The following is a 115,343-nucleotide window of genomic DNA, read 5'->3' on the forward strand; positions in this document are numbered from 1 at the left end:
CCCGCCTCAGCGGTGTGTCCCTCGAAGGAGATGCGCATTCTACAGACACACGCAGATCTGTCAACGGGCATTTTGAATTATTTATAAAGGACTTCGGTTTCCACCTACTAAATCACCCAAACAAGGAAGAAACCGATCAAAAACCGTACTATTTCCCCCTAATCCTGAAGCTTTACTTGCCAGCTTTGCTCGACCGGCGGCGCGGCTTACCGCGAAATAGCGCACGAACAGGACCCGACGAAGCATAAATAAGAAAACCGGTGAAAAGGACGGTAGCGGGATCCAGCGCAATCACCACCAGAATCAAGACAACAAGCAGAATTGCCGCGAAAGGCACCCGCCCACGCATATCAAGATCCTTGAAACTGCGGTACAGCACATTGCTGACCATCAGCACTCCCGCGCCACCCACAACTACAATAGTCAGAAAGGTAAGCCAGGCCGAAGGCTCAAACGTATGGAAGCACCATACCAGTCCGGCGACACATGCAGCAGCAGCAGGACTGGGCAGACCGACAAAAAACTTTTTATCCACAGAACCGATCTGGGTATTGAATCGCGCAAGACGCAACGCTGCACCGGCAACGTAGATGAAAGTGATGGCCCAACCGATCTTATCCAGTCCGTTCAACGACCAAAAGAACGCGACAAACCCGGGCGCAACACCAAACGCCACCATATCCGCAAGGCTGTCGTACTCTTCACCAAATTTGCTCTGCGTATTGGTCATACGGGCCACACGCCCGTCAAGCCCATCAAGAATCATGGACACGAAAATCGCAATGGCTGCATTATCGAAAACACCGCCTGCCGCTGAAACAATCGCATAGAACCCGGAAAATAACGAAGCCGTTGTCAGTGCATTAGGCAGAAGATAAATTCCCTTTCTGCGGACCGGGGCTCCTTCGACCAGCTCTTCTTCTACAACTTCGCCCGGCTCTACATCACACTCCCCAGATGAATTGGAGGTCAGCTCCGGCTCACTTGGCACGGCGTTCGATTCGGCATCTTTTCTTTCTTCAGTCATTCCCATTACTCCGGAAAGTATTTGAGCGGAGTATATACGAAAAACGCGGCCACCCGGGCCGCGTTTCGTTAAACCAAGCGAAACTCCGCTTAGTTTTTATCCTTATCCACAATCTTGTTGGCGGAAATCCACGGCATCATTCCGCGAAGCTTCTCACCTGTCACTTCAATCTCATGAGCGGCATTCTGACGACGACGAGCCGTCATTGACGGGTAGTTAAGAGCACCTTCCGAAATAAACATCTTCGCGTACTCACCACTCTGAATGCGCTTAAGTGCATTACGCATAGCCTCGCGAGACTGTTCGTTGATAACTTCGGGGCCAGTTACATACTCGCCATACTCCGCATTGTTGGAGATGGAGTAGTTCATGTTGGCGATACCGCCTTCGTACATCAGGTCGACAATAAGCTTCAACTCATGCAAACACTCAAAGTATGCCATTTCCGGCGCATAACCGGCTTCGGTAAGAGTCTCAAAACCAGCTTTTACCAGCTCAACCGCGCCGCCGCACAGAACAGCTTGCTCACCGAACAAGTCGGTTTCAGTCTCATCTTTAAAGGTCGTTTCAATGATACCTGTACGCCCACCGCCGATGCCGCTGGCATACGACAATGACAAGTTCTTGGCATTACCCGAAGCGTCCTGGAAGATGGCAATCAGATCAGGGATACCACCACCGTTGGCGAACTCAGTGCGCACAGTGTGCCCCGGAGCCTTGGGAGCAACCATGATAACGTCGAGATCTTTACGCGGAACAATCTGGTTGTAGTGGATTGCGAAGCCGTGAGCAAACGCAAGAGTTGCACCCTGCTTCAGGTTAGGCTCGATCTCGGCCTTGTACAACTGGGACTGAAATTCGTCTGGAGTGAGAACCATAACAACATCGGCAGCAGCAACTGCAGATGGTACATCACTGGTTTTCAGGCCATAGGCTTCTGCCTTGGCAATAGAGGAAGACCCCGGGCGCAGCCCGACAGTGACATCAACACCGGACTCTTTCAGGTTACACGCATGTGCGTGGCCCTGTGAGCCAAAACCGATGATGGCAACTTTCTTGCCCTGGATAATAGAAAGATCGCAATCCTTATCGTAATAAACCTGCATGACAAACCTCTGTTTTTATGTGGTGGCCTTATAAAAAAGCCAGAACGTTCGTAAATTATAAAAAGACTTAAAGGCTCAAAACCTTCTCGCCTCTGGCGATTCCGGAAACACCAGAGCGCACTACTTCAAGAACACCCGACGTACCGATAGCCTGAATAAAGCCATCCAGCTTGTCGCTGTCGCCAGCCAACTGAACCGTATAGACCGAGCTGGTAACGTCAACAATCTGGCCCCGGAAAATATCCACCGTACGTTTGATTTCGGCACGCTGAGAACCTGTTGCTTTCAATTTGACCAGCATCAGCTCCCGTTCGATGTGAGGGCCTTCGGTCAAATCAACCAGCTTGACCACCTCAACCAGCTTGTTGAGTTGCTTGGTAATCTGCTCAATAACCCTATCGGAACCAGACGTGGTAACCGTAAGCCGGGATAAGGTTTCGTCTTCAGTAGGCGCAACGGTCAAGGTCTCAATGTTGTAATTCCGCTGTGAAAACAGACCAACTACACGAGACAGAGCGCCTGGCTCATTTTCTAGCAACACAGAAATGATTCGACGCATGATCACACCCTCTCCGTCTTGCTGAGCCACATATCTTTCATGCAGCCACGGGCTACTTGCATCGGATATACGTGCTCGAAGCGGTCAACCTGGATATCGACAAACACCAGCTTGTCTTTCATTGCCAGAACTTCTTTGAGCTTCGGCTCAAGATCTTCTTTTCTGTCGATCCGGACGCCGACATGGCCATAGGCTTCCGCCAGCTTGATGAAGTCTGGCAGGGATTCCATGTAAGAATGGGAATGACGGGACTCGTAATTCATGTCCTGCCACTGCCTTACCATACCCAGGGACTGGTTGTTCAGGTTGATGATCTTCACCGGCAAATTGTACTGGTTGCAGGTAGACAATTCCTGAATGTTCATCTGGATACTGCCTTCGCCCGTTATGCAAAGCACTTCATCGTCCGGGTAGTTCAACTTGACACCCATCGCAGCAGGCAAGCCGAAGCCCATGGTCCCAAGGCCACCGGAGTTGATCCACCGGTTAGGCTTGTCGAACTTGTAGTACTGGGCAGCAAACATCTGGTGCTGACCCACATCGGAGGTTACAAACGCATCTCCATTAGTGAGGCGGCACAGCATCTCTACCACTTCCTGAGGCTTGATAACATCCGGGCTGGTTTCGTAACGCATACCGTGGAAAGCACGCCATTCATCAATCTGTTTCCACCACGACGAAAGCGCCTCTGCATCCGGTTTTTCTTTACTCTCCTTGACCAGTGAAAGCATTTCCTTGAGAACTGCATCAACCGGTCCGACGATGGGAACATCAGCGTCGATCGTTTTGGAAATAGAAGCCGGATCAATATCGATGTGAATAATTCGAGCACCAGGGCAGAACTTTTCAGTTGCGTTAGTCACCCGGTCATCAAACCGCGCACCGACTGCCAGAATAAGATCCGAATGATGCATAGCCATATTGGCTTCATAGGTTCCGTGCATGCCAAGCCAGCCAAGATGCTGCTTGTCACTGGCGGGATAACAACCAATACCCATCAGAGTGTTGGTGACTGGAAAACCCAGCTTGCGAACCAGCTCGGTCAATTGACCGGATGCCTTGCCCAGAATGACGCCACCACCGGCATAGATGATCGGGCGACGAGCCGCCAGCATCATATCGACCGCTTTTTTGATCTGGCCGGCGTGGCCACGAATTGCCGGATTATAAGAGCGCAGCTTGACCTTTTTCGGGTAAGCATATTCAAAGCGCTCGTTCGGCGCAGTCATATCTTTGGGGATGTCCACAACAACAGGACCGGGACGCCCGGTCGACGCTATGTAATACGCCTTGCGGATAATCTCCGGGATCTCTGAAGGGTGCCGCACACTGAGATTGTGTTTAACGACAGGACGGGATACACCAATCATATCGGTTTCCTGAAAGGCATCTTCGCCAATCAGTGTAGAGGCTACCTGGCCGCACAGAACCACCATGGGGATGGAGTCCATGAACGCCGTAGCGATACCGGTAATGGTGTTGGTGGCTCCAGGGCCGGAGGTCACAAGCACAGTTCCGGGCTGCCCGGAGGCGCGCGCATAGCCATCAGCCATGTGCACAGCTGCCTGCTCGTGCCTTACCAGAATGTGTTTGACCTTATCCTGCCTGAACAGCGCATCATAAATATGCAGGGCTGCGCCACCCGGATAGCCGTATATGTACTCGATCCCTTCATCCTGTAGGGAGCGGATCAGCATATCGGCGCCAGACAATAACTCCACGATTTTCTACCCTCTTCTACGAGTGAATGAGCCGGGCACATGCCCGACCGGTCGCCTGGGTTCACGGTTTCCCTGCTTCTTTTGAAAGCGGAACCGGCTGCTTCACACCTTGCAAAGAGGTTGTCTCCTGGCCAGCCGCCCTCCTGAGGGTTGCGGAGAACGGCCAATCGATGGGTTGCACGTAAGCAACAACCATTCCGCGACAGACGCGCGGGACGCTCAGTGTGGTAGATAACGGGGAATAGGTGCACGGGATTGCCGGCCGAATTAACCCCAGTCTTCAGGCAATCAGTAATTCTGACAGCGCGAAATCCCCTGTCAATAGGCTCTGCTGTATTCTATGCGCGTACTGGCCAATGGTCTGGCATAATTTAGTCGCAACTTAGATGTCTAGATTTGAACCAGGCAGAAGAAAATACTTCGGACAACTGGCATCATAGGCAAATATTTTACAGACTAACGGTACCAGGCATTCAGGTTGCTGACCTGTCTGAAACAGTTTACACACCACGAGTAGAGCCATGAACAGAAAAACCCTGACACTGACACTATTAATGGCCGTAGTACCCTGCATGGCAATGGGCGCCTCGGTGTACAAGTGGACGGACGAAAACGGCGTAACCCATTTTGGTGACCGCCAACCTGTGGGGTCGAACTCTGAAACAGTCAACGTTCGTTCGGGGACATCTTCTGCAGCCGCGACCAACCGGTCAAGCCCGCAAGAGCAGCTTGGCAAACTTCAAGAGCAACAGCAGAAAGAAGCCGACAGGGAAAAGGAGACTGCAGTTGAAGCCGCACGACGCAAGCAACGTGCCGCCAACTGTGAAACTGCTCAAGAAAACCTGAAGGTGATCGACAGCAACGCACGGATCCGTATCGAGGAAGACGGAGAATTGCGCTACCTGAGCCCGGAGGAGGTCTCCGAACAGCGCGAAAAACTGGAAAAAATTGCCGCTGAGAACTGTGAGTCTGAAGCTCTGTAGCTGATTTCCGAACTAGAGATAAGATGAATAAAGGAGGCGGAACTACAACTCCGCCCCCCTTTTTCAGACTTCAGTTACGCCTTCTTGAACACCAACTCACCACCATCCACAGTGGCGAGAATTGTATCGCCGGCAACAAAATCGCCTTGCAACAGTTTTTGCGCCAACGGGTTTTCAATCATTCGCTGAATTGCCCGTTTGAGAGGCCGCGCACCGTATACCGGGTCGTATCCGACTTCCGCCAGAAGATCCAGAGCAGCGTCGTCCAACTCCAACTTCATATCCTGATCCTGCAAGCGCTTGCCAAGAACCTCTATCTGGATTTTCGCTATTCCATGGATCTGGCTTCCTGCAAGCGGATGGAATACAACCACTTCGTCCACCCGGTTTATGAACTCAGGGCGGAAGTGTGTTCCCACTACCTCCATGACCGCGCTCTTCATAGCCTCGTAATTTTCTTCGCCGGTCTTCTGCTGGATAATGTCCGAACCCAGGTTTGACGTCATAACGATCACCGTATTACGGAAATCGACTGTACGACCCTGACCATCTGTCAGGCGTCCATCATCAAGCACCTGAAGCAATATATTGAATACATCCGGATGCGCTTTTTCAACTTCATCAAGCAACAGCACAGAGTACGGGCGACGGCGGACGGCCTCGGTGAGGTACCCACCTTCCTCATAACCTACGTAACCCGGAGGCGCGCCAATCAGGCGGGCAACGGAGTGCTTCTCCATAAACTCCGACATGTCGATACGCACCATGGCCTCATCAGTATCAAACAGAAACGACGCCAAAGCTTTACAGAGCTCGGTCTTACCCACACCGGTTGGCCCGAGGAACATAAACGAACCATTAGGTCTGTTCGGATCTGCGAGACCTGACCGCGAGCGGCGAACGGCATTAGACACAGCCTCTACTGCTTCGCTCTGACCGATAACCCGCTTATGCAGCTCATCTTCCATACGCATCAGCTTATCGCGCTCACCTTCCATCATTCTGGATACCGGAATCCCGGTCCACTTGGAAACCACCTCCGCGATTTCCTCGTCGGTAACACGGTTGCGCAGAAGCTTCATTTCCATCATTTCAGCCTGGCTCGCCATATCGAGCTGCCGTTCCAGCTCTGGAATGCGGCCATACTGCAGCTCCGACATTTTGCCCAGATCACCTACACGGCGAGCGGTCTCAAGATCGATACGAGCTTGCTCCAGCTGGCTCTTTACCTTCTGGGAGCCATGCAAAGCGGCTTTCTCTGTATTCCAGACCTCTTCAAGATCAGCGTATTCCCGCTCCACGCCCTGAATAACACCTGAAAGCTCTTCAAGCCGCTTTTTCGAGGCCGCATCCGTCTCTTTCTTCAACGCTTCCCGTTCGATTTTGAGCTGAATCAGTCGGCGCTCCAGCCGGTCCAGAGGCTCCGGTTTTGAGTCCATCTCCATACGAATCTGGCTGGCCGCCTCATCAATGAGGTCAATCGCTTTATCAGGTAATTGACGGTCGGTGATGTAGCGCTGCGAGAGTTTTGCAGCTGCAATGATGGCGCCGTCAGTAACCTCGACGCCATGATGCACCTCATAACGCTCTTTCAAGCCACGAAGAATCGCGATGGTGTCTTCTTCGTTAGGCTCGTTCACCAGCACCTTCTGGAAACGACGCTCCAGAGCGGCATCCTTTTCGATGTTTTCACGGTATTCGTTCAGCGTAGTGGCGCCCACACAATGCAACTCACCGCGCGCCAATGCAGGCTTGAGCATATTGCCCGCATCCATGGAGCCTTCAGCTTTACCGGCACCCACGACCGTGTGTATTTCGTCGATGAACAGAATGATCTGCCCTTCCTGTTTGGCCAACTCATTCAAAACGGCCTTCAAACGCTCCTCAAACTCACCGCGGAACTTGGCACCAGCAATTAGCGAGCCCATATCCAGGGACAAGACACGCTTGTTTTTCAGGCCCTCAGGCACCTCGCCGTTTACAATCCGCTGGGCCAGGCCCTCCGCGATGGCAGTTTTGCCCACGCCAGGCTCCCCGATCAGCACCGGGTTGTTTTTGCGTCGACGCTGCAACACCTGAATAGTGCGACGGATCTCATCGTCCCGCCCGATAACCGGGTCGAGCTTTCCAGCCTCCGCGCGCTCGGTCAGGTCAATCGTGTACTTGGACAGCGCCTGACGGTTTTCCTCGGCACCAGCATCATCCACAGCTTCGCCGCCGCGTACCGCATTAATGGCGTTTTCCAGTGCTGCTTTATCCACTCCCTGCTCACGCAATACACGACCAAGCGTGCCGCGATCCTCCAGAGCGGCCAGTAGCATGAGCTCGCTGGAGATAAACTGATCTTTACGCTTTTGTGCGAGTTTGTCGGCAATATTAAACAAGCGCCCCATGTCATTGGACATGGAGACATCGCCTGCGCTGCCACTTACTTCCGGTAAATTCTCAATTTCCTGCGCCACAGCCTGGCGCACCCGGCCAGGTTCGGCACCTGCTTGCTTCAGAAGCGGTTTGATAGAGCTGCCCTGCTGGTCCAGCATCGCCTGCATAAGGTGCAGGGGTTCAATAAAGTTGTGATCCTTGCCAACAGCAAGCGACTGGGCGTCGGCCAGAGCAGTTTGCAAAAGGCTGGTTAGCTTGTCGATTCTCATGGATTTGTTTCCCCGGTCAGAAAATGCGATCAGTTATTGCGCATTTTGTGTTCTTTGAGAACTAATGTAGGGGCAATCGGGGGAAGTTCAAGGTCGACACAGAGGGTAACTGTCAGAAAATTGACACACCTCAGATTTTCCAGATAGCTGTTGCCATGCGGCCAGTCTGGCCATCACGACGATAGGAATAGAACCTCTGACTGTCGGAAACCGTACAAAAGTTACCGCCCGAGATATTTTTGACGCCCAAGGCTTCAAGTCGCTTGCGCGCAATCTGGTATATATCAGCCATATAGCGCCCTCCTCGGGCACCCACAGCACTGAAAGCAACCTCTGACCCTGGAGCTTGCGACACAAAAGCCGCTTTGACTTCTGGTCCGACTTCAAATGCCTTTGGGCCTATGGCAGGCCCAAGCCATGCCATCAAGGTATCGGCTGGCACCTCCATTTTGGCCACCAGGTTTTCCAGCACCCCACCGCACAGACTACGCCAACCAGCATGAGCAGCCGCTACCGTAGTCCCATTCTGGTCACAAAGAATAACAGGCAAACAGTCTGCTGTGAGAATAGTACAGGCTCTGCCAACTGTCCGAGTGAAGCTCGCATCAGCTTCAGGGATAGTAGCCGCAACTCCGGCAGGCAAGCAGACAACCTCAGTACCGTGAACCTGACTCAACCACCCGAAGGCGTCGGCCGGAAGGTTGCAAGCGCCAGCCAGCCTGATACGGTTTTCCCGCACATGCTCCGGGACATCGCCCACGTGATCTCCCAGATTCATACTGGACCAAGGGGGCTCACTAACACCACCCGCCCGTGTTGTACATACAGCACGAATGTTTGCGGGCGCCGACCAATCCGGGCGGATCAGCACTGGCACAGAGACAGCATCAGAACTCATTACTCTCCAGTTCCTGAACATGCTTACGCAAAGCTTCGAGCAAACCTATGAAGTCCTCCGGCAAAGGCACATCCCAGCTCAGGGTCTCCCCGGTTGCCGGATGCTCCAGCGTGAGCTGGCGCGCATGCAGCGCCTGACGGTGAAACGCCGAGAGCACTAACCGCAACTCTCCCGTTGTTCCTTTTGGCAGTCGCAACCGACCACCATAGAGGGGATCGCCAACCAGAGGATGCTTTACATAAGCCATGTGCACACGAATCTGGTGTGTGCGACCGCTTTCCAGCTTGCAGCGCACATGGGTATGGGCGGCAAAGCGCTCAATCAGACGGTAGTGAGTCACCGCGGGCTTGCCACTTTTGACCACCCCCATTTTCTTACGTTCATGAGGGTGACGGCCAATGGGCGCGTCCACTGTGGCCCCACCTGTCAGAGTTCCCACGACAACGGCCTCGTACTCGCGCCCCATGGTTCGAGTCTGCAGCTGATCAACCAGAGAGGTGTGAGCTATCAGACTACGCGCCACCACCATGATGCCGGAAGTGTCTTTATCCAGGCGATGAACAATGCCGGCGCGAGGCAGGTTTTCCACCTCCGGCGCATAGTTCAATAACGCGTTCACCAGCGTACCGTCTGCATGGCCAGCAGCTGGATGCACAACCAGGCCGGCCGGTTTATTAATCACAAGAATATGTTCATCTTCGTAAACGATATCCAGACTGATCGCTTCGGCCTGCCAGGTAACCTGCGCCTCAGGCTCGGCATCGAGCTCCAGCCGGTCACTCAGCATTACCTTGTCTCTTGGCTTGCGAGCCTCTCCGTTCACTGTTAACGCTCCGCTGCGAATCCAGGATTGCAGGCGCGAACGTGAATGCTCAGGCATGAGCTCTGCTGCAGCCTGGTCCAAGCGCCGGTCACTCAGAGCAGGCGGTACAGAAAAGCTGGCAGTTATTCGGTTTTCAGATGACATTAAGCCCCCGGGGCCTGTGTGTGTTACGTTTCGGTCAGAATTTGAAACAAACGGGGTAAGCCCTCCATGTGATACTGCACATGAGGCGAGTTCCCCGCTACAATGACGCACTCGAATTTATCGACATTATACGGGATTCCGGCATGAGATCAGGTTTTCGTTTACTGCTACTTTCCACACTGGTTGTTCTTATCAGTGCCTGCGCATCCAACAAGCAGGAGGAAGTGTTGCCGGAAAAAACCTATTATGACAATGCCCGCGAGGCAATGAACTCCGGCAACTTCAATGAATCCGAGCAAAATCTGGACGCCCTGGAAACCTACTATCCTTTCGGCCGCTACGCTGAACAGGCGCAGCTTGATCTGATTTATGCCCGCTATCAAAACCTGGACCTTGAAGGCTCCCGGGCCGCAGCAGACCGCTTTCTGCGCTTGAACCCCCAGAGTGAACATTCTGATTATGCACTCTATATGCGCGGCCTCGCGTCCTACAACCTTGATATAGGCCTGGCCGCACGTTACCTCCCGATTGATGTGTCTGCCCGCGATGCCGGCGAGCAGCAGCAGGCATTCCGGGATTTTAACGAGCTTTTAAATCGATACCCCGACAGCGTATACGCCGCCGATGCCCGCCAGCGCATGATTGCAGTTCGCAACCGGATGGCGGAGCTGGAGCTCCACGCTGCTCGTTATTACATCAAAAGGGAAGCCTACGTGGCCGCCAACAACAGAGCGCGCTACATCATCGAGAACTATCCCTCATCGCCAGTCGTTGAAGAGGCCCTGATTATCCTGGCCGAAACTTTCGACTTCCTGGAGTTCAATAAAGGCTCTCAGGATGCGATCGCGCTGCTGCGCCAGAACTTCCCGGAAAGCAGCGCCTTCAATAGCGACGGTGAGTTTCAGGCAAGCCTGTTGAAGCGTGAGAACCGCTCACTCTCCAGCGTGGTCACCTTCGGACTCATGGGCGATGAATAACCCGAAATAAACCCGCCACCTCTCCGTTAATTGCCGCTTTTCCAGCCACTGGTAATGGGATAGCGGCGATCTTTCCCAAAACCGCGCTCCGTGATCCGAACACCGATCGGGGCTTGCCGGCGCTTATACTCATTGATATCGACCAGGCGAATGACACGACTTACATCCGCTTTGTCGAAACCCTCGGCGATAATTGCATCCGCACTGAAATCCCGCTCAACATAGAGGTTCAGAATCTCGTCCAGCACGTCGTAACCGGGAAGACTGTCTTCATCTTTCTGATCAGGCGCCAACTCCGCTGAAGGCGGGCGCGTAATAACCCGCTCAGGAATAACCGGCGACACGGAGTTGCGATACCAGGCGAGACGAAAAACAAGCGTCTTAGGCACATCCTTGAGCACATCGAACCCACCAGCCATATCGCCATACAGAGTGGAATACCCCACCGCCATCTCGCTTTTATTACCGGTTGTCAGCACCAGCGAACCAAACTTATTGGAGAGTGACATCAGCAAAACACCACGGATTCGGGCCTGGAGATTCTCCTCTGTGGTGTCCGGGACTGTGCCCTCAAACGGTGCTGCCAAGGTCGCCATGAAAGCTTCGTACATAGGCTCGATTGAGTACACGTCGTATTGAACGCCCATCGTCAATGCTTGACCTTCTGCATCTTCAAGGCTGATACCGGACGTATACCTGAACGGCATCATTACAGCGCGGACACGCTCCGGCCCCAGGGCATCCACCGCCACTGCCAGCGTCAGAGCAGAATCAATACCGCCGGAAAGCCCGAGTACCACCGATTTGAAACCGTTTTTGTTTACATAGTCGCGCACCCCGGTCACAAGCGCGTTGTAAACGTTTGCCTCCAGTGAGGGCGCGACAGGCACTGGCTGTGAGGTAGGCTGGCAATGCAGGTCACACAGGAAATCTACCGGGAACAGGCCGTCGGCAAACTGGGGCACCTCCACTGCAGGCGCACCAGAGTGGTCGTAAACCATCGAACCGCCATCAAACACCAGTTCATCCTGAGCACCCACCAAATTTACATATATGATGCTTACCCGGTTCTCGCGAGACTTACGCTCAAGCAGCGCCCTTCTCCGCTCTTGCTTGCCGATGTCGTAGGGCGATGCGTTCAGATTGATAATCAGACGCGCACCTGCCGCCGCAGAGTCCTCCACGGGGCCGTCAGACCAGATATCTTCGCACACCGTGAGACCCACCGGCACACCACAGATGTCGACCACCGTTGCACCTGCACCATCTGCAAAATAGCGCTTCTCGTCAAACACCTGATAATTGGGCGGAAAGCGCTTGAAATAACGCCCCGTGATTTCGCCGTTTTCGATCACCACCGCCGCGTTGTAAAGCAGGCCCTCACTCCGGAGGGGGGCACCTATGACAATCGCTGCACCGAGTTGCGCATTTTGCAGACGTTCCAGCGCCTCACTCACTCTGAGATCCATACTGGGACGCAGCAACAAATCTTCTGGCGGATACCCAGTAATGCACAGCTCAGGGAAAACAACGATATCCGCATCATGTACAGAGCAGGCACTTTTAACAGCATCAATAATCAGCCCGGTGTTACCCGGAATATCCCCCACCAGAAAATCCATCTGCGCCATTACAACCCGCAATTTGCGGTGCGACTTACTAGAAAGCGGGGTACTCCCGGAAACAGACATAGATTGGCTCCTGTAACTCATTGCCACGAAAAGGCTATTATAACCTCCCACAGACCCTGATTTCTTCTGCTCAACAACGGATTTCCGAAAACCATGGCGACAGACACGGTATCAGCAGTCAGTTCCGGCAAAAGAGCTCCCGGCTTTCAGCAAGGAAAACTGTTCCGCATTTACAATCATTACCGGGTTGTGATCAGCCTGGTGTTGGTCGCCCTGCTGTTTGTGGACCCGGTCAATTTTGACGTCCGTTTCCGGCTTCTGGATTACTACCAGTTTGGCGTAATGGGTTATCTCGCTCTGAACAGCTTCATTGGGCTGACGATGCTTGCAGGCTTTCAGCCAGGCAAGCGACACATCACGTTATCCATATTGCTGGACATTCTAATTCTGCACGGCCTTTTGTTTGTCAGCACCGGCATCACTAACGGGCTGGCCAATCTCGTGATTGTTTCTGTCGCCGCTGGCAACATCCTTAACCCCAGCCGCACGGGAACATTTTATGCGGCCCTTGCGGCCATATGCTCTCTCAGTATTTCTGGCTGGGCAGTGCTGACAATCGGGGGGGCAGCCGATGACATGGTGCGCGCCGGCTCTCTTGGCATCCTGTATTTCGCTACTGCATTTGTTTTGCAGAATATTTCGCGGCGAATGATGCGCAGCGAGGCTCTGGCCAGCAGCCGCGCACAAAGCATTGTGGAACTCGAGCAAATCAATCAGCAGATTATTCAGCGCATGCGCACAGGTATTCTTGTGCTTGACCGTTTCGGCCAAATACGGCTCGCGAACGCGGCGGCTGAAGAACTGCTGTTTGGCATCCCCACCGATAAAGGAACGCCTCCAACTCGCCCGAGAACCCTGCCCACCCTTCTTAAATCCGGCTTGGAAGACTGGCTTAAAAATCCCGCACGGCGAATAGAGCCCTTCCAGTCGGCCCCCACTTCGCCGCTCCTGCAAGTTAATTTTACCCAGCTTGATCAGGAGCGCGGAGACCAGATTCTCGTATTTATCGAAGACATGAGCAAAGTGACCCAACAGGCCCAGCAGATGAAACTGGCATCACTCGGTCGGCTGACGGCCGGGATTGCTCACGAAATTCGCAACCCCCTTGGAGCCATCAGCCATGCGGCCCAGCTGATGGAGGAATCGCCCCATCTCGACACCGGAGATCAGCAAATGCTGGGCATTATCCAGCGCCATTCCCGGCGGGCAAATGGAATTATCGAGAATGTGCTCAGCCTTTCCCGGCGCAAATCAGCCCGTGCCGACCTGGTTGATTTAAATAGTTGGCTGGAGGAATTCAGAACGGATTTTCTCCAGACTCAGGACAACACCATACCAAGCACAACCGTGATATTGAGCACAGCTTCGAATATGCCCGAGGCCCGATTTGATAAAAGCCAGATCGAACAGGTACTGGTAAACCTGTGTGACAATGGCTTGCGTTACAGCCAACAGCAGACCGGTGAACGCAAGATTGAATTGCGGGCAGGCGCTACGGCAGATGGCGGGCGAGCCTACGTGGATGTCAGAGATTTTGGCCCTGGCCTGGCTAAAGACTCAAGCCACCTGGTGTTCGAACCCTTTTACACCACTGACAAGGGCGGCACAGGTCTGGGGCTTTATCTGGCGAGAGAACTGTGCGAGTCTAATCAGGCCCACTTATCCCTTGTGGAAGACGACCAACCCGGCTGTTGTTTCCGCATTACCTTTGCCCACCCTGGGCGCATGATTTGACGTGGAACTGACAAAACGGAATTGATAGAACAAGATGACCACCCATACAGCTCTGATTGTTGACGACGAGCCCGACATCCGGGACCTCCTCGAAATTACCCTTACACGGATGGGTATTAAAACCCTGACTGCTGCAGATCTCGCAGGTGCATTCAGACTACTGGAGCAGCACACTCCCCAGCTTTGTCTGACAGACATGAACCTGCCAGACGGCAACGGCATAGAGCTGGTGCAATGGATCCAGCAGCACCGACCGGACACGCCCGTTGCTGTTATCACCGCTTATGGCAACATGGATACGGCAATTGAATCGCTGAAAGCCGGCGCATTTGACTTCGTCTCCAAGCCGGTCGAGCTCTCCAGGCTCCGGGAACTGGTAAACAGCGCCCTGAAGCTATCGGAGCCAAGCCCTGTTATCGATGACAACAACGATGAGCCAGGCCTTCTGCTAGGCAATTCTGCGCACATTAAGAAGTTACGCAACCAGACCCGAAAACTGGCGAGAAGCCAGGCACCTGTCTTTGTCAGTGGTGAGTCCGGTAGCGGTAAAGAGCTGGTCGCGCGGATGATTCACTTGCAGGGCCCTCGCAACACCGGGCCTTTCATTGCCGTAAACTGCGGTGCAATTCCGTCAGAGTTGATGGAGAGCGAGTTTTTCGGGCATAAAAAAGGCAGTTTTACGGGCGCTGTCGAAAACAAAGACGGGCTCTTCCGCTCCGCCGACGGCGGCACGCTGTTTTTGGACGAGGTGGCCGACCTGCCCCTCGCCATGCAGGTAAAACTGCTGCGCGCCATTCAGGAAAAAGCGGTGCGCCCGGTAGGCGACACCAAAGAACTGTCCGTCGACATAAGATTACTGAGTGCGACCCACAAAAATCTGGCAGAGCTGGTTCAGGAAGGCAGCTTCCGACAGGATCTGTTTTACCGGATTAATGTCATCGAGCTTGCTGTACCTCCCCTTCGGGATCGCAAGGACGATATCGCGCTTCTGGCAAACCACATACTTGAACGCATTGCCCGGGAATACGAGTGCGATGCGGCAACACTCACCGAGACCGCAATCAATCGCCTGAAAGAGCATGATTTTCCTGGCAACGTACGGGAGCTGGAAAACATTCTCGAGCGCGCCTTTACCCTGTGTGATGCCGATAAGATTAGCGCTAATGATCTGCATCTTGGCAACGGCCTGGGCTGCGGAGGGGGCGGCGCCAATGGCGCAGCGACTGCAGACGCCAGCCCGGCTTTAGTACCGGAGGGTGACATTGATCTGGAGGGCTACCTGGAGTCAATCGAACGACAGGCTATTGAAAAAGCACTGGAGGCGACCCGCTGGAACAAAACGGCGGCGGCGAAGAGGTTGGGGATTAGTTTCAGAGCATTGCGGTATCGGTTGAAGAAGTTGGGGATGGAGTAGTTTTCAAGGTATCTTGTATACCTTATCGCAGCGGCACGCAGGATGCGTTCGCTAATTAATCACTGTTACATGGATGTTGGACAATGCTTGCTCACAAAAGTCGTGGCTTTTCACTTTTGGAATTAATGATTGTGGTGGTTATCGCTGCAATTCTCGTAAATATCGCGCTACCCTCATTCACATCCCTCATCAGCAATCAGGAACGAAAAGGCGCCTTGCATGACCTGATGGGGGTGTTTGCGTTTGCCAGGCAACATGCTGTAATGCACGGGGCCATTATCACGGTATGCCCGCTTGACGCCACTCGCACTTGTGGCAGAGATTGGAATGGCAACATTCACGTTTTTCTGGATTCTGACAACACCAGAAAACTAATCGCAAATGAAAACCTTCTCAGAACCATTTCCCCAAGCGGCAACGGACGCCTTATAGCCCGCTCGCTAAACCGAAGTTTTTTTCAATTCAGACCTACCGGATTCATACACAGCGACTTGGGTAACATTACATGGTGTCCCGAATCGCGAGATCCCGCGTTAGCAGGCCAGATCATAATCAGTCGGGGCGGTCGGGTAAGAATTGCCAGGGATACGGATAATGACGGTATCCCTGAGGACTCACAAGGCCGACCACTTCACTGTTAGCCTGGCCACCGCTACCAACAGTTAGTTCCGGACGTCGATGTTTTTGCTCCTGTCTGGGCCAACCTTAATGTCCCACAATCATCGTTCGCCTGATCGCCTGCCGGAACGGCTTGCACTGAAAAGGCATTTGCCGTTGCAGCGCCATTCAAGCTGAAATTGTAAAAAGCCGTTCCGTTTCGCGGAGACTGGGTAAACGGCAATACCGGCTGATTGCCACCCTCAAGGTAAGAGAAGTCCGCCGCATATTGCCGCTCCATCCATTGCGCAAGCTCCATAAGATCCGCCTGAGCTGTCGCCCTGCGAGTCTGTCGAACATTGTCCACGTAGGAGGGATAAGCGATTGCGGCAATGATTCCAATGATTGCCACGACAATCATCAGTTCGATCAGCGTAAAACCGGCTGCTCGCCCCCGGTAGCCCGTGCCCAGATTAATGTTCAAAACGTATCCACTCCCTGCAACACCAAACGTCCATCATCACCCTTGTACTCAGCAACAACATTTAACAGGCGTTGCCCCTCCCGAAGGATAGCCATCGCACTACCTGCTGAAATAACCTGGTTATTGACGGTGACAGAGCCTTCGAGGAAGTATTCACGGTCATCTATAACGATCCGGCTATCTTCCCGATAGACGGCGTCGAGTACCGCGTACTGCGCTCCCTCGACGCCTGAATCACTATAACCCTGGGAATCAGGAGTCACCCTCTCCTGGGCCACTGAGCTCAGGCTCCACACGCCCAGAGTCGTTGCAACAATGATCGAAAATAATATTCTCATGCAGTTATCCTCTATTATCTGATCGGTGACGTTTCCGGCCGGCCTATTCGTTTACCAGCTCGTTCCAGCCACGTCGCCCTGCGTTGGCCACGGATCCGCTAAGAGGCGGAATCTCAACAACGTCCACCGCGTCATCATCATCACTGCCCGGAGTGAAGCGGAAATTACCCAAAATAGTAGATTGGTTCGGTAAGCCGCTGCTCCGGTACCCCGCAACCTTATCTCCGAATTTAAGGAAAGCACGATTTTCAGGAGTCCGGCCATCCAGACCAAATGCCATCAACCAACCACTGCCGCCGCCAAGGCAGGGGTTTTGATCCGGGATTGTAGTGTTCAGATACAGGAACTCTCCACGAACCTGAGGGCTGACCACAGCTCTCTCCCCGTTCGTAGGCAGATCAACGTACCAGCCTTTGACCGTTGTAAAGTCCATTGCATCGCCAGTCGAATAGCGAACGTCAGTAGTTACACCGGAAACCTCCAGCGTTCCCTGGGTGATACTGCGTGACTCCAGGCTGCTACGCGTCAGACCAGAACTACCTCTGTCCCAGATACCGTACACAGACTGAGTATCATTGGAAGTAACATCGTTTGCCTCCAGGTATTGACCTGTACCGAAATAAATCATCAGGTTCGGAAGGTTACCTGCACGGGAAGTTGTACTGTTTGCCGCCGCAACTGGCGCCGCTGTAATCGGCTGATCAGACCCTGCAGTAAAAACAGGTTCTGGAGATCCACCCGATTGATAGGTCGAGGCCCAGGTACCGGTGCCACTCAGTTTCGCGGCCCATAGATTGCCATCCAGGTCACCTGCATAAACACGATCTACCAGATAGTCACCCGTGGTGTCGAGGGCCAGCAAAGGAGAAAGGCCGTCACCGCCACCTTCAAACTCGACATAACGAACATCAGCAGCATCCCAGGTGCCGTCCATTCCGCCCTCAATATCGAGCATGAAAAATCCGGTACTGGCTGTATCGGAGTTATATCCATTAGATACAAAAGCAGTCCAGCGTGTATCTGTGCCCCATTTTGTCACACCGATGATAGGGGCCTGAGTAACATAACCCATACGGCTGTCATCAGTACCTGTAAACTCCCAGAGCACAATTTTTTCGGCATTTGCTTCAGAAAAACCGGAAGGATCGGTAACGTCCAGAGCAAAAATACCTTTTGCGCCTGCACGACCACCACCAACGATGATACTTCTCCAGTCTTCATCCGTAGTCAGAGAGCCATCAATCTCCTTGCCCTTGGTAAAGATGTCCTGCTGACGGATTTCCAGATCCACATAGTACCGATGCTGATAGGAGGGATCTGTCAGGAAGTGCAACCCGGCATTGTTCGCAGTCGAGTTATAGACAAACCCTGGAATGTACGCGAGCACTTCATTACCCCCGCTCGCCGTTCCGCTAAAACCATGGAGCATTCCGTCATTGGAACCGGAGTACACAACCGGCGCACGTGACTCGTTATCTTCGACAAAATCGGAGAAGCGCTTGGATGTAGTTCCGAAAGGCGCCGAATCAGGCCATATCCCTCGAGGCGCCGCAACATACTCCGGTGAGGAATTAACAATTGATCCCAGGCGGCTACCACGTTTACGCCATCCAGTGGTCTCATCAAAAGACAAGTCCCCTCGAATATAAGCAAGCCGCTGCTCAGCAACGGTATCGCCGACACTTCCATACCGGAGGTCATTTTTCTGGCTGGCAGACAGATCATCCCACCGGAATCCTTTTGCTCCATTGCCAAAGGTAACGATTACCCTGTCATCGGTCGACAGATCCCGGTCATCGAGAATAGTCCGTGCAGACCAGCCGTCACCGTTCGCTATTGCGTCGTTCATGTCAGGTACAACAGGGTTCGCCGCAGTACCACCTAACTCCGCCGCTTTCAGGTCACCCGTCCATCCGTTAGGGTCGAACTGGGATGCAAAAATCAGCGCGCCCTCCTGGAAAGAAGAAACGTCGAACTCAACCGCTGTGGAAGAACCAGCTTCAGCAACAATATCTCCGACAGTTCCCGCAAGCTCTGTGGCAAAACTTTCCGGGTCTGCCGCACTAAAGAACCCGCCTCGCCCATTAACTGCAGCGTGGATCATATCGTTTACTTTATCTTCGTTTGATGATCCACCCCACCAGTCAATATAGGTTCCGGTTTTTATGGCATTGAACGCGGCAACAGGATCAACCGATCCTTCTACACCCAGCCCCACGGTATAAGTCGACATGTGCTGCCAGAATGCGGGGTTCTTCTCAGAGGTTGGCACATAATTATTTATGTCCGTTCTCAGATCCCGCTTCCAGTAATACATTGAGACATCGGCTAGCGAGCGACGGCTTCCATCCTCAAACGGGTCGCCCTTAATATACTGGAACGAATCACCTTTGTTGTTCGATATTGGAGAGCCATCCTCATCATCTGCCCAGTCAATATCTTCATCTGGATTGCTACCGTTGTAATAACCATCAGACATCAAAATCGTATAGGCCAGCCGGCATTCCCGAACTGGGTTGGTGTTACTTACGCTCTTACTCGGATCATCCGACCAGGCTTTCTCGCTGCGTTCGTAATACCTCCCTGCGCCTTCCAGAGCCCGCCTCAAAGGCGTGCCGCCACTAGAGGGCGCATCATAAAGCCAGTCGATAAAGTCTTCTCTCCTGTCGGTGCTATATTCTCTTACGCCCTCTTCAACCGCACGGATACTAGAGGCGTCGTCCACTGAATGAGAGCCTCGGTTAATACGCCCCCAACCAAGACGAAAGCTCTCTGGCAGGTTGTAGAATGCCGTGCTGATGCCAGCCCTCGCGGCTTTAACACGCGTGTTGTAATACGAATACCAGTTTGCAAAATTCGTTTTCTCGCTTTCGGACAGGCCATTAACCGAAACATAGGTATAACAGCTATCCTGCCTGGGATTTGCATCGCAGGATGAAGAGCTATTGAATTGCCAGTAAAAACCACCGCCCTCAACGTTGTAGTTTCTGATCGCAAATCTATCACTCAAGTCTGTAGAGCCACTGCCGCTGCTGTACCCATTATAGGGTGCTGAGGTGTAAGAAGAGTTAGGAAGAGTTCCCGTTCCGTCTGCCTGAAGAGGGGGGCTGTATGTCACAGCGGGGTTGTACCAGATTTTGTTAACTTGCGAAGAATAGTAAAATCGATAATTCGCATTTTCACCATCCTGGTCGCCGTTTACACTCTGTATGCTGTAATAGCCACTTATATCATCCGGCATATATTCCCAGGCCATGGAACCTGAGTCATCCAGAATAAACATCAGATTCGGTGCCACCGCACTCCCGATAAACAAGGGTTCCTGCGCAAAATCAGGCCGCGCAGAATAGCCCGCAGTGGGAAGAACGAGTAAAGCAGCAGACACCATAACTTTAAGATCTAACGTGCTCATGGATTACCTCCTCCCAGCCCAGTGGGCAGAAATACATAAAAACCCTCAAGTAAGCGCATGCTCGTACCCGAAGGTCCGGCGGTTCTTACAAGGATACGTGCGTAATCAAATTCAGCGGAGCCCTCCGAACCATACTGGCTGAAGTCCCGTGGCAGCTGAGCTTCAGCATCCACGACAACCTTGCCCTTGTACTCAAACATATATAGAGGGGTAACACCGCCCACCGCAGTCCCCTTAATTGCCTCCTTGGGATCACCGGAGCCATCCAGCTCCCAGCTCTCCGACGCGAACGGAGACGGCGCCAGACCGTTGGGATCGGTTCCATCATGAAAACCAGTTACCGAGCCAAAATCGTCCAGATCAGAGAGGCCGTCGAGTGTTGCTTCGGCTTCACGCATGGCCGTTTCCGCAGTCTCCAATGCCAACATACCGTCTCGCTGAGCCGTCGACATACGCTCCTGCATGATACTGCCCTGCATTCCCGAAACCGCCAGTAAAGTCAGCACCAGCAATATCACCAGTGACAACAACAGCGCTGCACCCTTCTGTTTGTTCGCTATTTGCATATTTGTACCATCCTTCTAGAACGGATTTCTGAGAGTATTGGAAAATGTGTATACCCTATACATCCGCTCGTCTCCCGCCGTTGTCAGCTTGCTCGTATCGGTGACACAGTCCTCCCACCCTGGGAAGCAATAGGTTTGAGTGCTGTCCATAACGTTATCACTCGGTGAAGCTATCAGGAGGCTTACCTCCACCGCGAGCACATCATCCCAGCTAGTAACCGCCGAAGCCTCGCGCCAGTTCTGAACACCCGCCGCAACCGTGCCTTCGCCAAACCGCACGCTCATATCCTCAACACCAGCGACCAGTTCAATATCTGTTCCGTCAGCCTGTCTCATGAACAGGGAACTGCCACCGTCCGCAGCTGTGCCAATAAAATAGGCTTCGCTGTAAGGCTCAAAAATCTCCGTGCCTTGCGCATAAACAGTGCTCAGGCATGATCCCACTGACGTGCATGCGAGCGGAATATTCCCACTCAGATCATTTCCCGGGTTACCATCGGCACCTGCACTGTCATCAGCTTTCAGTGTGATGTCGTTACCGGAGGTGGTAAGTTCCGATATCTGGAAAATATCGCCCATCTCGCAATTAGTGATGTATGCCAGATCGTTAACGACCAGACTGCCAGGATCATCCGCACCATCTTCATCGCTATCTTCAAGCTGGATGTCATTGGTAGCGGTCAAATCAGCACCCAATTTCACAATTGCTCCAGGACGCCTTACCCCGGTGACATTAATAAAATCCGTGCCTGCAGTAGCCGCACCCGGACGTTCGGTATAACCACCGGTTTCTGTGGCCGATACGCCCAAGGTAACAAAACCATGCCGAACCTCATCGTATTCGCCATCGGTACTGTCCAGGCTATTGGTTATGCCATTTACAGGGAAACAACCAAAAAAGCCTGCATTACGAATGGCACGGGACAATATATCTACTGAAATCCGCCCAGACTCCAAAGATCTGGCTGCGGCCTCGTTATGGCGAAACGACTGGCTGTTGGATGTAAAAACCTGAACAAGCCCCACCGTCAGCAATGTACCAAGCAACAACGCGATCATTAACTCAATTAGCGACAACCCAGTTTGGGTTGCCGGATTCACTGAAAACCGGAAGAGGCGCTTCATTTACAATCTCGCATCCACAGTCAAAGTTTGGGTTACCAAGCCATCAGCAGCAGCTGAATTCAAGGAATCTCGCTCTACCCAGGTCACCTCCACCTCAGCGGAAGTTGCGGTTCCGTTCATGGTCACCTTAAGATCGGCTCCCGCCCCAAGATCGGCCAGCATTTGTGCTTTCAGGCTATCCATCTGGGCTGTGGAAAGCGTGGCACCACCATTCGACCGCAATCGTTCCGCAACCGTCTGAGCATACATGGTGGCTTCAGAGCGCAGCGTCGAGTTGACAGTTTGTTGCATGGACACCAACTGGACACCAGCCACACCCAGGAGGCCTATTGCGAGCACCAAAATCGAAATCAGAACCTCTATCATGGTGAATCCACGCTGAGGCTTTCCTGACAAAAGGGGTTTTATCATCGTGACAACCTCATTATGGACAAGTGATCCGCGCCGATCTGATCTGGCCACCGGCAGTTATTCTTACTCTGGTCCCATCTTCACCAGATGCCCTGCATACACTGAATTCCGAACCACCACTCAGCAGTAAACCAGTTGCACCGAATCTTGGATTACCCCCGTTCGTCAGAGCAATCGTGAACTGGCCTGATGCACCCTGAAATTCACTGATCACTGACCCACCATCAGTGACCTGATAGCTTTCGGTGAAAGTCGGATTAGGCACCAAAGACACCGGCCCACCTAATCGAACTGCCTCGGCACGCGCGGTGTTCAGCGCGCCCACCAAGTCGTTGGTGGTTGTCGTGAGCTGGTTACTTTCGATAAGCCGAGAGAAATTCGGCACCGCAATAGCTGCGACAACTCCCAATACCGCCATAAGTACGAGGAGCTCTATCAGAGTAAAACCATTTCTGAACTTGACAGACATAGACTCATCATCCTGTTCTTTTAGTCAGAGGATAAACAGGCCGGCACAATCAAGCTAGTGCGGCGTGATAAGCGGACACTCAGGGGGGATAAACGGTAGAAGGGCGCTCAAAACGAGGCTTGCATCACAATTTTTCTGTAATCCTAGCCTCGCATTTATTGCAATGCTTCTAAGAAAGCATCGTTAGGAAACATTGACGGCATCAATCCGCAATTCCTTAGGCATAGAAAAAACAATATTCTCCTCACGCCCGGCAATCTCTTCGGGCACGCTGCCCCCAAGGTCCTGCAGGCGGGCAATCACATCGTTAACCAGCACTTCTGGCGCCGAGGCACCCGCGGTAACGCCGACTGATTCTTTGCCTTCCAGCCACTGCGGATCAATCTGCGATGCTTCATCAATCAAGTAAGCCGGCGTACCCATGCGCTCCGCCAGTTCACGCAGGCGGTTGGAATTGGAGCTGTTGGGTGAGCCCACAACCAGCATCAAGTCACAGTCACCGGCAAGCTGCTTTACTGCATCCTGCCGGTTCTGGGTGGCGTAGCAGATATCGTCTTTACGTGGGCCCTCAATGTCCGGGAACCTTTCGCGCAGTGCGTCAATAACCCGGGCGGTGTCGTCCATGGAAAGCGTGGTCTGGGTAACATAGGAAACATGTGCCGGGTCGCTTACCTCCAGACGCGATACGTCATCTTCGTTCTCGACCAGATAAATATTACCACCGTTACTGTGGTCGTACTGCCCCATAGTACCTTCCACTTCCGGATGGCCCTGGTGCCCAATCAGCACGCATTCACGGCCATCCCGGCTATAGCGCATGACTTCCAGGTGCACCTTGGTAACCAGCGGGCAAGTGGCATCGAATACCTTCAGGCCACGGCGGGCAGCCTCACTCTGCACTGCCTGGGATACTCCGTGCGCGCTGAAGATAACCAGTTTGTCGTCTGGCACTTCATCCAACTCATCTACAAAGATTGCCCCGCGGTTGCGGAGGTTGTTGACCACGAATTTGTTATGCACAACCTCGTGACGAACGTAAATGGGCGCGCCAAACACATCCAGAGCGCGATTTACGATCTCGATGGCGCGATCCACACCTGCACAAAAGCCACGGGGGTTTGCCAGTCTTATTTGCATAATCAGTGCGTCTGCCCTGCCGGTTCTACGTCAATAACTTCGATATCAAAAGTCAGTGTACGCCCGGACAACGGGTGATTGAAGTCCACTTCCACTTCATCGCCTTCTACCCGGCTGACCACCCCGGGCAACTCTTGCTGGCGCGCATCGGCAAAGGAAATCATAACGCCGGGATCCAGCACCATATCCGCACTGAATTCGTGCCGCTTGAAGGTCTGTACATTATTGGGGTTTCGCTGACCAAAAGCCTTCTCCGGTGGCACCTGGTGACTGGCCTTGTCGCCGGCCCTCATGCCCATCAGGTAGGACTCAAAGTTTTCCGGCAGGCTTTCGTCACCGATTTCCAGCGTTGCAGGATCTTTATCGAAGGTAGAATCGATAACTTCACCGCTATCGAACTTCAGCGCAAAGTGCAGGGTTACGCGCGTCCCCTTATCTACAGGCAATTCTTTCATGGGCTTTATTCGCTCCCGTTCTCAGGCGTGCCGGATTCAGCAGGCTTGCGGAACATATCAATGATCATCATGGCGGCACCTATGGTAATCGCGGTATCAGCCAGATTGAATGCGGGAAAGTGCCAGTCCTGCCAGTAGAAATGCAGGAAGTCGACAACATAACCGTGCACAACCCGGTCGTATACATTACCGAGCGCCCCACCGAGGATCAGTACGATAGCAATGGCCGACCAGGTCTCATGACGCTGAAGATTTCTCAGCCAGCCGACCAGTACCATGCTGACCACGAGCGCCAGCGTTACAAAGAACCAACGCTGCCAGCCGGCCGCTCCCGCCAGGAAACTGAACGCTGCGCCGGTGTTGTGCAGGAGCGTCAGGTTGAACATGGGAATCACCGGCACCGGATTGCCGTAGGTGAGCATGGCTGTGGCCATGGCTTTGGTGCCGAGATCAAGAGCAATCACCAGAACCGCCAGCCAGAGCCACTTCAATTTGCTTCCCGTTACCTGCTCATCCATTGCCAATTCCATCAGGCAAACGAGCGGGTTTCACCCGGCCCTTCAACATTCGTAATACAGCGGCCACACAGGTCTTCGTGGGCAGTATTCGTTCCCACATCTTCCCGGTGATGCCAGCAACGTTCGCACTTGGCGTAAGTCGCCGGAGTCACTTTCACCAGCAACCCCTCATAGCTGGTCGTCTCTGCCCCGCCTGCTTCCGATACCGGCCTCACGATTGCTTCGGAGGTAATCAGGACAAAGCGAAGCTCTTCCCCGAGAAACTCCAGATCAGCCGCCAGTTCACCTTCGCAATAAAGCGTAACCTCAGCACTCAGTGACCCTTTGATTTCACCACGGGCACGGGCTTCTTCCATGCATTTATTCACCGCTTCTTTTACACCGTATATCCGGCGCCAGTAATCCCTGCCAAGTTCGACATCGTCAGGAAGCGCTGTAAGGCCCTCATACCAGGTTTCGTAGAACACGGTATCGCCGCGCTCACCCGGCAGGTGCTGCCAGATCTCATCAGCCGTGAAACTCAGAATTGGAGCAATCCAGCGCACCAGGGCTTCGGCCACGTGATATAGCGCCGTCTGGCACGAGCGTCGCGCCAGGCTGTCGGCCTGAGTGGTGTACTGGCGGTCCTTGATGATGTCGAGGTAAAAGCCTCCCAAGGTCGCTTCACAGAAGCTGTACACTTTCTGATAGATGCGCAGGAATGCGTAGTTCTGGTAGTCCTCATGCAGTTCGTTCTGCAACTGGAGAGCGCGATCCACCATCCAGCGATCCAGGGCAATCATATTTTCCGGAGCAACCATGTGCTGCTTCGGATCAAAACCTGTGAGATTGCTCAGCAGGAAGCGTGAGGTATTACGGATACGCCGATATCCGTCGGCAGTTTGCCGCAGGATATCTTTGGAAACTGTCATCTCGCCGCTGTAATCAGTAGCAGAAACCCACAGGCGGAGAATATCGGCACCCAGCTCATTCATGACTTCCTGAGGCGCGATCACGTTGCCCAGGGATTTGGACATCTTCAGGCCTTTGCCGTCCACGGTAAAACCGTGAGTAAGCACCTGCCGGTATGGCGCAACTCCGTTCATGGCAATGGAGGTTTTCAGAGAAGACTGGAACCAGCCACGGTGTTGGTCAGAGCCCTCGAGGTACATATCAGCAGGGAACTGACCCAGTTCCGGGCGCACCCGCAGAACAGATTCGTGGGTCACCCCGGAATCGAACCACACATCCAGCGTATCCAGAACCTTTTCGTAGTGATCGGCATCGTCACCCAGCAGTTCGCTGGCATCTATTTCATACCAAGCATCAATGCCGCCGGTTTCGATAGCCTGAGCCACTGTCTCAATCAGACTCTGGGTATCCGGGTGCAATTCCTGAGTTTCTTTGTGGATAAACAGCGTAATCGGCACGCCCCAGGTGCGCTGGCGTGAGATACACCAATCCGGGGACTGCTGGAACATCGCCTCAATACGATTCTGCCCCCAGGCAGGCACCCAGCGCACGCCCTTGATGGCTTCAAGTGCGTCTGCGCGGAGATTCTCTTTATCCATACTGATGAACCACTGCGGCGTTGCGCGGTAGATCAGCGGCGTTTTAGTGCGCCAGCAATGGGGGAAGCTGTGGCGGAACTTTTCCTTGCGCACGAGCTTGCCTTCGCGAGCCAGTGCCTCACAGACCGGATCGTCCGCTTTATAAACATGGATGCCCGCAAACTCACCGGCAGCACTGGTGTACGTGCCGTCAGCCTGCACCATGTTTAGCGTACCAATGTCGTAGGATTTACCCACGACAAAGTCTTCCATACCGTGATCCGGTGCCGTATGTACTGCACCGGTACCCGCATCGATAGAAACATGGTCACCCAGAATTGCAGGTACCTGCTTATCGTAGATCGGATGTTGCAGGGATAGATTTTCAAGGTCTGCGCCCAAACAGGTGGCCAGCACTTCAAAATCCGCAATCTCCCAGCGCGCCATCACACCATCAACCATGGCGGCGGCGAGAATCATGCGCTCGGGACCATTGCCCGCGTCAACCTGCACCAGCGAATATTCCAGGTCAGCGTTCAACGACACAGCCTGGTTGGCTGGAATGGTCCAAGGTGTAGTGGTCCAGATAACGATGGACACCTCACCTTCGCCTTTGTCGGTACCAAACAGCGACAAGGCTTTGGCCTGATCAACAGCAGTGAAGCGAACATCGATCTGCGTTGAAGTTTTGTCCTGATATTCCACTTCGGCCTCAGCAAGCGCGGACTGACCGACCACACTCCAGTAAACCGGTTTGAAACCACGAACCAGATGGCCCTTGGCGACGATCTTGCCCAGAGCACGAACAATGCCGGCTTCCACTTTCGGATCCATGGTGAGGTAGGGCTTATCCCACTCACCCATAACTCCAAGGCGTATAAAGTCAGCTTTCTGGCCAGCGATCTGTTTGGTCGCGTAATCGCGGCACGCCTGACGGAAGGTCTTGTAGTCGACCTTCACTCCAGCCTTGCCGATTTCCTGTTCGACCTTGTGTTCAATAGGCAAACCATGGCAATCCCAACCCGGCACGTAGGGCGCATCGAAGCCCATAAAGCCACGGGATTTCACGATCATATCTTTCAGGATCTTGTTAACCGCGTGACCAATGTGAATACTGCCGTTGGCGTAGGGAGGGCCATCGTGAAGGATGAACTTTTCACGCCCTTCGCGCTGCTGGCGCAGATTGGCGTAGACGTCCAGATCCTGCCAGCGCTTGAGCATCTCGGGCTCGCGCTTGGCCAGGTTGCCGCGCATAGGAAACGCAGTTTCCGGCAGATTCAGAGTGTGCTTATAGTCGCTCATGGTTTGTGTGCGTACTCTTTTGGTCAGTTTGAGTCAGTGATGTTCTGCCTGGGATGTTCGGTCAACCATACTCTGGCAGAGTCGAAGTCCCTGGCTATCTGCGCTTTCAGCGCATCGATGGAGTCGAACTTTTCTTCATCCCGCAGCTTGTGGCGGAAAACAACGTCAATATGCTGGCCGTAAAGTGTGCCAGTAAAGTCAAAGAGGTGCACTTCCAATGCCGGCTGTTTACCATCCACTGTCGGGCGCAAGCCGATATTTGCAACACCGTCCTGCGTCTCACCGCTCTCAAGTCTTGCGCCGACCACATAAACGCCACGCAATGGCGGCATCTGGCGCAACAGGATATTGGCAGTAGGCGATCCGATACTGCGCCCCAACTGTCTGCCATAAACGACTCGTCCGACTATGTGATAAGGATGTCCAAGCAGGGCCTCGGCCTTTTCCAGCTGGCTTTCCAGAAGCAGGTTTCGGATACGGGTACTGCTTACACGCTCATCAGCAACGGATACTGTGTGGGTATTTTCCACAGAAAAACCGACAATTGCCCCCACCGCCTCAAGTAACCGAAAATCTCCAGCACGATCGCACCCAAAGCGGAAATCATCGCCAACAACGAGATGGCGCACCGCAAGCCCTTCGATGAGCACATCCTCGATAAAGCCCATACCGGAATAACCGCGAAAAGTTTCATCGAACTTCAGGCACAGCACGATATCAATGCCCGCCGCCAACAGGGCTCCCAGCTTATGTCGAAACCCCATCAACCTTGGCGGCGCCTCAAGCCCCTGAAAGAACTCCCTGGGCTGAGGCTCGAAAATGATCACAACCGAGGGCAAATCCAGCACCCGCGCCTTATTTTTGACCTGGTCAATAATGGTTTGATGGCCCAGATGGACGCCATCGAAGTTACCAATTGTAGCGACGCAGCCTTCTGCCAGCGGTGAATCCACCTGCCTGGAGAGTATTTTCAGGTTGGTCAGACCCCGGATCAGACGCATGCAATGCGAACCTTCATTTGCCAGTTGGCTTTCAGCGCTTGTCTGTGTGCAAGGCGCTGGTGAGAAAACGCGCGATTATACCTTACCTCTGCCGAAAATGTCTTACCCGCACCCCTGCCAACGCAAGAACGAGGAAGTAGGTACCACTGGCAGCCACGACCATCATTCCCATATGGAGCGAACGCTGAATTCCGTCTGCCGACAGCCAGCGCATGACCGGCATGTTCAGCCAGAGGATGACGGCAACCATGGCAGCATTCGCGAGACCGATCTGTACAAGATATTTTCCCCAGCCGGGCTGGCTTTGCCAGGCTCCCTGCCGCCTCAGCCCGCGCCAGAGCAGAACCGCATTAAGCCAGGCTGACAGCGACGTCGCCAGCGCCAGGCCAGCATGGGCCAAAGGCACGATGAGTGCCAGATTGAAAACCATATTGGCCACCATGGCGATGATGCCGATTTTCACGGGCGTACTGGTGTCCTGCCGCGCAAAAAAACCCGGCGCCAAAACCTTGATAACCATGAAGGCGAGCAAGCCCGAAGAATAGGCCCGCAGGCTCTGAGCCGACATGGCGACATCTCTGTCCGTAACCTCGCCATAGTGAAACAGGGTTGCAATTAACGGCTCTGCAAGCAACCCCAGAGCCAGCGCAGAGGGAACGCCGATGATCAATACGGCGCGAACAGCCCAATCCAGCGTGGCGGCAAACTGGTCTGCAGAGGCTGCGGCATGTTTACGTGACAAGCTGGGTAGAATGACAGTCGCAATGGCAATTCCGAAGACACCCAGGGGCAACTCGGAAAGCCGGTCGGAATAATACAGCCAGGATACACTTCCCGTTTGCAGAAAAGACGCCAAAACCGTGTCCAGCAGGAGATTGATCTGGCTGACGGAGACACCGAAAAGCGCCGGCACCATTAGTTTGAGAATGCGACTGACGCCTTCGTGCCGATAGTCAACACGAGGTCGCGGCATAAGCCCCAGTCGCATCAGGAAAGGCAACTGGAAAAACAACTGAAGCGCACCAGCAATGAACACACCCCAAGCCAGAGCCATGACCGGCTCGCTCATCAACGGCGTGAGATACACAGCAGCACCGATCATGGCTAGATTGAGTAAAACCGGCGTAAATGCGGGCACTGCGAAACGGTCGTAGCTATTGAGAATGCCGCCAGCAAATGCTGTAAGGGAAATCATCAATAAATAAGGAAAGGTGATGCGCAACATATCGCTCGTCAGCGCAAATTTGACGTCATCATCCAGGAAGCCTGGAGCAAAGACGGCGGTCAAAAGCGGCGCACCGAGCATCGCAACCAGGGTTATACCCAGCAGAACAAGGCCTAGAGAGCCGGCAACCGCATCGACCAAACGCTTCACGTCAGAGGCCGGGCGATTCTCCCGATAGGATGACAACACAGGTACGAACGCCTGAGAAAACGCACCTTCCGCAAAAAGCCGGCGTAAAAAGTTGGGGATTTTGAAGGCAACAAAGAAGGCATCAGCTCCGGCCCCGGCGCCAAAATAGCGCGCAATCACCATATCCCGTACCAGACCCAGCACCCGGGATAACATGGTCATCACCCCGACCAAACCGGATGACCTGAGCAGGCCCGGGGCTTTGACCGGTAACTGTTTCTCCGGCGGCTGCGCCGGTGATTTATCGGGTTGCGATGGCATGCGGGCTTCTATCCGGGTTGCGCACTCTTTCGGCCGGGTATTTCGGGAATTACCTGCTTCCCTCCTGAACCCGTATCCAGCGAGCCGGGAGTTTACCACAGCCCTTTTGGATCATGGGATCAAATGGGCTTTGGTATTGACATTTACAGGTTTGAGCGGCATAGTTCCGCGTCATTTATTTCGACGCGCTGGTTATGGGCGCGCCCGCGATTTCAGGAAGCCTCTGGTTAACGTTTTGTTCAGAGTTTTCCGTACGAATCATTCAGTAACGAATTTTAAGTACTTTCAGGAGTTTTACGGTGGCAAATACCCCGCAAGCCAAAAAGCGCGCACGTCAGAACGAGAAAAACCGCAAGCACAACGCAAGCCTGCGTTCCATGACTCGCACGTACATGAAAAAAGTTCAGACCAAAATTGAGTCTGGCAACTACGAAGAAGCCCAAGCCGCATTTCAGACTGCCCAGCCTATTATGGACAGCATGGTTAACAAAGGCATCTTCACCAAGAACAAGGTTGCTCGCCAGAAGAGCCGCATGAGCGCCAAGATCAAAGCGCTGAAGAGTGCCTGATAGCGCCTTGCGCTAACCAAAAGCTCTTGTTGCGATAAAAAAACCGGCTATCAAGCCGGTTTTTTTATTTCAGACAATCACCATATTATCCCGATGAATCATTTCTTCATCAGAAATATAGCCCAGAACCTCTGCAATACTGCTGCTTGAATGGCCCGCTATTGCCTTGGCCTCAACTGCGTCGTAATTCGCCAGCCCACGCGCAACCTCACACCCTTTCTGATCGACACAGGACACCATCTCGCCTCGGCGAAACTGCCCGGCAACGCCCTTGACACCAACAGGCAGAAGGCTGCGCCCACCCTGGCGAAGCACCTTCACTGCACCGTCATCCAGTGTCAGCTTACCCCGGGTCTGTAAATGGCTGGCCAGCCACTGCTTGCGCGCTGCAATACGCCCCTGCTCGGGAAGCAGCAGAGTGCCTAGAACGTCACCCCGGCGAAGCCTCGCAAGCACACCTTCTTCACGGCCACCCGCGATTACCGTAAAGGCTCCAGAGCGCGCAGCCAGGCGCGCAGCGCGCACCTTGGTCTGCATACCGCCACGACCAAGCGCACCAGCGCTCCCGCCAGCCATCTCATCCAGCTCACGATCACCGGCAAGGCCCTCCGTCACCAATCGGGCATCGGGGTTTTTGCGTGGATCCTTATCGAACAGTCCTAGCTGATCGGTCAGGATAATCAGACCATCCGCCTCAACCACGTTGGCAACCAGAGCGCCGAGCGTGTCGTTATCACCAAAGCGGATCTCGTCGGTAACTACCGTATCGTTTTCGTTTACGATAGGCACAACACCAAAGTCCAGAAGGGCCCTGAGCGTACTGCGCCCATTCAGATAGCGCTTGCGGTCGGAAAGGTCATCGTGGGTCAGCAGAATCTGGGCGGTATGAATACCGTGGCGTTTGAACTCAGCCTCCCAAGTCTGGACCAAACCCATCTGACCGACCGCAGCAGCAGCCTGAAGCTCATGCAGTTTTTCCGGGCGTTTTTTCCAGCCAAGACGACTCATGCCTTCAGCGACCGAGCCGGAAGAAACCACAACCAACTCCACACCCTGCTTAACCAGCGCTGCCATCTGATCTACCCAAAGCCCGAGCGCCGGTACATCCAGGCCACGACCATCATTGGTCAGCAGAGCACTTCCGATTTTTACCACCAGGCGTCGAGCCTGGGGCAGCTGAGCGCGTTCAGTCATGATTCAGACACTGTATCTTTCTGATTATCGGGATGGCCCCGGCTATGAAACCCTGAATTTACTCAGGCGCATACACCACTTCAACGTCGTAATCGTCATCGTCAAAGTCATCGTCACCTTCCTCACGGGCCGCACGACGAGCCAGCTTTTCTTCCTCAATACCAATGCGGGCTTCTTCGTCCATACGCCTGCGCCTAGCAGCTTCCTGCTCGGCAATCTCGGGATTTTCAGCCTCTTCCTCTGCACGTTCTTCGATCCAGCGCATAACCGCTTGCGTCAACGGCTTGGTGCCTTCACCGCTCAGTGCAGAGATACGGAAAACCGGACCCTGCCAATCGAGCTCATCAATGATAGCCTGGCAATGAGCCTCACGGTCCTCCTCCGGAACCATATCCACCTTGTTCAGCACCAGCCAGCGATCGCGGCCAGCCAGAGTTTCACTGAATTTTTCGAGTTCATGGGCAATCGTTGTCACAGCTTCAGCCGGCGAGGAACCATCGAAAGGCGCCACGTCCACCAGGTGCAGCAGCAAACGGGTGCGCACAAGATGCTTGAGAAAGCGAATACCCAGGCCCGCGCCTTCTGCAGCACCCTCAATCAGCCCGGGTATGTCCGCGATAACAAAACTCTGGTGCGCCTGCACACTGACCACACCCAAATTCGGCACCAGTGTCGTAAAGGGGTAGTCAGCCACTTTAGGTGTCGCAGCTGACACAGAACGAATAAAGGTGGACTTGCCGGCGTTGGGCAAACCCAGAAGACCGACATCCGCCAGAACTTTCAGTTCCAGGCGCAGGTTCCGGAGCTCACCCTCAGAGCCTTTGGACGTTTGGCGCGGTGCACGGTTTATCGACGATTTGAATCGGGTATTCCCAAGGCCATGAAACCCACCCTGGGCCACCTTCAGGCACTGACCAACGCGGGTAAGATCGCCAAGCACTTCGTGGGTGTCCACATCAACCACTGTGGTACCGACCGGCACCGGCAGCACCAGATCCTCGCCTTTGGTTCCGGTGCAGTTGCGCCCAGAACCCTGCTCTCCGCCCGGCGCCTTGTGTTTACGCTGGAACTGGTAATCGACCAGTGTATTGAGCGAGTCGCTCGCCTCGAGATACACGGAGCCACCATCACCGCCATCACCCCCATCAGGGCCACCCCTGGGAACGTATTTTTCACGCCGAAAGCTGAGGCAGCCATGCCCGCCGTTACCGGCCTCAACGATGATTGTGGCTTCGTCTACGAATTTCATGAATCAACCCTTTGCGCGTAGCGCATAAACTAAAAAGCCCCGCAGCCTCAAGGAAGCTTTGCGGGGCTCCGGGTGGCTCTGACTTCTAACTGTGACAGCAGAATATCAGGACTACCCAAGGTTCGACAGAACCGGATCGCCGCTGCTTAGGCAGCAGCCGGAACGATACTTACGAACTTGCGGTTCTGCGGACCTTTCACTTCGAACTTGACCTGGCCGTCTGCTTTCGCGAACAACGTGTGGTCTTTGCCCAGGCCAACATTTACGCCTGCGTGGAAACGAGTTCCGCGCTGACGAACGATAATGCTGCCTGCAGATACTGATTCGCCGCCGTAGCGCTTCACACCAAGTCGTTTCGACTCGGAATCGCGACCGTTACGGGTACTACCTGCTGCTTTTTTATGAGCCATGACAAGCCTCCTGATTAAGGGGTTTTTTCCGAGAGCTTAGCCCTGGATACCCGTGATTTTTACTTCAGTAAACCACTGACGGTGGCCCTGACGCTTCATCGAGTGCTTCCGACGACGGAACTTGATGATCTGAATCTTGTCGTGACGACCGTGGCTGACTACTTCCGCAGTCACTTTGGCACCATCAACAACCGGCGCGCCAACTTTAAAGTTGTCGCCATCCGCAATCAGCAGAACGCGGTCAAACTCGACGTTACCGCCTGTTTCCACTTCCAGCTTTTCCAGCTTCAGAGTTTCGCCTTCTTTTACACGGTGCTGTTTACCACCGCTAACAATAACTGCGTACATTAATATTCTCCGCGATTGACCCATCCCTGCTCTTATCCACCTGGTTCTAAGGGAAGCGCTCTGGCGACCCTATAGCAGGGAGCGCAGGTTGGGATGAGTTGGGCGCGTGATTGTACGAAAAGGCGCTTCGCAATACAAGCCAAGTTGACACTAACCGCGGCAAAACCTAGCATTGCCGCAACCTGCCTGTATTATCAGTACACTAGACAACTACATAATCAAGACACCAGCAAGGGATCCACAAGCCGCATGACAGCCCAGCGCATTTACGACACCGTGGCGGACGACTTCAGCCGCGTTAATGACCTGATCATCCAGCGACTTTCCTCCGATGTCCCTCTGGTAGAAAAAATAGCCCAGTACATTATTGAAAGCGGCGGTAAGCGCCTGAGACCTCTACTGGTTTTACTTTCCAGCCGCGCCGCAGGTTACCGTAAAGACGAACACCTCAAACTGGCTGTGGTGATCGAATTCCTACATACAGCCACCCTGCTCCATGATGATGTTGTAGATACATCGGATATGCGCCGGGGCCGGAGCACAGCTAATGCAAACTGGGGGAACGCGCCCAGCGTGCTGGTAGGTGATTTCCTCTACGCCCGCGCATTCGAGATGATGGTCGAGCTGAAGAGCCTTCCTATTATGGAGGTTCTGTCGCACGCTACGGCCGTGATAGCTCAGGGCGAGGTCATGCAGCTGATGAATGTAAAGAACCCGGACCTCACCGAAGATCAGTACATGACCGTGATACATAACAAAACGGCCATGCTGTTCGAAGCGGCGTCCCACTCCGGCGCCTTGCTAGCGAACGCCAACGACACTCAGGAACAAGCACTGAAAGATTATGGCAAACACCTGGGATTGGCCTTCCAGCTGGTGGATGATGTTCTCGATTATCGTGGCGATGCCGACACCATGGGTAAAAACGTTGGCGACGATTTGGCCGAAGGCAAAACCACACTGCCTCTGATCCACGCTATGACTCACAGCAGCGAGGGAGACCGTCAGTTCATTCGCCAGGCCATCCGCAAAGGTGGGCTCGACGACTTGCCACGGATTCTGAAACTTGTTGAAGCCTCTGGTGCGTTGGAATACACCATGGAACGAGCCATAGCCGAAGCGACCAAAGCTTCTGACACTCTGGCCACCCTCCCAGACTCACCCCACAAAGACGCGCTGAAACTATTGACCCAGGTCGCTGTAGCGAGAGTCAGCTAAGCCTGTTCCGACCGTGGGGAGCTGTGAAATCCAGGAGCGGCCCCAATGGCACGACCTGAGTCGGATTGATGGTGCGCTGGCTCACGTAATAGTGGCGCTTGATCTGATCAATATCCACGGTGTCGGCTACACCAGGCACCTGATACAACTCCCTCAGATAACCTGAAAGCGCCGGAAAATCGCAGATACGCTGTCGATTGCACTTGAAGTGGCTGTAGTAAACCGCATCAAACCGTATCAGTGTTGTGAAAAGCCGCCAGTCTGCTTCTGTGATACGACTTCCCGTCAGATAGCGCTGGTCGGAAAGCTTGGATTCCAGCCAGTCCAAAGAATCAAACAACTCAGCGTAGGCTTCTTCATACTGCTCCTGAACTGTGGCAAAACCCGCCTTGTAAACGCCGTTATTCACTGTGTTGTAAACCCGCTCATTCACCGCCTCAATTTCTACTCGAAGAGCATCGGGGTAAAGGTCCAGATCGGTGTTCACTCCCTCCAGATTATCAAACGCGGAGTTGAACATACGGATAATATCCGCCGATTCATTGCTGGCAATAGTCTGCTGATACTTATCCCACAGAACCGGAACCGTCACCCGACCGGAATACGCCGGTGCGGCTCTGGTATAGATCTGATGCATAAAACGGAAGTCGTACAGATCGTCCCTGTGCGTGTCCTCTCCGGACCGGAACTCCCAGCCATTCTCCACCATATCCGGATGAACAACAGACACTGACACATGGGCCTCAAGTCCCTTCAGCTTCCGAAAAATCAAGGTGCGATGGGCCCAGGGACAAGCCAGAGAGACATATAAATGATAACGACCTGACTCCGCCTTGAAACCACCCTCGCCCGCTGTCCCCCGGGAGCCATCTGCAGTCACCCAGTTGCGGAACCGAGCGGCTTCGCGCTCGAACTTACCACCGGTCTTGTCGGTGTCATACCACTGGTCGTGCCATTTACCATCTACGAGAAGACCCATAACTGACTCCAATAAATATACTAATAGTCGAAGAAGAATAGCGGCCACCCTGCTACCCTCTCAAGCAAGCAATTCTGGCCAACAACCTCAGATAATTCGAACATGCAAACAGCCATCACGATAGACGCCTTAAAAGTCCTCGACGCCATCGATCGCAATGGCAGCTTCGCCGGTGCCGCCAATGAGCTGTTCCGAGTGCCATCGGCAATCAGCTATACCGTGCAGAAACTTGAGGAAGACCTTAACGTTGCGCTGTTCGACCGGAGCGGTCACCGGGCGGCACTCACCCCGGCTGGGCTCTACCTGTTGAAAGAGGGACGGACGCTGCTTGATGCTGCCGCCAACCTCGCACATTCAACCAGGCAAGTTGCCCAGGGTTGGGAAACCCGACTGCGTATCGGGTTCAACTCGCTACTGCCTGCAGAATGTCTGTTCCCGGCTATAAAAGAGTTCTGCGCCCTGGGCATCCCGGTTGACGTTCAGATTACTGAAGAGGTTTTTGCAGGCGCCTGGGATGCACTTCAAGGCCGCAGGGCTGATCTTATTGTTGGTGCCGACGACATCAGTAAGCCCACCGGAAACTTCACCAGCCATATGCTTGGCAGAATGAGCTTTGTTTTTGCGGTTGCACCTGACCACCCGCTGGCACAGGCACCAGAACCGCTGAGTGAAGACGATATTTGCCGCTTTCCCGCCGCGGTCGCGGCTGACACCTCCCGTTCTCTACCCGCCGGCCACGCAGGAATTTTTCACCGACAGCGCACGCTGACCGGCGCAAACATCGACCATAAAATCGCCATACAGAAAGCAGGCCTGGGTGTCGGCTGGCTGCCAAAGCCTCGAGTGAAAGGGCTTCTTGCCTCTGGCCAACTTATCGAAAAGCAGGTGTGCGAACCAAGGCAGGCTGTCGCGTTGCAGGCAGCAAGGCATGCGGACGACAAAGGCAAAGCATTGATGTGGTTCTGGCAACGACTCACCAGCGATTCAGCGCTAACAGAATGGCTCGATGCTTAAGGCCTCGAGGCGAGTCGGGCGGAATAATGCCTCCGGCGCAGAGTGCTTACAGGCAAATGAGTCAACCGAGGCTAGATCACATTCATCTATACTACGAAAAACCCGGAAAATGAACGGAGCCCATTGATGCGGCAGCTATCCGAACTGGACGCGTCCTTCCTGTATCTCGAATCCGCGAATGCGCCAATGCATATCGGCAGCATTTACCTGTTCGACGCCAGCGAAAGGGACGCACCTCTGGCCTTCAGTACCTTTATTTCGCATCTGCGCAGCCGCCTTCATGTCGTGCCTGTTTTCCGCCAACGCCTGAAAGAGATACCTCTGCGTCTGGGGCGACCCTACTGGATTGATGATCCTGAATTCAGCATCGAACGGCATCTGGCCTATGTAAGCCTCGGCGTAAACAGCCGTGAGTCAAACCTGATGACTCTTGCGTCGAAAATCCTCGAAGAGCCCCTAAAACGGGACCGCCCGCTGTGGCATATAACCTTCGTGGATGGCTTTCAGTTGGGCGAAAAGAATGCTGAAGAAAGCAGCAAAAAAGGTCGGGAGGGGTTTGCGCTTATTGTCAAACTGCATCACGCAGCCATCGACGCCTTCAGTGGCGAAGAAATTATCGGCAAGCTTCTCGAGTATACTCCGCAACCGCAGCCCATCAATGCGCCACGTCCCTGGAAGGCGCGCCCAAAGCCGTCCGAGGAGAGGGTGATAATCCAGGCCGGAGCCAATATCCTGCGCACGCCCTGGCGATTTGCCTCTCTGGCAGCGGGAGCTGCGGAGACAACTGCCCGAGGGCTGATCCAGAAACAACTGCTGAAGATTCCTCTTCCATTCCCCCTATTTTCAGCACCTCACAGTCCGTTTAACCGGAAAATCACCCCGAATCGGCAGATCGTACCCGCTAAAGTTGAGTTGTCCCGCCTCAAAGCGATCAAGGCGGCACTGGGAGATGTCACGCTTAACGATGTGGTGCTTGGACTTTGTGCAGAAACACTGAAGCGATACCTTGGAACGCAAGACGCAGATACACGCCAGTCTCTGATTGCCATGACGCCCATCTCAGTGCGCTCAAGCACTCTGAGCAGAACCACCGGAAACCAGATGTCAGCCATGCTGCTGGACCTCGCCACCAACGAACCCGACCCGGCACGGCGCATAAGGAAGATTCACTGGAACGCCGTATCTTCGGAACCCTATCGTGACGCGATTGCTGCAGACCGGCTCACAGAGCTTTTACCATCAAATATGTTGGCGCTGTCTGCCAGACTATATTCAGAACTGCAGATTGCCCAACGCTATCGGCCTGTTTTCAATTTGGCGATTACCAACGTGCCCGGCCCTAAGGTACCCCTTTATTTGCAGGGTGCGAAGTTGACTCAGCAGTATAATACGGCACCACTGTTCGACAGCATGGGGCTGGTGGTGGTTGCCATGAGTTATCAAGGCAGCCTGACACTCAACTTTACTGTTTGCCCCGATGTCGTGCCCCAGGGCAGTTCGCTCCGGAAGCATGTCTGTGACAGCCTTGAGGCCATAGAGAAAGCGGCCAGCGAGCTTGACCCTGAGGAATTACATACTCCGCTAACCGAGACCCGGAGCCAGACACTGGCAGACAACGCAATGGGTTTATTGGAAGGCGCACTGAAGCGGCTTACGGGCCGCTTCAGGCGATAACAGCTAGCAAAGGGCCAGACGCTTACTCAAACGCCCAACGCAAAAACGTTTTCTTCTCTTCGTCAGTAGCAGTTGCCCAGACGGCTTTCAGGCGCTCCAACGACGTCATACCATCCTCAGACAGAGTTCCGCCCGCTGCGGCCGTGCTTCCTGACAGAGGGGTCCGGCCAACCGAAGTGCTTTCCGCAGGCGACCAGTCTGAAGACTGTACCAGTGTCTGACCATCGCTCCCCACGATCGCCGCAGAGAACTCCGGCATGACCTGTTCGGCTTGTTGACGGGACTCTGGCTTGTCAAATTCGAATCTATAGGTCTCGTTAGGGCTAGCTTCAAATCGCGCGACCTGGGGCTTGCTTTTAATCACATGAACTTTGGATTCACCGTTATCCACTACTCCAGACTTGGCCCAGATAGTTTTATAAGTGAACACCACCTCGTTCTCACCTGGAAGTAGCGCATAATCCAGGGCCAGGTCATCCATCAGATAGTTAGTCATGCTCCGCCCGTTGACTCGGCTGACCTGAATAGCACCTGGCGCTTTCAGCGTAGCCGCATTCACTGCAGTCGCCGGATCCCCCTCCCAAGTCTCGAGCTTGGTAACTGCAGAGGAGCAGCCAACCAACGCTGAAAGAAGCAAAGCGGGGAACAACGCCCGAACCAACTGCAACCATCGGGCGGGATAACGCAACTCAGAACGACTAACACGCAAAACGCGACTGATACTCATTTTTTCTCCTTAAGGGCACAGGTTAGGAACCGACGGGCGAAGGGTGTGGTCAGTTATCCTGTATTCTGAACACAGCCAATGTTGAGGGCAACCGGATACGCAAAAGAAAACAACGCTCGGTCACGGTTTAACTAGCTAACACATAATTGTTAAAAAATGTTGAATTCCCCTGAATCTGTATTAATTTTAAACAAACGCCTATCCATTACACGCTGCCCGCAAGGCAGATATTTGGCGCTTGCACAGGAGTCGGCCATGAATACTCAGGTCAGATCAGGAGAAGAGGGCAGCATCCCCTTTCGTAGCAGCAGGTTTTTCTGCGTCGGGAACAAGTGGTATTTCACAACCCGTGAGGGTTTTGACAGTGGCCCCTTTGCCTCGAGGGATCGAGCGGAAACCGGGCTACAGCGCTTCCTGCACGTGGTCAGGCTATTGCCGGAAGAGCAGCAGGTGCACTAAAGGCTCTTCAACGCTCCAGGTATAATTAAGCAGCCCAGGCTTCTTTTAAAGAATGTAAGGCGCCAGCCAGGCATCAATCGCGACCAGGCACAGGAGCGCCATGCCACCTGCAACCACGTCGTCCACCATGATACCCAGCCCGCCGGGCAACCGCTCATCCAGCCAGTTTATGGGCCAAGGTTTGAGAACATCGAAAAACCTGAAAATCAGAAACGCCAGCAACACACCATAAATCTGATCGGGAAAGAGCCCGAGGGCAATCCACATCCCAACGAACTCGTCCCATACAATCCCACCGTGGTCGTGAACTTTCAGGTCAGCGGCTGTTTTTCCGCACAACCAGATACCCACCAGGAAGGCCAGGACAACCACAAGCCAATAGGCGAGAGGTGGCAACCACGCAAAGCCATACCATAGAGGAATGGCAGCCAGGCTCCCCCAGGTTCCGGGAGCGCGGGACGCGGCACCACTACCAAACCCGAAGGCCAAAAGGTGTACGGGGTTTTTCAGAAAACCCGGAGGCAGAATAGCCTGGGGCAAATCCGGCTCTGGCCACTGATCTTCCTGACTCATGATTCTCTCCTGAAATGGTCAAAACCTACTGTCTCAGACCCCGACCCTACATCAGCACCATCCAGGCGCAAACCCTGCATAGACTCTATCACACCAATAACAGTAAGCTGTTGCTTCAGTGACAATGGCGCGCTGGCCCAGCTTGCCTCAGGAATGGTGACACAGAGCTCGTAGTCATCTCCGGAGTGCAGCGCATAATCGCAGGCTGCGGAGCCGGTCAACCGCTTGAGTGAAGGCGATACCGGCACACGGGAACGCTCAATACTCGCACCGACAGAGGAGGCCTCAAGAATATGGCCCAGATCGGCCAACAAGCCGTCTGATACATCAATGGCAGCCGTCGCGAAATCTCTAAGGGCTATGCCCAGTTTCAACCTCGGCTCAGGATGATGATAACGCTCAATCACATAAGCTTCGTCGGCGGAAGGGCTCAGGACGTCAAGGTACTGCAGGGCGGCACCAGCATCACCCAAGCTACCGGACACCACGACCAGATCACCCGGCCCGGCACCAGATCGACGGATGGCGGTTCCTTGAGGAACCAGGCCATGCACCTGTAAGCTCAAAGCCAAAGGCCCACGGGTTGTGTCACCGCCCGCGAGCACTAACCCGAAAGCTTTAGCAGCCTCTCCAAGCCCGAAGGCAAAGCCACGCAGCCAGCTCTCATCAACTTCCGGCAAGGTCAGGGCAAGCGTGAAGCAGGTTGGGTCAGCTCCCATAGCCGCAAGATCACTGGCAGCAGCTGCAAGCGCCCTCCAACCAAGAAAATCCGGACGATAGTTGAGGGGAAAGTGCACACTTTCAACAAGGGTATCTATGGAAAAAACCAGGTCAGAACCGGCGGGAATTCTCTGGATGGCACAGTCGTCGCCCGGCCCCACAAGGACTGATTGGGAGCCGGGCGAGCAGGCTAACGGCACGAAATACTGCCGAATCAGCTCAAATTCGCCCATCGGTCAACGCGAACGTGTCTCGGCGAGGCGCAAACGCCGGCCCAGCTTGTCCAGCACACTGTTAACGAACTTGTGCCCTTCTGTACCACCGAATCGCTTCGCTAGCTCAATGCCTTCGTTAATCACAACCTTGTAAGGCACATCCAGCCGGTGACGCAGCTCATAAGCACCAACTCGAACAATCGCCAACTCCACCGGATCCACCTCAAGCAGCGGGCGATCAAGAAACGGCTCAATCAGCTTATCAAGTTCTTCCTGCTCGCGATGGACACCGCGCAGAACATCCCGGAAGTACAGGGTATCGACCTTGGCCATGTCGTTATCGACCATGAACTCAGCTTCGATATCCGAAATCGGGCTCTTGGTAAAGTGACGTTGATAAAGCCCCTGCATTGCCAGAACCCGAGCGCGGCGGCGATCGCCAGCTTTTGGCTGACCGGACGGCGCCGGGCGGGATGTCGTATCTTCAGTATCGCTCATTACTCACCCAGCTTGTTGAACAGGCTGACCATTTCCAGCGCCGTAATAGCTGCTTCTGCGCCTTTGTTGCCGGCCTTGGTGCCGGAGCGCTCGATAGCCTGCTCGATAGAATCAACGGTCAGCACACCAAAGGTCACCGGCACGTCTGTTTCCAGACTTACCGCGCCAAGGCCGCTTGAGGCTTCTCCTGCCACATATTCGAAATGCGGCGTTCCACCACGGATAACCGCGCCCAAAGCAATAATGGCATCGTAGTCGCCCGCTTCTGCCACGCGCTTCACCGCCAGCGGCATTTCATATGCACCAGGGACACGCACAATGGTGATATCACTGTCAGCAATACCGTGGCGGCGCAGGGTATCAACGGCACCATCTACCAGGCTTTCCACAACAAAACCGTTAAAACGACCAACCACCAACGCATAACGACCACTGCACTGGGTAAAATCACCTTCAATTACTTTAATATCTGCCATCGATGGCTCCTTCTCGGGCTGCAGCCACAGTGCTGCTGCCAGGTTTATCAGTCTGGGGTGTAGGGAATGTACTCAACCACTTCCAGATCAAATCCGGAAATAGCCGAGTATTTCACCGGCGGACTAAGCAAACGCATTTTGCTCACGCCCAGATCCCGCAGAATCTGGGAGCCTGTCCCTACGGTGAAATAAACACCAGAGCTACCCTTACCGGCAGGCCCCTGCCCCTGATCAAAGAACTCCTGAATACGGTCTTCCAGATTGTAGCTATCTTCCGCACTGTTCAGCAGAACCACAACCCCACTACCTTCAACTGCAACTTTTTCAAGCGCATGGTGTAACGGCCAGCTTCGGGAATCCTTGCGACGGGCTCCAAGCAGGTCCCGAAGTGTATCTGTGATGTGAACACGTACGTGCACCGGCTCATCCACCGGGAGCTCACCATACACCATTGCCAGATGCGTAGAGCCCTGAATGACATCCCGATAAGTGCGAAGTTTGAACACACCATATTCGGTATCGATCTGATTCTCTTCGACGCATTCCACGGTACGTTCATGCGTGGTGCGGTAATGGATAAGGTCAGCAATTGTTCCAATTTTAAGATTGTGCTCTGCGGCAAAACGTTCAAGGTCTTCCCGCCGTGCCATGGAACCGTCATCGTTCATGATTTCACAAATTACACCGGCAGGTTCGCAACCGGCCAAAGCAGCCAGATCGCAGGATGCTTCTGTATGGCCTGCACGGCTCAGCACTCCGCCGGGGTCCGACATCAACGGGAAAATGTGCCCAGGCTGAACGAGGTCTGACGCCTTTGCATTTCGGGCCACTGCAGCCTGCACCGTACGAGCGCGGTCTGCGGCCGAAATGCCCGTCGTCACACCTGTGGCTGCCTCAATGGAAAGCGTAAACTTGGTTCCAAACCCCGAGGCGTTCTGCTGCACCATTAACGGGAGACCCAGCTGCTCACACCTGTCCCGGGTCATAGGCATGCAGATAAGGCCGCGGCCAAAGCGAGCCATGAAGTTGATGGCTTCGGCAGAACAATGCTCGGCTGCCATCACCAGGTCACCTTCGTTCTCCCGGTCTTCATCATCCATCAGGATCACCATATTGCCCTGGCGAATGTCCTCAATGATTTCTTCAACACTGTTCAGTGCCATACTGTTTTGCACCCTTTCAATGCACCCGCTGCAGCTTCAGGCCGCCATACCGGGACGCACTGTGAATTTAGACATTTAACGGCGAACCAGAATCAGACGCTGGTCATCCCCTACCTGTCGCCGGTCTTGTACGATCCACTCGATCTTGTCAGCCATCGTTTCCAGAGGCAGATGCGCCGTCGGCCGACCAGTACTTCCCAGAAATACCGGAGCCTGGTAAAGCCAGAGTTCATCCACAAGCTTTTCACTGATGAATGTGCCTGCCAGAGTTGGCCCGGCTTCCACCAACAGTTCATTAATACCCAGTTTACCCAGCGAATCCAAAAGCTCGGCAACATCTATACCATTGTCTTTCCAGGCCACGCCCTTCAGGCGGATCCCCAAGGCGGCAAGATCCTGTGCGGGCGCTGTTGCAAGCGTGGACGAGGCACAAAACACCTGAACCTTTCCCCCACGCAGAATTGTCGCAGACGGAGGCGTTCTGGCGTCCCTGTCGGCAATCACACGCAACGGCTGACGGGAAGGCTCGGTTGCATCGCCTATATCCCCAAGTTCTTCTCGCCGGACTGTCAATGAGGGGTCATCTGCAAGTACGGTTCCTACACCGGTAAGAATCGCATCACTGATGGCCCTGAGCCGCTGAACGTCGCGGCGGGCCTCATCACCGGTAATCCACTGGCTCTCACCCGAGGCCATAGCGGTGCGCCCATCCAGGCTGGACGCCATCTTGAGCCTGACCCAGGGCCGGCCTGTATTCATGCGCTTCATGAAGCCGGGATTCAGTCGTGCAGCCTCCTCCGCCAAGAGCCCTTCGTAGACCCGGATACCGGCTTCACGAAGCATATCAAGGCCCCTTCCGGAGACCGACGGATTGGGGTCTTTAGTGGCCGCGAATACGCGGGACACGCCTGCATCAATCAACGCCCGCGCGCATGGCGGTGTTCGGCCAAAATGGCTGCAGGGTTCGAGCGTGACATAGGCTGTGGCACCACGTGCAGACGGACCGGCCTGGCTGAGCGCGCGGATTTCAGCATGGGCCTCTCCGGCCCGTTCATGCCAGCTTTCGCCCAGGATCTTATCACCACGGGCCACCACACAACCCACTCGCGGGTTGGGATGAGTCGAATAGCGGCCCCGCCATGCAAGCTGTATAGCCCGAGCCATCATGGACCGGTCCCGGAATGCGGTCATTTTTTTCCTTCAGGGGCGTGGTTATCTGCCAATACTTTCGCAACATCAACCGGCGTCTCGCCATTGCTGGCAGAAAGCCGCTCAATCTCTTCCTTGAATTCGTTGATATCCTGAAAACTGCGATATACAGAAGCAAACCGGACATAGGCAACTTTGTCGAGCTGACGTAGCTCGGTCATCACCTCTTCACCCAACTGCATAGACTTGACCTCACGCTCGCCTGTCGCCCGCAGGCGATACTTGATGCGATTAAGTGCTGCGTCGATTTGCTCAATACTGACTGGGCGTTTCTCCAGTGCCTTCATGATCCCTGACCGCAGCTTCTCTTCATCAAAGGGCTGACGGATACCGTCCTGCTTAACCACTCTGGGCATCACCAGCTCGGCCGACTCAAACGTAGTAAAGCGCTCCCGGCAGGAAAGACATTCTCTACGGCGGCGCACCTGATCGCCCTCCGCCACCAGGCGTGAGTCAATAACCTTGGTATCTGCTTCACCACAGAAAGGACAATGCATGTCAGGAACTCCGGAGAGGGAGCCGGGCAGCGAGGTGAGTGCACCCCGTGCCCGGCAGATCTTGCAAAATGCTTAGCCGTAAACCGGGAAGCGCGCGCACAGGGCTTCAACCTGCTCGCGAACACGGTTACTCACAGCTTCGTCGTCCAGGTTATCAAGAATATCGCAAATCCACCCTGCCAGCTCGCGGCTCTCTACTTCTCCAAACCCACGGGTGGTGATTGCGGGTGTGCCGAGGCGCAGGCCAGAGGTCACAAACGGAGAGCGTGGATCGTTAGGAACCGCGTTTTTGTTCACTGTGATGTGCGCGCGACCCAAGGCGGCATCTGCATCCTTACCGGTAATATCCTGCTTGATCAGGCTCACCAGAAACAAATGGTTCTTCGTGCCACCGGAAACAACGTCGTAACCACGATCAACAAATACGTTAGCCATGGCAGACGCGTTCTTGACCACCTGCTGCTGATAAGCCTTGAACTCGTCACTCATGGCCTCTTTGAAACAGATCGCCTTGGCAGCAATGACGTGCATCAGAGGGCCACCCTGGCCGCCAGGGAAGACGGCAGAGTTCAGTTTCTTGTGCAGGGCTTCGTCGTCACAGGCCAGAATCAGGCCGCCACGCGGGCCGCGCAGTGTTTTGTGCGTGGTGGTAGTGACCACGTGCGCATGGGGCATAGGGTCGGGGTATACACCAGCAGCAACCAGGCCCGCCACGTGCGCCATGTCTACAAACAGATAGGCACCAACTTTATCCGCGATGGAACGGAAGCGGGCAAAATCAAGCTCTTGAGAATAGGCAGAGAAACCCGCAATAATCATTTTCGGCTTGTGCTCAACCGCCAGAGCTTCCAACTCATCATAATCGATCAGCCCTGTATCGGTGTTGATGCCGTACTGAACAGCATTATAGATCTTGCCGGAAAAGTTCACCCCTGCACCGTGGGTCAAGTGACCACCATGAGCCAGACTCATCCCCAGAACCGTATCGCCAGGCTTCACCAGCGCCATGAAAACAGCGGAGTTAGCCTGTGAGCCGGAGTGGGGCTGAACGTTGGCATAAGCTGCGCCGAACAGCTCTTTGGCGCGATCAATGGCCAGTTGCTCCGCGATGTCGACGAACTCGCACCCACCGTAGTAACGCTTACCGGGATAACCCTCAGCATATTTGTTCGTGAGATCACTACCCTGAGCTTCCATGACCCGCGGGCTGGTGTAGTTCTCGGATGCAATCAGCTCAATATGAGCCTCCTGACGCTTGCTTTCCGCCTGCATGGCGTTCCAGAGTTCGTCGTCAAAACCGGCGATCTTCATATCACGATTAAACATCGGTGCGCTGCCCCTGTGTGCTTGGCTGGCCCGGAGAGTCTTGGAAATAGCCCCCGGAATCCCTGAAAATTTGGGCCGCTATTCTAGCCCATTAACGGGTTAAAAATCACCTTTTATGAGGTTCGCAGATACCGTCATACCCATATTGTACGTTTTCCTGAAATTGCTATAGCTCCCGGGTTTCGATACCTTACAAACCCTGTCACATCTCGCCTTCAAAGAGGGGAATGCCTTTATGGCCCAGTACGTATACAGCATGAACCGCGTAGGCAAAGTGGTTCCGCCCAAACGCGAAATTCTCAAAGATATTTCCCTGAGCTTCTTCCCGGGCGCCAAAATTGGCGTACTGGGCCTGAACGGTTCAGGTAAATCCACCCTTTTACGCATTATGGCGGGCGTGGATCAGGATTACATCGGCGAAGCCCGGCCACAGCCCGGCATCAATGTAGGCTACCTGCCCCAGGAACCGGAACTGGACGACAGCAAAACCGTTAAAGAAGTTGTTGACGAAGCCGTGGTCGAGGTTCACAACGCTCTTGCAGAGCTCGATCAGGTTTACGCAGCCTACGCAGAGCCGGATGCGGATTTCGATGCACTGGCGAAAAAACAGGGGCAACTGGAAGCTCTGATACAGGCGACCGATGGCCACGACATCGAGCGTAAAATGGAAGTTGCCGCCGATGCGCTGCGCCTCCCAGCCTGGGATCAACCCGTAAAGAACCTGTCAGGGGGTGAGCGCCGCCGGGTAGCCTTGTGTCGCCTGCTGCTGTCGGGGCCGGACATGCTGTTACTGGACGAACCGACAAACCACCTGGACGCCGAATCCGTTGCCTGGCTGGAGCGCTTTCTGCACGATTACGAAGGCACCGTGGTTGCTATAACTCACGACCGCTACTTCCTCGACAACGTGGCAGGCTGGATTCTCGAACTTGACCGCGGCCAGGGCATTCCGTTCGAAGGCAACTACAGCCAATGGCTGGAGAATAAAGAACAGCGCCTGGGCACCGAAGCCAAACAGGAAGCCTCACGCCAGAAAGCCATCAAGCAAGAGCTGGAGTGGGTTCGCAGCAACGCCAAAGGCCGCCAATCCAAGAGCAAAGCCCGCCTTGCCCGCTTTGAGGAAATGAGCTCACAGGATTTCCAGAAGCGTAACGAGACCAACGAGATCTATATCCCGCCCGGGCCGCGCCTGGGTGACAAGGTCATCGAAGTGGAAGGTATCAGCAAAGCTTTTGGCGACCGCCTGCTCTATGAAGATGTTTCCTTTGTTGTACCCCCTGGCGCTATCGTCGGCATCATCGGCGGTAACGGCGCTGGCAAATCTACGTTGTTCCGCATGATCGCCGGCCACGACCAACCTAATTCGGGCACCATCACCGTGGGTGAAACGGTCAAGTTGGCCTACGTAGACCAGAGCCGCGACCTGGACGGGTCGAAAACCGTCTGGGAACTACTCAGCGATGGCCAGGACATTATTAAAGTAGGCAACTACGAAACCCCATCAAGAGCCTATGCCGGCCGCTTTAACTTCAAAGGCTCGGATCAGCAGAAGCGCGTTGGCGACCTTTCTGGCGGCGAACGCAACCGCCTCCATCTGGCAGCGTTGCTGAAGGAAGGCGGCAACGTATTGCTGCTGGACGAACCTACCAACGATCTGGACGTTGAGACTCTGCGCGCTCTGGAGGAGGCCCTGCTGAACTTCCCCGGCGCAGCCATGGTTATCTCGCACGACCGCTGGTTCCTTGACCGCGTAGCTACGCACATTCTTGCGTTTGAGGATGACGGTGAAGTGGTGTACTTCGAGGGTAACTTCGCCGAATACGACGAAGACCACAAAAAGCGTAAAGGTGATTCCGCCATGGTGCCCCAGCGCATGAAATACAAGAAGCTGGCCTGATGGCAAAAGCCAAAACCGCTTATGTCTGCACCGAGTGCGGTGCAGACTACTCCAAATGGCAGGGCCAGTGCACGGCCTGCCAGGCCTGGAACACCATCAGCGAAGTCCGTGGGGTAGCCAGCAATGCCAAAGGCGCCCGCGGTGTTCGCTTCGAGGGTTTTGCCGGCAGCCTCGCTGCCGTTCAAAGCCTGGACGATGTAAGCCTCGCCGAGCAGGAACGTATCAGCACCGGCATGCAGGAATTTGACCGGGTTCTTGGTGGCGGACTTGTGGAAGGCTCGGCTGTACTAATGGGCGGTCACCCGGGCGCCGGCAAGAGCACCCTGCTGCTTCAAGCTGTATGTCATCTGGCCGCTAGCGTTCCAGCGCTTTACGTTACCGGTGAGGAGTCGCTGCAGCAGGTAGCCATGCGGGCCAAACGCCTGGGCCTGCCCACCAAAGACCTGAAAATGCTGTCAGAAACCAGCGTTGAGCGGGTTATGCAGGTGGCAGAGGCTGAAAAACCACGGATTCTGGTGGTGGACAGTATTCAAGTAATGCACGTGGCAGACATTGAATCTGCGCCCGGTTCGGTTTCCCAGGTACGCGAAAGCGCAGCGTTTCTGACTCGGTTTGCCAAGCAAACGGGTACCATTCTGTTTCTGGTGGGGCATGTAACCAAGGACGGCAGCCTCGCGGGCCCCAAAGTACTGGAGCACATGATTGACTGCTCTATTCTACTTGAAGGCTCCAGTGATAGCCGTTACCGCACCCTGAGGGGCATCAAGAATCGCTTTGGCGCGGTCAATGAGTTGGGCGTATTCGCCATGCTGGAGCAAGGCCTGAAGGAAGTGAAAAACCCCAGCGCAATTTTCCTCAACCGTGGCGAAGAAGCGGCTCCTGGCAGCGTTGTCATGGTGGTCTGGGAAGGCACTCGCCCCATGCTGGTGGAAATTCAGGCGCTGGTGGATATGGCCCAGGGCGGGTACCCGAGGCGGGTAGCAGTGGGCCTGGATCAGAACCGATTGGCAATGCTACTCGCGGTATTGCACCGCCATGGCGGACTGCATGTATCAGACCAGGACGTATTTGTGAATGTGGTGGGCGGTGTGAAGGTTAATGAAACGAGCGCTGACTTGGCCCTACTGGCAGCGATTGTGTCTTCATTCCGTGATCGCGCTTTGCCCCAGGATCTGGTGATTTTCGGAGAAGTCGGCTTGTCGGGGGAAATTCGGCCGGTGCCCAGTGGCCAGGAAAGGATTAACGAAGCAGCGAAGCATGGTTTTACCCGTGCCTTGGTTCCGAAAGCCAATGCGCCACGCAAGGCTATTGCAGGGATGAAGGTGATTCCTGTGACCAAGCTTAGTGAGGCGATTACCGCTCTGGAGGAGCTTTAAGCTGGCTAATCGATCAGGTGAGCAAATTCACGCTCAAGAAGAACCTGATCGCCGAGATTCAACTCTACCAAGCGCTTAAGATGCGCAGCACTTTCCAGATCGATGTACTGGCATTTGAAGCCGAGCTTGTGCGCTTCAACATGTTTCAACTCAACCGCCATAACGATGCCAGCCTGTTGACTATCGAGGTGCACAATTACCTCACAAGGTTGACTCAACGGCACGTCCCACCCCTCGGGGCGCTTGACCAGGACACCTTTCAGGGAAATATCCAGCACCTCAGTTGTCCACACACTATCAAGCGCATGCAGATCGCAAGGAGCGTCAAAGCTTATGCGATGGAACTTCCGTTTTTCTGAGGCCTTGGTGGGCAAGGGACGACTCCTTTTTTGTTGATATCACCTGATATGACTATAGACCGAGCGGAGATACCGATCCAGACGTGTTTCGTGTAAAGAATTAAAGACAGGGGCGGGGTTAAGGCGGTGCATTTTTATTGCGCGGTTCAGACCATGCCTAAGCTTAATATAGGCCGTCATGCGGGCCCTTCCAAAAATGTCGGAGGCCAAGGACGGCCGGAGACAAGCGTACATGGGCAAGGCCGAGCGCCAGCAATCTGTGATTGCTGGCCGGACCCCGGAGGGGTGCTCGTAGCGGTTTTTGGACTCGGTTACTCAACCCCCGCCCCCAGCGCTCATAGGCCAGGAAATGAGGGAAAGCAGGGATTAGCGGTGGTACTCGGGGCTCAACTCAACAACAGCCTCGATGAACGCCTTGGCATGCTCAGGATCCACATCCGGAGTGATGCCATGACCAAGGTTGAATATGTGGCCCGGGCCTGATCCGTAGCGACGCAGGATGTCACCGACTTCCTGGCGAATCCGTTCGGGTGGCGCATAGAGCATGGTGGGGTCCATATTGCCTTGCAAAGCCACTCGGTCACCCACCCGCGCACGGGCATTGCCGATATCTGTGGTCCAGTCCAGACCAACAGCATCAGCACCAGAGTCTGCGATCGACTCAAGCCACTGACCGCCATTTTTCGTGAAGAGGATTACCGGAACACGGCGACCGTCGTTCTCACGAATCAGGTTATCAACGATCTTTTTCATATAGCGCAGTGAAAACTCTTCATAAGCCCAGCTACTCAGCACACCGCCCCAGGTATCAAAAATCTGAACAGCTTGAGCGCCGGCTTTGATCTGGCCGTTGAGATAATCAATAACCGCGTCTGCAAGGTGATCCAGCAAACGATGCATGACCTCGGGCTGACCATACATAAGCTTCTTTGCTTCACGGAAGTCTTTGGATGAGCCGCCTTCAACCATGTAGGTTGCAAGTGTCCAGGGACTGCCAGAGAAACCGATCAGCGGAACACGACCATTGAGTGCGCCCCGGATGGTGGAGACAGCATTCATTACGTAGTCGAGATCTGTTTCTGCCTTGATGTTCGGCAGTGCATCAACATCCGCCTTGGAGCGAATGGTATGTTTGAACTTGGGGCCTTCACCGGTTTCGAAGTACAGCCCGAGACCAAGAGCATCCGGAATAGTGAGTATGTCGGAGAACAGAATCGCAGCATCCAGCGGAAAGCGCTCAAGAGGCTGAAGGGTTACCTCACAAGCCAGGGGCGTATTCTTGCACAAGCTGAGGAAGTCACCTGCTTTCTCCCGGGTGGCACGATACTCGGGCAGGTAACGGCCGGCCTGGCGCATCATCCATACCGGGGTACGATCAACAGGCTGGCGCATCAGCGCGCGCAGGAAGCGGTCATTCTTCAGCTCGGTCATAAGGATTCCAGCATTGTCTCTTTCAGATGGTCGTAATGGAACGGAAGCAATCATACCCCGTTTGCCATAATAAAAAAGGGCGGCTTACCCTTAGTAAGCCGCCCTTCTGATCCGGATCAAACGATTTTTCAGATATCCAGATAATCCATGATGCCCTCTGCAGCCTGGCGGCCTTCCCAGATGGCAGTAACAACCAGGTCCGAACCTCGAACCATATCGCCGCCCGCAAAGATCTTCGGGTTGCTGGTCTGAAAACCGAACTCTGCCTCTTCCGGCGCCCTTACCCGACCGGAATCGTCGGTACTGATCGTAAGCTCTTCAAACCATTCGGCTGGACTCGGGCGAAAACCGAAAGCAACCAATACAGCATCAGCCGGAATAACTTCCTCGCTACCCGGAACTACCTCGGGCCGGCGGCGGCCGTTTTCATCCGGCTCTCCAAGCTGAGTGGATACCACTTTCACACCTTCAACCTGGTCTTCACCGATGATGGCTATAGGCTGCCGATTAAACAGGAATTTCACACCTTCTTCCTTGGCATTGGCAACCTCCCTGCGCGACCCCGGCATATTGGCCTCATCACGACGATAAGCGCAGGCCACGCTCTCTGCCTGTTGACGGATCGAGGTGCGGTTACAGTCCATGGCGGTATCACCGCCACCCAGCACCACGACGCGCTTACCTTTCATATCAATGAAATCCGCTGCATCTTTTTCAAAGCCCAGGCGGCGGTTAACGTTGGATACGAGGAACGGCAAGGCGTCGTAAACACCCGGAAGGTTCTCACCCGGGAAGCCACCTTTCATGTAGGTGTAGGTTCCCATGCCCATGAACACCGCATCGTAATCATCAAGGATGTCCTTCAGCTGAACATCCTTACCCACCTCGGTCGACAAGCGGAACTCAACGCCCATTTCCTCAAACACCTGGCGCCTGCGAGTCATCACGGATTTTTCCAGTTTGAACTCCGGGATACCGAAGGTCAGCAGGCCGCCAATCTCAGGGTAGATATCGAATACTACCGGCTTCACGCCGTTGCGAACCAGTACATCAGCACAGCCCAGGCCTGCAGGGCCAGCACCTATAACCGCTACCTTCTTGTCCGTCCATTTTACAGCAGACATGTCCGGCTTCCACCCAAGAGCGAAGGCGGTATCGGTAATGTATTTTTCGACCGAGCCAATGGTAACAGCACCAAAACCATCATTCAGGGTGCATGCCCCTTCACAGAGTCGATCCTGCGGGCACACACGACCACAGACTTCAGGCAGAGAGTTGGTCTGGTGACACAACTCGACCGCTTTCATGATATTGCCTTCGGAAACCAGCTTCAGCCAGTTGGGAATGTAGTTGTGTACCGGGCACTTCCATTCGCAATAAGGATTCCCGCACTCCAGGCATCGATGGGACTGAGAGGACGCATTATCGGCCGTAAACGGGCGATAGATTTCACCAAACTCTTTTTTGCGCTTTTTCGCAGGTACTTTCTTCGGGTCTACCCGACCTACTTCTACAAACTGAAAATCGTTACTGAGTCGTTCTTTCATGTTGGCATTCTCATCAGTTCAATATCGACAAAGGCTGCTTCTTTCGGCAACCCTGAAACCTTACAAGTAAACAGATTCAACACCCTGAACTTATTCAGGGCGCGCACGAGTACTTGCCAACAGACTGCGCAAATTCGCAGCTTTGGGTTTCACCAGCCAGAAACGGCCGATGTAATCGTCGAAATCTTCAAGAATATGCTCTGCCCAGGCACTACCGGTTTCCGAGATATGCTCTCTAATCACGCTGCGAAGATGGTTGCGATAGGCCTCCATTTCTTCGCGGGCAATGCGCTGAATCTCCACCAATTCGTGATTGTATTTATCTACAAAGGTGTTGTCCGTGTCCAGCACGTAGGCAAAACCTCCGGTCATACCTGCACCAAAGTTGGCACCCGTAGCGCCCAGTACGGTTACCAGACCTCCTGTCATGTATTCGCAACAGTGATCGCCCGCACCTTCAATGACTGAATGTGCTCCAGAGTTACGCACCGCAAAACGCTCTCCCGCAGTACCTGCCGCAAACAGCTTGCCTCCCGTGGCTCCATAAAGGCAGGTATTTCCGACAATGGCAGTTTCCTGCGTATTAAACGCACTACTACGGGGTGGCCTGACGACGAGCTTGCCGCCGGTCATGCCTTTGCCGACATAATCATTGGCATCGCCTTCGAGGATCAGGTTCAACCCGCCCACGTTCCAGACACCAAAGCTCTGACCGGCTGTACCCACGAGATCCAGCGTGATCGGTGCGTCAACCATACCCTGGTTGCCATGCTTTGCAGCAATCTCACCAGAAAGGCGGGCACCAATTGAACGATCACAGTTGGTCACGCGATAGCTCCAGGCGCCTCCGGTTTTTCCTTCAATCGCCGATGCAGTTGCCCTGACCATTTCTTCTGCCAACTGGCCCTGGTCAAACGGCACGTTGCGCTCAACCTGGCAGGTTTGAGGCTTGTCTGCCGGGATATGATCGTTGGATAACAGCCGTGTCAGGTCCAGTTTTTTCTGGCGCTCAGTATCGCCTGGCAGGCGAACGAGAAGATCAACACGCCCGACAAGCTCTTCCAGACTGCGAACCCCCAGCTTCGCCATCCACTCTCGCGTCTCTTCCGCCACAAACCGGAAGAAGTTCATGGCCATTTCCACCGTGCCTTTGAAGTGCTCATCACGAAGGTGTTCATTCTGTGTGGCGACACCAGTTGCGCAGTTGTTCAGGTGGCAGATGCGAAGATACTTGCAGCCCAAAGCCACCATGGGCGTAGTGCCGAAACCAAAACTCTCGGCTCCCAAAATGGCTGCCTTCACTACATCCAGCCCGGTTTTAATGCCGCCATCTGTTTGCAGACGGATTTTTCCACGCAAATCATTGGCACGTAGGGCCTGCTGGGTCTCGGTCAAACCAAGCTCCCAGGGCGATCCCGCATAGCGAATGGAGGCAAGCGGGCTTGCAGCCGTGCCACCGTCGTAACCGGAGACGGTAATCAGATCGGCGTAAGCCTTTGCCACACCTGCGGCAATCGTGCCCACACCTGGCTCGGAAACCAGTTTTACCGAAACCAACGCTTCCGGGTTGACCTGCTTAAGATCAAAGATCAACTGCGCCAGATCCTCAATGGAGTAAATATCATGATGCGGAGGCGGTGAAATAAGAGTGACGCCTGGCACTGAATAACGCAGGCGCGCGATCAGCTCATTTACCTTGCCTCCTGGCAACTGACCGCCCTCACCCGGCTTGGCACCCTGCGCAACCTTGATTTGCATAACGTCAGCGCTACGCAGATATTCCGCGGTCACACCAAAGCGGCCAGAAGCGACCTGTTTGATTTTTGATCGCTTCTCTGTGCCATAGCGGGCCGGGTCTTCGCCACCCTCACCCGAGTTCGAGCGGCCGCCAAGTGTATTCATAGCTACCGCCAGTGCCTCGTGAGCCTCCGGTGACAAGGCTCCCAGTGACATAGCCGCGGAATCAAACCTGGTAAAAATTTGCTCGACCGGTTCAACCTCAGATATTCCTACAGCCTCGATACCCTCACGAAAACCCAGAAGGTCCCTGAGGGTTGCAACCGGGCGTTCGTTGACCAATGCCGCGTATTCTTTGTAATGGCCGTAATCACCTGTGGTGACTGCCTCTTGCAGCTTTCCCACCACATCGGGATTAAATGCATGGTACTCCTGGCCATGGACATACTTTAGCAAGCCACCTGGAGATATCGGCTTGCGAGGTTTCCAGGCGGTGGAGGCCAACTGCGCCTGATCCTGCTGAAACTCGAAGAATCCTGCACCCTGGATACGGCTAGGCACGCCTTTGAAGCAAAGATCGACCACTTCATCAGCAAGCCCGATAGCCTCAAAAAGCTGAGCCCCACGATAGGAAGTAATCGTCGAGATACCCATCTTGGACAGGATCTTCAGCAGGCCCTTGTTAATGCCCTTGCGGTAGTTGTTTTTAGCTTCAATAGGATCCATCAGCAATTCGCCGGTGCGAATCAGATCGTTCAGCAGCTGATAGGCCAGGTACGGATAGACAGCCGTTGCGCCAAAGCCAAACAACACAGCAAAGTGATGCGGATCACGGGCCCAACCGGTTTCTACTATGATGTTTGAATCACAACGCAGCCCGGTTGCCACCAAATGGTGATGGACCGCTCCCGTTGCCATCAAAGAACTGACAGGCAGCTCGCCCTGCTTCAGATCCTTGTCTGAGAGAATCAACAGCGACTTGCCGTTACGAGCCGCTTGTTCAGCCTCATCACAGACGCGACGAATAGCCTGCTCAAGGCCCAATTCCGGAGAGTACCCCAGGGAAATCCGTTCGACTGCAAAGCCCGGGCGCTCGTTATTGGATATCTGAAGAAACTTGGCCGGTGACAGAATCGGTGTAGTCAGGATAATCCGGTCCGCATGCTCTGCAGTTTCTTCAAAAACGTTACGCTCTGCACCCAGACAAGTCTCCAGGGACATCACGATCGCTTCCCGCAGAGGATCAATCGGTGGATTGGTCACCTGAGCAAACTTTTGCCGGAAGAAATCTGCAACATGTCGTATCTTGCTGGACAATACCGCCATGGGGGTGTCGTCACCCATGGAACCGACGGCCTCCTGAGCATTTTCCGCAAGTGGGCGCAAAACCTGGTCGCGCTCCTCATACGACACCATGAACATTTTCTGGTGAATTAACAGCTCATCCGCATCCATCAGGCGGAATTCCGGCGTGTCCTGATTCAGCGTTGTTTCCACACGCAGGGCATTCTCGCGCAACCAGCGCTTGTAAGGCTTCGCAGTCTTGAGTCGCTGGTCGATATCTCCAGTGTGTAGCACTTCGCCGGATTCGGTATCAATAGCGAGCATCTGCCCAGGACCTACACGGCCTTTGGACACTACGTCCTCTGGCTTGTAGCCATATGTACCAATCTCAGACGCCAGGGTGATGAAATCATCCTTAGTAACCACCCAGCGGGCCGGCCTCAAGCCATTTCGATCCAGCATGCAGACCGCATAACGGCCATCCGACATAACTAGCCCGGCCGGTCCGTCCCAGGGCTCCATGTGCATGGAGTTGTATTCGTAGAAGGCCCGGAGCTCCGAGTCCATGGTGTCGACATTCTGCCAGGCTGGCGGAATCATCATTCGAGTAGCGCGGAACAGATCCACTCCACCGGCCAACAAAATCTCCAGCATATTGTCCATGCTCGATGAATCTGAGCCCGCCAGATTAACCAGTGGTTGCATGGTTTGAAGATCGGGCAGATCCGGAGAGCTGAATTTGGCTGCCCGGGCAATAGCCCAGTTTCTGTTGCCGTCAATGGTGTTGATTTCGCCATTGTGCGCGAGATAGCGGAAAGGCTGAGCCAAAGGCCAGCGAGGCATAGTGTTGGTGGAGAAGCGCTGATGGAATACACAGATAGCCGTGGCGAAATCGGGGTCGCCCAGATCTTTATAAAAGTTCGCCAGATCCGCCGGCATCATCAGGCCTTTGTAGGCGAGCGTGCGGTGGGAGAGGCTGCAGATATAAAACTCGGAATCATCCTCCATATCCCGCTCGGCATGGCGGCGACCGACAAACAGGCTGATGGCGAATTCTTTTTCCGATTTGGTTGCAGGCGTTACGAACACCTGCTCGATCCGAGGCATACAATCCAGTGCCATTGGGCCAAGACAACTATCGTCAACTGGCACTTCACGCCAGCCCATGACTTCGAGCCCCTGCTCAACCAACCGTTTTTCAAGGGTGACACGCCCGTTGGCCGCTTTATCCGAGTCCGGGCTAAGAAAAACCTGGCCGACCGCAAACAACTTACCTGGCTCTTTGCCAAACGCCGTTTTCGCCGCTTTTTTCAGAAACGCAACTGGACTCTGGATCAGTAGACCGCAACCATCCCCGGTTTTTCCATCTGCCGCGATACCACCCCGGTGAGTCATGCACGTGAGCGACTCGATAGCAGTCTGTAGCAGCTTATGGCTGGCATCGCCTTTCATGTGAGCGATCAGTCCAAAGCCGCAGTTGTCTTTAAACTCGTCGGGATGATACAAACCTGACTTCATAAGCGCTCTCTCGCATGTAAATGCTTTTTAATCAGCGACTTATGCACCAAAACAGTGCAAAAAGCAGCCAACATCAAAAAAAATGGGCTGATCATTTTACACACGTACAAACACGTACTCAAACAGATTTGATATTATTTCCAACGACGGATTCCCGAAAATCCGAACGTTTAAACATACAAGACAAAGGGTTACAAGAAACGGTCTCGCGTTTTCAGGCCTGTCACAAACCGTCGGTTGAGCGTACCCAGGGCAAACCAGCGGCCAGTGACTCAGGAAGCAGAGACACTGCCTCCCGAGCCTCTTCCTTGGACGCGTAGTTTCCATAGAACACCATGAACCATGGCTCTTCGTTGCGTTCCCCCAACGTATAAACCATCTCATCAAGGGCCGGGTAACGGGAAATGACATTCAGCGCAGTCTGCTCAAGGTTCCCTGCGACCAACTGAATGGTCCAGCCCTTGCCGCGGCTGCGCAGCTGACCAATATCGACGTACCTGTCGGCACTTTTGGGAATAAAGTCAGGCTCAGGCTCAGGCTCAGGCTCAGGCTCAGGCTCAGGCTCAGGCTCAGGCTCAGGCTCAGGCTCAGGCTCAGGCTCAGAAACAGGATCCGGCAAGGCTGCAGGCTCCGTCAATGGCGGAAACAGCTCATCGGCTCCCTCATCTTCCAGCGACTCGTCGGAGATATTGGGACCAATCGTAATGCTCTTGCGAACCCGTTCAGGCTCAGGAGAGGTTTCCTGCTCAAGAGCCACTGTTTCGTCGTACTGTTGGGATACGAACCACCAGGAGCCACCCAACATCAGAAGCACAAGGGCAGGCAGACGGAGCTGCCTGAAATCGAAACCCGGAGGGCGCTTCTGCTTCGAGGCACCGGAAACAATATCCATCCAGATACCGGGCGTTACTCTTTTCAGACGAGAAAAGCTACCTTGGCTAAGGTCGTGTATTCTCGCCAACCGGGCCGGGCTCAGAAGCTCGTTGACCTTGCCGCCCGCTTTATGGACACGCGGCTCAAGGTAGGAGAACACTTCCTCTCTGGTGAGCGGGCGCAAATGAATCTGGTGAATGGAGACTGAAGAGTCCTCAAGACCCAGAAGCGTCACAAGCCGATCTTCTCCAGCAAACACCGGAACCGCTGCCTTGGCACGATCAGCCGCCAGAAAACCGTCAAGGATCAGCCTGAGAAGATCTGGCGGCGCACGGTCTGCGTCATCGATGAGCAGCACCATGCGCTGCCCCTTTCCAACCATACCCTCCGACCACCGAAAAAAACGGTAAACGGCCTCTCGCGGGTTATCATCCGCACCCGAACCGGAGCGGCCAACTTGCTTGAGGTCTCTTGCCAGCGAATTTGAGCTTGTCATAGCCGCAGCGGACAAACGATGAAAGCCCAGGCGAGAGGATTCACTGCGAACCAATTCAGCCAGCAACCTGCTCTTACCCGAGCCAGGTGCGCCCGTGAGCAACAGCGCCATATCACCAAACCCGCAAAGATGACGAAGCGCCTCCAGAGCATGGTGGCGCATGCCATCCGGAAAAAACGGGGTCTCCATTTCCAGGGGATTGGCTCTCAAACCGTATCGCTGTTGCAACCGGGGGAACAGCCCACCACCATCAAGACTACTGAAGCTTTCGTCGGTCACAAAAAACCCCTGATGTTCAATGTTTCAACCTCTGCTCAGCGTTCATGCCGGCAGAAGGACTTCAGCGTTGCAGCGAGATTTTCCGGAGATGGATCAGACGTCACCACGGCGTCCCCAACAGAGCGTAGCAATACCAATCTCAAGCGCCCATCGACATTTTTCTTGTCAACCGCCATCAGGTTCATGAAGTCAGCAGCTGTCATATCCGCCGGAGGCAAATCAGGCAGGCAGGCTCTGTTAACCAGCCGCAGGATGCGGTCATAATCAGCCTGAGTGATAGAGCCTTCACGCGCAGACAGGTCCGCCGCCATAATCATGCCCGTCCCCACTGCCTCTCCATGCAACCAGTTACCATAGCCAGCATAGGTCTCTATAGCATGACCAAAGGTATGACCAAGGTTCAGTGTGGCTCTGAGCCCGTTTTCGCGCTCATCCTGAGCGACGACATCCGCTTTGCATGCGCATGACCGAAAGATGGCCTCCGCAAGGGCCTTGCGGTCGAGAGTTACTAGCTTATCAATCACAAGTTCAAGCCAGCCGAGAAAGTCCTTATCCCTTATCAGGCCATACTTTATAATCTCTGCGAGCCCTGCAGACACCTCTCTCGGCGGCAGGGTTTGAAGGGTATCCGTATCAATCAGTACAGCTTCGGGCTGATGGAAAGCACCGACCATATTTTTTCCAAGCGGGTGGTTGATGCCTGTTTTCCCACCCACCGAGGAGTCAACCTGAGACAAAAGAGTCGTCGGTATTTGAATGAAAGGTACGCCGCGCTGATAGCATGCTGCAGCAAAACCCGTCATATCGCCGACAACTCCGCCGCCCAAGGCCACAAGCGTAGTTTTACGCGTGTGCCGCTTTTCCAGCAAGGCATCAAAAATCAGGTTCAGCGTTTGCCAGTCTTTATGCTTTTCACCATCAGGCAGCACAACGGTATCCACACTCTTGCCGGGGAAACAGGCTCTGGCCTGCTCAAGATACAAAGGGCCGACAACATCGTTAGTTACGATCATTACCTGAGAGCCGCCAACGTAACCGGAAAGATCATACGCACCCAACATGCCTTCGCCGATCATGATGGGGTAACTGCGATCTCCCAGGCTGACATTAAGTTCGTGAAGCAGGTTATACATGGTTACGACCCTCCTTTCGCACCTGTCTTTGTTGTCGCGGCGTTTTGGGATTAATACGATTAACGAGTTGGCGGACCACCAATCGGGGGCTCTTACGATCCGTGTGCATAACGATGTCAGCAAGCTCGGTGTATAACGGATCCCTGATCGCAAACAACCTGCGCAGTACGGCCTCGGGGTCATCGTTCTGCAGCAGCGGCCGATTGCGGTCCTTACGAGTGCGCTCTACCTGTTGCTCTATCGAGGTTCTCAAATAGACCACCACCGCATCTTTTTTCAGCACCGAATGGTTGTCGACACGCATGACTGCACCACCGCCAGTTGCGAGAACCGTACCTGGCTCTGCAGCCAACTCCTCCAGCATGGCTGTTTCTCGCTGCCTGAAGCCTTCCTCACCCTCAACATCGAATATCCAAGGAATATTCGCCCCGCAACGCTCCTCAATGATTCGATCAGAGTCAAGGAATCGATACCCCAGCTCCCGGGCGAGCATCCGGCCAATCGTACTCTTACCAGCACCCATGGGGCCAACCAGGACTACACGTTTGGGCAAAGACATAACTTCCGCTCAATAGAGTTCAGGCGGGTGAGAATATCACAGGGCTGAAGATTGCATAAGCGTCAGTACCGAGAGATATACAGACACAAAAAAGCCGCCGGTTTGGCGCGGCGGCTTTTCCTATCTAGCCCAGATTACTGGATCAAGTCGTTCTTGATGATCTTGGGGGTAATAAAGATCAATAGCTCACTGCGCTCATTGATTTTCTCTGTGCGCTTGAACAAGCGTCCAAGATAAGGGATATCGCCCAACACTGGGGTCTTGACCACAGTAGTCGCAACCTCAGACTGGAAAATACCGCCCAGCACAACCGTTTCACCGTTCCCTACGAGCACTTGAGTCGTTACCTCGTTGGTATTAATCGACGGGATACCTTCTGTAACCTCACCACGGGAATCCTGATTGACTACCAGATCCATAATGATTTTGTCATCGGGCGTAATCTGAGGAGTTACCTCAAGCGACAACACAGCTTCCTTGAACGACACAGAGGTCGCACCGCTTGAAGAAGCTTCCTGATAGGGAATTTCTTCACCTGACTTGATCGAGGCAGTCTGGCGATCAGCGGTAACCACACGGGGCTGCGAAACAACTTCGGCCTGACCATCACTCTCATAGGCAGAAAGCTCCATATCGATCAGGAAGTCGGTACCAATATAGCCAAAGGCCACGGAGCCGGCTGGTGACCGAGTGGTGCCAAGGTCTACGTTCAGGTCAGAAGGAAAGCCGAGAGCTCCACCCAAGCCACTCTGAGAACCACCAATTACAAGATTGTTGGACCCGCCATTCGCATCGCCCTGGCCAGCAGCACCCCAGCGCACACCAAGCTCTTCGGCAACATTGTTCTGAGCGCGCACTATGCGGGCCTCAATCGAAACCTGACGCACGGGAACGTCCCAGGTGGAAACAAGGCGACGAATTTCTTCCAGCTTTTCAGATGTCTCACGAACGCTGATGGTATTGGTCCGAACATCAGAAGATACGAAACCGCGATCCGATATCAACTCTGCGTCCGCCTGGATCAATGCAACAATGTCCGCTGCTTTGGCGTAATTGACCTGAACGATATCGAGGCGAACGGGTGCAAGCTCAGCAATCTGCTTGGTCGTTTCGAGTTCAAGCTTCTCACGGGCGGCAATTTCATCGGCCGGTGCAACAAGAAGCACGTTACCAATCTGACGTTTATCCAGACCCTTGGTTTTCAGAATCAGATCCAGAGCCTGATCCCAGGGCACATTCTGCAGGCGCAAAGTTATGCTTCCGCCGACCGTGTCACTTGCTACAAGATTCAAGCCAGTGAAGTCAGCAATCAGCTGAAGAACGGAGCGAACTTCTATATCCTGGAAGTTCAGAGACAGTTTTTCGCCGGTGTATGGGAACTTTTCTTCCCGGCGAGATTCAGCCTCTTCTTCACTCAACTTTTCAACACTGACAGTGAATTGGCTACCAGACTGGTAGGCAATATAGTCGTAGTTGCCTTCGGGACGAATCTCGACCACCGCATTGCCATCTTCAACAAACGTATCGATGCGGCTGACCGGCGTTGCGAAGTCAGTTACGTCGAGACGGCGACGCAGGTCTGCGGGCACAGCGATTCCATCCATCGTCAGGCGAATTTTTCCGCCAAGCTCAGACAGGTCGATTTGGGTAGCAGAGCTGCCCAGCTCGACAATTACGCGACCTTCGCCATCCTTGCCGCGACGGAAATCTACACCAGCGAGCGTGTCCGGAGATACTGCGGGCTTCGCGGAAGCAGAGCTTCCCGAGGTGCTGGCTGCCACCGCACTGCCGCTGAACTCCCCGCCAATGGTCATCACCAAAGAATTGTTATTGCGAACCGTCTCGTATGGCGCCAGCTCAACCAAGTTGAATATCAGGCGGGTACGATCCTTGGTTTCCACTACAGTCATGCTTTGAGCGTTGCCCGATCCCAAAGGAATACTGCGACTGTTAAGGCCGCTGGTCGTATCGCGCAAATCAACCGCAATTCGTGCGGGGCGCTCAATAGTGTATCCCGACGGTTCAGGTGGCTGACCATCAAACTGAAGTGTCACTTCCAGGCGTTCCCCCGGTAGCGACGAAAACGACACGTCTTCCAGCGTGACCGCACTGGCCAGGCCGGAGAACAACCCAAAAGCAATCACGCTGACGTATAGATTGAGTTTTCTGAACATCGCTAGCCTCGACCCCGAACTTTTTTGTATATGCATTTTTCTTTCAATTTTCATCCAGCCGCTCCTTACCCTGCGTCTTCTTCCAGGGTCAGAGAGCGAGGACGCTCTACCCAACCACCCCGGCCATTAGGAACGATTTCGATTAGCTCGATCCGGGTTTCACTGACGCCAATTATTCGGCCGTAGTTCTGCCCCATGAAGTTCCCGGTACGAACGCGGTGAATACCACCCGCATTGTCCTGAATCAGTGCATAAAGACCGCCCGAAACACCCTGAAGCGTACCAACCATGCCCAAGTCCTTGAGATCGAAATTCTCAAGCACTTCGTTAGGTCGATCCAGATCTGGCTCAATGTCACTGACCGGTTTTTCATCAACCATAGTCAGCTGGACATCTATCGGCGGCTCGAATGGCGCGCGCCTATCCGCCGCAGAATAGCTGAACGCCTCGTAAGCGTTGAATTCCGGCAATGGCTCGACATGACCCCGAGGCTTGGCTCGTGTGTCTGCCATAAATTTGTCCAGATCGGAAAATCCGCTGCCCTGGGAACAGGCGGTCAGGAGTGATACCAGACAAACACCCAGCCAGGCTTTTCCCGCATGCTTTGCTGCCATGCTCATTCTCCAGCCCGGTAGCGGTAGGTACGGGCAACAACCTGCATATCAAGTCGCTCACCGTCTCCGCCAGTTGGTTTAATGGTTAAATCGTGCAGAGTGACAATCCGTGGGAGACTTGCAACACTGCTTACGAACGTAGCCAGTTCGTGATATGTACCTGAAACACGGATATTAATCGGCAATTCAGAATAGAAATCACGTTTCTGCTCAGCCTGGAGCTTGACCTCCTGGAGGGCCAGACCACTACCCAGAGCCGTATTGGTAATATCCTCCAAAAGCCCCGGCACTTCCGTTTCACTTGGAAGCTGTCGCACAAGCGCGCCGAAGGTTTCTTCCATCTCGACCATTTGCGCTTTAAAAACCTCCAGGTTAGCCACCTGATAGGCTTTCTCTTCGTACTTTTTGCGCAAATCCTGTTCCGTTTTCTCAACCCTGTCGAGCTGCACGTATTGATCCTTGATAAAGAACCAGTAACCGCCACCCATAATCAGGCCGAAAACAATCAGGACAACAATGGCTTTGATGGGAGCTGGCCAGATACCGGCATTATTTATATCAAGGTCATTGATATCAAATTCATTGAGGCTTTTCAGCGAGTCCGCGAGGCTCATTACTTATCCTCCCCTTCGGGCTCAGGTGTTTTTTGTTTGACAGTCATATTGAACTGGCTGTAACCAGCCCGCCGACTGTCTGCCGATGACACATTCGAGAGGTTCGGACTCGTGAACCAGTCGGACTCCTCAAACTGCCGCATAAGAGTCGAGACACGGCTGTTTGATTCTGCCATACCCACAATACTCACCCGATCACCTGCCCGTTTCAAATCGGTATAGAAGAGCCCATCCGGCAAAGTGCGCACCAGCTCATCAAAGGCCCGGACAATCACAGGTCGCTTACCCTGCAGATCCTGAATAACCTTCATACGGGCCAAAAGCTCATCACGTTTGCGCTTGAGGCTTTCTATTTCCCGGATTTGTTCATCCAGCTTTTTAGCAGCGGATTCGATATAAGCATTTCGGGATTGTTGATACGAAATGCTGTTGTCGAGGTGAGTATTCCAAAGGAACGTAAGGCCACCAGCAATAATAGCCGCACCCACAACCATCACAACAAACTGCTTTTGTTTCTCTGCCCGAAGCTCTTCGCGCCAGGGCCTGAGGTTAATTCTTGCCATCAGTCGAAGCTCCTCATCGCCAACCCACAGGCAATCATCAGCGAGGGCGCATCGTTGCTGAGAGCAGATGCGTTAACCCGCGAACCGACCGCCATCTCTGCAAAGGGGTTCGCGACCAACGTCGGCGTTCCTGTTTTCTCTTCCACCATTTCTGTCAGCCCCTGAATCGAAGCGGTACCACCGGCGAGTACTACGTAATCCACCGCGTTGTACTGGCTGGCTCCGAAAAAGAACTGAAGCGCACGTGCAACCTGCTGAACAACAGCCTCCCGAAATGGTGTAAGCACTTCGGACTCATAATCGTCCGGCAACCCACCCTGCTTCTTGGCAAGGCCTGCCTCTTCAACAGACAACCCATACCTGCGCTGAATCTCTTCGGTAAGCTGCTTGCCGCCGAAGATCTGCTCCCGGGTGTAAACGGTTTTACCTTCCGCGAGAACGCTCAGAGTGGTCATTGTCGCGCCAACATCAACGATGGCGACCACGAGGTCCTCACCCTGCGAGTCCAGCTGGGACTCGATCAGCGCGTAGGCACGCTCCAGAGCATAGGCTTCGACGTCGACAACTTTCGTATTCAGCGACGCAATTTCGAGGGCATCTTCACGGATGTCGACGTTCTCTTTACGGCATGCAGCCAAGAGCACGTCTACCTGGTCCGGGTTTGTTTCCGAGGGGCCCTGAACCTCAAAATCTATGGCAACTTCATCGAGCGGGTACGGAATGTACTGATCAGCTTCAAGAGCAATCTGATCTTCCATTTCAAACTCGTTGAGCCCCCCGTCCATCTGGATGACCTTGGTAATGACTGCAGAACCGGAGACTGCCACCGCAACCTGTTTAACACTGGTCCGGGACTTGGAAGCTACTCGCTTGAGAACTTCACCAACGGCTTCTACATCCGTAATATTTTTTTCGACGACGGCGTTGGCCGGCAACGGCTCAACGGCGTAGCTCTCGACCTTATAGCGGTCGCCCTGTTTCGACAGCTCAAGGAGCTTGACAGAGCTTGAGCTCACATCCACGCCCAGTACTGCACTGGATTTCTTTCCCAACAATCCGAACACGCGCTCACCCTATACCTGGTACCTGGCTAGATGCACCCGGTTACATGTGTTATGTGTTTTTTATTTAAGAGAATTTCTTCATTATTCCGTTTACAATGTTCGCTCTTATTCAGCTGAGAACAATTGCAACGGTGAAGCGACTCATCCTTCCTAAAGCAATTTCTCAAATGATAGACCTATATCCAACAGTTGTCAGAAAAAAATGTCTCATTTGTTGCGTACTTCTCGCCTTTTTGCATGGTTATTTCTCACCGGACTGAGTGTCGCCGTTATCGTCGGCTCAGGCTTCTACCTTTACCTCCGTCCGGGCCTTCCCCCTGTCGAGCAACTTCTGGACATAAAACTCCAGACGCCGCTGCGGGTGTATAGCAAAGACAACAGATTAATAGCAGAATTCGGAGAAAAGAGAAGGGCACCGATCACAATAGAACAGATCCCAACAATTCAGTTACAAGCCTTTATGGCGGCGGAAGACGCACGATTTTACGAGCACTTCGGGGTCGACATCAAAGGCCTGGCGCGGGCTGCAATCGAACTGGTCTCTACCGGCTCGATCCAATCCGGCGGTAGTACGATCACAATGCAGGTTGCAAAAAATTACTTTTTGTCACGTGATCGCACCTTTATCCGCAAGTTCAACGAGATACTCCTGGCAGTTCAGATAGAGCGTGAACTAGATAAAAACCGGATTCTCGAGCTGTACCTGAACAAAATTTACCTGGGCAATCGTGCCTATGGCATCGCCGCCGCTGCCCGCGTTTATTACAACAAGCCCGTCAACGAGCTTTCTCTTGCTCAAATGGCCATGCTTGCCGGCCTGCCCAAGGCGCCTTCAGCCTACAACCCCCTGGCCAACCCCCAGCGCGCAATGCAACGCAGAGACTGGATCCTGGGCCGAATGAAAGATCTCGGCTTTATCAGCCCAGATGCCTACGAGCTCGCCATCACGGCACCTCTAACAGCCACATACAATGCTACGGAGACCGAAGTAGATGCCGACTACGTCGCCGAGATGGCCCGTGCCGAGATGGTCAGGCGCTTCGGTGAGGAAGCATACACAGATGGCTACACCGTCACGCTGACGGTAGACAGCAAAGACCAGCAAACGGCTACGGACGCCCTCAGGAGCGGCCTTGAAGCCTATGATCGCCGACATGGGTTCCGGGGCGCCATCGGCCAACTCGATGCCGAGACCCTGGCGGGAGAGAACCTCTCCAACGCCATGCTGAACTATCCGAGAATTGAATCCCTGATGCCTGCAGTTGTAACGGCCGTTAGCGATGAGAAAAAGGAAGTACTTGCTCACGTCAGAAGGTTTGGCCCTGCGGTTATGCCGTTCGAATCAATGCAGTGGGCCATGCGCTACAAAACAGAAAACCTGACCGGCCCCAAGCCGGAAAAGCCTTCTGATGTTGTAAGCGTTGGCGATGTTGTCTACGTTCGCATAGACGAACTACCGCAAGCCCCAACAACGCCAGAGAATGGCGAGCAGGAAGAAGGGATTACTACATCCGGAATAGGCCAGCCCGTCAAGGTTTCGCTGATGCAGGTGCCGAAAGCAGAGGGAGCTCTTATATCCCTTGAGGCTAAAACGGGGGCGATTGAAGCTCTCGCCGGTGGGTACAGCTTCGGACAAAGTAAATACAATCGTGCCATGCAAGCGAGGCGGCAGCCGGGTTCCACCTTCAAGCCGTTCTTGTATCTAGCCGCCCTGGAAAGCGGTGTCACACCCGCAACCATCTACAACGACGCCCCGATCGTATTTGACGACTCGGAGCTCGAAACCGCCTGGCGCCCACAGAACTCGTCCGGACAATTCTATGGCCCAACCACACTGCGAGAAGCGCTCTACCGCTCCCGCAATCTGGTTTCTATCCGGCTACTGAGGGATATCGGCATCCCCCAGACGCTCGACTACCTCAATCAGTTGAAGGTTCCGGTGGAGAGCATGCCCAAAGACCTCTCCCTCTCTCTGGGTAGCGGCCAACTTTCCCCGATGGAACTGGCCCGCGGCCTGGCTGTTATAGCCAATGGCGGCTACGACGTGGAGCCTTTCCTTATTCAAAGCATTACGGATGTTAACGGCGAAACAGTTTACGAAGCCCCGGACGTCGTGCTTTGCGATCAGAACTGCGACACGGTTGAGACTGAACCAGCAAATATCGCCAACGAAGCCGAAAGATCCCCAGCGACCACAGCAGAAGTCACGCCGGAAACCCGCGTCATGCGACGACTGGCAGATGAACGCTCCGTTTATGTTCTGCACTCAATGCTTCGGGATGTTGTCAAGCGTGGAACCGGGCGACGCGCGCTAGCACTGGGGCGGGATGATATAGCCGGCAAAACCGGCACAACCAACGAACAGAGAGACACCTGGTTTGCAGGCTTCAATCACAACCTTGCCACTACCGTGTGGGTAGGCTTTGATCAGCCAGCCCCACTCGGGCGCAGAGAGTTTGGCGCAAGCACTGCCCTGCCCATCTGGGTCGACTACATGAAGGTAGCGCTGAGTGAGTCGCCCTCGGCTTTCATGCCCAGACCGAACGGTATCGTTAACATCCGCATAAACTCCGACACGGGTAAGCGGGCCAGACCCGGCGAAGAAGGCGTCTTCGAGATATTTAAAGAAGAAGATGCGCCCGCACCGCTGTCAGCGGATGACTCGGGCCCAGGGGGTACACGCGGAAACGGGGACGACCTTTCTCGACAGATTTTCTAGCCCGGCATCAGGGCGCAACACGAATATTTAACCACAAAAAAAACCGGCGGGATCACCGCCGGTTTTTTTGTAAACGCACAACGCCATCGGTCAGATGATGTCGTCCATACTCTTCAGCGGATAATGTGCAGGGTACCCCTTACCGGCAACCCCTGAGTCCACTGCCGCACGCGCCACGGCTGCCGGAACAACTTCCAGAAGGCGAACATCCATGGGCTTCGGAATGATGTATTCCTTGCCGAATTCGAAACTGTCAGCACCGTAGGCTTCACAAATCTCCTGCGGAACCGGCTCTTTCGCCAGCTTACGAATGGCATCTACCGCAGCCACTTTCATCTCTTCGTTAATGCAGCTTGCGCGAACGTCCAGAGCACCACGGAAGATGAACGGGAAACCAAGCACGTTGTTCACCTGGTTCGGGTAGTCAGAACGGCCAGTAGCCATAATAAGATCATCACGAACCGAATGAGCCAACGCTGGGTTAATTTCCGGATCCGGATTGGAGCAAGCAAAAACAACCGGGTTTGGCGCCATCTTCGCTAGCTGATCCCCGCTCAACAGGTCAGGTCCAGACAAACCGAGGAACACATCCGCGCCCTCCATCGCCTCATCCAGCGTACGCTTATCAGTTTCGTTGGCAAACATTGCCTTGTACTGATTGAGGTCATCACGACCAGAGTGGATCACACCCTTGCGGTCAAGCATGAAGATGTTCTCAGAGCGAATACCGCAGCTGATCAACAACTTCATACAAGCGATTGCAGCTGCACCGGCGCCCAGGCATACCACCTTCGCTTCTTCAATTTTCTTACCCTGAAGCTCAAGGGCATTGATCATGCCCGCTGCAGTAACAATTGCAGTACCGTGCTGATCATCATGGAAGATGGGCACGTTGCATTTCTCGATTAACGCTCGCTCAATCTCGAAACACTCCGGCGCCTTGATATCCTCAAGGTTGATACCACCGAAGGTGTCAGCGATACGCTCAACGGTTTCAATGAACGCCTGCGGGCTTTCAGAGTTGACCTCGATATCGAACACGTCAATTCCAGCAAAGCGCTTGAACAGTACGCCCTTGCCTTCCATTACCGGCTTGCTCGCCAGCGGGCCCAGGTTACCCAGACCAAGAATCGCCGTACCGTCAGAGATAACAGCCACAAGGTTGCCCTTGGCAGTGTACTTGTAGGCGTTCTCAGGGTCCTTCGCGATTTCACGAACCGGCTCAGCAACACCCGGGCTATATGCCAAGGCAAGGTCGCGGGCGGTCGCTGTCGGCTTGGAGATTTCTACACTAATCTTCCCAGGCCGCGGCTTGGCGTGATATTCAAGGGCTGCTTCTTTCAGATCTTGAGACATTGCCACTGTTCCGTTTGTCACGTTTAAAGGTAATAAACCTCCAGACGGCAGACGCCTGCCTGAAGGAGCGCGCCATTATGGCTCGCTCGCCCCAAAACGACAAGGGGCAAGTCGAGCAAAATCTGACCAGTCAATACGGCAAATTGCCTATAATCAAAAACAAGACAGGTAATTTTCACCAGACACAAAAAAAGCGCCTGCAGGCGCTTTTTTTGAAAATCAGCAGATGTATCAGTCTTTCTTACCCGCGATACGACCACCGAAACGCTTCTGGAAGCGGTCGATGCGGCCGCCAGTGTCCATAACTTTCTGCTTGCCAGTATAGAACGGGTGGCATTGTGAACAAACATCAAGCTGCAGATCATGACCGATCGTAGAGCGAGTCTTGATTACGTTACCGCAGGAACATGTTGCGGTAATCTCTTCGTACTTGGGGTGGATACCTTCTTTCATGGCGAACCTCTGTGGGTCATGCCGCTACCTGATCACGGGGCAATCATTACAGCCCTGGTGCCAGGCACCGCATGTTTGAATCAATGGAGAAGACGGGGCACAATCATGCCCTGCCGCAAACAGACCGCGAATCTTACTTGCAATTATGCTAGCAGGCAAGTCTTGCGCGCGCCCGGACCCTGCGCTTTTCCAACTGGCCGGCCGCGCCAAAGCGTTAGCAGGATAGGCAGATACCGTAACATCTAAACTACAAGGAAGCACTTGGTGCCATCCACCGTTCGCATAGCGCTGAATCGGCCGCTCAGAAGGCTCTTTGACTATCTGGCACCCGAAGGGCTTGCCCTGAAGCCCGGCCAACGCGTAAGGGTTCCTTTCGGATACCAACAGGCGGTCGGCCTGGTCGTGGAAACGGATATCGAGCCTCCGGCAGGTATCACCCTCAAGCCCGTCCAAAGTGCAGTGGAGAATTGGCCTGCCCTGCCAGACGAAACCTTTCAGCTCCTGAGCTGGGCCAGCGACTACTATCAGCACCCGCTGGGAGAATGCCTGTTCACGGCTCTACCAGCCGCATTGCGCCGGGGCCGTTCCGCTACCGAGAAAAGCGAAGACTGGTGGCAGGCTTTCGGCAGTAGCGCTGTGCTTCCTGCAAACGCCCATAAACAGAAAACCCTGATGGACTGGATCGCCCAGCACAAGCAAGGCGTAAAGAGCAGCGACATAATCAAAGCCGGGTTCACCCGTCCACAGCTGAAGGCATTAAGAGACAAAGAACTGGTCCGGGCGATAACACCAGCGAAAGAGAGTACACAAAGCCACAGATGTGACGAAACCATCGGCGGCCCTGAACTCTCCGCAGCGCAAACCGAAGCGGCCTCAAAACTTCCACTACCAACGAGCGGATTCAGCGCCTCCCTTCTGTATGGCATCACCGGGAGCGGTAAAACAGAAATCTACCTGCATTACCTCAAGCAGAACCTCTCGGCCAGAGATCAGGCATTAGTACTGGTTCCAGAGATAAACCTTACACCCCAAACTGTTGCCCGCTTCCAGCGTTATTTCGGCGAACGTATTCTAGTGTGGCATTCGGCCCTTAATGACAGCGAGCGCCTGCACGCCTGGCTAAAAATTCGCAATGGCGAGCCCGTCATTCTCATTGGCACGCGCTCGGCAGTACTTCTTCCGTTTACGGCACTGAAAACGCTTATCGTAGACGAGGAGCACGACAGCTCATACAAACAGGGCGAGGGTTTCCGGTACTCCGGCAGGGATGTAGCGGTCTATAGGGCACACCTGAACCGGTGCCCGGTTATTCTGGGCTCAGCCACACCGTCCCTTGAGTCCTACCACAACGCCCTGGCCGGCAAGTATCAGCTCATACGGCTTGAAGAACGTGCAGGAGAAGCGAAGCCTCCAGCAGTCAGCCTGCTGGATATTCGGAGCCGGCCACTTGAAGGCGGTCTTTCACGGCCGGCACTGCAGGCGATTCAGCAGACTCTTGACGATGGCAATCAGGCACTGGTGTTCGTAAACCGTCGAGGTTTTGCTCCGGTCATGATGTGTTTTGACTGCGGCCATATGGTTGAGTGCCCCCGGTGCGATACGCGCCTTACCTACCATCGCCGCGATCGTGCTATGCGGTGCCATCACTGTGATTACCAGGCCCCGGCAACCGAAACCTGCCCTAAATGTAAAAGTGAAGCATTCAAGCCGGTTGGTCAGGGAACAGAACAGACTGAAGACATACTTGCCGCCAGCTTTCCGGATACGCCAGTGGTTCGTGTTGATCGCGACAGCACGCAACGCAAAGGTAGCATTCAGAGTATTCTGAAACAGGTCAACAGCGGAAAACCCTGCATCCTCGTCGGAACCCAGATGCTCGCCAAAGGCCATGATTTCCCCAACGTGACGCTGGTTATCGTAATCAATGCCGACGGAGGGCTTTTCAGCGTTGACTTCAGGGCTCCGGAGCAACTGGTCCAGACGCTACTGCAGGTAAGCGGGCGCGCCGGGCGCGGAGCTAAATCCGGCAAGGTGGTTGTACAAACCTGCCATAGCGACCACCCCCTCCTGAAATCGCTCTGCCATGGTCGCTACCTGGACATGGCAGACCAACTTCTGGAAGAACGCGAAAGCGGCCAGCTTCCGCCTTTTCGCGCCATGGCCATCTTCCGTGCCGAAGCGGACACCATGGAACAAAGCCTGCAAGTATTGGACAGGATAAAACCGCTCGCAAACGCGCCTGGTGTTGAGACCTGGGGCCCCCTGCCCGCGTTGATAGCACGTCGCGCCGACAGGCACAGAGCGCAACTGATCGTGAACACCGACAACCGACGGCGCCTCAACAAACTCTTGACTGGCATTTGTCAGACGCTCGAGCAGGAAAAATTTCCGAAGAGTACCAAATGGATGATTGATGTAGACCCTCAGGAAACAGGCTAAACATCACCAGGCTTTTGCTTGCAGGAGGACTTTCCGCGATAATGCCGGTCTTCTGTTTTCACAGGGCGCCCTGCCCCAATCCAATTTTCCAGTAAACCGAGTCATCTCACAGCATGAAAGAGACCGTTTCCGACCTGATCCAGTCCGCGCTTGCCGCTCTTCAGTCAGAGGGCACATTGCCCGCAGACCAGGCGTACACGCCGCAAGTAGGCAGCACCAAGGACAAATCCCACGGTGACTACGCCTGCAACATCGCGCTGGTTGCCGCCAAAACGGCCGGCTGCGCGCCCCGCAAACTGGCTGAGTTGCTGATAGAGAAACTGCCGGAAAGCAGCGCCGTGGAGAAAGTGGAAATTGCTGGCCCGGGCTTTATTAACTTTTTCATGAGCACCGCCAGTGCGTTCGAGATCGTTAACACGGTTCTGGCCGAGGCAGGCCAGTTCGGTCGCAACAACGGCGGCAAGGGCGAAAAAGTTCAAGTGGAGTTTGTCTCAGCCAACCCCACCGGCCCGCTGCATGTGGGCCATGGCCGGGGCGCAGCGATTGGCGATTGCCTTTGCCGGTTGCTGGAAGCTAACGGCTATGATGTGACCCGCGAATTCTACTACAACGATGCCGGTGCCCAGATCAACAACCTCGCACTCTCCGTGCAGGCCCGCGTAAAGGGGCTGACACCTGAGGACGACGGCTGGCCGGAAGACGGCTATCGCGGCGACTACATTACCGATGTTGCCACAGCGTATCTGGCTGGTGACACCGTCACCGCAGATGACCGTGAAGTAACTGCCAGCGCAGACCCCAACGATCGTAAAGCCATTCAGGAATTTGCCGTGGCGTACCTGCGCCGGGAACAAGACCTGGACCTGAAGGCGTTTGGTGTTGAGTTTGATGTGTACTTCCTTGAGTCCTCCCTGTACCAGGACGGCAAGGTAGAAGCCACCGTCAAGCGCCTGCAAGACAACGGCTTCACTTACGAAGACGGTGGCGCCATGTGGCTTAAAACCACTGAGTTCGGAGATGACAAAGACCGGGTGATGCGCAAGAAAGATGGCGGTTACACCTACTTTCTGCCAGATGTGGCGTACCACCTGGATAAATGGCAGCGCGGCTACACCACCGTGATTAACGAGCAGGGTGCCGACCACCACTCCACAGTTACCCGGGTTCGCGCAGGATTACAGGCCCTGAAAGCGGGCATTCCTCAGGGATGGCCGGATTACGTGCTACACCAGATGGTCATGGTCACTCGTTCTGGCCAGGAAGTAAAAATATCCAAGCGCGCCGGCAGCTACGTCACCATTCGCGACCTGATTGATGAAGTGGGCCGGGACGCCACTCGTTTCTTCCTTGCGGCACGGCGAGTCGACTCCCAGTTGACCTTTGATATCGACCTGGCGCGTTCCCAGACCAATGAAAACCCTGTGTACTACGTTCAGTATGCCCATGCCCGCATCTGCAGTGTGTTGAGGAAACTGGCGACGGAAGGCGTTGAGCGGGGATTCAACGAGTGCCTGGGCGATCTTTCTGTGCTCACACTGGATGAGGAAAAGGATCTGGCAAATCAACTGGCAAAGTACCCTGAGCTGATTGCCAACTCTGCAGCCCAACGCGAACCGCATCACCTCACTCACTACCTGAGGGATTTGGCGGGACAATTCCACACCTATTACAACGCCCATAAGGTGCTCATCGAAGACACAGCAGTACGTGATGCCCGAGTAAGCCTCTACCTAGCCGTGCGCCAGGTAATCGCGAACGGGCTGGATCTACTGGGTGTCAGCGCTCCGGAAGAGATGTAAATAGCAACATGTCCCGAGACTACGCTCGCAAAAGCCGATCAGGCTCACCGTCAGCAACTGCAAAGAAAAAACCTGCCGGACCTGCGCGCCCCCAGAAAAAGCGCACGAAGCCAGCAGCACCGGCCAGCTCCCAACGTGGAGGACTTTCTTTGAAGTGGATTCTTTCACTGGCTACGGTCGGCGGCTTTATCGGTTTTATTGTGTACCTGAACTCCATACCACCCAGCGAGGGTCCACGACAGCCACAGCCTGTGCTCGAACAACCGGTGCAGCAGCGGCCAGAAAAAACCACCAAGCAAGTCGAGAAAAAGCCAGGTTTCCGGTTTTACGAAATGCTTCCCGAATCGGAAGTCATACCTCCGAAAGTGGATGCATACACGCCGGGTCCGGCCAAACAGGATTTCGACTATCTAGTGCAGTCCGGCTCATTCCGCAGCAAGGAAGACGCCGAGCGCCAACGCGCCCAGATTGCCTTCCAGGGGCTTCGAGCCGCCGTGCAACGTATAGAGCTAGATAGTGGCTCGGTCTGGTATCGCGTGAATGTAGGCCCATTCACATCGCGCAGCCAGATGAGTTCGGCGATCGACAAGCTGGTGTCTATTAACATTCAGCCGCTTATCCGCAAGGTCCCTAAACAGGGTTAACCGTTTCCGCAGGCTACTGGAGGCTAAGGGGCAGAGCTTTCCAAAACCGTGCGAAGCCATGGATGGCGGAGCCGAGCGTACAGGGATGTATTCACAGCGTGTTTTGGAAAGCTCTGCGCCACAGCCTCTACCCCCGAACTACTTGAATTCTCCTATCCTGCCTCCATAACTGCCCAATACCGATTTTTATCAGGCAATTGGAGCCCAAATGACTACCATACTTTCCGTCCGACGCGATGACGAAGTTGCCATGGGTGGCGACGGCCAGGTTTCTCTGGGGAACACAATGATGAAGGGCAACGCCCGCAAGGTCCGCCGGCTATACAACGGGCAGGTTATCGCGGGTTTCGCAGGTGGTACTGCGGATGCATTTACTCTATTCGAGCGATTTGAGGCTCAACTTGAGAAGCATAACGGGAACCTAACAAGAGCAGCCGTTGAACTTGCCAAAGACTGGCGCACAGACAGAGCATTGCGCAAGCTGGAAGCACTGCTGGCGGTGGCGGACAAAACTGCGTCTCTGATCATCACCGGGAACGGCGATGTAATTGAGCCCGAGCAAGGATTGATCGCGATTGGTTCCGGTGGTCCGTTCGCCCAGGCCTCCGCCCGCGCACTGCTTGAAAATACCGAACTTTCCGCCCACGAGATTGTGGAAAAAGGCTTGGAGATAGCAGCGGACATATGCATCTATACGAATCATAATCGCACCATCGAACTGCTCTCCAAAGAAGCCTCTTCCAAAACCACTGATCCGGAGTAACCATGTCTGCTATGACTCCCCGTGAGATTGTTCACGAGCTCAATAAACACATCGTGGGCCAGCAAGAGGCCAAGCGGGCCGTGGCGATTGCCCTCAGAAATCGCTGGCGCCGGATGCAGCTGGACACCACCCTTCGCGACGAAGTCACACCCAAGAACATTTTGATGATCGGCCCGACCGGCGTTGGTAAAACCGAAATTGCGCGTCGCCTTGCCAAACTGGCTGATGCACCATTCCTTAAAGTGGAAGCCACCAAATTTACCGAGGTAGGCTACGTTGGGCGTGATGTTGAATCCATCATTCGTGACCTCGCCGATATGGCCGTCAAGATGTTGCGGGTGAAGGAAATGAAACTTCATGAAGAAAGGGCTCTGGACGCAGCTGAAGACCGTATTCTGGACGCCCTGATCCCGCCAGCCAGAAGCTTTGATGAAGACAGCCAAAAGTCTTCTCAAGACTCCTCCACCCGCCAGCTGTTCCGGAAAAAGCTGCGGGAAGGTGAGCTAGACGATAAGGAAATTGAAATTGACCTGCGCAACTCCGGCGCCGGTGTTGAAATCATGGCCCCCCCGGGCATGGAGGAGATGACCAACCAGCTGCAGAGCATGTTCTCCAACATGGCTTCTGAAAAGTCCAAGCCGAGAAAAATGAAAGTATCTGAAGCCCTCAAACGGGTGAAAGAAGAGGAAGCGGCCAAGCTGGTCAATGAAGAGTCGATCAAGCAGAAAGCCATACTCGCTGTGGAGCAAAATGGCATTGTGTTTCTCGATGAAATTGACAAGGTTGCCAAGCGCTCGGAGAACACCTCATCGGATGTTTCCCGTGAAGGCGTCCAACGGGATCTCCTGCCCCTTATTGAAGGCAGTACCGTGAGCACAAAATACGGTTCGGTGCGCACGGACCACATCCTGTTTATCGCCTCCGGTGCGTTCCACTTGGCCAAGCCATCGGATCTGATTCCGGAACTTCAAGGCCGTTTGCCAATCCGCGTGGAACTACAGGCCCTCAGCCCCGATGATTTCAAGCGCATTCTTACGGAGCCTGATGCCTCACTGGTTCAGCAATACGAAGCGCTGATGGCCACCGAGGGTGTGAAACTGACGTTCAGCGAAGACGCCATCGCACGCATCGCAGAGATTTCCTGGAAGGTAAACGAAACTACCGAAAACATCGGTGCGCGACGCCTCCATACGGTACTGGAACGACTTCTGGAAAGCCTGTCTTTCGATGCAGGAGACGGCGTAACAGAAACATTTGAAGTAACTGCAGGCTACGTTGATGAAAAACTTGGAGACTTGTCGGAAGACGAGGATTTGAGCCGCTACATTCTCTGACCCGCACGCGGGACCAGAGGCTACCGGGCCAAGGGGTTCAACTACCTCTGGCCCGGTTATTTATTCGGCTTTTGAAAACAGCTGCGTGACATTTTCCAGCCCGGTCACAAGCCTGCCCTTCCCTGCTGCCTTTTTCTGCCGGCTCTTGGCTACATACAGCGGTAGCATTTCACCATATAGGCTGGTGCTTATTGTACGCTGTTCATCTTCCAGCCTGTCCCGGCGCAGCTTGATGCCATACTTCGCCAGCTTTGGCTCCAGTTCGTCAGCCCGGTTTAGCAGATCCCGGCGCGTCATTTGATAAGCGTGTTCGCATACCATCCTGCGTGACTGAAAGCTGAATACATTTGAGAAAAACAGCTTGGCATCGTCTCTGGTGGGCTCAAACAACAAAATATCTTTATCCGGATAGGCCGTCGCGTAATGCGCTATTCCGGATTTCATCCGTGAGTACACCATGGTCCGGAACATCTGTGACAGCAGATTCGGCATACCCGAACGAGTCAACTCCCCTGGCGACATGCTTCCCGCACGAACCGCTGCGCTGGCGTCGATCGGGACCTGGGGATTTACAGCAAAAACCAGATCCGCGCCGTCCTCAAATGCTACCGACGCATGCAGGCCTTTGCGCAGAGTCCCATCCACATAGTAGCGGCCATCTATTTCAACAGGCACGTACAAGCCGGGTGATGCCGTACTCGCCTGAATGGCTCTGGAAATCGGCACATGATCAAACCCTGGAGCACCAAAACATACGGCCTCGGTGCTTTCAACATCAGCAGCAACAATGTAGAGACTGCGCTTCAACTGCCGAAAATCGTTTGAACGCCCAAGCATTGAAAATGCCCGCTTCAGGTATTCATGCAGACCTTCGTTATCGAAAAGCCCGGCGGGAACCGCCTGCGCCATAAGAGTCAGAGCTTCAAGCAGGCTCTGATCGTAGGGATTATTGATAAAGCGGCGGAGGGCCGTGGAAAATAGCCCGGGTATTGCGAGTAGCCGCCCCCCCATTTCCTTCAGCGCCGGGCGGAAGAAGACATCCGGGTGAAAAGGATGAACCTCGGCCTCATTCCGGACAAAAATCCGGCACAATTGCGCTGTGGTCATCTGGTTAGCCAGGTTCGCCGCTACAAAGGAGCCTGCATTAACGCCCACATAGACATCAAGGTTGTTAAAATCCAACCCATCCAACGCCTCGTCCAGCGCTCTGAGCGCGCCAATTTCGTATATCCCGCCCAAGGGACCACCGCCACCAAGCGCAAGCCCGATGCGTGGAGTGGGTTTTACTCCGGTTGGCGTTGTCATAACTTTTCCTTTTCCGGGTAAACAGCCTTAACGAGGCTACTCGACGGCACACACACCAAGTTAGCAACAGGGTTTAGAGTACGCACCCTAGATTTAAAAGCTCCCCGAACTGGCATCATCAGGAAGCAGCCTGTTCGGCCAATGCCGCGGACGTGGATTTACCTGGCCGCAGATAGCGCCCAAAGCCAGCATTGCGCAATGCAAGCTCTACGCAGCTTTTAATCACATGGGGCGAATCCAGCAACAGTACATCTTTAAGAAGTTTCACCGCCCATTCCCGGCTGACGCTGCGAATGACAGATTTCACCTTCGGCAAACTGGCCGCGTTCATCGATAGAGAGTCGAAGCCCATGGCCATCAGCAACACGGCGCCACCCGGGTCTCCCGCCAACTCGCCACAGATACCCACTGGCTTGCCAACCGAATGGGCATCCTGCGCAATTCTTACCAGTGCCTGCAACACTGCCGGGTGATACGAGTGATATAGCTGGGCAACACGAGGGTTGTTACGATCTACTGCAAGCAGATACTGGGTCAGATCGTTGGAGCCAACCGAGAGAAAATCGACACGGTCAGCCAGCTCGCGAATCTGATATACCGCAGCCGGTATTTCCACCATTACACCCACCTTGGGCATATGAATGTCATACCCCTCTTCCCGAACTTCATGATAAACCCGGTATATCAGGTGCAGGGATTCCTCAACTTCAGAAATATTGCTGACCATCGGCAGCATGATCTGGAGATTGTTCAGGCCTTCGCTCGCCTTCAGCATGGCCCGCACCTGCACCAGAAAGATTTCAGGGTGATCCAGCGTGACCCGAATACCCCGCCAGCCCAGGAAAGGGTTCTCTTCTTCAATCGGGAAGTAGGTCAGCGCCTTGTCACCACCGATATCCAGGGTGCGCATGGTCACAGGATTGGGCGCAAAAGCCTCCAACTGTTCACGATAATACTGCCGCTGCTCCTGTTCCGATGGAAAGCGGTCCTTTATCATGAAGGGCACTTCGGTGCGGTATAAGCCTATCCCTTCCGCCCCGTGAGACAGGGAGCGCACCACATCCGTCATCAGCCCGGTATTAACCAGCAGGGGCACCCGATGGCCATCCGTTGTTATACAGGGCTTGTCACGGAGCGCTTCCAATCCACGATCAATTTCATCTTCTTCGTCACAAATTTGCTGGAAAAATGTACGGAGATCCGCCGAGGGTGATGCGAAAATCTGGCCTTCAAAACCGTCGACGATAAGCTCCTTACCATCGAGCTGATTAACTGGAATATCCACCAGGCCCATAACGGTGGGAACGCCCATTGCACGGGCAAGAATGGCAACATGAGAGTTACTGGAGCCCTTAACGGACACAAGCCCGACCAATTGCCCCCGGGGCACTTCACCCAGCATGGCGGGAGTCAGTTCCTCACTGACCAGAACCGTGCGCTCGGGATAGTTCAAGTCCTTCTGCTCACCTTCCTGAAGATAGGAAAGCAGACGACGACCTAGATCGCGAACGTCTACCGCCCTTTCCTGGAGGTAGTGGTCGTCCATCATTTCAAAATGACGGACATAGTGCTGAACCACCTGTTTCAGCGCCCCCTGAGCCCAGATCCCCTCACGGATTCTGTTATTGACCTCCCCAGGCAAGGCTTCGTCGCCGAGCATACGGAGGTAGACATCAAACAGCGCTAACTCTTCAGGACGAAGCCTTGAGGTCAGCCGTTTTGCAACCTTTTCGATGTCTTCGCAAACGGCTTGCACAGCAGACCGGAACAGCTCAAGTTCCTGTTCAACGTCTTCTGCCGGCCTATCGGGAACCACGTCCAGATCGGCGGCCGGGTAGACCACAACACCATGGCCAATTGCCACACCAGGCGCTCCCGGCACACCATCGAAGCTGACATCGTGAGCCTCTTCACCGGTTAGCGAAAGGCCGCTGATGGCTCCGGTCGCTTCACTGTGCGCAATCACACCCGCCAGTTGAGCCGAAACCGTGACCAGAAACGCCTCTTCCCCTTCGTCAAAACACCGTGAACTCTCACGTTGCTGGACCACGAGGACACCCAGCACCCGGCGATGATGAATAATGGGAACCCCGAGAAACGAGCGAAAGCGCTCTTCTCCGGTTTCAGGAAAATAACGATAGCGGGGGTGAGACGGCGCGTCTTCAAGGTTGATAGGCTCTTCGCGGGAGCCCACGAGCCCGACCAGTCCTTCTGAGTGCGCTAGGCTCACCACGCCTACGGCCTTCAGGTACAGACCTTCAGTTGCCATCAGAATGTAGCGGTTGGACGCTGGATCCAGCAGATAAACAGAACAGACTTCAGTCCCCATGGCTTTCTGCACACGTGACACGATAATACCCAGTGCCTCTTGCAGATCCCGGGCACTGTTTACCTCTTGTACAAGACTTCGCAGAATGCTCAGCATGGGGTGTCAGTCCGTCATTTCGCCTGTTCCTTTAAACGCCGGTTATGCTCGCTCCGGTGCCACTGCTCCATGTTATGGAACAGCCTTGGCGCGAGCTCTCTCAGCGCACGTCGATACACTTCACGCTTGAAGGAAACCACCTGGCCCAACGGGTACCAGTAGCTTACCCACTGCCAACCATCGAACTCCGGTGAATCCGTGCCATCAACGCGTACTTGCGCGTCCGGCGATAACATCCTCAGCAGGAACCATTTCTGTTTTTGGCCCACACAGACGGGGTGCGAGTTATGCCGTACCATCCTTCGGGGAAGGCGGTATCTCAGCCAGCCCCGGGTACAACTGATGATTTCAACATCATTGGCGCCCAGGCCAACTTCCTCTCCAAGCTCCCGATACAGTGCATCTTCCGGCGATTCTTCAGTATTGATACCGCCTTGGGGAAACTGCCAGGAGTCTTGCCCTATTCGCCTTGCCCAGAGAACTTCTCCCCGGTGGTTGGCCAGAATGATTCCGACGTTGGGTCTGAAACCGTCTGAATCGATCACGGCACAGTCCTCTTAATAAAGTCGGCAGACCGGTCAGATATTTACCGGTCGGATTTTTCCAAGTTGCGCTCATTCTTACAGAATCCCAAGGCTTCGGCAAACGCAGCTGTGCGCGGACACTCATGGTAGGATATTGCCCTTCCCGAAGCCCTGTGTCCCTGGAGGTAAACGCTTGACCCTAGCAATTTTTGATCTCGACAATACCCTGCTCGCCGGTGACAGTGATCACGCCTGGGGTGAGTTTCTTGTGGAGGAAGGTATCGTTGATGCCGAGATTTATCGCAAGACCAACGACCGGTTCTATCAGGAATACCTGAACGGTGAGATGGACATACTGAACTATCTCAAGTTTGCGCTTCAGCCTCTTTCGGTCCATAACATGGAAGAGCTGCTGAAGTGGCGAGCCATCTTCATGGACAAGAAGGTGCACCCCATGCTGCTGAAAAAAGCCGGTGAACTTCTTGAAAGCCACAGGGAGCGCGACCACACCCTGATGATCATCACAGCCACCAACCGGTTCGTAACCGAACCTATCGCGGAACTCCTGGGCATTGAGCACCTGATTGCCACTGAGCCGGAAATGATCAACGGTTGCTACACCGGAGAGATTGCCGGCGTTCCCAGTTTCCAGGAAGGCAAGGTCACCAGGCTGAACGATTGGTTGGCTGCTCACGGCGAAAGTCTTGAAGGTGCCTGGTTCTACAGCGATTCACACAATGACTTGCCACTGCTCGAGAAAGTCGCCAATCCGGTTGCAGTTGATCCGGACCCGAGGCTGGAAAAGTACGCCAGAAGTCAGGGGTGGAGCGTTATGACGCTTCGCGACGAATGAGCACTGAAAACGAGTGGACCCCGCTTTTGGGGCCCGCTCACCTTCACATAAAGCCGGTCAGTGAGCGAACAAAGCAGGATTTGATGTAGTCCGTCTCCGGAATTCCCGGAATAATCGGGTGATCAGGCGCTTGATGCCCCTGCTCGAGAAGCTGGACGAACCGATCAATCTTGCGGCCGCTGCCACGGATAATATCAACCAGCTTCTCTTGAGAGAGGTGCATGGAACAGGAAGCAGAAACCAATACGCCATCTCGCTCCAGCAGTCGCAGCCCTAGCTGATTCAATCGCGCATAAGCCTGTTCACCAGCTTTCTGGTCCCTCCGGCGGGGAATAAGTGCGGGCGGATCAAGTACAACGATATCGTATTTCTCTTTCTCATCTGCCAGCGCTTTCAGCGCCTCGAACGCATCGCCCTCAATGGTTTCGACGTTATCCAGACCGTTGAGGTTCGCATTGTGATGAACCGAATCAATGGCTCCTGCGGAACTGTCCACGCAGGTAACCTGGGTTGCACCAGCGCACGCAGCCTGAATCCCCCAACCGCCCACGTAACTGAACACATCCAGCACCCTTTTGCCCGGTGCATAGGCCTGAAGGCGCTGGCGGTTCATCCTGTGATCGTAGAACCAGCCCGTTTTTTGGCCGCCTTCGAGGGGCACCTCAAAGCGAACACCGTTTTCCTCTACTTGAAGGAGCTCTGCCTCAGGGCCGTGCGCCTGCTCAACGTAGGAGCCCAACCCTTCGACTGAGCGCATCTTGCCATCGTTCTTGAGGAAAATAGCCTTCGGGTGCGCCAGGCGCTGAATCGCCCTAATAATCGATTCTTTCATCTGCTCCATGCCGGCAGTGGAGATTTGCACGACTACAGTATCGCCAAACCGATCCACTACCAGCCCGGACAGTCCGTCACTGTCGCCAAATACCCAGCGATAGAACGGCTTGTCAAACAGCCGCTCTCGCAATGCCAGCGCCGTTTCCATTCGCTGAGTCAGTCGGTTCGGCGTCATACCCTGCGCCGCATCGCGGCTGATTAAACGGCCACAGATGAGGGCGTGCGGGTTCACGAACACAACACCGAGCGGCTTGTCATTGGAGGCTCTCAGTTCAGCCTGGGCACCGGCTTCAAAGGCAGCCAGCGGTGATCGCCGGGTGTCGACTTCGTTGCTATAAACCCAAAGGTGGCCTGCGCGAAGCCTGCGTTCCGCGCCTTTGCGTAGATATAAAACCGGGAAATTCATTGCGACCACCTAGGGAAAGGAATTCAGGGCGGGGATTATACATGAAGGAAGTGTGGGCGCACCTGAGCTGGGAGTATGGAACCGTCGGGCACAGCTTTTCAAAACACGCTCCTTGCGGCACATCCATGTGGCGCTTGGGCTCCGCCTCTCACTGCTTATTGCTCCTGCGTCGCAGTGAGAGTCCTGGGCTGGCCGTCCTTGGCCAGCCCGTGAAGAGTTTCTCGCTCTTCACCCATGGCTCCGCACAGTTTTGGAAAGCTGTGCCCGACGATCCCTGATCGGCTTACTCAGCAGCCGCTACATGCTCCGCATAAGCCACAGCATCCATCAGGCCATCAATCTCACCTTCATCAGCCAGCTTCACTTTGAACAACCAGCCGTCGCCGTAAGGGTCTTCGTTGACCTTTTCCGGCTCGTCTTCAAGAGCGTCGTTAATCTCGAGAACCTCTCCCGTTACCGGGCTGAACACGTCGGAGGCCGATTTAACCGATTCAGCAACTCCGGCCTCCTCACCACCGTTAACCGTTTCACCTACCTCGGGCACGCCGATATATACCACATCGCCTAACTGCTCCTGGGCGAAGTCTGTGATGCCGACGGTTGCTGTGCCATCAGCGTGCACGCGCACCCATTGGTGAGTATCGATGTATTTGAGATCAGAGGGAGTGTCGCTCATAAGTGAAGTTCCTGAGAAATTTTTTGCGCAGTGTAACCGAAGAGATTAGCGCCAGCTAACCTCTCGCGCCAACTGCATAAATGAATCCAGATATTGTACCCCGACATCTCGCTCACGACAGCCCAGATAAATCTGCTTGGAAATACCTTCTTTTCCAATTTTTACAGGAACCACCCCTAATCGATCACGATATTCGTGCACCAGCCAGCGGGGTAACGCTGCCACTCCGCGCCCAGCGGCGACCATTTGCAGCATGATATCCGTGGTCTCAATGGTTTTGTGACGAGCCGGGCGCAGGTTTGCGGGAACCAATAAATGATTGAATACATCCAGGCGCTCGATTGCCACCGGGTAAGTAATCAGAGTTTCCGGCTCCAGATCCACCGCCTCTGCCCAGGGTTGACCTGCCAACCGGTGATTAGCTGCAACCACCAGAACCTGTTCGTAATCAAAAACAGGTTCGAATACCAGGCCGGGCCGGTGCAGCGGGTCGGGAGTTACCAGCATGTCGATGTCGTGGCCGAACAGCGCGCCAATACCCCCGAACTGGAATTTCTGTTTTACATCCACGTCTACCGCGGGCCATTGCTCGAGATAAGGGCCAACAACCTTCAGCAACCATTGGTAGCAAGGGTGGCATTCCATTCCTATACGAAGGGTGCCGGCCTGTCCTCTGGCGAACTGACCGATAAGCATCTCCGCATGCTCAAACTGGGGCAACAAGCGATTCGCCAGCGCCAGCAGGTGACTACCAGCCTGAGTCAGCCGGAGCTGGCGCCCTTCTCTCAACCAAAGGGGAGTCCCCAGCTGGTGCTCGAGTTTACGAATCGAGTGGCTGAGAGCTGACTGCGTCACATGGAGGCAGTTGGCCGCTGCAGTGAGAGACCCTTCTGCTTCAACAGCCCGGAGCACTTCCAGGTGGCTACGTTCAATCATTCTGCCAACCATGAGTAGAATTAATGGAAGCCTGAAATAATACCATTATTATTCATTAATCCGGAACGCTAATCTTGCCGCTGCTGCTAACAACCTGACACCTACAAAATGGAGTTCCGGATGACTACCACCCATAACCTTGGCTACCCCCGCATCGGCCCCCGTCGTGAACTCAAATTTGCCCTGGAATCGTTATGGCACGGCAAAGCCAGCGAACCGGCCTTGCAAAAAACGGCCGCCGGGCTGCGAGCGCAGAACTGGCAAGAACAGTCAGGGCTTGCTCTTGCGCCTGTGGGCGATTTTTCGCTGTACGATCAGGTACTGGACATGACAGTCACGCTCGGAAATTTACCGGAAAGAGCCCGCGCCTATGACGGCTCCGCGCTGGATGAATATTTTCGTGTGGCCCGGGGCCGCTCCCCGAGCGACAGCACCTGCTGCAGTGTGCATGCAGGGGAAATGACAAAATGGTTCGACACCAACTATCACTACATAGTGCCGGAGTTCAGCGCTGATACTAGCTTTAGCCTGAACGCGGAGCGCATTCTGGACCAACTAGCCGAAGCTCGAACGCGGGGTGTGAGCGCCAAACCGGTCATCATCGGCCCGGTTACCTATCTCTGGCTCGGCAAAGCCAAAGACGACTCCGATCGCCTGAATCTTCTGAACAAGCTACTGCCGGTATACGCCGAGCTACTGGCAAAGCTTGCTGCACAAGGTGCCGAATGGGTGCAAATTGATGAGCCAGCACTGGTCACCGAACTCGATGCGAACTGGCGACACGCGTTTATACTTGCGTATCACGAGTTGAAAACAGCGCCAGTGAAGCTGCTGCTGACAACCTATTTCGGAGAACTAAGGGAGAACCTGCAACTTGCCTGTGAACTGCCTGTGGCGGGCATTCATCTGGATGCGATCCGCGCCCGGAGCGAAGTATCCCGGCTGGCTGACTGGCTACCGGTCCATAAAGTGCTTTCTCTCGGTGTTATCAATGGCCGGAATATTTGGAAAACCGACCTGAACGCCACACTCGACCTGCTGGAGCCATTAAAAGAAAAGCTGGCCGAACGCCTCTGGCTCGCCCCCTCATGCTCTCTTCTACATGTACCCGTTGACCTGGAAAGTGAAACCACACTGGACCCTGAAGTCCGCAACTGGTTGGCCTTCGCGCGCCAAAAGCTGCAGGAATTGAGCATACTGGCGAAGGCTCTGGATAATGGCCGTGAATCTGTCGCAAAAGAACTCGAGACCAACCAGAAAGCCATCGAAAACCGCAGCCAGTCACCACGGGTTCACAACCCGGCTGTTACCAAGGCCCTGTCGGCTGTTACACCGGGGTATGGCCAGCGCAAGAGCCCGTTCAGCACCCGCGCCCGGCTGCAGAAAGAGCGATTTCAACTGCCAGCCTACCCAACGACCACCATTGGCTCTTTTCCCCAAACACCAGAAATCCGTGAGGTACGCAAAGAGTTCCGTCTAGGCAACCTGGACCAGCAGGATTATACCGCGCGAATTCATGAAGAAATCGCCTACTGTGTAAAGCAACAGGAAGCGCTTGGACTGGACGTACTGGTACACGGCGAAGCCGAACGTAACGACATGGTGGAGTATTTCGGCGAGCAACTCGAGGGCTATGTTTTCAGCCGTTTTGGCTGGGTGCAATCCTACGGTTCCCGTTGCGTGAAACCTCCGATTCTATTTGGAGACATCTCCCGTCCTAACGCCATGACTGTAGACTGGATCAAATACGCGCAGTCCCTGACGGACAAGCCCATGAAAGGCATGCTTACCGGCCCCGTAACCATTCTGAACTGGTCGTTCGTGCGCGACGATCAGCCGCGCAGAGACACTTGCTTGCAGTTGGCTTTGGCCGTACGTGAAGAAGTGCAGGACCTGGAAAAATCAGGCGTAGGGATTATCCAGATAGATGAGGCCGCCTTGCGCGAAGGCTTGCCGTTACGTGAATCAGACTGGAACGCCTATCTTGAGTGGGCCATAGAGGCGTTCCGCATCAGCGCAAACGGCGTGCGGGACGATACCCAGATTCACACCCACATGTGTTATTCGGAGTTCAATGACATCATTGGCGCGATCGCCCGCATGGATGCGGATGTCATTACCATAGAAACGTCACGCTCGGCTATGGAACTGCTTGATGCGTTCAAGGGCTTCGAGTATCCCAATGATATCGGCCCGGGGGTCTACGACATCCACTCACCAAACATCCCGCAAACGGAGCAGGTTACAAATCTAATGGAAAAGGCTGCGGAGCGGATTCCGGCGGAACGTCTATGGGTCAACCCGGATTGCGGCCTAAAAACCCGACGCTGGGAGGAAGTAATTCCAGCACTCAAAGCCATGGTGGCAGCAGCACGTGAGCTGCGGACGCAAAACAAGGGCAAAGAGGTCATGGCAACAGAGCTCGCAGAAACGACTCAGTAACCGGAGCTGTTCTGATCGAGTTCAAACTCGAAATCCAGGGCCCGGCAAACTTCCGTTGTGAAACTGCCGGAGGCCTGGAACTCGAACCAGCGATATCCCGGAGCCTGATCCTCAACCGAGAACTTGCGGGAACCGGAAGTGAACTGAATACAGGTGGAAGGCGTCGCCAGTAGCTGCACGCCATTTCTCTGTTGCTCATGGGTCTGGTGAACATGGCCCCACAGCACTATTTTAACTTGCGGGAAACGATCAACCACTTTCCAGAATTCTTCACGATTCCTGAGGCCGATTTCTTTCATCCATTCAGCACCAATATCCACCGGGTGGTGATGCAAGGTGACAAGAGCCGGCAAGCCCGGGTGCTGCTCCAGCGTTTGTGCCAGAAACTCCAGCTCGGATTCGGCAAGCTCTCCAAATACTTTCCCGGGCACGGACGAGTCCAACATAATGAATTGCCAGCCGCCCTGGACAATATGCCGGTGATCCGCGCCATAGTTCGCTGCAATTGTATTCAGGCGTGTCGCATGATCATGATTACCTGCGATCCATGCCGAATCACAGCTGAACGCAGCAAGCCGGTCACCAAAAACACGGTACGCGTCTTCCGAGCCATCCTGAGCAAGGTCGCCGGTGGCGAGGATCAGGTCCGGCTGCCCATGGGATCTGAGCACCTCAGCAATAACGGCATCAAGACTGTCACGGGTATTCACACCCAGCAACGCGCCATCGGCACTGGACATCAGGTGCGGATCCGTTAACTGCAGTACCCGAAGCGGACGGGTGGTTACCTTTGGAGTCATTATGCCCTTGGTCTTCTCGCTGCAATCACTTGAGGAACTGTTTTACAGGCTTTCGCTTCAAGCCGGTTCCCGTGGTTTCAGAACAAGTGTACGTTGTCTGCTCCTGGATTTATCACCTGCCACTGGAACCGGCGTCACATTCTGAAGATGCGCCGGGCAATATATTGCATTATTTAACAACCAAACTCGCACGCTCAGTGCGTGCAGACTTTCAGCCAGCCAGACGGCATTAACCTCAATCGGCGCCTTCTCCCGCTGTCCAGGCGGCATGCTCAAGAGGAAGGTGGCCGAACTTCAGACAGTATTCGAGCCAGTCGGCGAGGAACCCATTCACCTGAACTTTTTCGTCCGGGTGATGCATAAAACGATTCGGGTAGTCATTAACCGGTGCAATCCGGGCATCACGATAACAGCTGATGACCTCTGCCATAACCGCATCGTGATACACCCGAACGGTCATCTGCGGATTATTGAGCCAGCGACCGTTATTGTGAGTCTGTTCGAGAAGGAGGGTTTCAGTGAACCGGGCTGTTTGCAGTACCTCGATACGAACACGGCCCAGATACTCGCTTTCCCGGTAAAGTTCGATTTCGCACAAGGGCTTATCTTCCACCCTCAACTGGCGCAGCCTGCGAAGGCGATGGTAGTTCCCCTCACACAGAGCCGCAAACTGGCGCAAATCCGGAACATAGCGTTTGGGTTTCATTGTCCACTCACCCATCACTGCCACCCTGCACGCAATCTGTCCCGGTTAAGCTGCAACCATTGGATGGCAATGATTGCAGCCGCATTATTAATTCGGCCATCACTGATCATGGCTATGGCGTCGTCTGCAGAAACCACGTGGGCCCGAATATCTTCGTGCTCATGCTCAAGCCCGTAGAGGCCTCCTGCTGCCTCCGTACTGACTTGGCCACAATAGAGATAGATCATTTCTGTGCTTCCACCCGGAGAAACCAGGTAATCGCAGATTTTTTCGAGTTTGCTGAAGGTAAGGCCTGCCTCTTCCTGACCCTCTCTCTGAGCAACCTCCTCACTACTCTCGCCATTTTCGTTCATTCCAGCGACTAACTCCAACAACCACGGAGACTGGTCTCGACCGAGTGCGCCCAGGCGAAACTGTTCAAGCAGAACAACCTCGTCGCGACCGGGATCATAAGGAAGTACGCAGGTCGCGTCACCACGGATGAAAAGTTCGCGAGTAAACTCGGGCATGCTCTTGCCATCAAAGCGAGGATGCGTCAGCCACAACTTGTCCATTCGAAAAAAGCCCTGAAAGACGGTTTCGCGTTTTTCGATTTTGACATCACTGACTTTGAACTGAAACGGCTCGGCCATTGTTCATCCTGGTTAGAATCGGATTTCGAACGATAGCCGCTTGAAGTCAGTTATTGCAAGCGCGAGCCCTTCTGGGTAGGATGCTAACTAGATGCAATCTGCAAATGTAGAGCTGAGAGCAATAATTGTCCATAATGGCCCGTCTGTTTCGGTCGGCTTGACGTACCCTTGCTGTTAATGGCCTCACCACCATCTCACTAGGAACGATACGGCATTCCTTTTCAGCGCCCCGGGAGGGTGCAGAAGCGCATATGAATTCAGGAGAAACAATGAAGAAACGACTGCTTTCCGGGCTCGTGGGCCTCTTGGCAGCACAACCTGCCCTTTCCATGGACCTGGTAGAGACCTATGAGAAAGCACTCTCCTATGACTCCGGTATTGCTGCCGCCCGCGCCAGCTTTGAGGCCCAACAAGCAGCCAGTGACGTCAGCCAGAGCTTCCTGCTACCCCAGATCGGCGCCTTCGGTGAAGGCAATATGGTCGACCTCGACGGCGGTCCAACTGCGGATTACAGCTACCGTGAACTGTCATACGGTATCCAGCTATCCCAGCCACTATTTCGCGCAGATACCTGGTTCCGATATGACGCCAGCCAGTTTCAGACAGAATCTGCCCGGGCCGAATACAACCTGGCTCAACAGCAACTGATTCTTGATGTCGCAACTGCATACTTTAACGTTCTCCGCGCGCAGGACACAGTGACGACCGCACGGGCAGGCGAAGCCGCAATCCGACGCCAGTATGAACAGGCGCAGGAGCGATTTGACGTGGGTCTGATCGCCATTACAGAAGTCTACGAAGCCCGTGCCAGCTACGATGATAGCCGAAGCCTGCGAATTGCCGCAGAAAACCAGACAAACATTGCCCGGGAGCAGTTGGCCCGTTTTACCGGCGAATATTCCGAGGATCTGGAGAACCTGCGCCAGAACTTTCCTCTCAGCCGTCCGGAACCGATGGACCCGGCAGCCTGGGAAGTCACTGCACTGGAACAGAACTGGTCGATTCAATCTGCCCTTTACCAGCTTGATGCCAGCGAGTCCGTCCTGAAAGAAGCAAAAGCCGGACATTATCCGACTTTGGACCTGAGTGCGTCCTACAGTGATACCAACATTGCAAACGGCACCACAAGTCAGTTCGACGGCACGCAAGGCATCGTTGGGCTGACCTTGAATGTCCCGTTGTATTCTGGTGGTGGCATTCAGGCCGGTGTTCGCCAGCAGCGGTCACAGGTGACCGTCGCGGAAGAGACTCTGACCACCGTGCGCCGTGACGTACAAGTGACGACTCGCAGTCTGTACCTGACCGTTAATAATAACGTTGAAACCGCATCCGCTCTGGAGCAAACCATTGTTTCCCGCCGCAGTGCACTGGATGCAACCCGTGCAGGCTATGACGTGGGCACCCGTAACATAGTCGAGGTGCTGGATGCGGAACGCGCCTACTACGTGGCACTGAATGATTACGCCAACGCCCGTTATGACTATGTGACCAACACACTTCAACTAAAGCAGGCTGCCGGCACGCTCAGCCCGAGGGACCTTATTGAACTGAACAACTGGATCAGCGCCACTGCCCCCGGTATAGAAGCGTTGGCAAACGATAACAAGACTCTGGACGACCCTTCCCGCTAACCTGCACAGGCCCGTCATCCAAATACCTGACCGAGAAAGGGTGGGGAGCAAGCCTCCCCACCCGAATCCTGTCCTGAAGACACCATGGCTTCACGAGACTTCACACCCGCTCGATAATTCCGTCAACCACTCTGTCCAGAGCACCTTTATTCTTATTGACCACGGATAAGGCACGCTGACCACTGGCCTTGCGCTCTCCAGCATCACTAAACAGAACCACCAAACGACGACAAAGCTGATCAGCATCGCTAACCATCGTCACGCCACGGTCATCAAGAAGTCTCTGGTAAATAGTTTCAAAGTTGAAAACGTGAGGCCCGGAAATGACAGGAATCCCCCAACCCGCTGGTTCCAGAGGGTTGTGACCACCGCGTTCAATCAAAGAGCCGCCGACAAACGCCACATCGCTGGCACCGTAAAGCATCATCAGCTCACCCATGGTATCTCCGAGATAAACATCTGCACCCGAAGGGTCTTCGCCAAGAGATCGCCGTGCAAGAGTAAACGCCTGTTTACCCACTTTATCCGTTACCGATTCAAAGCGTTCCGGGTGGCGAGGTACCAGAATCAGCAGGGCACCCGGATGGTTTTTTAAAAGCTGCCGGTGCGCCGCCAGCAACTGGGCATCCTCTCCCTCATGGGTACTACCAGCAATCCATACCGGGCGCGCAGAAAAAGATGCTTTAAGTTCAAGCGAAGCCTGCCGCACAACTTCCGGGATATCCACATCAAACTTCACACTCCCGGTTACCGCAACTTTGGATGGCGCAACACCAATTCGACGAAACCGCTCCGCGTCTTTTTCGGCCTGGGCAGCTACCCAACTGATACTGCGTACAATTGGCGCCACAAGACCTTTGATTCGCTCATAACCCCGGGCAGACCGTTCGGAAAGCCGCGCATTGATCAGGAAAACCGGCACACGACGGGCGCGGCACTGGCGTATCATATTCGGCCAGATTTCAGTTTCCATTATGACTAAAATCCGGGGATTGGTCCGGTCCAGAAAACGGCGTATTGAGCCTGGGGTATCGTAGGGAGCGTAGGCGTATTGAACCTGATCACCAAACATTTTCATGGCCTGTGTCAGGCCTGTGTCCGTCATGGCTGTCATCAGTATCGTAATATCGGGGTTACGGGCGAGCAGGCGCCGCACCATCGGGGCCGCCGCAATGGTTTCGCCTACCGAAACGGCATGCACCCACACCACAGTGCCTTGGGTTCCAGGCACGAAGCCCAAGCGCTGTTCCCAATTGCGGCGCAGCTCGGGGGCCTGCCGGCCCTGCCACCACAACCGCAGAAGAATAAAGGGAAGCAGCAACCGTATAAGTTGAGAGTAGATAAATTGAAGCACGCAGGACTCCTGGCAAATCAGTGCGCTATCATATCCCAAAGCCTATTGATTTGCTTCCGACTGACCCAGCCGGGCACCATAGTCTGCCCAGCAACTTACTGAACCCGGGACCTGTATCACGTGAAGAAGAAATACCGCAGGCAACCACGCAATACCGACTACACCGCCTACCTCCATCCGCGCTGGTGGTCGACCTGGGCCGGGATTGCAGTTATGTGGTGTCTGGCTCAACTTCCTATCCGCTTTCAATGGTGGCTCGGCAAGCTGGCCGGACTTCTCGCCTGGCGCTTTGCCAGCAGGCGCCGCCACATAACCGAAGTCAACATCCGGCTGTGCTTTCCGGAGCTCAATCAGTCGCAGCAGGCTGCTCTGGTCCGCAATGCCTTTATCGCCAATGGAATTGGCCTGATGGAACTGGGTATCGCATGGTTTCGAAACCCTGCAAAGCTTACCGGTATAACGGAAGTTCACGGGAAGGAGCACCTTGATAACGCACTCGCCGAAGGCCAAGGCGTATTGCTGCTGGGCGGCCACTACAGCACACTGGACCTCGGTGGCAGCCTCGTTACTGAGTATATTGAAGCGGATGTGATGCAACGTGATCACAACAATCCGCTGATGAACGCCATCATGACCCGGGCACGTGAGCGCCGATATGACACAGTGCTTGGCGCCAGAGATCTTAGGGGCCTGTTCCGAAGCCTGCGCAATAATCGCACCGTCTGGTACGCCGCCGATCAGGACTACGGGCGCAAAGATATTGTATTTGCACCCTTCTTTGGCATACCAACCGGTACCATAACCGCAACGTCACGAATCGCGGCGCGCAGTAAATGTAAGGTGGTTCCCTTCAGCCACTTCCGGCGGGAGGATAAGCCCGGGTACGACATTTATTTCCACCCTCCGCTGGAATCGTTTCCAAGCGGTGACGACCTGCAGGACGCAACCGAGATCAACCGGATACTTGAGAGGGAAATCCGGCGCGCTCCCGACCAGTACCTATGGATGCACCGACGCTTCAAAACGCGACCAGACAAGGACGACCCAGGGTTCTATGGCAATAAATAAAGCATCGGCAGCGCCTGTAATATGGTTGCTCACAGACAACAAACCAGGGCACAAGAACCAACTGAAAGGCCTGGGCAACCGGTTGCGCGTGAAAGCTGGCGCCAGCCTGTTCTGGATAAACGCGCTCGACACCAAGGTTCCGTTTTGGCGCGCACTACTGGCAATACCTCCGAACCTGGATAGTGCACTCCCCCACCCGGACCTGATCATCGCGGCAGGCTCGGGTACGCACGGGCTCTTGTTATCATTAAGGCGGTTAAAGAAAGCCACAACGCTCGTCCTAATGAAGCCCGGATTCCCTCGAACCTGGATCAGTGGCTCAATTATCCCGGCCCACGATGACATTGCTCAAAACCGGGACACCCTGATTACCGACGGTGTTATCAACACGATCACCCCACTTGCGAAAATCACGGACAAACCGGAAGCCCTGCTGTTACTTGGCGGGCCGTCTCCACATTTTGACTGGGATGATGACGTTGTATTTGGACAAGTTGCCAACCTGATGGGTGAGTACCCGCAATGGCGCTGGACGATCAGCGGCTCAAGAAGAACTCCGGAGGCTTTCAGGGCGAGACTTGAAGAACTTTCTGGCCCGCGAGTCACTGTGGTCAACCCAGACGACACTTACGAAGACTGGCTCAACCATAGAGTTGCCGCATCCAGGGCAATATGGGTAACCCCCGACAGCATGTCCATGGTGTGCGAAGCTGCAACCTCCGGCGTACCAACCGGCCTGTTTCAGCTGCCTGAGCATCCGGGCAGCCGGGTCGCCAGCGGCGTTCAACGACTCGTCGAAGCAGGTTATGTGGCCCGCTGGAGCGATCATGCTGCGGTTATGGGCGGCAAAACAGGCCAGGAAAAACATATCTGGGAAGCAGATAGGGCCGCAAACTGGGTCATCCACCGGTGGCTAGCACAGGGCGCTGGAAAAAAACAAAACGAGCAAAAGGGGAAGGCTTCTTGAGAATTCTTCAGGCGCTGCCCGCCCTGTACAGTGGCGGTGTAGAAAGAGGAACTGTCGAGTTTGCGTCTGACCTGGTGCGTCTCGGCCATGAATCCTATGTCGTGTCCAACGGTGGCCCTTTGGCGAAACGCCTCGAGAAGCAAGGCTCGACCCACATTCAGATGCCCATTCACCGTAAATCGCCTGCGTCATTCGGCCAGATTCGCCCTATGAGAAAGCTGATTCGGGAACTGCAGCCAGACATCATTCATGTCCGCTCACGCATGCCTGCGTGGATTGTACGCCTGGCGTGGAAGAGCTTACCGGCGTATCAGCGCCCCGCGATCGTTTCAACGTTTCACGGGATGTACTCCGTTAACCGATACAGCGCGATCATGGCGAAATCAGATCACGTAATTGCAGTTTCAAATTGCGTGCGCGACTACGTCCTCCATAATTTTCAGGTTCCCGAACACAAACTCACCGTAATACAGCGCGGCGTGGATGTGGATTATTTTCAGCACCGAGACTTGAGCGAAGCATGGCTAAAGGCTCTATTTGTGCAATTTCCGCAGCTCGAGAACAAGCGAATCCTCATGATGCCCGGACGCATTTCCCGCTGGAAAGGCCAGCTGGAGTTTCTTGAGGCCATGAAAGAAATCGTCCGTGCGAAGCCCGACTGCCATGGCATTGTTGTTGGCGGTGCAGAACCAGGCAAAGAACATTTCATGGAGGAGCTTGAACAGCACCGTGCGAAGCTCGGCCTCAACGATAAAGTCACCTTTCTCGGCCAGAGAGATGACATGGCGGAGCTCTATCTGTTTGCCGACTTGGTTTGTCACATGTCGACAAAACCCGAGCCCTTCGGCCGCACAGTTACCGAGGCACTTGCGTCCGGCACGCCCGTCGTCGCATTTAACCGTGGCGGCGCAGCAGAAACGCTGCAAGCATGTTTTCGGGACGGGCTGGTAACGCCCGACGATACCCGAGAGTTTGCAGGGGTTGCGCTCAGGCTGCTGAGCGATTATTCCCCGAATATCGAGATTCCCTTCAGATTTCGTCTCGAGGCACAAACAGAGTCGACACTGGAGGTTTACCGCAAAGTTCTCACCAAAGCGCCTCCTTCACCGTGAACTCAACCAACCGCCTCACCGTTGCCCAATTAATCGCCACTCCGGGAGGTAATTGGGGCGGCATGGAGAAGCACACAGCTGACCTTGCGGAAGAACTTGCGCGCGCCGGCCACAGGGTACATGTTCTGGCACACCCGGGTTACCGACATCGCTTTTCACACGAAATCACTTTCCATCCGTTACCGGTTCAGTGGGGAAGACGGAATCCCTTGCTAAAGCTCCCTTTGAGGCAAATGCTTCGCAAACTCTCACCCGATGTAATCCATGCCCAGGGCAACAAGGCCGCGGCGCTGATTTCAGGGATGGAAATCCCGGGAAGCATAACGGTGGGCACAGTACATGGCACCAAATCCAGCCATAAGGATTTCGACAAACTTGATGGCGTCATTGCCGTAAGCAAAGGCATTCTGAAGTCACTGTCACATCCCGCTAAGACCCTGATTCACAATGGGCTCAAGCTCCAGAACAAAGAGAAAAAAACAACTCATCCGGTACCCGGAAACCAGCACTTTGCAGTGGCCATAGGTCGCCTCGAGCCAGTCAAGCAGTTCGACTGCCTGATTTCTGCATGGGCGTCGATCAAGCCGGCGCTGCCACTCTATATACTTGGCGAGGGATCCCAGGCCCAAAAGCTGAAGGCTCAGCTCCAGCGCCTGGACGCTGAAAGCTTCATAAAACTGCCTGGCTACGAAGACAACCCGACGGCCTGGCTTCAGCAAGCATCAGTGTGCGTAATCAGTTCCGCGCGTGAGGGTTTTCCGTATACTCTTGTCGAAGCCTTACTGGTGCGCTGCCCCGTGCTCTCAACGCCGGTCAATGGCTCCCTTGAGATGCTTCCCGCCGAAAGCCTGGCCACCGCTACAGATGTGAGCGCGTTACAGACACTGTTGTCAGCACAGCTTGCAGATCCCGAAAGCCTTAAAAAAAGCCAGACAGCGTGTTTTGAGTTTGCTTCACGGGAGCTGACACTGGAGGCTATGGCGACCCGAACAGCGGCTTTCTATTACGAGCTTCAAGAAAGCATCCATACCTGAAAGCACTCTGAATTCACTCTCACAACACTGTCGCATACGATTAATGCCCCTGCATTTATGCATGTACCACCAAGGAGAAAGGCGCCGCCATGATCAATCTTTCAGACCAGAAGCCCTTTGCCTCGGGATCCAATCGACACTGTTACCGGCACCCCGGCATTCCTGGCCGCTGCCTGAAAGTAATTCGCCCTGAAAATATAGAAGCCCGCTACCAGCGGCAGATGCCTTTGAAGAAACTGCTCGGCAAATCCAGAATCAACGACAACACACAGGAACAGCGTGCTCACCAGCAGAGTGCCATAGTATCGTTGATCAAACGGGGCCACGAAAGCTGCGTCTGGAAACATCTCCCGCGATTCTATGGTGAAACATCAACTTCGCTCGGCTCCGCCAATGAGAGTGAGCTTCTCCTGGACGACCACGGAGAACCTGCTCAGACGCTTGAGAGCTACCTGCAGCAACACGGCTTTGACACACCTATAAAAGCTGCTTCAGAGCGTTTCTGTGAATGGCTTGAAAATACAGGAATATTGACTCGCAACCTCTTGCCTCACAATCTGGTGGTCACCCTACGAAATGACCAACCAGAGCTTTTCCTGGTCGACGGATTGGGAGCACCCGGCGCTCAGAACAAGCTAGCGGCGATTCCGGCATGGCGAAAGCGCTATATAACGAGACGAATCAATCGCTTCTACAAGCGCATCGCATGGGAGCTCAGTGACAGAAAACGGTCCTGGGAGGACTCACAACAGTTATGAAACCTGCACCGGGCCCACAGCACTGTCGATGCTCAGCCCATATGGTAAGATCCAACCTTCGAATGCAGTGTTCAGGAACGCTCTCATAAACGCAATCAAGCCCGGAGTATGCTCATGATTCATCCCGTCATTATGGCTGGCGGTACCGGCTCACGACTTTGGCCGTTGTCACGACAACTGAACCCGAAGCAGTTTCTGAAACTGACAGATAGCCCGCTCTCGATGCTGCAATCGACGGTGGCCAGGCTTGACGGAATGAGCGCTCAACAACCACTCCTGATCTGCAATGAAGAGCACAGATTCCTGGCTGCGGAACAAATGCGGCAATCCGGCCATGAGGATAGCTGCATTATCCTTGAACCTTGCGGTCGCAATACCGCACCTGCCATTGCACTGGCGGCACTTCAACTATGTGAGAGCGCCGATGGCGATGACCCGCTTATGCTGGTTCTTGCCGCCGACCACCTGATCAAGGATGTCGAGGCTTTCCAGGCAGGCGTGGCAAAAGCTGTACCTCTGGCAAAAAAGGGCAAGCTTGTTACCTTCGGTATTGTGCCCCATCAGCCAGAAACCGGGTACGGCTATATACATCGCGGCAGTGAACTGGCGACTGACTGTTTCTCGGTTGATGGATTTGTGGAAAAGCCCGATATTGAGACTGCCAAAACCTACCTTGAGTCCGGAGAGTATCTTTGGAACAGCGGCATGTTCCTCTTTGGTGCGCGACAGTATTTGACGGAGCTGGAGGTACACCGCCCTGACATTCTGTCCGCTTGCCGTGCAGCAATGGCAGATACCAGCGAAGACCTTCATTTTATCCGTGTGAACTCTGAGCTGTTCGCAAACTGCCCGTCGGAATCCGTAGACTATGCGGTTATGGAAAAAACCGATCACGCAGCAGTTGTCTCTCTGGACGCTGGTTGGAGCGACATAGGATCCTGGTCCGCCCTTTGGGATGTCAGCGAAAAAGACCCGGACGGCAACAATCTCAACGGCGACGTGATAGCCCATCAAACCCGGAACACACTGGTTCGCGCAGACAGCAGACTCGTCGCAACTATCGGCGTCGATGACCTAGTTATCATCGAAACCAAGGATGCGGTTCTGGTCGCCCATAAAGACAAAGTGCAGGACGTAAAAGCTGTGGTTGAGCAAATACGCAGCGATGGTCGGCATGAGCATATGAATCACCGGGAGGTTTACCGGCCCTGGGGCATCTATGACTCCATCGACAGCGGCCCTCGCTACCAGGTAAAACGAATCACTGTAAAGCCCGGCGCAAAACTATCCGTTCAGATGCATCACCACCGCGCTGAACACTGGATTGTCGTCAGCGGCACAGCAAGAGTCACCAACGGTGAAAAGACTTATCTGGTCACCGAAAACCAGTCTACTTACATCCCGATAGGCCAGGTGCACTCACTGGAAAACCCCGGAGTTATCGATCTGGAGCTGATTGAGGTGCAATCCGGCTCCTATCTTGGTGAGGATGACATCGTTCGCTACGAAGACAAGTACGGGCGCGCATGAAAAAACTAAAATCCCACCTCCTTAAATTTGTCCTCAGAGCTTCGAGCATGCTGAACTTAAAAGCAGCTCAACACATTGGCAGGTTTTTCGGCGGCGCAGCTTGGAAATTCAGGTCAGAGTCCCGAAGAGTAACGGATGTGAACCTGGAATTGTGCCTGCCGGAGTTGGATAACGAGAAACGTGACCTGCTTTCTCATAGCTCCCTGCGTCATACGGGCATGACGGCTCTTGAAATTCCGCTGATGTGGGAGTGGCCAGTTCAAAAATGTCTCGACCTCATTCAGCAATGCGAGGGCGTGGAGTTGGTAGAAAAGGCACTGTCGACTGGCAATGGGCTGATATTGCTGGCTCCCCATATCGGTAATTGGGAGCTTGCAGGATTGTATTTTTCATCCAAATATAAAATGGCTTCTCTATATAGCCCGCCCAACATGAAAGAATTTGAAGACTATATGATCAAGGTCCGCAGCCGAGTTGGGGCGGAACTTGTCAGAGGAGACCGGCGGGGATTAATGAGGTTAATGTCGATTCTCAAGGAGGGGGGTGTAACTGGCATTCTTCCGGACCAGTCTCCGCGTGGTAAAACCAATGCTTATGCACCATTTTTTGGTACAGAGGTCAGAACTATGACACTGGTAGCCAAGCTGATGCAAAAGACAGGTGCTAACGCCCTAGTCACATATGCGGAACGGCTGCCAAGTTCAAAGGGGTTTCGCATTGTAGTTAAGGAAGCCCATCCAGACCTCGCCCACCCGGATCCTGTGGTCGCCGCTACTGCACTAAACAAATCGATCGAAAGCGTAATACGCCTCAGCCCGGAACAGTATCAATGGGAATACAAGCGGCTTCGGCATAGACCCAAGGGCGAGCCCAATCCCTACTACCCGGACAGGGTCTGCCGTGGGTAATCACTCGCGGCCAACCGCGCAACGCAGTGCTATCCATCATTTAAACCCTTCGTTAGTGGTTACACGAATATGAGTATCGCTCCTCAATCCATCGGTGTAGTTATCACCACTTATAATTCGCCCCTGTGGCTTAGCAAAGTCCTGACCGGTTATGAAAACCAGTCGTTCAAAGACTTCCGCGTCATCATCGCCGACGATGGCTCCAACGACGAAACTCGCGATCTTGTCGAAACCTTCAAAGCCCGGAAGCTACTTTCGATTGACCACATATGGCATGAAGATAAAGGGTTTCGGAAATGCCAGATATTGAACAAGGCAATTGCAGGCACTTCCTGCGATTATCTTGTTTTCACTGATGGAGACTGTATCCCCGCACCCGACCTGATTGAAACACACCGTTTACTCGCGGCACCCTCCACCTTTCTTTCTGGGGGTTACATTAAACTGACAATGCCTGTTTCCGAAGCCATTACAGAGCAAGATATACGTTCCGGCCGGATCTTCGATGCAGCCTGGCTTATAAAATGCGGACAGCCGAAAACCCACAAACTATGGAAACTGTCGAAATCCCGCGCCTTCAGAAACCTGATGAACCGGATCACTCCAGCGGCTGCAAGCTGGAATGGCATGAACAGCTCAACCTGGACAAAAGACCTGATTGCAGTAAACGGATTTAATGAAGACATGCAATATGGCGGACTTGATCGGGAGCTGGGTGAACGCCTATGGAACTATGGTCACAAGTCCCGACAAATACGGTACAGTACGGTTTGTTTGCACCTCGATCATGCTAGGGGCTATGCCAAACCCGAAATCTGGGCAAAAAATAAGGCCATTCGCAAAGCGGTTAAGGACAATAAAACCATCAGAACCGAGCACGGCATCCAGAAGGGCTCACCCAAATGAGAACCCTTGTTGTCATTCACAGCCTAAAGATGGGTGGCATGGAGCGTGTGGCCGTCAATCTTGCCGATGCGTTCGCAGAAGAGGGCCATGAGAGCCATATTCTGTCCTGTCGAAACCACCCGAATGACCTGCAACCGAATCACCCGGACGTTCACCTCCACCACCATGATCAGTTAAAAGCATTGTTGAAATCCGTTATTGGTATTCCAGTATTCTTGTTATCCCGGCTTTTTCTGGGAATTATAGTGCCAAAGTCTCATTTCATATGGGTTGGCTGGTTGAGCGGCTGGCTACTAAAACACAAAGTCCGTGTTCTGGAAAAGCAGCATGGTCGATTCGACCGGATAATATTTCGCGGATTGGGCACCTTCAAGTATTTCTGGTCGTTCCACGATGACCGTAATATCTATGTGTTGGAAAACGTAATCCATCATGACCGCCCCCTCTGGCAAAAGAAGCTGGAGTGGAGGCTGGTTTTCAAAAACCGTCACTTGGCGTGCGTGTCATCAGGGGTGTATGCATCGGCGACCGACGCGTTTAAACAAGGCAGTATTGCACCCAAAAGCCTCAGAGTGATTACAAACCCCTGCCCAATCAAAGAAATTCAAGCTCTGGCAGAACTATCTGACCCGGATATTCCCGAGGAACCCTATATTTTAAACGTGGGGCGCCTTGTGCCTCAGAAAGGGCATGATTTGCTATTACGCGCATATGCTCTCGCCCAGCCTCGTCAAAAACTGGTTATTGTGGGAGACGGTGCTCTTCGCGAATCTTTAGAACAAACAGCACGTGAGCTAGGAATTTCGGCGAATGTAATCTTCGCGGGTAAGCGGCGCAACCCCTATAACTGGATGAGACACGCAGACCTCTTCGTGCTTTCCTCTGAGTTTGAAGGCTTAGGGATCGTCTTGACGGAGGCGCTTGCTTGCGGAACGCCAGTTATATCAGTCGACTGCCCTGGCGGAATCCGTGACGTATTTAAAGGTGAACTGGAGTGCTACTTATCTCAGATGACTGCTGGTAGTTTGGCAGATTTAATGAATAGGGTACTGAGCGAGCTGCCGGTGACTATCAAAGCTGAATGGCTCTCGGACTTCGACCAAAAACGAATTGTTGATCTTTTTCTCGCCACTCCACCTCCGTTAAGAGCATGAGAATGACAGCCGATCAGACCAAAACGCCCATCCGCGTTTTATTTATCAAAACAGGGCTGGATGCAGCAGAGCTCGATCTGATTCGGCAACTGCACAACCACGGCGTGTTCATTAAAGTAATCTGCTGGGCCAGCGGCACTAGCCTGGACTTCCTGGAGAAAGAAGAAATACTTATCAACCCCGTGCGTAAAAAGGGGAAGTTTGATGTCCCATTTATTTGCCAGATTCGCTCGGTCGTAAAGCAATTCGATATCAACTTGATTCATGCAACCGATTCTACTGCACTCGCCAATGCAATCTGGGCAACGTACTTTACCAACGTTAAAATTATTGCCTACCGTGGCACCAGTGCCCGCATTCGCAAGACTGACCCAACCTATTGGCTAGGTGCGCTCCACCCGAAGGTTTCATTAACGTTCTGTGTTAGCAAGTCAGTTTATCAGTATATGAAGACCCGGCTGCCTGAGCATAAGCTTCGATTGAACTACAAGGGGTTTGACCCTTCGTGGATCAACGTTGAGAGCCCGCAACCGGCCGACTTTCCGAAGCTACCGGAAGACAGGTTTATCGGCATATTTCTGGGTAGCAGCGCTGGACGTCCGCATAAAGGGCTTGAAATTCTGATTAAAGCATTCCATCAGCTGAACGACACAAAAAATATTCTCATCGTTCTCGGCAATAGCAGTCCTGAAGCGGAGCGGCTGGCCTCAGAAGGGCCGGCGCACCAGCGAATATTTTTGATCGGGAGAGTCAAGAATGCAACTGACTGGCTTTGTCATGCTGACCTTTATATACAGCCCTCACTTGGAAGAGAAGGCTTGCCCCGCTCTGTAAAAGAAGCCATGGCAGCAGCACTGCCTATTATCATCACCGACATTCCAGGGCCAACCGAGTTGATTGAGCACGAAAAATCCGGACTGGTCATTGAGGCAGGAAATGCTGACGCACTTACTCAAGCTTGGGAGCGCATGGCGAGCGATGCTCATTTGCGGCAACGTTTGGGGGTAAACGCCAAGACCCGCCTGATCGAAAAGTTCTCGCCTGAGGCTTTTTTTCAAAATACATTAATGGCGTATCACGATGTTCTACATATTGACCCCAATGCCTGAAACGCCATCATTCAGGGGCGTGGGCAAGAGCGCAGTTGCGGTAGGATCTCTAGGGCCGACCGGTGAACAATTCCAATCTGCGCCGGGAAAGGTGTTTTGAGCATTAACGCCATCGCAAAACGATGGCAGCCTGCTCCTGAAAAAATTGGCTCACCGCCCGGCCCGATATGCATCAAAACCCCACCAACTTCTCGGAAGTTATTCGCATCCAAAGTCGCTCGTGACGGCAGTGAACCGCGCTGCTTTACGTCAGACCAGATTGAATCCAGCTTTCTATAGCGTTCGATAACATCTTCAGGCGTGCGACAATCGTCAACCACCCCGGTTTTCGACACAGAAATTTCTCTTAACATATAACTAATCGCACCAGACTGCTCCCAGTTGTCGCCCTTTTGCCAGTGAGCCCAACAGTACGCGAGTTTGGGGTGCTGATCACATGGCTGCTCCATAGGTACTGGCCATGTGCCTACAACCCGCCCTGACATCTGGCGAATGCTCGCTCCAAAGTAATGCCCCAGATCTTCCGCCTCAATATATTTTTCGCATTGACTAGGATCAACCCAAATGCGCTCCGCGTAGCAAGGCGCACCCTCACCAAAGCGAACGCGGTTCCAGGTGTCAATTCTTAGAGCTCTGAGCCAGTACTTTAAAGCCAAGAAGTATTCCTAATTAAAGACTTTCAAAATAAATCGACAATGGGAATTGTGCTGAGGCTTGGGAAGCAAGGGTCTAGGCACAACAGCGACACATTGTTCATATGCTGTATCTTTTGGCCCGCCAAGGGCATTCCAGGCATTCATTGAGCCAACTGAACAAGAGAGTCTAGCCCATCCACAGCCATCGATGCTTCCGAAAACGCGTAGCCAGACTCGCTCCACCGGCGAACAAAAATAAAGTCCAGATTCGCCCGTGATGCCGCTACATAATCATACTCGCTATCGCCCACAAAGACCGCAGGGTGACGTATCAACCCCGAGCCGATCTCTCTTGCCAGGATTTCATCTTTAGTGTCAGGACTACCGAAAATATTTCCTTCAAAATAATGACTGAGTTGCCGGTCGTCAAAGACCTCTCGCAACTCCTGTTCATCTCCTCCAGAAACAACCAGCCAGTTTGCTCCGAGAGTCAACTTACGCAGTTCATCCAGACCTTTCGTTACTTCGCACGATCTCAACCCATCACGAACATATGCTGCGTAGCCGTTCAACAATCGTTGTAACTCTTCTTGGTCAACCGTGGATCGGCCAATAATATCCGTCAAGAACATGTTGAATTTCACATATCGAGATATACCGCCATTATTGACATGATAGCTAACCAATGCGTCTGCTTTCGCCTCGCCATAGGGCTTGGCTACCTGATAAAAGGCCTGAGTCTTGACCTTGTTCGAATCCAGCAAGACACCGTCACAATCGAAAACCCAGGTTTTATATTTGTTCGGGAAAGCCACTCCGTTCAACCCCACTGTAAACTATTTAATGGTTCCTCCGCCGATCAGAGAAGAACCAGGAGATGACAACTCACACGTAATCGAGCTCATTGTCATACACTTAGAAACACACTCAACACCATTGGCTATCGCTAAGTTCTTCCAGCGTGGTGCTGCCAGTTCCAGGAAATTGTCTAAAACAGTGCCTGCGTGTTCGCACCATGCGCTTTCTGAAGCAGGTTCATATATTTTTTTTCACCCAGCGCCATCACCTCATTGAAGCGAGCATCACCATGTATCAAACCAATGCTCCAAAGCCGCTCCATGAACCTGTATTGGAGAATCGGATCATGTGTTTTTATAAAAGAGCGCGTGTAGTCGATAGGCTTGGCTCCCGCCGGGTTATAACCCGCAAAACGTCCTGCCGATAGCATAAGGTCTGTATTGAAGACACGGATATCCGCCGGATTGAACCTTAGGAGGTCGAGAACAGCATTTGGGCCTGCATTGAAGTGAGTATCCGGCAACATCCAGTCGAACGAGGCCAACTGGCGAATATTGGCTTGGTTTTTTGGAAGTTGGCCGAGGCCCTTTCGGTTAATACACACTGCCCATCGAAGGCTGGACAGGACGCTATCAAAATCACCCTCTGCCAATGCCTTTGCCTGGGTATTGTTGTAGTAACTGACATCTAAACGACGCCCTTGAGTCACTGGGTCCCTGCCCTTGTCGCCCCCCCGATAGCTAAACTTGACGACCACGTCGTGGCTGTCGATTTCAGCTCCCTGGTCAACTGAACTGGCCACTGGTCCAACCAACGCAACCTGCCGCCCCGCTATGAACCGCGCGAATTCCGAATTTGAAGGCTCTTCTGAACGGCTATATCCAACGATCTCACCTTCACTATTTTGGGAAAGGACCTGCCAGAGCCACTCCGCTTGTCTCAGCCGATCATCTGAACAACCCTGGCGTCTCATTTCCTGTAAAAACTTCCAAGCACTTCCGAAATGCCCAACCTCTATTTCTGCGTAAAACCCAACATAGAGCTGGCTAAGAGAACCTTCAGAAGCTGCTTGTGCCGTGGCCTTGGATAGTGCCTGATTGCGCATGATTTCAGCAGGTGAATATAGACCTAACCCTATGCACAGATGATAGAGGTCTAGCCAACACAAGTAGGGCAAAATCAGTGGATCGATATTTTCAACAATCACTTCGATGCGATCAATGTCAGTTTTGGCAATAACTGCCCTTCGCGTAGCTCCAACGTCAACGAGCTCATGCCAAAGTTTCATGATATCAGTAGGAGGCCTTTTATAGCCCATACGACTAAATGCCTTGGAGAGCACTCTCGCTTCCAGCGCATAATCACCAGCATGTTGGGCCTGACAGAAAGCCGCTTTAAGTGTATTGAAGCGCCACCAGCGATCTTGGCGCTTTTTTGCAAACAGTAGCTTATTGATCACAATAGACATTAACCTTTTACGACAGGAGAACTGTTTGCAGCAGCTAGTAGCGCGGCCTCGACGCCAGCAACATCTTCAGGAACGTCAACCGCCAAGCTGCCAGGTTTGGTTTCGACCATAAGCACGTTTTTCCTAAGCTCGAAAAAACGCAAAATCTCAATATCTTCACTGTGTTCGAGGGTACTTTTACGGCCAAAATCACGGAAGGCAAACAATTCATCACGAGTAAAACCATAGATACAAACCTGTTTGCGATACCGCGAAGGCGCATTCTCCGAGCTTTTGAAGCCCGGAAGCGGATTTCTAGACATGTATATGAGACGGCTGGACTCGTTAGTAATCACCTTGGGAATGTTCAGATTTGAAGGCTCCTCCGATTCGGATAGCCAGCTAAAGCCATTGACTACTTGATCCATATTTGCGGCTTTAGCGTCTCGGACATTGAGGATATCCTGAGGGTCTACCAAAGGTTCATCACCTTGAACATTAATGTAAATATCCGCCTCAATCGATTCAGCTGCCTCTGCAAGACGATCTGTGCCGGTCAACGCTGTTTTCTCAGTCATAACAGTTTGAAAACCAGCTCCTTCGACCACCGATGCGATACGGTTATCGTCTGTTGCGACATAGACATTTTCCGCCGATACCGCTCTGGCCGCCAACTCAGCCACCCAAAGGATCATCGGCTTGCCTAGCAAAGGCACAAGTGGCTTTCCGGGATAACGGCTTGAAGCGTAACGGGCTGGAATTAAAACAACACTGCGCATGAGAGGGCCCTTACATGGCATATATGGATTGAACCGGCACTGAATACCGTGTCGGCGTCACGGCGAGCAAAGGTAACGCTTCTGCACAGGCTTGGTATTGCGACAATAGTGATTGCATTTCGGCACTCCTGGGGTCATCAGCACCATATCCATCAAAACCAGCCATCAATATGCGTAAGGCCTTTCCACTAGTCGCTATAGCGAGTGCATATGCAATTACCAACGAAACCGGGACCGTGCAGAAGCTGTCACCAAACCGGAAGGTACCGCCTCTAACGCTAAAACCATAATCCAGTAGTTCTTTTCCTCGTAAAGCGCTTCGAACATGATCCGGTAGCATCGACGCGGGTGTAATCAATGGCTGAGGAAGTCGTGAATGGACATCGCAATCCGCCAGCAGCCTCACGGGGTGGCAGGCCACACGCACATCAATCAGCGCCGAATCAACGGACGACTGAGTGTTGAGCGCCATAACCAGTGGCCGATACTCGCGGATGTACTGCTCAATTGCGCCATTGTGTTCTTTGACCCCCGGCCCGGAGCCAAGCAACAGCACCTCCCTTCCCTCCAGGAGGGCATCTGGAGACCAGCTACCTTCAGGCTCGCCACGGTAAAAGTGGCGAGCCGAGTCCAATGCTTCACGACTGAACTTCTTGCCACCTTCCTTGCGTAAGTGCTCAATTACGGCCAGGATATCCTCTTCCAGATAACGAGAATCCGCCAGCATCTCCTGGACATAGGATGGGTGGATTCCGAACTTGCCAGCCAAGAAGTAGTAAGGGTTTGTCCCCCAACCGTAATGGTACTGCATCGGCCGAAAATGAGTCCGGATCAACTGCATTAACGGGATAAGATTTACGTCCTGGCCTTTGCGCTCGGCCATTTCGATTGCCAACTCCTCGGTACGAGCATTGCCAGGGCCTCGCCCCATTCCGGTGACGGTGGCGTCGACCCAGGTAACACCTTGGTCTATCGCACACAAAGTATTTTGCAAAGCCAACCCCATATTGTCGTGAGTATGGATTCCAAGCGGCCCTTGCCAGCCTTCCCGCAACCAGGAAATCACCTCGGCCGTTTGACGCGGATCCATACAGCCCATGCTATCCGCAAAATAAAGAACATCCGGTTGATACTGTGTCGCAGCTTGAGCCAACGACCGAATTTCATCTCGAGTTCGGTCGGCCACCTGCATAAGGTTAAAGCCGACGATGTACCCCCTTTCCCTTAACCATTCAGTAGCCGGCAACACTGACGAAAACTCGTGAACGTGGCACGCAATACGTACCAACGAAACGGGTGAAGCGGCTGAATTAACCGGAAAAAGCTGCCCCAATTTATATTCAAGGGCATCATCATCTACCAACTCACTAGCATTGACCATTACGCCAATCAGAACGTCGTCCGGAAGTGGCAGGGTTTTCAAATATTCATCCTTACAGAACGCAGAGGCTCCTTTGAAACCCTGATTTCGGAGTGACCTGAGACCGATTTCGATGGCCCCCACACCAACCTCTACCATCGCGCCTAAATAGTTCTCAACCAAGCCCCGCTCAAAGTTCCAATTATTGTAATACCCTCCGTCTCTAAGGGTGCAATCAAGCTGTGTGATCATCACTATCCGTCCTGACTTTTTGTCGCTGACACCTGTTGAGGAAAATAAACGAGGCTGTCACCCCCATCAGCATGTTAAATAACAGCACACCTTCTGTTTGGAACAATATTCCATCGAACAGGTTAGTGACCATAAAGAATACAAGCGTCACTATCAAAAACCCAAACATATCGGGTTCCACCAACCCAGCTTGCCGCGCATTCCAAAGCCCCCGGAACCCCCAAGCAAACAGCAAAAAAACTATGATCACCCCACCAACACCGTACCTTAATGCAGCCTCATAATACCCATTATGAACTTGGCTGAAAGCGTCGCTATTGCCCTTTAAAAGCCCCTCCTGGTCTAGGATCAATTCCCCTGCCCGGTAGCCCCACCCGGTCCAAGGTCGCTCCGTGATACCCTTTGAACCTTCAATGAGAAAATGAACCCGCAATCCCCAGCTAGTCTTAGGGATATCCGACAAATCTCCACTCATGAGATCAGCCACAACGACTGACTCACTCTCAAAGCGGTCTGTTACGAGAGCGAGCAAGCCCACCTGATAGCTTGCAATAATGGCGAGTAACGATACAAAGGCGAGCACGACGGCCAGCTGCAGCTTCCCAGCCCACGATAATCTGACAACAGCAAAGAGATAAACCATACCAATGAATAGCGCAGGGACCAGAGCCACCATCGCAGTACGCGACTGTGTTATCACAATCGCCATGAGCGTAAAAATGAGTAGCATCAGCCACATACAGAATCGCAGAGGTGAAAACCTGCCGTTCAAAAAAAACTTACCTGCGAAACAGCAAAGCCCCAGGAAAACAACGCCGTACAATATGCCGGTCCGGATCGGGTTAATTCCAAAGTTTGCTCGCTGGCCATGCAGGCCCTGAACCAGCTCCTCGAAACCGTCACCGGACAGCCATGGCATGGCTATAATGAAAAGTCCTATGAGGCTGAGGTAAACCAAAACATTTCTAACACGACCTGCAAGTACAATGGATATAAAAAGAAAAAAGAATTTATCCAGAAAATCCTCTAATGAGGGTCCTGAGCGCGCGAGGTCCGGATGATCCCGCAGCATGAATACCCAGCTCAGCGTCAACACAACGATAGATGCCACCATTAACTTTACGGGGCTACTCCATCTCAGTCCGCTTCCGAAGCGAAACAGGGTATAAAGGCCTACCAACGCAAATAAGATCTCGATCCAGTTGGGCAATCGAACCGCGGTAAGCGGCAGTATGGAGTAAAGTAGCGCCAGGCCAGCCAGCAAAGCAAAAAGAGGTTTCGGTATCGCCAACATATCACTCCCTTGCCAAATTACGCGGGAGGTCGTGGAGCGAATGCTTGACGTATCATTCATGTAAAAACTCAGATTATAAAGTGTGTGCCCAGTATCGAGGCGTGCCTTAGATAAGCACGCTCAAACTTTGCTCAACGACTCAGGAATTACTGAATCGCTGCCTTGGCGAGGGGTTTAATATCAAGCAATAGGTTCTTAATTTAGCCAGGCTGGGCGCTAGGAGCCGGATTGATAGGCGTCAACGAGAACTTCCCAAAATTGTTCAAGCATTGGCTCGGAAAAGCATATCCGTTTACGCATCGATCGCCGCAAACGCAAAAGATTACGAGACTTCCAGGGTTCACCTCCACTGACAGACGAACTCCGCAGCCTGCAGCGGTCAAAATCAATCAGGTATATCTGATCACGAGTCACAAGGATATTGTCACAATTCAGGTCTACATGATCCAGACCGAAATCGTGAAACTCGCGTATCACTCTCCCCAATTTCCGCCACAATTGTTCTTCGCCAAGCATTAACGAGTCCGCAAAGGTTACAGCATCAGGTATACGTTTAATCAAAATTGCAGCCTGGTACCAAAACACGCGGGTTTTCCAAGCAATCGCTGCAACAGGTTCCGGCACGGGTAACCCAGCCGACAACAAGCTTTCCAGCAAACGGAATTCTGATATCGATCTGGCCTGATCAAAACCCGTAAACAGATACGTTTTCTCGGCCAGCCTCGCCATGAGCCCACCCCGCCGATAGTGACGAAGAACAAGGCTGCCTTTCTCCTCACTGATAAACCAGGCACTACCTCGCCCGCCCGTGCTTACAGGCTGTGCATCGCCCGCCCAGAAGTCCGGGCAAAACCAGACCGGGGTTAATACGGCCTCATACTCAGATGACACCAGCAGTAACGATTTTCTGGGTTGTGTCCGGCTGTCCGTAATCAGTGTCAAAAGTTTGATGCCTCTAATCCGGCAACCCGAAATTCCCGGGTAAAGACGTTGGGAGCCCAATAGGCTAAAATGGCGGTTAGTTTACCAACGAGCCCCGCCAGGCTCTACATTCAGCAGTAAAAGAATTAAAACAGGCTGTAAATTGATTCACTCCATCTGTATTCTCCGACTATCCGCTATTGGCGACGTTACCCATGTGATCCCTGTCGTGCTAAGCCTTCAGGAACAGGTACCAGGCATCAAAATCACTTGGGTGATCGGAAAGATCGAAGCAAAGCTGGTTGGTGATATGCCCGGCGTCGAGTTTATTATCTTTGACAAGAACGCTGGGCGTCAGGGTTACTCAGACCTACGGAAGAAAATGAAAGGCCGCTCGTTTGACGCGCTACTGCATATGCAGGTGGCCTTTCGCGCGAACCTCGCGTCCGCCTGTATTCCCGCGAAAATTCGAGTGGGCTATGACAAAGCACGCAGTAAAGACCTCCACAGTCTGTTTGTAGGTCACCGCATAAAGCCTGCTCAACATCAGCATGTTCGCGACTGTCTGGCCAGCTTCCTGGAACCACTAGGCCTGCGAGCCGCTCCGCCAAAATGGTTAATCCCCCTTACCGGAAGCGACCACGAGTTCGCCAATCAACACCTCACCCGTGAACGCAAAAATCTGATCATTAGCCCCTGTGCGAGCCACGCGCTGAGAAACTGGCCACCTGAGCGTTACGCTCAACTCGCGGATCATGCTGCGAGACAGCATGGAATGAAGGTTATCCTGGTTGGTAGCCCAGCTTCGTTTGAAGCCGACTATTGCGCCGCCATCGAAACTGCCATGAAAGAGAAAGCTCACAACATCTGTGGCAAAGACACGCTGAAGCAACTCACAGCATTGATGTCCCATGCCGACCTGGTGGTTGCGCCAGATACCGGCCCCGCACACATTGCCAGCGCTGTTGGTACAGATGTGCTGGGAATATTTGCCGCCAGCAACCCGAACCGGTCCGGCCCATATAACTCGCTCAAATGGTGCGTTAATCGTTACCCGGAGGCATTACAGAAATTCACCGGAAAAACGGTGGCGGAGGCCCGCTGGGGAGCCAGGGCAGAATTCGAAGGTGCCATGGAGTTGGTGACGGTTGAAGATGCTACAACGATGCTGGATTTGTGGGTGACAGCTAACCCATAGGACCCCTCGCTTCCCACCTCTATTCAGTTCGGGACGAGGGGTATTTCGTGCAGCCTGGGAAAGATTACCTTACACAAGCCTGGAGAGGCTTACTTCCGTGCTGTGTAATCCTGATAGGATTTCTCTTCTACAAATCGGGAGCCAAGCGCCAGGTTGATGTCTTTCTTCAGGGCCGCCCGCTTGTCGTTTGTAACGTAAACTGCACGAGCTAACTCTATAAATTTTGAGCCGAAGTTCTGCGCTGCCTCTTCATCCCGTATATCGTCTTCGATTACCCAAAGTTCTTCATTGACCGCTTTCAATTGCTTCCGCAACTCAGCAATTGCGCTCTGGTCCTTTACTGCCTCGTTCCAGGTCGAGCTGAGCTCATCCAGTTCAAGCCGGACATTTCGAACCTTGGCTTCATCTTTGATGCGTTCAGATTTGATTTCCAGAATGGTGATTTTGTCGAGAACTTCGCCGAACGAAACCGGAACTTTAATGACATCAGTCATTTTCTGCACCTGTCAATTTTATGGATTTTAAAACAAAGAAGCCGCCCGACTGCCAGTTAACAGAGGACGGCTACAAAATACTTACGCTCAGCCTTTGACCGGCGTCAACCACTCGCTATGCTGTGGGAGCCTGCCCTTGACCGCATCAAAATACATAGCCTGGAGCTTCTCTGTAACCGGGCCGCGCTTGCCAGCGCCAATAGCCCGACCATCCAGTTCACGAATTGGCAACACCTCGGCGGCAGTACCCGTAAAGAACGCCTCGTCCGCAATGTACACTTCATCACGAGTAATACGCCGTTCTTTCACTGGAATCCCAAGGTCGGCCGCAAAATCCAGAATGGTCTGTCGAGTAATGCCTTCCAAACAAGATGTCAGCTCAGGGGTGTGCAAAACACCGTTGCGCATGATGAAAATATTCTCGCCGGAGCCTTCCGCCACATAGCCTTCGTTGTCCAGCAACAGCGCTTCTTCACAACCACTGGCAATGGCTTCGTTCAATGCCAGCATGGAGTTGATATAGTTGCCGTTCGCCTTGGCCTTGCACATGGTGATGTTGACATGGTGACGAGTGTAGGAGGAGGTACGCACCTTGATGCCGATTTCCTTGGCTTCTGGCGACATGTAAGACGGCCAGCTCCACGCTGCAACCATTACATGAACATTCAGGTTGTCTGCTCGCAGCCCCATTCCCTCGGAGCCCAGAAAGACCATTGGGCGCAGGTAAGCTTCATCAAGATTATTCTCACGAACCGCTGCACACTGCGCCTCGTTAAGCTCTTCTTTGCTAAACGGCATTTTCATGTTCAGAATGTGGGCGGACCTGAACAAACGATCGGTATGGTCTTTCAAGCGAAAAATAGCCGGGCCATTCGCAGTGTTGTAGGCTCGCACCCCTTCAAAACAGCCCAGGCCGTAGTGCAGGGTGTGGGTCAGGACGTGGGTTTTGGCTTCACGCCAGGGAACCATTTCACCATCCAGCCAGATAACGCCATCGCGATCAGCCATCGACATTCTTTATTGCTCCTAAAAAAGCGGTTTTCGGGGATTTAGCATTCTAGCAGGAAATTTTGATAGAACGACACCAGGCTCACTATACCTCCATAATTTTCTTCCAAACGGATTGTATATAGCGCCGCTCCTCTGTGAACGCATCGCCTGCGACCTGGCTGTTCAGGTTTTGCAGCGCCCGCCGGTGAATGCTTGAACGCAGAGCAATGTAAGCTTCTCGCAGTTTTTCTGCGTCCTCCACGGGCAATACGCCAGCTCGGCCCAACTCCTCCATTTGCCGAATATTGTCAGACCACTGGGTAAGCTCTGGATGATCCTCACTCCATGCAAGCATGAGGTATTGCACCATAAACTCCATATCCACAATACCGCCCGCATCGTGCTTGATATGAAAGGTTTCTTTCCGCTGGCTTTCCGGCGTACCCAGACTGGCACGCATTTTTTCACGCATTTCCACTACGTCCTGGCGCAGCTTGTCCTTTTCACGACTTTGACAAAGTATGTTGTGCCGCACAGATTCGAAGGCCGCGAGTGTTTCGCGACAACCTGCGACGCCTCTGGCCCGGGCCAACGCCTGATGTTCCCAGGTCCAGGCGTCGTTGCACTGATACTTTTCGAAAGCCTGCAGTGTACTTACCAGCAACCCCGAATTGCCCGAGGGACGCAAACGCATATCGACCTCATACAACTGGCCAGAGGGGGTCTGTGCATTAAGGATGTGCACAATTCGCTGTCCCAGACGAGTGTAGAAGACCGCATTATCAATGGGCTTGTCGCCATCTGTGGCCAGACCG

At 53.8% G+C, this 115,343-nt stretch carries 101 protein-coding genes (1 of these 101 running past the window's edge); 32 read left to right on the top strand and 69 right to left on the bottom strand.

Translation table 11 applies throughout. From position 1 onward, the window contains the following. Positions 1 to 172 precede the first annotated feature (172 nt). From pssA to Q4606_RS15375, 4 genes are all read right to left on the bottom strand, one after another. Positions 173 to 1,027, bottom strand: a complete 855-nt coding sequence (gene pssA, locus Q4606_RS15360) for a CDP-diacylglycerol--serine O-phosphatidyltransferase (protein ID WP_303597551.1) — start codon at positions 1,025 to 1,027, stop codon at positions 173 to 175. An 89-nt stretch (positions 1,028 to 1,116) separates the two neighbouring features. After that, positions 1,117 to 2,133, bottom strand: a complete 1,017-nt coding sequence (ilvC, locus tag Q4606_RS15365; RefSeq protein ID WP_303597550.1) for a ketol-acid reductoisomerase — start codon at positions 2,131 to 2,133, stop codon at positions 1,117 to 1,119. Positions 2,134 to 2,200: 67 nt separating this feature from the next. After that, positions 2,201 to 2,692 carry an acetolactate synthase small subunit gene (gene ilvN, locus Q4606_RS15370; RefSeq protein ID WP_096784020.1) on the bottom strand — a complete coding sequence of 164 codons (492 nt, stop codon included), beginning with the start codon at positions 2,690 to 2,692 and terminating at the stop codon, positions 2,201 to 2,203. A 2-nt stretch (positions 2,693 to 2,694) separates the two neighbouring features. Beyond that, complete coding sequence (locus Q4606_RS15375; protein WP_303608073.1) at positions 2,695 to 4,413, bottom strand: acetolactate synthase 3 large subunit; 1,719 nt, start codon at positions 4,411 to 4,413, stop codon at positions 2,695 to 2,697. Between the two features lie 521 nt (positions 4,414 to 4,934). Between Q4606_RS15375 and Q4606_RS15380 the strand changes: the two genes are divergently transcribed. After that, complete coding sequence (locus Q4606_RS15380) at positions 4,935 to 5,396, top strand: DUF4124 domain-containing protein (RefSeq protein WP_303608074.1); 462 nt, start codon at positions 4,935 to 4,937, stop codon at positions 5,394 to 5,396. A 74-nt stretch (positions 5,397 to 5,470) separates the two neighbouring features. Here the strand turns inward: Q4606_RS15380 and clpB are convergent, their stop codons facing one another. The 3 genes from clpB to rluD all read right to left on the bottom strand — a co-directional run bounded on the left by clpB (position 5,471) and on the right by rluD (position 9,912). Continuing rightward, complete coding sequence (gene clpB, locus Q4606_RS15385) at positions 5,471 to 8,047, bottom strand: ATP-dependent chaperone ClpB (protein WP_303608075.1); 2,577 nt, start codon at positions 8,045 to 8,047, stop codon at positions 5,471 to 5,473. A 130-nt stretch (positions 8,048 to 8,177) separates the two neighbouring features. Beyond that, on the bottom strand, positions 8,178 to 8,945 hold the full coding sequence (gene pgeF, locus Q4606_RS15390; protein WP_303608076.1) for a peptidoglycan editing factor PgeF: 768 nt from the start codon (positions 8,943 to 8,945) through the stop codon (positions 8,178 to 8,180). Beyond that, positions 8,935 to 9,912 (bottom strand): 23S rRNA pseudouridine(1911/1915/1917) synthase RluD, encoded by a 978-nt coding sequence (rluD, locus tag Q4606_RS15395; RefSeq protein ID WP_303608077.1) that lies wholly within the window; start codon positions 9,910 to 9,912, stop codon positions 8,935 to 8,937. The genes pgeF and rluD overlap by 11 nt, the downstream gene beginning before the upstream one ends. A gap of 143 nt (positions 9,913 to 10,055) precedes the next feature. On the opposite strand from rluD, the gene Q4606_RS15400 reads away from it, so the two are divergent. Beyond that, the gene (locus tag Q4606_RS15400) at positions 10,056 to 10,889 is read left to right on the top strand and encodes an outer membrane protein assembly factor BamD (RefSeq protein ID WP_303597555.1); all 834 of its coding nucleotides are present in this window, start codon (positions 10,056 to 10,058) and stop codon (positions 10,887 to 10,889) included. Between the two features lie 26 nt (positions 10,890 to 10,915). Here the strand turns inward: Q4606_RS15400 and Q4606_RS15405 are convergent, their stop codons facing one another. Continuing rightward, positions 10,916 to 12,580: an NAD+ synthase gene (locus tag Q4606_RS15405; RefSeq protein ID WP_303608078.1), complete on the bottom strand. Its 1,665-nt coding sequence runs from the start codon at positions 12,578 to 12,580 to the stop codon at positions 10,916 to 10,918. Between the two features lie 93 nt (positions 12,581 to 12,673). On the opposite strand from Q4606_RS15405, the gene Q4606_RS15410 reads away from it, so the two are divergent. The 3 genes from Q4606_RS15410 (at position 12,674) to Q4606_RS18220 (ending at position 16,369) form a co-directional block, all read left to right on the top strand. After that, positions 12,674 to 14,314: a PAS domain-containing sensor histidine kinase gene (locus Q4606_RS15410; RefSeq protein ID WP_303608079.1), complete on the top strand. Its 1,641-nt coding sequence runs from the start codon at positions 12,674 to 12,676 to the stop codon at positions 14,312 to 14,314. Between the two features lie 34 nt (positions 14,315 to 14,348). Continuing rightward, positions 14,349 to 15,728, top strand: coding sequence for a sigma-54 dependent transcriptional regulator (locus Q4606_RS15415; RefSeq protein ID WP_303608080.1), 1,380 nt, complete (start codon positions 14,349 to 14,351; stop codon positions 15,726 to 15,728). A gap of 83 nt (positions 15,729 to 15,811) precedes the next feature. Continuing rightward, positions 15,812 to 16,369 (top strand): GspH/FimT family pseudopilin, encoded by a 558-nt coding sequence (locus Q4606_RS18220; protein WP_368497982.1) that lies wholly within the window; start codon positions 15,812 to 15,814, stop codon positions 16,367 to 16,369. Positions 16,370 to 16,380: 11 nt separating this feature from the next. Here Q4606_RS18220 and Q4606_RS15420 read toward each other — a convergent pair whose 3' ends face one another. The 13 genes from Q4606_RS15420 to murJ all read right to left on the bottom strand — a co-directional run bounded on the left by Q4606_RS15420 (position 16,381) and on the right by murJ (position 30,747). Next, positions 16,381 to 16,809 carry a type IV pilin protein gene (locus Q4606_RS15420; RefSeq protein ID WP_303597541.1) on the bottom strand — a complete coding sequence of 143 codons (429 nt, stop codon included), beginning with the start codon at positions 16,807 to 16,809 and terminating at the stop codon, positions 16,381 to 16,383. Continuing rightward, a complete protein-coding gene (locus Q4606_RS15425) occupies positions 16,806 to 17,147 on the bottom strand; it encodes a hypothetical protein (RefSeq protein ID WP_303597540.1) in 342 nt (113 codons plus the stop codon). Before Q4606_RS15425 ends, Q4606_RS15420 begins: the two co-directional genes overlap by 4 nt. 43 nt (positions 17,148 to 17,190) lie before the next feature. Then, the gene (locus Q4606_RS15430) at positions 17,191 to 20,559 is read right to left on the bottom strand and encodes a pilus assembly protein (protein WP_303597539.1); all 3,369 of its coding nucleotides are present in this window, start codon (positions 20,557 to 20,559) and stop codon (positions 17,191 to 17,193) included. Next, positions 20,556 to 21,125, bottom strand: coding sequence for a PilX N-terminal domain-containing pilus assembly protein (locus Q4606_RS15435; RefSeq protein WP_303597538.1), 570 nt, complete (start codon positions 21,123 to 21,125; stop codon positions 20,556 to 20,558). Before Q4606_RS15435 ends, Q4606_RS15430 begins: the two co-directional genes overlap by 4 nt. A gap of 15 nt (positions 21,126 to 21,140) precedes the next feature. Then, positions 21,141 to 22,250, bottom strand: coding sequence for a PilW family protein (locus Q4606_RS15440; RefSeq protein ID WP_303597537.1), 1,110 nt, complete (start codon positions 22,248 to 22,250; stop codon positions 21,141 to 21,143). Further along, the gene (gene pilV, locus Q4606_RS15445) at positions 22,251 to 22,661 is read right to left on the bottom strand and encodes a type IV pilus modification protein PilV (protein ID WP_303597536.1); all 411 of its coding nucleotides are present in this window, start codon (positions 22,659 to 22,661) and stop codon (positions 22,251 to 22,253) included. Between the two features lie 13 nt (positions 22,662 to 22,674). Continuing rightward, positions 22,675 to 23,130: a GspH/FimT family pseudopilin gene (locus Q4606_RS15450; RefSeq protein ID WP_303597535.1), complete on the bottom strand. Its 456-nt coding sequence runs from the start codon at positions 23,128 to 23,130 to the stop codon at positions 22,675 to 22,677. 183 nt (positions 23,131 to 23,313) lie between these two features. Beyond that, complete coding sequence (gene ispH / locus Q4606_RS15455) at positions 23,314 to 24,267, bottom strand: 4-hydroxy-3-methylbut-2-enyl diphosphate reductase (RefSeq protein ID WP_303597534.1); 954 nt, start codon at positions 24,265 to 24,267, stop codon at positions 23,314 to 23,316. A gap of 2 nt (positions 24,268 to 24,269) precedes the next feature. Next, positions 24,270 to 24,722 (bottom strand): FKBP-type peptidyl-prolyl cis-trans isomerase, encoded by a 453-nt coding sequence (fkpB, locus tag Q4606_RS15460; RefSeq protein ID WP_303597533.1) that lies wholly within the window; start codon positions 24,720 to 24,722, stop codon positions 24,270 to 24,272. A gap of 5 nt (positions 24,723 to 24,727) precedes the next feature. Next, positions 24,728 to 25,252 carry a signal peptidase II gene (lspA, locus tag Q4606_RS15465; RefSeq protein ID WP_303608081.1) on the bottom strand — a complete coding sequence of 175 codons (525 nt, stop codon included), beginning with the start codon at positions 25,250 to 25,252 and terminating at the stop codon, positions 24,728 to 24,730. Then, complete coding sequence (gene ileS, locus Q4606_RS15470) at positions 25,252 to 28,071, bottom strand: isoleucine--tRNA ligase (protein WP_303608082.1); 2,820 nt, start codon at positions 28,069 to 28,071, stop codon at positions 25,252 to 25,254. The genes lspA and ileS overlap by 1 nt, the downstream gene beginning before the upstream one ends. A 23-nt stretch (positions 28,072 to 28,094) precedes the next feature. Beyond that, entirely contained in the window at positions 28,095 to 29,072 is a 978-nt protein-coding gene (gene ribF, locus Q4606_RS15475) for a bifunctional riboflavin kinase/FAD synthetase (RefSeq protein ID WP_303608083.1), read from the bottom strand. Between the two features lie 82 nt (positions 29,073 to 29,154). Next, the gene (gene murJ / locus Q4606_RS15480; protein WP_303608084.1) at positions 29,155 to 30,747 is read right to left on the bottom strand and encodes a murein biosynthesis integral membrane protein MurJ; all 1,593 of its coding nucleotides are present in this window, start codon (positions 30,745 to 30,747) and stop codon (positions 29,155 to 29,157) included. 299 nt (positions 30,748 to 31,046) lie between these two features. Here murJ and rpsT point away from each other — a divergent pair, with 299 nt between their 5' ends. Beyond that, positions 31,047 to 31,316: a 30S ribosomal protein S20 gene (gene rpsT / locus Q4606_RS15485; protein WP_303597528.1), complete on the top strand. Its 270-nt coding sequence runs from the start codon at positions 31,047 to 31,049 to the stop codon at positions 31,314 to 31,316. A gap of 69 nt (positions 31,317 to 31,385) precedes the next feature. On the opposite strand, the gene proB is transcribed toward rpsT, so the two are convergent. The 4 genes from proB to rplU form a co-directional block, all read right to left on the bottom strand. Next, positions 31,386 to 32,510 (bottom strand): glutamate 5-kinase, encoded by a 1,125-nt coding sequence (proB, locus tag Q4606_RS15490; protein WP_303608085.1) that lies wholly within the window; start codon positions 32,508 to 32,510, stop codon positions 31,386 to 31,388. A 58-nt stretch (positions 32,511 to 32,568) separates the two neighbouring features. Continuing rightward, positions 32,569 to 33,759, bottom strand: coding sequence for an Obg family GTPase CgtA (gene cgtA, locus Q4606_RS15495; protein WP_303608086.1), 1,191 nt, complete (start codon positions 33,757 to 33,759; stop codon positions 32,569 to 32,571). Between the two features lie 146 nt (positions 33,760 to 33,905). Beyond that, positions 33,906 to 34,169, bottom strand: coding sequence for a 50S ribosomal protein L27 (rpmA, locus tag Q4606_RS15500; RefSeq protein WP_144780029.1), 264 nt, complete (start codon positions 34,167 to 34,169; stop codon positions 33,906 to 33,908). Between the two features lie 36 nt (positions 34,170 to 34,205). After that, the gene (gene rplU / locus Q4606_RS15505) at positions 34,206 to 34,517 is read right to left on the bottom strand and encodes a 50S ribosomal protein L21 (protein WP_072799598.1); all 312 of its coding nucleotides are present in this window, start codon (positions 34,515 to 34,517) and stop codon (positions 34,206 to 34,208) included. Positions 34,518 to 34,766: 249 nt separating this feature from the next. On the opposite strand from rplU, the gene ispB reads away from it, so the two are divergent. Further along, positions 34,767 to 35,735, top strand: a complete 969-nt coding sequence (gene ispB / locus Q4606_RS15510; RefSeq protein WP_303608087.1) for an octaprenyl diphosphate synthase — start codon at positions 34,767 to 34,769, stop codon at positions 35,733 to 35,735. Here the strand turns inward: ispB and Q4606_RS15515 are convergent. After that, complete coding sequence (locus tag Q4606_RS15515) at positions 35,728 to 36,714, bottom strand: glutathione S-transferase family protein (RefSeq protein WP_303608088.1); 987 nt, start codon at positions 36,712 to 36,714, stop codon at positions 35,728 to 35,730. The genes ispB and Q4606_RS15515 overlap by 8 nt on opposite strands. A gap of 102 nt (positions 36,715 to 36,816) precedes the next feature. Here Q4606_RS15515 and Q4606_RS15520 point away from each other — a divergent pair, with 102 nt between their 5' ends. Next, entirely contained in the window at positions 36,817 to 37,728 is a 912-nt protein-coding gene (locus tag Q4606_RS15520) for a LysR substrate-binding domain-containing protein (protein WP_303597523.1), read from the top strand. 126 nt (positions 37,729 to 37,854) lie between these two features. Beyond that, complete coding sequence (locus Q4606_RS15525; protein ID WP_303608089.1) at positions 37,855 to 39,402, top strand: wax ester/triacylglycerol synthase family O-acyltransferase; 1,548 nt, start codon at positions 37,855 to 37,857, stop codon at positions 39,400 to 39,402. A 22-nt stretch (positions 39,403 to 39,424) separates the two neighbouring features. Here Q4606_RS15525 and Q4606_RS15530 read toward each other — a convergent pair whose 3' ends face one another. Continuing rightward, on the bottom strand, positions 39,425 to 40,129 hold the full coding sequence (locus tag Q4606_RS15530; RefSeq protein WP_303608090.1) for a DUF2057 family protein: 705 nt from the start codon (positions 40,127 to 40,129) through the stop codon (positions 39,425 to 39,427). Positions 40,130 to 40,384: 255 nt separating this feature from the next. On the opposite strand from Q4606_RS15530, the gene Q4606_RS15535 reads away from it, so the two are divergent. Beyond that, positions 40,385 to 40,588, top strand: a complete 204-nt coding sequence (locus tag Q4606_RS15535; protein ID WP_303597520.1) for a DUF6316 family protein — start codon at positions 40,385 to 40,387, stop codon at positions 40,586 to 40,588. Positions 40,589 to 40,633: 45 nt separating this feature from the next. Here the strand turns inward: Q4606_RS15535 and Q4606_RS15540 are convergent, their stop codons facing one another. The 8 genes from Q4606_RS15540 to glyA form a co-directional block, all read right to left on the bottom strand. Beyond that, entirely contained in the window at positions 40,634 to 41,161 is a 528-nt protein-coding gene (locus tag Q4606_RS15540) for a phosphatidylglycerophosphatase A (RefSeq protein ID WP_303597519.1), read from the bottom strand. Beyond that, entirely contained in the window at positions 41,158 to 42,114 is a 957-nt protein-coding gene (gene thiL, locus Q4606_RS15545; RefSeq protein ID WP_303608091.1) for a thiamine-phosphate kinase, read from the bottom strand. Before thiL ends, Q4606_RS15540 begins: the two co-directional genes overlap by 4 nt. Positions 42,115 to 42,117: 3 nt before the next feature. Further along, positions 42,118 to 42,594, bottom strand: coding sequence for a transcription antitermination factor NusB (gene nusB / locus Q4606_RS15550; RefSeq protein ID WP_303597517.1), 477 nt, complete (start codon positions 42,592 to 42,594; stop codon positions 42,118 to 42,120). Beyond that, positions 42,594 to 43,070, bottom strand: coding sequence for a 6,7-dimethyl-8-ribityllumazine synthase (gene ribE / locus Q4606_RS15555; RefSeq protein ID WP_303597516.1), 477 nt, complete (start codon positions 43,068 to 43,070; stop codon positions 42,594 to 42,596). Before ribE ends, nusB begins: the two co-directional genes overlap by 1 nt. A 47-nt stretch (positions 43,071 to 43,117) precedes the next feature. Further along, positions 43,118 to 44,233 (bottom strand): bifunctional 3,4-dihydroxy-2-butanone-4-phosphate synthase/GTP cyclohydrolase II, encoded by a 1,116-nt coding sequence (gene ribBA, locus Q4606_RS15560; RefSeq protein ID WP_303608092.1) that lies wholly within the window; start codon positions 44,231 to 44,233, stop codon positions 43,118 to 43,120. Between the two features lie 75 nt (positions 44,234 to 44,308). Then, positions 44,309 to 45,424, bottom strand: a complete 1,116-nt coding sequence (gene ribD / locus Q4606_RS15565) for a bifunctional diaminohydroxyphosphoribosylaminopyrimidine deaminase/5-amino-6-(5-phosphoribosylamino)uracil reductase RibD (RefSeq protein WP_303597514.1) — start codon at positions 45,422 to 45,424, stop codon at positions 44,309 to 44,311. Continuing rightward, positions 45,421 to 45,939, bottom strand: coding sequence for a transcriptional regulator NrdR (gene nrdR / locus Q4606_RS15570; RefSeq protein WP_303597513.1), 519 nt, complete (start codon positions 45,937 to 45,939; stop codon positions 45,421 to 45,423). The genes ribD and nrdR overlap by 4 nt, the downstream gene beginning before the upstream one ends. Positions 45,940 to 46,011: 72 nt before the next feature. Further along, positions 46,012 to 47,265, bottom strand: coding sequence for a serine hydroxymethyltransferase (gene glyA / locus Q4606_RS15575; protein ID WP_303597512.1), 1,254 nt, complete (start codon positions 47,263 to 47,265; stop codon positions 46,012 to 46,014). Positions 47,266 to 47,500: 235 nt separating this feature from the next. Between glyA and ettA the strand changes: the two genes are divergently transcribed. Next, positions 47,501 to 49,162, top strand: coding sequence for an energy-dependent translational throttle protein EttA (ettA, locus tag Q4606_RS15580; RefSeq protein ID WP_303608093.1), 1,662 nt, complete (start codon positions 47,501 to 47,503; stop codon positions 49,160 to 49,162). Then, positions 49,162 to 50,538 carry a DNA repair protein RadA gene (gene radA, locus Q4606_RS15585; RefSeq protein WP_303608094.1) on the top strand — a complete coding sequence of 459 codons (1,377 nt, stop codon included), beginning with the start codon at positions 49,162 to 49,164 and terminating at the stop codon, positions 50,536 to 50,538. Before ettA ends, radA begins: the two co-directional genes overlap by 1 nt. Before the next feature lie 5 nt (positions 50,539 to 50,543). Here the strand turns inward: radA and Q4606_RS15590 are convergent, their stop codons facing one another. From Q4606_RS15590 to Q4606_RS15645, 12 genes are all read right to left on the bottom strand, one after another. Further along, on the bottom strand, positions 50,544 to 50,912 hold the full coding sequence (locus Q4606_RS15590) for a PilZ domain-containing protein (protein WP_303608095.1): 369 nt from the start codon (positions 50,910 to 50,912) through the stop codon (positions 50,544 to 50,546). Positions 50,913 to 51,263: 351 nt separating this feature from the next. After that, positions 51,264 to 52,328: a uroporphyrinogen decarboxylase gene (gene hemE / locus Q4606_RS15595; protein ID WP_303597508.1), complete on the bottom strand. Its 1,065-nt coding sequence runs from the start codon at positions 52,326 to 52,328 to the stop codon at positions 51,264 to 51,266. Positions 52,329 to 52,456: 128 nt separating this feature from the next. Further along, the gene (locus Q4606_RS15600) at positions 52,457 to 53,875 is read right to left on the bottom strand and encodes an FAD-dependent oxidoreductase (RefSeq protein ID WP_303608096.1); all 1,419 of its coding nucleotides are present in this window, start codon (positions 53,873 to 53,875) and stop codon (positions 52,457 to 52,459) included. Positions 53,876 to 53,965: 90 nt separating this feature from the next. After that, positions 53,966 to 58,414 (bottom strand): glutamate synthase large subunit, encoded by a 4,449-nt coding sequence (gene gltB / locus Q4606_RS15605; RefSeq protein ID WP_303608097.1) that lies wholly within the window; start codon positions 58,412 to 58,414, stop codon positions 53,966 to 53,968. Between the two features lie 223 nt (positions 58,415 to 58,637). Further along, a complete protein-coding gene (locus tag Q4606_RS15610; RefSeq protein WP_303608098.1) occupies positions 58,638 to 60,062 on the bottom strand; it encodes an AAA family ATPase in 1,425 nt (474 codons plus the stop codon). A 35-nt stretch (positions 60,063 to 60,097) separates the two neighbouring features. Next, the gene (gene aroB / locus Q4606_RS15615) at positions 60,098 to 61,195 is read right to left on the bottom strand and encodes a 3-dehydroquinate synthase (protein ID WP_303608099.1); all 1,098 of its coding nucleotides are present in this window, start codon (positions 61,193 to 61,195) and stop codon (positions 60,098 to 60,100) included. Continuing rightward, entirely contained in the window at positions 61,188 to 61,754 is a 567-nt protein-coding gene (aroK, locus tag Q4606_RS15620; protein ID WP_303597503.1) for a shikimate kinase AroK, read from the bottom strand. The genes aroB and aroK overlap by 8 nt, the downstream gene beginning before the upstream one ends. Positions 61,755 to 61,888: 134 nt before the next feature. Then, entirely contained in the window at positions 61,889 to 63,928 is a 2,040-nt protein-coding gene (gene pilQ / locus Q4606_RS15625) for a type IV pilus secretin PilQ (RefSeq protein ID WP_303597502.1), read from the bottom strand. Between the two features lie 65 nt (positions 63,929 to 63,993). Further along, a complete protein-coding gene (locus Q4606_RS15630; RefSeq protein WP_303597501.1) occupies positions 63,994 to 64,542 on the bottom strand; it encodes a pilus assembly protein PilP in 549 nt (182 codons plus the stop codon). A 2-nt stretch (positions 64,543 to 64,544) separates the two neighbouring features. Then, positions 64,545 to 65,156: a type 4a pilus biogenesis protein PilO gene (locus Q4606_RS15635; RefSeq protein WP_303597500.1), complete on the bottom strand. Its 612-nt coding sequence runs from the start codon at positions 65,154 to 65,156 to the stop codon at positions 64,545 to 64,547. Further along, positions 65,156 to 65,719 (bottom strand): PilN domain-containing protein, encoded by a 564-nt coding sequence (locus tag Q4606_RS15640; protein WP_303597499.1) that lies wholly within the window; start codon positions 65,717 to 65,719, stop codon positions 65,156 to 65,158. Before Q4606_RS15640 ends, Q4606_RS15635 begins: the two co-directional genes overlap by 1 nt. Beyond that, positions 65,719 to 66,783, bottom strand: a complete 1,065-nt coding sequence (locus tag Q4606_RS15645; RefSeq protein ID WP_303597498.1) for a pilus assembly protein PilM — start codon at positions 66,781 to 66,783, stop codon at positions 65,719 to 65,721. Before Q4606_RS15645 ends, Q4606_RS15640 begins: the two co-directional genes overlap by 1 nt. A gap of 202 nt (positions 66,784 to 66,985) precedes the next feature. Between Q4606_RS15645 and Q4606_RS15650 the strand changes: the two genes are divergently transcribed. Beyond that, positions 66,986 to 69,502 (top strand): penicillin-binding protein 1A, encoded by a 2,517-nt coding sequence (locus Q4606_RS15650; RefSeq protein WP_303608100.1) that lies wholly within the window; start codon positions 66,986 to 66,988, stop codon positions 69,500 to 69,502. 90 nt (positions 69,503 to 69,592) lie between these two features. On the opposite strand, the gene Q4606_RS15655 is transcribed toward Q4606_RS15650, so the two are convergent. After that, a complete protein-coding gene (locus Q4606_RS15655; protein WP_303608101.1) occupies positions 69,593 to 70,858 on the bottom strand; it encodes a malic enzyme-like NAD(P)-binding protein in 1,266 nt (421 codons plus the stop codon). Positions 70,859 to 71,089: 231 nt separating this feature from the next. Then, the gene (rpmE, locus tag Q4606_RS15660; RefSeq protein ID WP_096784074.1) at positions 71,090 to 71,311 is read right to left on the bottom strand and encodes a 50S ribosomal protein L31; all 222 of its coding nucleotides are present in this window, start codon (positions 71,309 to 71,311) and stop codon (positions 71,090 to 71,092) included. Between the two features lie 264 nt (positions 71,312 to 71,575). Here rpmE and Q4606_RS15665 point away from each other — a divergent pair, with 264 nt between their 5' ends. From Q4606_RS15665 to hslU, 5 genes are all read left to right on the top strand, one after another. Further along, a complete protein-coding gene (locus Q4606_RS15665) occupies positions 71,576 to 73,750 on the top strand; it encodes a primosomal protein N' (protein WP_303608102.1) in 2,175 nt (724 codons plus the stop codon). Positions 73,751 to 73,863: 113 nt separating this feature from the next. Next, the gene (gene argS / locus Q4606_RS15670; protein ID WP_303608103.1) at positions 73,864 to 75,549 is read left to right on the top strand and encodes an arginine--tRNA ligase; all 1,686 of its coding nucleotides are present in this window, start codon (positions 73,864 to 73,866) and stop codon (positions 75,547 to 75,549) included. Between the two features lie 149 nt (positions 75,550 to 75,698). After that, positions 75,699 to 76,193, top strand: a complete 495-nt coding sequence (locus Q4606_RS15675) for an SPOR domain-containing protein (RefSeq protein WP_368502319.1) — start codon at positions 75,699 to 75,701, stop codon at positions 76,191 to 76,193. Between the two features lie 208 nt (positions 76,194 to 76,401). Beyond that, positions 76,402 to 76,956, top strand: coding sequence for an ATP-dependent protease subunit HslV (gene hslV, locus Q4606_RS15680; protein WP_303597492.1), 555 nt, complete (start codon positions 76,402 to 76,404; stop codon positions 76,954 to 76,956). 2 nt (positions 76,957 to 76,958) lie between these two features. After that, positions 76,959 to 78,290 (top strand): ATP-dependent protease ATPase subunit HslU, encoded by a 1,332-nt coding sequence (hslU, locus tag Q4606_RS15685; RefSeq protein ID WP_303608105.1) that lies wholly within the window; start codon positions 76,959 to 76,961, stop codon positions 78,288 to 78,290. A 60-nt stretch (positions 78,291 to 78,350) separates the two neighbouring features. Here the strand turns inward: hslU and Q4606_RS15690 are convergent, their stop codons facing one another. The 3 genes from Q4606_RS15690 to Q4606_RS15700 form a co-directional block, all read right to left on the bottom strand. Further along, positions 78,351 to 79,595, bottom strand: a complete 1,245-nt coding sequence (locus tag Q4606_RS15690; protein WP_303597489.1) for a patatin-like phospholipase family protein — start codon at positions 79,593 to 79,595, stop codon at positions 78,351 to 78,353. 118 nt (positions 79,596 to 79,713) lie between these two features. Further along, positions 79,714 to 82,020, bottom strand: a complete 2,307-nt coding sequence (gene ptsP, locus Q4606_RS15695; RefSeq protein WP_303597488.1) for a phosphoenolpyruvate--protein phosphotransferase — start codon at positions 82,018 to 82,020, stop codon at positions 79,714 to 79,716. A 14-nt stretch (positions 82,021 to 82,034) separates the two neighbouring features. Then, positions 82,035 to 82,565 carry an RNA pyrophosphohydrolase gene (locus tag Q4606_RS15700; RefSeq protein ID WP_303597487.1) on the bottom strand — a complete coding sequence of 177 codons (531 nt, stop codon included), beginning with the start codon at positions 82,563 to 82,565 and terminating at the stop codon, positions 82,035 to 82,037. A 172-nt stretch (positions 82,566 to 82,737) separates the two neighbouring features. On the opposite strand from Q4606_RS15700, the gene Q4606_RS15705 reads away from it, so the two are divergent. Next, entirely contained in the window at positions 82,738 to 83,397 is a 660-nt protein-coding gene (locus Q4606_RS15705; protein WP_303608106.1) for an HAD family phosphatase, read from the top strand. A 43-nt stretch (positions 83,398 to 83,440) separates the two neighbouring features. Here the strand turns inward: Q4606_RS15705 and Q4606_RS15710 are convergent, their stop codons facing one another. The 3 genes from Q4606_RS15710 to Q4606_RS15720 form a co-directional block, all read right to left on the bottom strand. Further along, positions 83,441 to 84,637: a class I SAM-dependent rRNA methyltransferase gene (locus Q4606_RS15710; protein WP_303608107.1), complete on the bottom strand. Its 1,197-nt coding sequence runs from the start codon at positions 84,635 to 84,637 to the stop codon at positions 83,441 to 83,443. A 283-nt stretch (positions 84,638 to 84,920) separates the two neighbouring features. Then, the gene (gene gcvH, locus Q4606_RS15715) at positions 84,921 to 85,313 is read right to left on the bottom strand and encodes a glycine cleavage system protein GcvH (RefSeq protein WP_303597484.1); all 393 of its coding nucleotides are present in this window, start codon (positions 85,311 to 85,313) and stop codon (positions 84,921 to 84,923) included. 45 nt (positions 85,314 to 85,358) lie between these two features. Next, complete coding sequence (locus tag Q4606_RS15720; protein ID WP_303608108.1) at positions 85,359 to 86,249, bottom strand: LysR family transcriptional regulator; 891 nt, start codon at positions 86,247 to 86,249, stop codon at positions 85,359 to 85,361. A gap of 120 nt (positions 86,250 to 86,369) precedes the next feature. Here Q4606_RS15720 and metE point away from each other — a divergent pair, with 120 nt between their 5' ends. Further along, a complete protein-coding gene (gene metE, locus Q4606_RS15725; protein WP_303608109.1) occupies positions 86,370 to 88,691 on the top strand; it encodes a 5-methyltetrahydropteroyltriglutamate--homocysteine S-methyltransferase in 2,322 nt (773 codons plus the stop codon). Here metE and cpdA read toward each other — a convergent pair. From cpdA to Q4606_RS15740, 3 genes are all read right to left on the bottom strand, one after another. After that, positions 88,685 to 89,491, bottom strand: a complete 807-nt coding sequence (gene cpdA / locus Q4606_RS15730) for a 3',5'-cyclic-AMP phosphodiesterase (RefSeq protein WP_303608110.1) — start codon at positions 89,489 to 89,491, stop codon at positions 88,685 to 88,687. The two genes, metE and cpdA, sit on opposite strands and share 7 nt — an antisense overlap. Before the next feature lie 235 nt (positions 89,492 to 89,726). Further along, a complete protein-coding gene (locus Q4606_RS15735) occupies positions 89,727 to 90,212 on the bottom strand; it encodes a DUF1249 domain-containing protein (RefSeq protein WP_303608111.1) in 486 nt (161 codons plus the stop codon). Continuing rightward, a complete protein-coding gene (locus tag Q4606_RS15740; RefSeq protein WP_303597478.1) occupies positions 90,212 to 90,829 on the bottom strand; it encodes an NUDIX domain-containing protein in 618 nt (205 codons plus the stop codon). Before Q4606_RS15740 ends, Q4606_RS15735 begins: the two co-directional genes overlap by 1 nt. Before the next feature lie 269 nt (positions 90,830 to 91,098). Between Q4606_RS15740 and Q4606_RS15745 the strand changes: the two genes are divergently transcribed. After that, positions 91,099 to 92,460: a TolC family outer membrane protein gene (locus tag Q4606_RS15745; RefSeq protein ID WP_303608112.1), complete on the top strand. Its 1,362-nt coding sequence runs from the start codon at positions 91,099 to 91,101 to the stop codon at positions 92,458 to 92,460. 100 nt (positions 92,461 to 92,560) lie between these two features. On the opposite strand, the gene waaA is transcribed toward Q4606_RS15745, so the two are convergent. Beyond that, positions 92,561 to 93,814, bottom strand: coding sequence for a lipid IV(A) 3-deoxy-D-manno-octulosonic acid transferase (gene waaA / locus Q4606_RS15750; RefSeq protein WP_303608113.1), 1,254 nt, complete (start codon positions 93,812 to 93,814; stop codon positions 92,561 to 92,563). Positions 93,815 to 93,934: 120 nt separating this feature from the next. Here waaA and lpxL point away from each other — a divergent pair, with 120 nt between their 5' ends. The 10 genes from lpxL to Q4606_RS15800 all read left to right on the top strand — a co-directional run bounded on the left by lpxL (position 93,935) and on the right by Q4606_RS15800 (position 104,360). Then, positions 93,935 to 94,882 (top strand): LpxL/LpxP family Kdo(2)-lipid IV(A) lauroyl/palmitoleoyl acyltransferase, encoded by a 948-nt coding sequence (gene lpxL / locus Q4606_RS15755; RefSeq protein WP_303608114.1) that lies wholly within the window; start codon positions 93,935 to 93,937, stop codon positions 94,880 to 94,882. Beyond that, complete coding sequence (locus Q4606_RS15760; RefSeq protein ID WP_303608115.1) at positions 94,869 to 95,849, top strand: mitochondrial fission ELM1 family protein; 981 nt, start codon at positions 94,869 to 94,871, stop codon at positions 95,847 to 95,849. The genes lpxL and Q4606_RS15760 overlap by 14 nt, the downstream gene beginning before the upstream one ends. Next, positions 95,846 to 96,961, top strand: coding sequence for a glycosyltransferase family 4 protein (locus tag Q4606_RS15765; protein ID WP_303608116.1), 1,116 nt, complete (start codon positions 95,846 to 95,848; stop codon positions 96,959 to 96,961). Before Q4606_RS15760 ends, Q4606_RS15765 begins: the two co-directional genes overlap by 4 nt. Beyond that, positions 96,958 to 97,995, top strand: coding sequence for a glycosyltransferase (locus Q4606_RS15770; protein WP_303608117.1), 1,038 nt, complete (start codon positions 96,958 to 96,960; stop codon positions 97,993 to 97,995). Before Q4606_RS15765 ends, Q4606_RS15770 begins: the two co-directional genes overlap by 4 nt. 89 nt (positions 97,996 to 98,084) lie before the next feature. Beyond that, on the top strand, positions 98,085 to 98,753 hold the full coding sequence (locus Q4606_RS15775) for a YrbL family protein (RefSeq protein WP_303597471.1): 669 nt from the start codon (positions 98,085 to 98,087) through the stop codon (positions 98,751 to 98,753). 114 nt (positions 98,754 to 98,867) lie between these two features. After that, positions 98,868 to 100,283 carry a mannose-1-phosphate guanylyltransferase/mannose-6-phosphate isomerase gene (locus Q4606_RS15780; protein WP_303608118.1) on the top strand — a complete coding sequence of 472 codons (1,416 nt, stop codon included), beginning with the start codon at positions 98,868 to 98,870 and terminating at the stop codon, positions 100,281 to 100,283. Beyond that, on the top strand, positions 100,280 to 101,191 hold the full coding sequence (locus tag Q4606_RS15785; RefSeq protein ID WP_303608119.1) for a lysophospholipid acyltransferase family protein: 912 nt from the start codon (positions 100,280 to 100,282) through the stop codon (positions 101,189 to 101,191). Before Q4606_RS15780 ends, Q4606_RS15785 begins: the two co-directional genes overlap by 4 nt. 69 nt (positions 101,192 to 101,260) lie before the next feature. Next, entirely contained in the window at positions 101,261 to 102,097 is an 837-nt protein-coding gene (locus Q4606_RS15790; RefSeq protein ID WP_303597468.1) for a glycosyltransferase family 2 protein, read from the top strand. After that, entirely contained in the window at positions 102,094 to 103,251 is a 1,158-nt protein-coding gene (locus Q4606_RS15795; RefSeq protein ID WP_303597467.1) for a glycosyltransferase, read from the top strand. The genes Q4606_RS15790 and Q4606_RS15795 overlap by 4 nt, the downstream gene beginning before the upstream one ends. A 2-nt stretch (positions 103,252 to 103,253) precedes the next feature. After that, the gene (locus Q4606_RS15800) at positions 103,254 to 104,360 is read left to right on the top strand and encodes a glycosyltransferase family 4 protein (protein WP_303597466.1); all 1,107 of its coding nucleotides are present in this window, start codon (positions 103,254 to 103,256) and stop codon (positions 104,358 to 104,360) included. 11 nt (positions 104,361 to 104,371) lie between these two features. Here the strand turns inward: Q4606_RS15800 and Q4606_RS15805 are convergent, their stop codons facing one another. From Q4606_RS15805 to Q4606_RS15835, 7 genes are all read right to left on the bottom strand, one after another. Then, a complete protein-coding gene (locus Q4606_RS15805; protein ID WP_303608120.1) occupies positions 104,372 to 105,016 on the bottom strand; it encodes a hypothetical protein in 645 nt (214 codons plus the stop codon). 140 nt (positions 105,017 to 105,156) lie between these two features. Further along, positions 105,157 to 105,810 (bottom strand): HAD family hydrolase, encoded by a 654-nt coding sequence (locus tag Q4606_RS15810; RefSeq protein ID WP_303597464.1) that lies wholly within the window; start codon positions 105,808 to 105,810, stop codon positions 105,157 to 105,159. A 173-nt stretch (positions 105,811 to 105,983) separates the two neighbouring features. Further along, entirely contained in the window at positions 105,984 to 107,252 is a 1,269-nt protein-coding gene (locus Q4606_RS15815) for a hypothetical protein (protein WP_303608121.1), read from the bottom strand. An 8-nt stretch (positions 107,253 to 107,260) separates the two neighbouring features. Then, positions 107,261 to 108,019 carry a 3-deoxy-manno-octulosonate cytidylyltransferase gene (locus Q4606_RS15820; protein ID WP_303608122.1) on the bottom strand — a complete coding sequence of 253 codons (759 nt, stop codon included), beginning with the start codon at positions 108,017 to 108,019 and terminating at the stop codon, positions 107,261 to 107,263. Positions 108,020 to 108,029: 10 nt separating this feature from the next. Beyond that, positions 108,030 to 109,631 carry an aldolase catalytic domain-containing protein gene (locus Q4606_RS15825; protein ID WP_303608123.1) on the bottom strand — a complete coding sequence of 534 codons (1,602 nt, stop codon included), beginning with the start codon at positions 109,629 to 109,631 and terminating at the stop codon, positions 108,030 to 108,032. Next, complete coding sequence (locus tag Q4606_RS15830) at positions 109,615 to 110,925, bottom strand: O-antigen ligase (protein ID WP_303608124.1); 1,311 nt, start codon at positions 110,923 to 110,925, stop codon at positions 109,615 to 109,617. The genes Q4606_RS15825 and Q4606_RS15830 overlap by 17 nt, the downstream gene beginning before the upstream one ends. A gap of 216 nt (positions 110,926 to 111,141) precedes the next feature. Next, complete coding sequence (locus Q4606_RS15835) at positions 111,142 to 111,867, bottom strand: 3-deoxy-D-manno-octulosonic acid kinase (protein ID WP_303597459.1); 726 nt, start codon at positions 111,865 to 111,867, stop codon at positions 111,142 to 111,144. 145 nt (positions 111,868 to 112,012) lie between these two features. Here Q4606_RS15835 and Q4606_RS15840 point away from each other — a divergent pair, with 145 nt between their 5' ends. Next, on the top strand, positions 112,013 to 113,044 hold the full coding sequence (locus tag Q4606_RS15840) for a glycosyltransferase family 9 protein (RefSeq protein WP_303608138.1): 1,032 nt from the start codon (positions 112,013 to 112,015) through the stop codon (positions 113,042 to 113,044). A gap of 89 nt (positions 113,045 to 113,133) precedes the next feature. Here the strand turns inward: Q4606_RS15840 and Q4606_RS15845 are convergent, their stop codons facing one another. The 3 genes from Q4606_RS15845 to glnE form a co-directional block, all read right to left on the bottom strand. Beyond that, positions 113,134 to 113,538 carry a DUF6165 family protein gene (locus Q4606_RS15845; protein ID WP_303608125.1) on the bottom strand — a complete coding sequence of 135 codons (405 nt, stop codon included), beginning with the start codon at positions 113,536 to 113,538 and terminating at the stop codon, positions 113,134 to 113,136. Between the two features lie 87 nt (positions 113,539 to 113,625). Next, the gene (locus Q4606_RS15850) at positions 113,626 to 114,552 is read right to left on the bottom strand and encodes a branched-chain amino acid transaminase (protein WP_303597457.1); all 927 of its coding nucleotides are present in this window, start codon (positions 114,550 to 114,552) and stop codon (positions 113,626 to 113,628) included. A gap of 79 nt (positions 114,553 to 114,631) precedes the next feature. After that, a protein-coding gene (gene glnE / locus Q4606_RS15855) for a bifunctional [glutamate--ammonia ligase]-adenylyl-L-tyrosine phosphorylase/[glutamate--ammonia-ligase] adenylyltransferase (protein ID WP_303608126.1) crosses the window boundary here: on the bottom strand, positions 114,632 to 115,343 show its end. The gene runs 2,192 nt beyond the window's last position; the window shows 712 of its 2,904 coding nt (coding positions 2,193-2,904); its start codon lies beyond the right edge, outside the window; the stop codon is at positions 114,632 to 114,634.

The organism is Marinobacter sp. 1_MG-2023, from assembly GCF_030549045.1.
Taxonomy (GTDB): Bacteria; Pseudomonadota; Gammaproteobacteria; order Pseudomonadales; family Oleiphilaceae; genus Marinobacter.

What these genes read in the sequence shown, in the direction of transcription:
- pssA (WP_303597551.1), bottom strand. Translation starts at nt 1,027, where the DNA reads ATGACTGAAGAAAGAAAAGATGCCGAATCGAACGCCGTGCCAAGTGAG.
- ilvC (WP_303597550.1), bottom strand. Translation starts at nt 2,133, where the DNA reads ATGCAGGTTTATTACGATAAGGATTGCGATCTTTCTATTATCCAGGGC.
- ilvN (WP_096784020.1), bottom strand. Translation starts at nt 2,692, where the DNA reads ATGCGTCGAATCATTTCTGTGTTGCTAGAAAATGAGCCAGGCGCTCTG.
- Q4606_RS15380 (WP_303608074.1), top strand. Translation starts at nt 4,935, where the DNA reads ATGAACAGAAAAACCCTGACACTGACACTATTAATGGCCGTAGTACCC.
- clpB (WP_303608075.1), bottom strand. Translation starts at nt 8,047, where the DNA reads ATGAGAATCGACAAGCTAACCAGCCTTTTGCAAACTGCTCTGGCCGAC.
- pgeF (WP_303608076.1), bottom strand. Translation starts at nt 8,945, where the DNA reads ATGAGTTCTGATGCTGTCTCTGTGCCAGTGCTGATCCGCCCGGATTGG.
- rluD (WP_303608077.1), bottom strand. Translation starts at nt 9,912, where the DNA reads ATGTCATCTGAAAACCGAATAACTGCCAGCTTTTCTGTACCGCCTGCT.
- Q4606_RS15400 (WP_303597555.1), top strand. Translation starts at nt 10,056, where the DNA reads ATGAGATCAGGTTTTCGTTTACTGCTACTTTCCACACTGGTTGTTCTT.
- Q4606_RS15405 (WP_303608078.1), bottom strand. Translation starts at nt 12,580, where the DNA reads ATGTCTGTTTCCGGGAGTACCCCGCTTTCTAGTAAGTCGCACCGCAAA.
- Q4606_RS15410 (WP_303608079.1), top strand. Translation starts at nt 12,674, where the DNA reads ATGGCGACAGACACGGTATCAGCAGTCAGTTCCGGCAAAAGAGCTCCC.
- Q4606_RS15415 (WP_303608080.1), top strand. Translation starts at nt 14,349, where the DNA reads ATGACCACCCATACAGCTCTGATTGTTGACGACGAGCCCGACATCCGG.
- Q4606_RS18220 (WP_368497982.1), top strand. Translation starts at nt 15,812, where the DNA reads ATGCTTGCTCACAAAAGTCGTGGCTTTTCACTTTTGGAATTAATGATT.
- Q4606_RS15425 (WP_303597540.1), bottom strand. Translation starts at nt 17,147, where the DNA reads ATGAGAATATTATTTTCGATCATTGTTGCAACGACTCTGGGCGTGTGG.
- Q4606_RS15430 (WP_303597539.1), bottom strand. Translation starts at nt 20,559, where the DNA reads ATGAGCACGTTAGATCTTAAAGTTATGGTGTCTGCTGCTTTACTCGTT.
- Q4606_RS15435 (WP_303597538.1), bottom strand. Translation starts at nt 21,125, where the DNA reads ATGCAAATAGCGAACAAACAGAAGGGTGCAGCGCTGTTGTTGTCACTG.
- Q4606_RS15440 (WP_303597537.1), bottom strand. Translation starts at nt 22,250, where the DNA reads ATGAAGCGCCTCTTCCGGTTTTCAGTGAATCCGGCAACCCAAACTGGG.
- pilV (WP_303597536.1), bottom strand. Translation starts at nt 22,661, where the DNA reads ATGATAAAACCCCTTTTGTCAGGAAAGCCTCAGCGTGGATTCACCATG.
- Q4606_RS15450 (WP_303597535.1), bottom strand. Translation starts at nt 23,130, where the DNA reads ATGTCTGTCAAGTTCAGAAATGGTTTTACTCTGATAGAGCTCCTCGTA.
- ispH (WP_303597534.1), bottom strand. Translation starts at nt 24,267, where the DNA reads ATGCAAATAAGACTGGCAAACCCCCGTGGCTTTTGTGCAGGTGTGGAT.
- fkpB (WP_303597533.1), bottom strand. Translation starts at nt 24,722, where the DNA reads ATGAAAGAATTGCCTGTAGATAAGGGGACGCGCGTAACCCTGCACTTT.
- lspA (WP_303608081.1), bottom strand. Translation starts at nt 25,252, where the DNA reads ATGGAATTGGCAATGGATGAGCAGGTAACGGGAAGCAAATTGAAGTGG.
- ileS (WP_303608082.1), bottom strand. Translation starts at nt 28,071, where the DNA reads ATGAGCGACTATAAGCACACTCTGAATCTGCCGGAAACTGCGTTTCCT.
- ribF (WP_303608083.1), bottom strand. Translation starts at nt 29,072, where the DNA reads ATGCGTCTGATCCGGGGTCTGACCAACCTGAAAATACTCTCCAGGCAG.
- murJ (WP_303608084.1), bottom strand. Translation starts at nt 30,747, where the DNA reads ATGCCATCGCAACCCGATAAATCACCGGCGCAGCCGCCGGAGAAACAG.
- proB (WP_303608085.1), bottom strand. Translation starts at nt 32,510, where the DNA reads ATGACTGAACGCGCTCAGCTGCCCCAGGCTCGACGCCTGGTGGTAAAA.
- cgtA (WP_303608086.1), bottom strand. Translation starts at nt 33,759, where the DNA reads ATGAAATTCGTAGACGAAGCCACAATCATCGTTGAGGCCGGTAACGGC.
- rpmA (WP_144780029.1), bottom strand. Translation starts at nt 34,169, where the DNA reads ATGGCTCATAAAAAAGCAGCAGGTAGTACCCGTAACGGTCGCGATTCC.
- rplU (WP_072799598.1), bottom strand. Translation starts at nt 34,517, where the DNA reads ATGTACGCAGTTATTGTTAGCGGTGGTAAACAGCACCGTGTAAAAGAA.
- ispB (WP_303608087.1), top strand. Translation starts at nt 34,767, where the DNA reads ATGACAGCCCAGCGCATTTACGACACCGTGGCGGACGACTTCAGCCGC.
- Q4606_RS15515 (WP_303608088.1), bottom strand. Translation starts at nt 36,714, where the DNA reads ATGGGTCTTCTCGTAGATGGTAAATGGCACGACCAGTGGTATGACACC.
- Q4606_RS15520 (WP_303597523.1), top strand. Translation starts at nt 36,817, where the DNA reads ATGCAAACAGCCATCACGATAGACGCCTTAAAAGTCCTCGACGCCATC.
- Q4606_RS15525 (WP_303608089.1), top strand. Translation starts at nt 37,855, where the DNA reads ATGCGGCAGCTATCCGAACTGGACGCGTCCTTCCTGTATCTCGAATCC.
- Q4606_RS15530 (WP_303608090.1), bottom strand. Translation starts at nt 40,129, where the DNA reads ATGAGTATCAGTCGCGTTTTGCGTGTTAGTCGTTCTGAGTTGCGTTAT.
- Q4606_RS15535 (WP_303597520.1), top strand. Translation starts at nt 40,385, where the DNA reads ATGAATACTCAGGTCAGATCAGGAGAAGAGGGCAGCATCCCCTTTCGT.
- Q4606_RS15540 (WP_303597519.1), bottom strand. Translation starts at nt 41,161, where the DNA reads ATGAGTCAGGAAGATCAGTGGCCAGAGCCGGATTTGCCCCAGGCTATT.
- thiL (WP_303608091.1), bottom strand. Translation starts at nt 42,114, where the DNA reads ATGGGCGAATTTGAGCTGATTCGGCAGTATTTCGTGCCGTTAGCCTGC.
- nusB (WP_303597517.1), bottom strand. Translation starts at nt 42,594, where the DNA reads ATGAGCGATACTGAAGATACGACATCCCGCCCGGCGCCGTCCGGTCAG.
- ribE (WP_303597516.1), bottom strand. Translation starts at nt 43,070, where the DNA reads ATGGCAGATATTAAAGTAATTGAAGGTGATTTTACCCAGTGCAGTGGT.
- ribBA (WP_303608092.1), bottom strand. Translation starts at nt 44,233, where the DNA reads ATGGCACTGAACAGTGTTGAAGAAATCATTGAGGACATTCGCCAGGGC.
- ribD (WP_303597514.1), bottom strand. Translation starts at nt 45,424, where the DNA reads ATGACCGCATTCCGGGACCGGTCCATGATGGCTCGGGCTATACAGCTT.
- nrdR (WP_303597513.1), bottom strand. Translation starts at nt 45,939, where the DNA reads ATGCATTGTCCTTTCTGTGGTGAAGCAGATACCAAGGTTATTGACTCA.
- glyA (WP_303597512.1), bottom strand. Translation starts at nt 47,265, where the DNA reads ATGTTTAATCGTGATATGAAGATCGCCGGTTTTGACGACGAACTCTGG.
- ettA (WP_303608093.1), top strand. Translation starts at nt 47,501, where the DNA reads ATGGCCCAGTACGTATACAGCATGAACCGCGTAGGCAAAGTGGTTCCG.
- radA (WP_303608094.1), top strand. Translation starts at nt 49,162, where the DNA reads ATGGCAAAAGCCAAAACCGCTTATGTCTGCACCGAGTGCGGTGCAGAC.
- hemE (WP_303597508.1), bottom strand. Translation starts at nt 52,328, where the DNA reads ATGACCGAGCTGAAGAATGACCGCTTCCTGCGCGCGCTGATGCGCCAG.
- Q4606_RS15600 (WP_303608096.1), bottom strand. Translation starts at nt 53,875, where the DNA reads ATGAAAGAACGACTCAGTAACGATTTTCAGTTTGTAGAAGTAGGTCGG.
- gltB (WP_303608097.1), bottom strand. Translation starts at nt 58,414, where the DNA reads ATGAAGTCAGGTTTGTATCATCCCGACGAGTTTAAAGACAACTGCGGC.
- aroB (WP_303608099.1), bottom strand. Translation starts at nt 61,195, where the DNA reads ATGTATAACCTGCTTCACGAACTTAATGTCAGCCTGGGAGATCGCAGT.
- aroK (WP_303597503.1), bottom strand. Translation starts at nt 61,754, where the DNA reads ATGTCTTTGCCCAAACGTGTAGTCCTGGTTGGCCCCATGGGTGCTGGT.
- pilQ (WP_303597502.1), bottom strand. Translation starts at nt 63,928, where the DNA reads ATGTTCAGAAAACTCAATCTATACGTCAGCGTGATTGCTTTTGGGTTG.
- Q4606_RS15630 (WP_303597501.1), bottom strand. Translation starts at nt 64,542, where the DNA reads ATGGCAGCAAAGCATGCGGGAAAAGCCTGGCTGGGTGTTTGTCTGGTA.
- Q4606_RS15635 (WP_303597500.1), bottom strand. Translation starts at nt 65,156, where the DNA reads ATGAGCCTCGCGGACTCGCTGAAAAGCCTCAATGAATTTGATATCAAT.
- Q4606_RS15640 (WP_303597499.1), bottom strand. Translation starts at nt 65,719, where the DNA reads ATGGCAAGAATTAACCTCAGGCCCTGGCGCGAAGAGCTTCGGGCAGAG.
- Q4606_RS15650 (WP_303608100.1), top strand. Translation starts at nt 66,986, where the DNA reads ATGTCTCATTTGTTGCGTACTTCTCGCCTTTTTGCATGGTTATTTCTC.
- Q4606_RS15655 (WP_303608101.1), bottom strand. Translation starts at nt 70,858, where the DNA reads ATGTCTCAAGATCTGAAAGAAGCAGCCCTTGAATATCACGCCAAGCCG.
- rpmE (WP_096784074.1), bottom strand. Translation starts at nt 71,311, where the DNA reads ATGAAAGAAGGTATCCACCCCAAGTACGAAGAGATTACCGCAACATGT.
- argS (WP_303608103.1), top strand. Translation starts at nt 73,864, where the DNA reads ATGAAAGAGACCGTTTCCGACCTGATCCAGTCCGCGCTTGCCGCTCTT.
- hslV (WP_303597492.1), top strand. Translation starts at nt 76,402, where the DNA reads ATGACTACCATACTTTCCGTCCGACGCGATGACGAAGTTGCCATGGGT.
- hslU (WP_303608105.1), top strand. Translation starts at nt 76,959, where the DNA reads ATGTCTGCTATGACTCCCCGTGAGATTGTTCACGAGCTCAATAAACAC.
- Q4606_RS15690 (WP_303597489.1), bottom strand. Translation starts at nt 79,595, where the DNA reads ATGACAACGCCAACCGGAGTAAAACCCACTCCACGCATCGGGCTTGCG.
- ptsP (WP_303597488.1), bottom strand. Translation starts at nt 82,020, where the DNA reads ATGCTGAGCATTCTGCGAAGTCTTGTACAAGAGGTAAACAGTGCCCGG.
- Q4606_RS15710 (WP_303608107.1), bottom strand. Translation starts at nt 84,637, where the DNA reads ATGAATTTCCCGGTTTTATATCTACGCAAAGGCGCGGAACGCAGGCTT.
- gcvH (WP_303597484.1), bottom strand. Translation starts at nt 85,313, where the DNA reads ATGAGCGACACTCCCTCTGATCTCAAATACATCGATACTCACCAATGG.
- Q4606_RS15720 (WP_303608108.1), bottom strand. Translation starts at nt 86,249, where the DNA reads ATGATTGAACGTAGCCACCTGGAAGTGCTCCGGGCTGTTGAAGCAGAA.
- metE (WP_303608109.1), top strand. Translation starts at nt 86,370, where the DNA reads ATGACTACCACCCATAACCTTGGCTACCCCCGCATCGGCCCCCGTCGT.
- cpdA (WP_303608110.1), bottom strand. Translation starts at nt 89,491, where the DNA reads ATGACTCCAAAGGTAACCACCCGTCCGCTTCGGGTACTGCAGTTAACG.
- Q4606_RS15735 (WP_303608111.1), bottom strand. Translation starts at nt 90,212, where the DNA reads ATGGGTGAGTGGACAATGAAACCCAAACGCTATGTTCCGGATTTGCGC.
- Q4606_RS15740 (WP_303597478.1), bottom strand. Translation starts at nt 90,829, where the DNA reads ATGGCCGAGCCGTTTCAGTTCAAAGTCAGTGATGTCAAAATCGAAAAA.
- Q4606_RS15745 (WP_303608112.1), top strand. Translation starts at nt 91,099, where the DNA reads ATGAAGAAACGACTGCTTTCCGGGCTCGTGGGCCTCTTGGCAGCACAA.
- Q4606_RS15760 (WP_303608115.1), top strand. Translation starts at nt 94,869, where the DNA reads ATGGCAATAAATAAAGCATCGGCAGCGCCTGTAATATGGTTGCTCACA.
- Q4606_RS15775 (WP_303597471.1), top strand. Translation starts at nt 98,085, where the DNA reads ATGATCAATCTTTCAGACCAGAAGCCCTTTGCCTCGGGATCCAATCGA.
- Q4606_RS15780 (WP_303608118.1), top strand. Translation starts at nt 98,868, where the DNA reads ATGATTCATCCCGTCATTATGGCTGGCGGTACCGGCTCACGACTTTGG.
- Q4606_RS15785 (WP_303608119.1), top strand. Translation starts at nt 100,280, where the DNA reads ATGAAAAAACTAAAATCCCACCTCCTTAAATTTGTCCTCAGAGCTTCG.
- Q4606_RS15790 (WP_303597468.1), top strand. Translation starts at nt 101,261, where the DNA reads ATGAGTATCGCTCCTCAATCCATCGGTGTAGTTATCACCACTTATAAT.
- Q4606_RS15795 (WP_303597467.1), top strand. Translation starts at nt 102,094, where the DNA reads ATGAGAACCCTTGTTGTCATTCACAGCCTAAAGATGGGTGGCATGGAG.
- Q4606_RS15800 (WP_303597466.1), top strand. Translation starts at nt 103,254, where the DNA reads ATGACAGCCGATCAGACCAAAACGCCCATCCGCGTTTTATTTATCAAA.
- Q4606_RS15820 (WP_303608122.1), bottom strand. Translation starts at nt 108,019, where the DNA reads ATGCGCAGTGTTGTTTTAATTCCAGCCCGTTACGCTTCAAGCCGTTAT.
- Q4606_RS15825 (WP_303608123.1), bottom strand. Translation starts at nt 109,631, where the DNA reads ATGATCACACAGCTTGATTGCACCCTTAGAGACGGAGGGTATTACAAT.
- Q4606_RS15830 (WP_303608124.1), bottom strand. Translation starts at nt 110,925, where the DNA reads ATGTTGGCGATACCGAAACCTCTTTTTGCTTTGCTGGCTGGCCTGGCG.
- Q4606_RS15845 (WP_303608125.1), bottom strand. Translation starts at nt 113,538, where the DNA reads ATGACTGATGTCATTAAAGTTCCGGTTTCGTTCGGCGAAGTTCTCGAC.
- Q4606_RS15850 (WP_303597457.1), bottom strand. Translation starts at nt 114,552, where the DNA reads ATGTCGATGGCTGATCGCGATGGCGTTATCTGGCTGGATGGTGAAATG.